Origin of the sequence: Pseudomonas subflava, from assembly GCF_023823685.1 — a bacterium.
Taxonomy (GTDB): domain Bacteria; phylum Pseudomonadota; class Gammaproteobacteria; order Pseudomonadales; family Pseudomonadaceae; genus Aquipseudomonas; species Aquipseudomonas subflava.
Window position 1 is genome coordinate 110810 of record NZ_JAMXBF010000006.1, and the last position, 112111, is coordinate 222920.

The window sequence follows — 112111 nt, forward strand, 5'->3', positions numbered from 1 at the left end:
CATGCGTGTGGTGAGGTTGTAGAGCAGGAGCAGGGTGGCGAAGACCACGACGATCGGCAGCAGCGGCACGTCTTCGTAGAACGACACGTCGCCGGCCGCCGAGCCGAGGGTGAGGATCACCACCAGCTCGAACAGCGACAACTGGCGTACGCCGCGGCGCCCCGAGACCTTCAGGAACAGGAACACCACCAGGTAGGCGAACAGCGCGCGTACCGCCACCTCGCCGAGGAAGGCGAGGGGAAATTCGTCGAGCAGCATGCGCTGCCAGTCGAAGGCCTCCATGCGCATCTCCTCAGGATGGCTGCGGATTGCTCCAGGGCATGGACCAGGGTGTGAGTTCGTAGCCGTCCTTGCTCAGCTCCAGGCGGGCCAGCTCGATCAGGCCGGCCAGTCGCGTGGGGTCGGCATACTGCGAGCGGGCCACGTGGGCCTGGGACAGCAGCTCGACCTCGCTGTCGTCGGCGACGCGGAAGGAGAAGCTGGCGTCGTCGTGATCCGCCAGGGTTGCGCAGGCGTGGGGCAGGAAGGCCTGTTCGACGATGCGGCGGGCCTCTTCGAGACTGAGGGTGCTCATGCCGGCTCCTTGGTCCATTGCTGATACTGGATAGACGGGGCGGCAGGCGTTAGGTTCGTATAGAAAAACGCAGCCCCCTTGAACCTTGCGGCGCAGGGGGCTGGGGCGGCGGCAGGCCGGGGTCTTGCGGAAGGACTTACTCCGGCATGCTCCACGGGTCGAGCGTGTAGCCCTGGCGGCTGATCTGCTCGCGGGAGCGGACCAGCGCATCGGCCAGGCGGGCCGGGTCGAGGTAGGTCTGGCTGGCGATGCAGGCCTGACCGACGCGGTTGTTGGTGCGGTCGACAACGGCGAGGTTGAGTTCGCCGCCGACCTGCGGCAGCCAGGCCACGCACTGGTAAGGTTGGAACGCGCGGCCTGCGATCAGAAGAGCTTCGTTGACGCGGAGCGAGGTGTTCATGGGTCTGTTTCTCCGAGGTGCCCAATGTACGATTGGCCAGCGAGAACAGCATGTGCCGTGGCCTATGCACTGTGGATGGCGAAACCCGACTCATAAGTCACAGGGTGTCGTAAAAACGTAGCAATCTGTCGCATATCTGTGTTTATCCAGTGAATTTTCACCCTCAGAGGAGCGTTTTCATGGGGTCTCTGCTTAGCGGTCTGTCCAGCCTGGTCATCCTTGCGCTCGACATCTGGGCCATCCTCAACGTGGTCAAGAGCGATGCCGAGACCGGCAAGAAGGTGCTCTGGGTGCTGCTGATCGTCCTGCTGCCGGTGGTCGGCCTGATCATCTGGGCACTGTTCGGCCCGCGCGGCAACCTGCGTTTCTGACCCACACATCCTGTTGCCGCGCGCGTCTGGAGCGGCCGGGCCGATCTCCTTACAATGCGCGCCTTCTTCATGGGCGGGCGTCGGTCCGTCCGAATCCACCAGCGGCGACGGGGGAACCCATGAGCGACTATCAGGAAACTCTCTACGACGGCTACGGCCAGCGTTTCAGCATGGACAGGCTGCTGCACGAGGTGCGCACCGAGCACCAGCACCTGGTGATCTTCGAGAATGCCCGCATGGGCCGGGTGATGGCGCTGGACGGCGTGATCCAAACCACCGAGGCGGATGAGTTCATCTACCACGAGATGCTCACCCACGTGCCGATCCTCGCCCACGGTGCGGCCAAGCGCGTGCTGATCATCGGCGGCGGCGACGGCGGCATGCTGCGCGAAGTGCGCAAGCACCACAGCGTCGAGAGCATCACCATGGTCGAGATCGACGGCACCGTGGTGGACATGTGCCGCGAGTTCCTGCCCAACCACAGCTGCGGTGCCTACGAGGACCCGCGCCTGAACCTGGTGATCGACGACGGCATGAATTTCGTGGCGACCACCACGGAGACGTTCGACGTGATCATCTCCGACTCCACCGACCCGATCGGCCCGGGCGAGGTGCTGTTTTCCGAGAACTTCTACCAGGCCTGCCGCCGCTGCCTGAACGATGGCGGCATCCTGGTTACCCAGAACGGCACGCCCTTCATGCAGCTCGGTGGCGTGCAGAGCACCGCCGGCCGCATGGACGGGCTGTTCGCCGACTGGCACTTCTATATGGCCGCGGTGCCGACCTACATCGGCGGCAGCATGACCTTCGCCTGGGGCGCCACCGATGCGGGCTACCGCAAGCTGCCGCTGGAGACCCTGCGCCAGCGTTTCGCCGGTAGCGGCATCGTCACCCGTTACTACAACCCGGAGATCCACCAGGGCGCCTTCGCCTTGCCGCAGTACGTGCTGCACGCGGTGAACAAGCCGAGCAACGACTGATAGACGCTCAGAAAAAAAGCCGGCGAAAGCCGGCTTTTTTGTGGGCCCGACTTACATCGTGATCAGACCCTTGAGCAGCGCCTGGTGGAAGCGCTCCGGCGCCTCGACCTGCGGCGAATGGCCCAGCTCGGGGAATTCCACCAGCGAGCCCTTGGGCAGCGCGGCGGCGGCCTCGCGGCCCAGCTCGGGGTAGTTGCCGAGGCGCTCGGCGATCTCTTTCGGCGCGCGGTTGGCGCCCGGCGCGGTGCGGTCCTTGCCGCCGATCAGCAGCAGGGTCGGCGCCTGGATGCGGCCGAACTCGTGGATTACCGGCTGGCTGAACAGCATGTCGGCGGTCTGCGCCTGGTTCCAGGCGACGATCTCGCGGCCCTTGCCGTGGTACAGGCCGACCTGCATGTCCACCCAGCGGTCGTACTCCGGCTTCCACTGGCCGTTGTAGTAGAACTTCAGCTGATAGTTCTTGATGCTCTCGTAGGTGGTTTTCAGCTCGCCCTGGTTGAGCTGGTCGATGCTGGCGTAGGGCACGCCCTTGGCTTGCCAATCCTCGAGGCCGATGGGGTTGACCAGCACCAGCTGCTCGACGGTCTGCGGATGGTTGATGGCGAAGCGCGCGGCGAGCATGCCGCCCATGGAGTGCCCGATCACGGTGGCCTTGTCGACGCCGAGCTTGTCCAGCAGCGCCTGGGTGTTCAGCGCCAGCTGGCTGAAGCTGAACTGGTAACCGCGTGGCTTGCTCGAGGCGCAGAAGCCGATCTGGTCCGGCGCGATGACTCGGTAGCCCTTGTCGCTGAGAGTCGCGATGGTCTGTTCCCAGGTCGCGCCGCAGAAGTTCTTGCCGTGCAGCAGCACCGCGGTGTGGCCGTTGGCCTTGCCTTTCGGCGCCACGTCCATGTACGCCATGGACAGCTTCTGGCCCTGCGACTGCAGCTCGAAGTGCTCGCGTGGATGGGGATAGTCGAAGCCCTCCAGCTGCTCGCCGTAACTGGGCGTGGCGGCCTGGGCGAGGGGAGCGCCGGTCAGCAGCGGAACGAGGAGAAGAGACGCGCTTGTCCTGGGCATTGGAACCTCCTGACAGTGGGAAAGCGGCAGTTGTATGACAACCTTCCCGAACGAGAAAGCTTCGCAATGTGCCGGAATGTTTCCGAGGCCCCATCCAGAGCCTTCCGATGGGTACGGGCGGGCACGGGCCCGTTGACCGACGCGCCCCCTACATCGCGTAGGGTGCGCCGTGCGCACCAAAGGCGCCGCGGTGCTAGCCGAGCCTCGCACGCCGCGCACAGCGCACAGCGCACCCCACGGCGTGCTACGTGTGCGGCGTTATTCGGACCAGACCGCGTATTCGTTGCCGCTGGGGTCGGCGAAATGGAACCGTCGGCCACCGGGGAAGTCGAACACCGGCTTGACGATGCGTCCGCCGGCCTCCTTCACCGCGTTCTGGCTGGCATTGAGGTCGGCGCTGTAGAGCACGATCAGTGGGCAGCCGCGGTCGGTCGCGAAGTCCAGCGGCGAGCGGAAGAAGCCGCCGTCGATGCCGGTGCCGAGGAAGCAGCTGTAGTCCGGGCCGTAGTCGGTGAAGGTCCAGCCGAAGACCTGGGCGAAGAACGCCTTGCTCGCCTCGAGCTCGCGGCAGGGGATTTCCAGGTAGTTGATGCCGTGGTGCTGGTGCATGTCGTCACTCCTTCGTCGATTCGGGGTCGGTCTAGCCCAGGCTGCGGGTCAGTTTCTGCAGCTGCCGGTCGGCATCGCGGCGTGCCGCTTCAGCGCGCTGCTGCCAGGTGGTGTGCAGCGGCGTGAGGTCGGGCTCGCGGGCGATGCGCCGGCACCACTGGAAGTGATCATGCCAGTCGCCGAGGGCCGACTGGGTGTGCTTGAGCGTCTCGCGCCCACGCTTGTCCAGGCTGCACAGCTGCGGGTAGGCCTCGCAGGCGTAGCGCACGCGCTTGATCAGCAGGCGCAGGCGGTGGCGGTCGAAGCCCTCGGTGGCCAGGGCGTCGCGCAGCCGCGCCATCTGTTTGTGCAGGCGACGCGCGACGATCTTCTCGAAGTGGCGCAGCTGGCCCTCGCGCTGGGCCTCGCGCAGAAACTCCGACCAGGCATCCAGGAGCACAAGCAGGCGCTCCAGTTCGACGCTCTCCAGCACCGCGGCATGCCGATCACGCAGCTGGGCGCGCCGCTCCCGCGCCAGCTCGGCGAAGCCCTGGCGCTCCAGTTCGGCCGCCAGTACCTCCAGGTCTCGCGCCGGCCCGGTCAGTTTCGCCAGGTTGCGCGCGGCATCGTACAGCGGGCCCAGGTCGATGGCCTTGCGCAGCGGTGCGAGCAGGCTGCGCAAACGCCGCAGCGCCACCCGCAGGTCATGCAGGGCCTCGGCATCGGTGTCCGCCTCCAGGCGGAGACGGGCGTGTTGCAAGGTCATCTGCAGGCCGATCAGCGCGGCCACCAGCGAATCGACCGGGTTCGGGTTGTGCTTCTTGGTCATGGGCTCCTTCTCGTCGCTCTGGGGGTGAACCCGGGCAGTGTGCCCGGCAGGCTTACAGCGTAGCGGCCGGAATGCCGCCTGCTCATCCTGACCGCTCCGGCAGGTATCAGTGCCGTTTCGACAGAATTTTCACCTGTCGCGGACGAATATCGCCGCCCTCTCAATTTCGGACGCCATTTCGTCATGCCTTCAGTGGACGCCCTGCAACCCAATCTGCGCAGTCACTTCGCCTTCACTCTCGCCAGCGCGTTGCTGCTGATGCTGATGTTCGCCGCGCTGCGCCTGGCCCTGCTCAATCACAACGCCGAGCTGATCGGCGAGACTGCCACCGGCGACCTGCTCGAGGCCTTCTTCAACGGCGCGCGCTTCGACCTGCGCGTGGTGGTCTATGCCGTCGCGCCGCTGCTGCTGTCGATCCTCAGCCTGCGCGCCATGGCCGCGCGCGGCGCCCAGGTGGTGTGGCTCAGCACCGTCGCCAGCCTCAGCCTGCTGCTCGGCATCACCGAACTGGACTTCTACCGCGAGTTTCACCAGCGCCTGAACAGCCTGGTGTTCCAGTACCTGGAAGAGGACATGGGCACGGTGTCGAGCATGCTCTGGCACGGTTTCCCGGTGGCCCGCTACCTGCTGGCCTGGGCGCTGGGCAGCCTGGCCGTGGCCATGCTGTTCCGCTGGATCGAACACGCCACCCGGCCGCGCCAGGCGCGCCCGGCCATGGCCTGGTACAAGCGCTTCGGCGTGTTCTTCCTGTGTCTGCTGGTGGCGGTGCTCGCCGCCCGCGGCACGATCAAGCAGGGCCCGCCGCTGCGCTGGGGCGACGCCTTCACCACCGATTCGATCTTTGCCAACCACCTGGGCCTGAACGGCATCCTCACCCTGGTCGATGCCGCCGAGAACAGTTTCTCCGATCACCGCGACAACGCCTGGAAATCGACCATGCCGGACGCCGAGGCGCAGGCCGTGGTGCGGCAGATGCTACTGGGCGAGCACGATGTGCTGGTGGACGAAGGCAGCGCCGCGGTGCGCCGCGACTTCACGCCGCCGGCCGACGGCACCCTGCCGGTCAAGCATGTGGTGGTCATCCTGATGGAGAGTTTCGCCGGTCGCTGGGTCGGCGCCATGGGCAGCGAGGCCGGCATCACGCCGAACTTCGACCGCCTGAGCGAGGAGGGCCTGCTGTTCACCCGCTTCTTCTCCAACGGCACCCACACCCACCAGGGCATGTTCGCCACCATGGCCTGCTTCCCCAACCTGCCGAGCTTCGAGTACCTGATGCGCATGCCCGAGGGCAGCCACAAGTTCTCCGGCCTGCCGCAGCAGCTCAGCGTGCGCGGCTACGACGACCTGTACGTCTACAACGGCAACTTCCAGTGGGACAACCAGTCTGGCTTCTTCAGCAACCAGGGCATGCGCAACTTCATCGGCCGCGAGGACTTCGTCGACCCGGTGTTCATCGACCCGACCTGGGGCGTGTCCGACCAGGACATGTTCGACCGTGGCGCCGCCGAGCTGGCCAAGCTGGACCCGAACAAGCCGTTCTACGCGCTGCTGCAGACCCTTTCCAATCACACGCCCTACGCGCTGCCGGAGCAGCTGCCGGTGCCGCCGGTGACCGACCGCGGCTCCTACAACCAGCACCTCACCGCCATGCGCTACTCGGACTGGGCGCTGGGCCAGTTCTTCGAGAAGGCCAAGCAGTCGCCGTACTACAAGGACACCCTGTTCGTGATCGTCGGCGACCACGGCTTCGGCAGCCCCGAGCAGCTCACCGAGATGGACCTGTATCGCCACAACGTGCCGCTGCTGCTGATCGCTCCGGGCATCCGTGAGCAGTTCGGCGCTCGCCGCGACACCGTCGGCACGCAGATCGACGTGGTGCCGACCATCATGGGCCGTCTCGGCGGCGAAACCCGTCACCAGTGCTGGGGCCGCGACCTGCTGAACCTGGCGGAGAACGACGCCGGTTTCGGCGTGATCAAGCCGTCCGGCAGCGACCAGACGGTGGCCATCGTCAGCGGCGAGAAGGTGCTGGTGCAGCCCAAGGGCCTGCCGGCCAAGCTCTATCGCTACCAGCTGGAAGAGCGCAAGGTCGAGGTGCTCAAGGACGACGCCCAGCAGCCGGAGCTGCAGAAGCGCCTGGAAGCCTTCCTGCAGGTCGCCACCCAGAGCCTGCTGCGCAACACCACGGGCGTCAGCGATGCCGCCGGGGCGGAGTCGCGCTAGCGTCTCCGTTCGCGACTAGCGCCCACGTAATGCTCCATGTAGGGTGGCCTCGCCGCGCAGCGGCAGCCCACCATCCGAACCTCCCCGTCGCGCACGGCCTCGTCGGCGCACTGCCTTCGGCGAGGGCGCCCTACACGCCACTCTCCTACGCACTCACGTAAGGTGGCCTCGCCGCGCAGCGGCAGCCCACCATCCGAACCTCACCGTCGCGCACGGCCTCGTCGGCGCACTGCCTTCGGCGAGGGCGCCCTACACGCCACTCTACTACGCACTCACGTAAGGTGGCCTCGCCGCGCAGCGGCAGCCCACCATCCGAACCTCACCGGCGCGCACGGCCTCGTCGGCGCACTGCCTTCGGCGAGGGCGCCCTCCACGCCACTCTACTACGCACTCACGTAAGGTGGCCTCGCCGCGCAGCGGCAGCCCCCCATCCGAACCTCACCGCCGCGAACAGCCTCGTCGGCGCACTGCCTGCGGCGAGGGCGCCCTCCATGCCACTCTACTACGCACGCACGTAGGGTGGCCTCGCCGCGCAGCGGCAGCCCACCATCCGAACCTCACCGCCGCGCACAGCCTCGTCGGCGCACTGCCTGCGGCGAGGGCGCCCTACATGCCACTCTACTACGCACGCACGTAGGGTGGCCTCGCCGCGCAGCGGCAGCCCACCATCCGAACCTCCCCGCCGCGCACAGCCTCGTCGGCGCACTGCCTGCGGCGAGGGCGCCCTCCATGCCACTCTACTACGCACGCACGTAGGGTGGCCTCGCCGCGCAGCGGCAGCCCACCAACCGAACCTCACCGCCGCGCACAGCCTCGTCGGCGCGCTGCCTTCGGCGAGGGCGCCCTACACGCAATCCCCCGCCGTGCGCTGGAACTGGCGGGGCGCCACGCCTTTCCAGCGCTTGAAGGCGTGGATGAAGTTGGATACCTCTCCGTAGCCGAGGCGCTCGGCGATCTCTTCCAGGCTCAGGCCGCCGGTGGCCAGCAACTCTCCGGCCAGGGCCTGGCGCACCTCGTCCAGCAGCTGGCGGAAGTGGCTGCCTTCCTCGTCCAGGCGCCGGCGCAAGGTGCGCGAGCTCATGTGCAGGCTGGCGGCGACCTGTTCCATGTCCGGCAGCCGGCCGGGTCGCTCCAGCAACAGCGCGCGGATGCGCCCGGCCAGGCCGTCGTGCTGGCTGCGTTTGGCCAGCAGGCGCTGGCACTGTTCCTCGCACAGCTGCGCCGCCTGCGGATGCGCGCCGGCCAGCGGCAGGTCGAGCAGGTGGCGGGGGAAGACGAAGCGGTTGTGCGGGCGCTCGAACAGCGGCAGCACGCCGATCTCCTCGACGAAGGGTCGTGGGTCGGCCGGCTGCTGCAGGTCCAGCTCCACCCTCAGGATCGGCAGATCGCGGTGAAACAGCTCGCGCAGCACCTGCAGCATGCCGGACAGGTCGCGCTCCAGCAGGAAGCCGCGCAGGTCGGTGGGCACGTCCTGATCCTCGAGCAGCAAATGCACCTCCTCGTCCCGTTCCTCCAGGCGCATGCCGTGGAAGGCGTAGGTCAGGTCGAGATAGCGCAGGCCGAGGTTGGCGGCGTCGCGGAAGGACGGGCTGGCGAGCAGGGCGAAGCCCCAGATGCCGTAGCTGTTCAGCCGATAGCGGCGGCCCAGCGGCAGGCCGAGGCCGGGGCGCTGGCCGCAGGCCTGCACCAGATTGCGCACCAGGCGCAGCTCCTGCTCGGCGTCCACCTCGGCACCGGGGTCGGCCAGCAAGCGCCAGTCCAGGCCGGTGCCCTGCAGGCAGACGTCCAGGCTCAGGCCCAGATCCAGGGCGTATTGGGTGAGGAGTTGCACGCTGACGGCGCTGCGGCGAGGGCGGGCCATGCTCTGTCCGAAAGTCACAATTTGTTGGCCGACTATGCCATAAACCGCACCGTGGGGAGTGGGTAGCATCCGTTCATCCGCGATACTGGCGGCTCACGGAGAAAACAATGACCAACAAGACTCCCGAGCAGGCACCCCTGGGCGTGCTGATCATCGGTGCCGGCTTCGCCGGCCTCGGCCTGGCCATGCTGCTGCGCAAGCGCGGCGAGGACGACTTCCTGATCCTCGAGAAGGGCGCCGAGCCCGGTGGCACCTGGCGCGACAACCACTACCCCGGCGCGGCGTGCGACGTGCCCTCGCACCTGTATTCCTTTTCCTTCGAGCCGAAGACCGACTGGAGCCGGCGCTACGCGCCGCAGGCGGAGATCTTTGCCTACGTGCGCGAGTGCATCGACAAGCACCAACTGGCGCCGCGCATTCGCTGCAACAGCGAGGTGGCCGATGCCTGGTTCGACGAAGCGGCCGCCCTGTGGCGGGTGACCACCGGCGATGGCGCCGTCTTCAGCGCGCGGGCGCTGGTCAGCGCCTGCGGCCAGCTCAACCGACCGCTGCAGGCGAAGCTGCCCGGGCTGGAGCGCTTTGCCGGCGAGAGCTTCCACTCGGCGCGCTGGCGCCACGACGTCGATCTGACCGGCAAGCGCGTGGCGGTGATCGGCACCGGCGCCAGCGCCATCCAGTTCGTGCCGCAGATCGTGCCCAAAGTCGGTCGCCTGCACCTGTTCCAGCGCACGCCGGCCTACGTGCTGCCCAAGCCGGACCGCGCCTACAGCCGCTTCGAGCGGGCGCTGATGCGGCGTTGGCCCTGGACACAGAAACTCGACCGGGCCTGGCAGTACCTGTTCCACGAGGTGCGCGGGGTGGCGTTCTTCCTTCTGCCCTGGCTGATGAAGCCCTATCGCCAGCTGTTCCTGCGCCACATCGCCCGCGAGGTGGCCGATCCGGCGCTGCGCGCGAAGCTGACGCCGGACTACCCGCTGGGCTGCAAGCGCATCCTGATCAGCAACGACTACTACCCGGCGCTGGTGCAGCCGCAGGTGGAGGTGGTGAACGAGGCGATCCGCGAGGTGACCGAGCGCGGCATCGTCACCGCCGATGGCGTGGAGCGGGAGGTGGACGTGCTGATCCATGGCACCGGCTTCGCCGCCAGCGACTTCCTCGCGCCGATGCACATCCGCGGCCTCGGCGGCCTCGACCTCAACCAGGCCTGGCACGACGGCGCCGAGGCCTACAAGGGCATCAGCGTCGCCGGCTTCCCCAATCTGTTCATCCTCTACGGGCCGAACACCAACCTGGGCCACAACTCGATCATCTACATGCTCGAGAGCCAGTTCCCCTACGTGCTGGATTGTCTGGACCAACTGCAGAAAGGCGTGCGCTATCTGGACGTGCGCCGGCCGGTGCAGGACGCCTGGAACCGCCAGGTGCAGCACGACATCCAGCGCTCGGTGTGGGAGCAGGGCTGCAGTAGCTGGTACAAGAACGCCGCCGGCAAGCACACCAACAACTGGGCCGGCTTCACCTTCAGCTACCGCAATCACACCCGCCGACCGCAGTGGAGCGACTATGACCGGGTCCGTTGAGCTGCCGGCACCAGGCGTTGGCCAGCGCCTGCTCACCGCCTTGCTGCGCACCTGTACGCGCCTGGTGTTCGCGCTCGGCATGCGCCCGAGTGTGTCGCCGGTGGTGCAGCGGCGGGTGCTACGCCTGGCCACACTGGTGGCGCCGCGAGCCCGCGGTGTGACGATCGAGCCCGGGCGACTCGGCGCGGTGCCCTGCGAATGGCTGCGGCCGGCGCAGGACAACGGCTGGGTGCTGCTGTACCTGCACGGCGGCGCCTTCATGATCGGCAGCCCGCAGACCCATCGGGCGATCACCACCCACCTGGCCGCGTTGAGCGGCGCACGGGTCTGCGCCCTGGATTACCGTCTGGCGCCCGAGCATCCCTGGCCGGCGGCCGCCGACGATGCCCTGGCCGCCTATCGCGCACTGCTGGAGCAGGGCCAGCCGGCCGAGCGCATCGCCATCGCCGGCGACTCGGCCGGCGGCCACCTGACGCTCGCCACCGCGCTGCGCCTGCGCGACGAAGGGCTGCCATCGCCAGCGGCGCTGGTGTGCTTCTCGCCGGTGACCGACCTGAGTGGCGCCACCTGGCACCAGCCGCCAGCCGGCGACCCGCTGCTCAGCGCCGCCTGGCTGGGGCAGGGCGCCGACGCGTACTGCCCGCCGGGCATTAACCGCCGGGTGCCGGCGCTGTCGCCGCTGCACGCGGACCTGTCGGGCCTGCCGCCGCTGCTGGTGCAGGTCGGCGAGGACGAGCACCTGCTGACCCAGAGCCTGCGTCTGCGCGACTGCGCCGGGCTGGACCTGCGCCTGGAGGTCTACCCGCGCCAGTGGCACGTGTTCCAGATCAACTGCGGCCTGCTGGAGGTCGCTGCGCTGGCGCTGCGGCGGGTCGTCGAATTCCTCGAAGAGAAGGGCTGCCGATGAAGAGCATTCTGATTACCGGCGCGGCTTCCGGCATCGGTGCCGCCAGCGCCCGGCTGTTCCATGCCCGCGGCTGGCGCGTGGGCCTGCTGGACGTGGGCGCGCAGCCGCTGGCGGCGCTGGCGTCGGAACTGGGCGGCGCCTGGCACGCGGCGCTGGATGTGACCGACGGCGAGGCGGTGCGACGGGCGCTGGCCGACTTCTGCGGCGCGGACGGGCGCCTGGATGTGCTGTTCAACTGTGCCGGCGTGCTGCGCTTCGGCCTGTTCGAGGAGATCGATCCGGCCGAGCACGCGCGCATTCTGCAGATCAACGTGGTCGGCCTGCTGCAGGTCACCCACGCCGCCTTTGCCTACCTGCGCGCGGCGCGCGGGCAGGTGATCAACATGGGCTCGGCCTCGGGCCTGTACGGCACGCCGCACATGGTCAGCTATTCGGCCTCCAAGTTCGCCGTGCGCGGACTGACCGAGGCGCTGGAGTTGGAGTGGCGGCGTCATGGCATCCGCGTCGGCGACCTGATGCCGCCGTTCGTCGCCACGCCCATGGTCGACAGCCAGCGCTTCACGCCGCCGACCTTGCGCCGCCTGGGCGTACGGCTGCGCGCCGAGCATGTGGCCGAGGCGGCGTGGCGGCAGGTCAGCGCACCGCGAGTACATCGCACCATCCATTGGCTGTTCGGTCTGATGTACTGGTCCGGCCAGCTGTCGCCGCCTGCCGTCAACCGCGCCGTGATGGCCTGGCTGGCGCGCGACTGAGCCGCCCGTCGTACCAGGGCGGGCATATCGGTCGAACAGGCACTACCCTCAAGCAGGGGCGGTCCGGGCTGCATTCGCGAGGCCTGCCGCCCCGGGCTTGCGCCCGTCATGACAGATCAGGCGGTTTCTGCCTGGTTCTCGGGTGGCACCTCAAGGTGTCGCAAAGCCGCCGTTCTGGCGGCAGCGGTCAATCCATCGCCTGAGAGGAGGTCGTTTATGAGCACAACCTTCCAAGATGATGTCAGCACTAACGTTTTGCGCCGCATGAAGGAGGGAGGGTTCGATTTCGCCCGGGTTCATCCCATCGAGTTCTACGCCATTTTTCCCGACGAGGAGCGGGCCAGGAAGGCGGCATTGCAGTTCCGCGGCGAATCCCTCAACGCGCAGGTCAGCGCCCGTGACGACGGCGCCTGGCACCTGCAGGTGAGCAAGGTGATGTATGCCACCCATGCCGGCATCGGCGACTTCGAGCAGGATCTGGAGGCGCTGGTGGTGCCGCTCGGCGGGGTGATGGACGGCTGGGGCGTGACCCAGGAAGTGCGTCTGGACAATCAGGTCGCCAGCCGGGCCTGAGTGCGGCGATTCCGGCCAACCATTCGGTTGGTCGGTTCCAACCCCCTTCGAATCAGCTCGCGGTGCGCTGCTGCAGCGCTTCGATATAGGCGATCACGTCCGGCGCGCCGGCCAGGCGCAGCCCTTCGCCCAAGGCGTTGGATTCCGGCGATTCCTTGGGCAGCAGCAGGAACTCGGGCGCCTGCGGGTAGCGCAGCAGCGACAGGCGAGCGTAGGGCAGGCCGTGATCGAGCAGCAGGCTCATGAAGGCCGGCTCGCTCCAGGCCTGCACCGGCATGGCGGTCATGTGGTAGAGCCGTTGCAGCTCGGCCAGGCCGCTGGCACTCAGGCGGTAGCGGGTCAGCTCGGCCGGCAGGGTGACTTCGAGCCCGCGCAGCCGTGCATAGGCGATGGCGCAGGCGAACTCCTCGCCATGCTGTTCGCCAGCCCAGTACAGCCGTTCGCCATGCCAGCTGGCCTGGCGCAGCTCCACCGCGTCGGCGGCGAGGAAGCGCGGCATGGCGTGGCTGATGGTCTTGAGGAAGTCCTTGTAGCTGATGATGCGGGCGCAGCGCCCTAGAGGACTGGCGGCCAGTTCCTCGAAGCTGGCGAGGCTGTCGTCGAGGCTGGGCGGCGGGCTGCACAGGCCGTCGATGCGGCGCAGGTCGAAGTCGTCCAGGTGCTGGGTTTCGCGCTCGACCACCCCCATCAGCACGGCGCGTGCGGCGGCCTTGTCTTCCTGTACCGGCCCGGAGAGGGCATCGCGCGGCAGGTCCACCAGCCGCTGCAGGGGCGGCCCGGCCTGCCACCATAGGCTCTGCGTCGGCACCGGCAGCGCCATGAACGGCAGCCGCAGTGTGCGCGCTCGCTCGAACACCATGCGCGGCACACGCCCGCTCAAACCCAGGCGCTGGGCCAGGGCAGACAGGCGTGAGGCAATGCTGGTGGGGGATTCGGAGAGGCTCATGACCCGCGGGACACTCCAGGTGCTTGGAGTTGAGTGTGGCAGAGCGGAAGTTCGGCTGCACTATCGCACTGCGCGAGGTCTATGGCCCTGAGGGGCGGGATTTTTCGCGCCTGTGGCAGAATGAATCCGATCATTGTCGAGGATGCCTCCATGCCCAGCCTGGTGCTGGATATCGCGTTGCCTGCCGAGCGCTACCTGGCCGTATACCAGGGGCGTGCCAACCGGGTCCTGCTGCACAGCCGCGACGGCCGCAAGGTCAGCCTGCCGGCCCATCACCTGCGGCCGTTCCTGCGTCATGACGGCATCCACGGCGTATTCGAGCTGGAATTCAGCGCGGAAGGCGAGCTGCTGGGCCTGCGCCAGTTGCGCTAAGGCGCCTTATTACTCCCTTGCCTCGCCCGCGGCTAGTGCCGGCGGCTATAATCGCGCCCTGCTTCCCACTGTCACTATCCGAGCCGACCCGCCCATGTACGACCTGGCCCGCGCGCTGCTGTTCCGTCTTGCTCCCGAAACCTCCCACGAATTGTCCATCGACCTGATCGGTGCTGGCGGCCGCATGGGCCTCAACGGCCTGCTGTGCAAGGCACCGAGCCTGCCGGTGAGTGTGATGGGCCTGCAGTTCGACAATCCCGTCGGCCTGGCCGCCGGCCTGGACAAGAACGGCGACGCCATCGACGGTTTCGCCCAGCTCGGCTTCGGCTTCGTCGAGATCGGCACCGTGACCCCGCGCCCGCAGCCGGGCAACCCCAAGCCGCGCCTGTTCCGCCTGCCGGAAGCCTCCGCGATCATCAACCGCATGGGCTTCAACAACCACGGCGTCGATCACCTGCTGGCCCGCGTAGCGGCGGCCAAGTACAAGGGCGTGCTGGGCATCAACATCGGCAAGAACTTCGACACGCCGGTCGAGCGCGCGGTGGACGACTACCTGATCGGCCTGGACAAGGTCTACGCCCACGCCAGCTACGTCACCGTCAACGTCAGCTCGCCCAACACCCCGGGCCTGCGCAGTCTGCAGTTCGGCGACCAGCTCAAGCAGCTGCTCGAGGCGTTGCGCCAGCGTCAGGAAGACCTGGCCGTGCTGCACGGCAAGCGCGTACCGCTGGCGATCAAGATCGCCCCGGACATGAGCGACGAGGAGACGGTGCAGGTGGCCCAGGCGCTGGTCGAAACCGGCATGGACGCGGTGATCGCCACCAACACCACGCTGGGACGTGAAGGGGTAGAGCATCTGCCGTTCGGCAACGAGGCCGGTGGCCTGTCCGGCGCGCCGGTGCGCGACAAGAGCACCCATACCGTGCGCGCGCTGGCCGGCGAGCTCAAGGGCCGTCTGCCGATCATCGCCGTGGGCGGCATCACCGAGGGCGCGCACGCGGCCGAGAAGATCGCCGCCGGCGCCAGCCTGGTACAGATCTATTCTGGATTCATCTACAAGGGCCCGGCGCTGATCCGCGAGGCGGTGGACGCCATCGCCGCGCTGCCGAAGTAGCGGGTGCGGGCACTGCGCAGCCTTGCGCTGCGGAGAGCTGGAAGATGGGCAATAAAAAAGGGCCCCGGAGGGGCCCTCGGGCTCTCGCCCACCGCCCGGATGGGACGGTCTGGTTGAAGTCGGGGTGATCCTGTTCTCAGCCGACGGCGTGAAGTTCGTTGAGTCTGTGGATGCCGGCGGCGCCGGTCAGTCCGTCCCAGTTGTCACCGCGGCCCTCGCGCCAGCCGTTGATCCAGGCTTGACGGGTCGTGGGGTGGGTGAAAGGACACATATCGCGGGATTTACCATGAATGCCGTGCTGATAGCCGCGCAAGAAAGCTCGTTCCAACGGATCACGCTTAAGTCTTCTCATCGGGTGTTGCCCTCACTGTTGACTGTTATGTCCCGTTGGCCCCTTGGTGGGACCAGGCAGAAAATGCTTCTGCGAGTGGGGCCCGCTGCCGGCGTGGCGGGCCACCTGCCGGCACCGTTGCGGTGTCGGCCTGAGTTGATTTCTATCGAATGCCTTTCACCCTGTGAATGATCGTTTTGTCATAAGGGCGTAACGTGAACGGGGGACGAGCCATAAGGTTCAACTCTTTTTTCGCTGTTCGATGGCCGCAGCCCGCGTGACGATTGAGTCTCGGCCGGCCGCGCAGGCGCTTTGCCATTGCGAACGGCTCTCGTCTGAGAGCGCTCTCTATTCCGACGAAGGGTCGCCTTGCGACCTTCCGTCACACTCGGCGGCGTGCCGCCTCGTTGACTGGATTCTCTTATGTCTGACCGCTACGAATTGATACTGACCTGCCCCAAGAGCCTGGAGGGCCTGCTGCTCGAGGAGGCCGGTGGCCTGGGGCTGGAAGAGGCCCGCGAGCAGACCGCCGCCGTGCGCGGCTTCGCGCCCATCGAGGTGGGCTACCGCCTGTGCCTGTGGTCGCGCCTGGCCAACCGGGTGCTGCTGGTGCTGCGCCGCTTCCCGGTAGCCAACGCCGAGGAGCTCTATCAGGGCGTGCTGGCGGTGGACTGGGCCGAACACCTGGACCCGGCCGGAACGTTGGCCGTGGAGTTCAGCGGCCACGGCGCCGGCATCGACAACACCCACTTCGGCGCGCTGAAGGTCAAGGACGCCATCGTCGACAAGCTGCGCACGCCGGCCGGCACCAGGCCCTCCATCGACAAGGTCGACCCGGACGTACGCGTACACCTGCGCCTGGATCGCGGCGAGGCGGTGCTGTCGCTGGACCTCTCCGGGCACAGCCTGCACCAGCGTGGCTACCGCCTGCAGCAAGGCGCCGCGCCACTTAAGGAAAACCTGGCCGCGGCCATCCTGATCCGCGCCGGCTGGCCGCGCATCGCCGCCGAGGGCGGCGCGCTGGCCGACCCCATGTGCGGTGTCGGCACCTTCCTGGTCGAGGCGGCGATGATCGCCACCGACATGGCGCCGAACCTGAAACGCGAGCGCTGGGGCTTCTCCAACTGGCTCGGCCATGTGCCGGCGATCTGGAAGAAGCTGCACGCCGAGGCCGAGCAGCGCGCCGCCGCCGGCCTGGCCAAGCCGCCGTTGTGGATTCGCGGCTACGAGGCCGATCCTCGGCTGATCCAGCCGGCGCGCAACAACATCGACCGCGCCGGCCTCGGCGAATGGGTCAAGCTGTACCAGGGCGAACTGGCCACCTTCGAGCCGCGTCCGGACAAGAACCAGACCGGCCTGATCGTCAGCAACCCGCCCTACGGCGAACGCCTGGGCGATGAGGCGAGCCTGCTGTATCTCTACCAGAACCTCGGCGAGCGCCTGCGCCAGAGCTGCCTGAACTGGGAGGCGGCGGTGTTCACCGGCGCGCCGGAGCTGGGCAAGCGCATGGGCCTGCGCAGTCACAAGCAGTACGCCTTCTGGAACGGCGCGCTGCCGTGCAAGCTGCTGCTGTTCAAGGTGCTGCCTGAGCAGTTCGTCACCGGTGAGCGCAGCGAGCGGCGCCAGGCCGGCGGGGAGGGTGCTGCGGCGCCGGTGGCCAGCGAGCCGGCGCGCCTGTCCGAGGGCGGGCAGATGTTCGCCAACCGCCTGCAGAAGAACCTCAAGAGCCTGGGCAAGTGGGCGAAGAAGGCCGGCATCGAGTGCTACCGCCTGTATGACGCCGACATGCCCGAATACGCCCTGGCCATCGATCTATACCGCGACTGGGTGCATGTGCAGGAATACGCGCCGCCGCGCTCCATCGACCCGGACAAGGCCCAGGCGCGCCTGCTCGATTCCCTGGCCGCCATTCCGGTGGCGCTGGGCATTTCGCCGGATAAGGTGGTGATCAAGCGCCGCGAGCGCCAGGCTGGCACCAAGCAGTACGAGCGCCAGGCCACGCAGGGCCAGTTCATGGAAGTGAACGAGGGCGGCTTGCGTCTGCTGGTCAACCTCACCGACTATCTGGACACCGGCCTGTTCCTCGATCACCGCCCGCTGCGCCTGCGCTTCCAGCAGGAGGCGGCCGGCAAGCGCTTCCTCAACCTGTTCTGCTACACCGCCACGGCCACCGTGCACGCGGCCAAGGGCGGCGCGCGCAGCACCACCAGCGTCGACCTGTCGAAGACCTATCTGGACTGGGCGCGACGCAACCTGTCGCTGAATGGCTTCTCCGACAAGCAGCGCCTGGAGCAGGGCGACGTGATGGCCTGGCTGGAGGCCGACCGTGGCGAGTACGACCTGATCTTCATCGACCCTCCGACCTTCTCCAACTCCAAGCGCATGGAAGGGGTGTTCGACGTGCAGCGCGACCACGTGCGCCTGCTCGACCTGGCCATGGCCCGCCTGGGCAAGGGCGGCGTGCTGTACTTCTCCAACAACTTCCGCAAGTTCCAGCTCGACGAGAGCCTGGCCGAGCGTTACGCGGTGGAGGAGATCAGCGCGCAGACCGTCGACCAGGACTTCGCCCGCAACGCCAAGATCCACCGCGCCTGGCGCCTGACCGCCAAGGCCTGAGCAGGGCTCCCATGAAAAAAAAGGCAGGACAGCCGTTTTTCACGGCGAAGCTGCCCGAAGGGCGGCGCTAGGGATGTACGCCATGAAAAAGCCCGCCATCTGGCGGGCTTTTCTTTGCCACCGCGTCAGCGGCGGTAGATGTCCAGCAGCAGCTGGTCGAGGATCGCCGAGGCGCCCCAGGGCCGCGGGTCGTTGATGATCGCCACCACCACCCAGTTCTTGCCTTTGGCCGTGCGGGTGAAGCCGGCGATGGCGCGCACGTTGTTCAGGGTGCCGGTCTTGATATGGGCCTGGCCTTCCATGCCGGTGCGCTTGAGGCGCTTGCGCATGGTGCCGTCCATGCCCACCAGCGGCATCGAGGCGATGAACTCCGCCGCGTAGGGGCTGTGCCAGGCGGCCTGAAGCATGCCGGCCATCTCGCGGGCGCTGACCCGTTCGGCGCGCGACAGGCCGGAGCCGTTCTCGATCACCAGGTGCGGCGCGGTGATGCCCTTCTTCGCCAGCCAGCCACGGATCACCCGTTGTGCGGCCTTGGCGTCGTCCGGGTCGGCACGGTCGCGGAAGGTCTGGCCGAGGCTGAGGAACAGCTGCTGGGCCATGGTGTTGTTGCTGTACTTGTTGATGTCGCGGATGACTTCCACCAGGTCCGGCGAGAAAGTGCGCGCCAGCAGCTGGGCCTTCTCCGGCACGTCGCCGACGCGGTCCTTGCCGAGGATGCTGCCGCCCAGTTCCTGCCAGATGGCGCGCACGGCGCCGGCGGCGTAGCCGGGGTGATCGAGCAGGGCCAGGTAGGTCTGCGCGCTGCAGCCCTCGGCCAGCTTGCCGGTGACCATCAGGGTGGTGCCGTCGAACTGGGTCACCGGGTTGTAACGCACGTCCGGCCAGGCCGGGCACTTGGCGGCGCCGAGGGCCTTGACCTTGTTGTCGATGCGCACATTGGTCAGCGGCGGCTCCATCATCACGCTGACCTTGCCGCCCGAGGTGCGGGCGATCATGCGCACGGCCTTGAGGTTGACCAGCAGCGAGTCGGGGCCGACCAGGAAGGGCTTGTTCGGGTTGCCGCCGTCGTCGTTGAAGGCCGGCAGCTGCGGCTGGTTGAAGTGGCTGCGGTCCAGCACCAGGTCGCCGGTGATCTGCTGCACGCCGTTGGCGCGCAGGTCACGCATCATCAGCCAGAGCTTTTCCATGTTCAGCTTGGGGTCGCCGCCGCCCTTGAGATAGAGGTTGCCGTTGAGCACCCCATTCTTCAGCGGGCCGTCGCCATAGAACTCGGTGCGCCACTGGTGGGTGGGGCCGAGCAGTTCGAGGGCGGCGTAGGTGGTGACCAGCTTCATGGTCGAGGCCGGGTTCACCGACACGTCGGCGTTGTGGATGATGCCGCCGTCGCCCTCCAGCGGCAGGGCCACCACGGATAGGCTGGCGGGCTTGAGCTTGTTGGCCTTGAGTGCCTGCTGGACCTTGGCCGGCAGCACGCTGCTGACCTGGGCGGCGGAAAGGGGGAGGGCGACGGGAGCGAGCAGGGAGACGACGAGGAGACTGCGGAGCGTTTTGATCATATGGCACTGGCCCAGAAGAAAGAGGGGCGAAAAGAGGTGCGGTCGGGATGCGGCGCATTATGCCCGATGCCTCCGGCCTCGGGGGACCGAACGACGGGACCTGCGCTTTTTTCTGAACGTGCGGGCAGCCGCCGCTTCAACCTGCTAGAGTGCCGCCCGTGCAACCATCGAGTATCTAGGAGTGTATATGGCCACCAACCGTTCCCGCCGCCTGCGCAAGAAGCTGTGCGTCGACGAATTCCAGGAACTGGGCTGCGAGCTGACCCTGAACCTGCGCGAGGGCCTGAGCGAGGCGGAGATCGACGAGTTCCTCGACGCCTTCCTGCTCGACGCCATCGAGGGCAACGGTCTGGGCTATGTCGGCGGTGAGGACTACGGCTTCGTCTGCCTGGGCAAGCGCGGCTCGGTCAACGAAGAGCAACGCAGCCAGCTGGAAGCCTGGCTCAAGGGCCGCAAGGAACTGAGCGACTTCACCCTCAGCCCGCTGCTGGACGTCTGGTACCCGGATAATCCGATCGCCAACGCCTGATCCCTGCGTGCAAGCGAAAAGCCCGGCCTAGGCCGGGCTTTTTCATGGGCGCTCGATCGATCAGTTCAGGCCCGCCTTGGCCAGGATGGCGCCCGCATCCACCGCGTCTATCTGTTCCGGGCGCAGATGGCGCTCGGCGTAGACCTGAGGGATGCCGGAGGCGACGAACAGGCCGAACAGCGGCGGATCGATGTGCGCGCCGCGGCACATGCCGGCCATGATGCCGAGCGACTCGCTGAGCGTCTTGCCCTTCTTGTAGGGCCGATCCACCGCGGTGAGTGCCTCGAAGATGTCGGCGATGGCCATCATGCGCGCCGGCCGGCTCATCTGCTCGCCCTTGAGACGCTTGGGATAGCCGGTGCCGTCCATCTTCTCGTGATGCCCGCCGGCGATCTCCGGGACGTTCTCCAGGTGCCGGGGAAACGGCAGGTGGTCGAGCATGAGAATGGTCTGCACGATGTGGTTGTTGATGATGTAGCGCTCCTCGGCGGTCAACGTGCCGCGGGCGATGCCGAGGTTGTAGAGCTCGCCGCGGTTGTGCTTGTAGTGCGGCACCTCGAGCTTGAAGCCCCAGGGGTTGTCGGCGGGCATCAGTTCGCTGGCGGGGCGCTCGAACAGGTGCTCGGGCTTGTCCGCCAGCAGCGCCTCGCGCACCGGCAGGCTGGGCGCGGGAGTGCGGGCCTGGCGCTGGTTCTCCTCCCAGGACACGCCGAGGCGGTCGTCCAGGGTGCGGGTCCAGGTGCGTGCCGCGATCTGCCGCAGGCGCTCCAGGTCGGCGTCCGCCATCGCCTCGCCGCCCAGGTTGCAGCGCGCGACGAAGGCGAACTCTTCATCCAGCGCGGCGAGCGTCGCGTCGCGCAGGTCGGCCAGCTCGGTATCGCTTGCGCCCTTGGCCACGCCCTCCCAGTAGGTCACCCAGGCGTCGCGCTTGAGTACCTCGAAACGCATGCGCACCTCATGGATGCGGTCGTACAGGGTCTCCAGCTTGGTCGCCTTGTCCACCACGTACTCGGGCGTGGTGATCTTGCCGCAGTCGTGCAGCCAGGCGGCGATGTGCAGCGCCTCCCAGTCCTCGTCGCTGGGGCTGTAGTCGCGGAACGGCTCGGCGGTGCTGTCGGCGGCGGCGCGGGCGAGCAACAGGGTCAGTTCCGGTACGCGCTGGCAATGGCCTCCGGTGTAGGGGCTCTTGGCGTCGATGGCGCCGGCGAGCAGCTGGATGAAGGCGTCCAGCAACTGCTTCTGCTGTTCCAGCAGGCGCTGGCTCTCGATGCACAGCGCGGCCACGCCGGACACCGCCTCCACATAGGCGATGCGCTGCGGTCGCAGCATCACCGGCTCGGTGCCGCTGTCGCGGTGCAGCAGCAGGAGCACGCCGAGGCAATCGCCTTGACGGTTGTGCAGGCGAGTGCAGACCAGATGCACCCGCGGGCTGTCCAGGGTGTGCAGCAGGCTCTGCAGGCCGTCGACCTGGTCGTAGCCGAGCGAGGCCACCGCGGTGGCGCCGCCCTCGGCGGGCTGACGCAGCCATTCGGGAATGTGCTCGCTCGGCCGGTAGGTGGGGATGCGGTGCTCGTCGAGGCTGTGCTGCTCGTCGTTGATGAACAGGCCGTGGGGTTCCAGCGCGCCGCTTTCGCCGTCGCGCAGAAACAGTAGGCCGGCGTCGGCCTCGCTGAGGTCGACCGTCTCCTTGAGCACGCGCCTGAGCAGTGGGTCGAAGCGGGTCTCGGCGGACAGGCTGGCGGTGATCTCGAGGAAACCTGCGAGGGTGTCCTTCATCCTGCCCATGGCCACCGCCAACTGATCGATCTCCAGCACCGCCGAGCGGCCGCTGGCCGGATGCGAGAAGTCGAAGCTGCGGATCGCCTCGGCCTCGCTCACCAGCGCGCGCAGCGGCTTGACCAGGATGCGCGACATCAGCCAGCCCAGCGGGATGCACAGCAGCAGGATGGCCAGTGTCAGCATCGCGCCCTGCCAGCGGATGCGATAGGCGTCGGCCAGTAGCTCCTGCTCCGGTGCCAGCAGGGCCAGGCGCAGGCCGTTGGGGCCGCCCTCGGCGAGCTGGCTGTAGGACACCTGCCACTGTCTGCCGGCCAGGTGCATGGCGCCCTGGCGATCCTCGTCGAGGCCGCGGGCGAACAGTTCGCCGAGCGCCGGGCTCAGGCGGTCCACCTGGGCCAGGTGGGTGGTGCCGTTGCTCACCACCAGCTTGCGCATGTCGGGATAGGCCACCGCCGCGCCGTCCGGACGGTAGAGCACCACCTCGGTGGACGGCGTGACGCGATGGCGGGCCAGGGTAGCGGAGAGGTCGGCCAGGGTCAGATCGGCGCCGATCACGGTGTCGCCGCTGCTGATGCGGGCGAGGGTGGTGCCGACGTCCTTGGTGGAGAAGAACACGTAAGGGTCGGTGGTGATCAGCGCGCCACGCTCGCGGGCGTTCTTGTACCAGCCGCGGCTGCGCGGATCGTAGGTCTCGCGCAGCTCCTGGCGCCGGCTGATCCAGTTGAGCTCGCTATCGAAATACTGCGACTCGGACACGGGGCGGGCATCGCCGCTGCGGTCGATGGTCCAGACCTGGTAGGCGGCGCTGTCCGGGGCGTCGAAAATCTGCTTGATCCGCGCGTCGCGCAGCGGCCGCACCATGAAGAAGTCGCCGTCCGGGTAGCCCAGATACAGCGCCGCTAACTTGGGATTGTCGCGCAGGGCCTGGGCGAACAGCGGCAGCAGACTCATGCGCTGATGGCTGTCGCCGGCGAGGTTGCGTTCGTTGAGGGCGAGCAGGCCGAGCAGGTGGCGGATCGGTTGGTAGGTCTGCTGCAGGTCGCTTTCCACCTCTTCGCGCATCTGCTGGAACAGCTGCTTGCTGCTGGAGATGATCACCTGGGTGGTCTGGTGATAATTGAACAAGCCGAGGATCGCGCCGCTGCCGAGCAGCAGCAGGGTGAACAGCACGCTGATGTGCACATGGAGCGGGAAACGGCGCTCCTTGCTCCCGGTCTTGCCCCGCATTGTCCTACTCCTTCGACAAACATCCAGGCCAGAGCCCAAAGCATAGTCGCAACACTAGCGTTGCGGGGCCTCCTTGCGGCGGTTCAGCCACTGTTCCAGACCGTGCATCAGCAGCGCCACCAGCATGGCCAGGACAACGCCTATCAGGCTGTTGAACAGGCGTACCTGAGCCAGATGCCAGTCATGTGACAGGCTCTCGGCCAGGAGCACGAAGCTGACCGTCACCTGCAGCACGAACAGCCCGTAGTGATGGGCCTGGAAGGCCCGGCTGACGATGATCAGCGGCAATATGATGGCGACCATCACCGGCGGGCTCTGCAGGCTGTGACCGAAGTAGATCAGCAGGCCGGCGGCGGCCAGGCTGGCCATGCTCAGCTGCAGGGCGCGCACCAGGCTGCCGCGGAATTCCAGCTGCAGGGTGGCGATCAGGGCGAGCGTCAGCCAGTAGCCACGTTGCAGGCCGGCCAGCTGCACGGTCAGGCCGGCGGCTGCACAGGCCAGGGTGCAACCCAGCGCGTGCAGGCGCCAGCGTTGCTCCGGCAGGCGCTTGGCGTGGCGCCGCAGCACCCTGAGAATGGCCATCAGCCGTGGCATGTGAGGCCACATGCGCAGGCCGTGCAGCCCGCGCAGGCCGAAAGCGAGCAGGGCGACCCAGAGCCCGCCGAGGACGAACAGCGCGGCCACCGCGTCGGCATTCTTCAGCGTGCCCACGCCGAACTGGCCCTGGCCGAGACACAGACACACCGCCAGGCCGATACCCAGCTTGCCCGCCTCGGTGCCGAAGCGTTGCAGCCAGGCCAGCAACAGACCGTAGCAGGCAAACAAGCCCAGGCTGAGCAGCGGGTGGCTGGCGGACCAGAAGCCCAGGCCGGCGCTGCAGGCGCCGAGCAGGGTCAACAGCAGCAGGCGCAGCATGCCGAAGCGGTGCAAGGGATTGGCCTGCGCCGCCTGGAAGGCGCCGGCCGAGGCCCAGAGAAAACCCGGATGGCCGCTGAACAGGCCGAGCACCAGCGGCAGGGCGCAGCCCAGGCCGGCGACCATGGCCGGCCCCCAGGCCGGAGGGCCCGCGTGCCAGCTGAATGCCTGCCGCAGCGCTGCTCTCATCCTGTCACACCGGGCTGGAGCGCCCGGTCATCTCCCGGGCCATCTCGGTGGCGTAGCTGTCGGTCATGCCGGCGATGAAATCGATCATGCGCAGGAACGACATGTACAACGGCCACCCCGGTTCCGGCGCGTAGTGCGCCAGCAGGTCGAGGATGCGCCGGTTCTTAAACGACAGCTCGCGTCCGCTGTGCTGCTCCAGTGCCGCGCCGCAGAAGGCATTGAGAAGGATCTCCAGGGTGGTGTAGGCGCCGATCTCGTGCAGGGTCTTGCGCTTGTCCTGGAAGATCTTCTCCCGAGCGATGCCCTTGGCGCGCAGCACGCAGCGCTTGGCCGGGCCGTGCATGTGCTCCACCAGGTCGCCTTCCAGGGTGCCGCTCAGCAGCGCCGGCTGCTGTTCGACGAAGGCCCGCGCGGCGGCGTTGGTCAGGTGCTCGATGGCCTTGCCGCGCAGGATCGCCAGCTTGCGTCGGCGCGAGTCGGACGGGCCGAGCTGGCGGTAGGTCTCCGGCAGATCGTCGCCGACCAGGTCGAACAGCAGGGCCTCGACCTCCGCGTAGTCGAGCAGCTCCATCTCCACGCCGTCCTCCAGGTCGATCAGCGCGTAGCAGATGTCGTCAGCCGCCTCCATCAGGTAGACCAGCGGGTGGCGTGCCCAGCGCTGGTCGCCGAGCTGGGGCAGGCCGAGCTTGGCGGCAATCTGTTCCAGGCGCGGCAGCTCGTTCTGGTAGCAGCCGAACTTGTGCTTCTTGTAGCCGAGCGCCTCGGCATGGCGGGCGGTCCAGGGATACTTGAGGTAAGTCCCAAGGGTGGCGTAGGTCAGGCGCATGCCGCCGTCGAACTGGTGGTATTCCAGCTGGGTGAGCACGCGAAAGCCCTGGGCATTGCCCTCGAAGCTGAGGAAGTCGGCCCGTTGCGCGTCGTTCATGTCGTCCAGCCAGCCGCGCCCGGCGGCCTGCTGGAACCAGTGGCGGATGGCGTCCTCGCCTGAATGGCCGAAGGGCGGATTGCCGATGTCGTGGGCCAGGCAGGCGGATTGCACGATCACGCCCAGGTCGCTCGGCGCGCACCAGTCCGGCAGCGCATCGCGCAGCATTTCGCCGACGCGCATGCCCAGCGAGCGGCCGACACAGCCGACTTCCAGGGAATGGGTCAGGCGGGTGTGGATGTGATCGTTACTGGAGACCGGGTGGACCTGGGTCTTGCGGCCCAGCCGGCGGAAGGCGCCGGAGAAGATGATGCGGTCGTGATCCTTGTGGAACGGGCTGCGGCCCAGCTCGTCGGAGCTGTGTACGGTTTTGCCGAGTCGTTCGCGGGTGAGCAGGGTCTGCCAATCCAAGGGCTGTCCTCGCCGGTGGGTATTTCCTGGCGCTCCGCCAGGCCGATAGCCCTAGCTTCGGCAATCGCGGCGGTGCCTGCAAGTGCCGCGGCATTCGACTTTCCGCCACTGGGCGGCGACGGGCGGCAGCCAAAGGGGCGGAAGTTCGGTGATATCGTCCTGCTATCGCGTACCGCCGATAACAACAAGAGCAAGAGCACGTGATTTCAGAAGCTGCCTTACCCAAGGACTCGCAGCAGCAGCTGCGCATGCGCCGCTTCATGATGAGCCTGGCCATGTACGTACTGGCCAGCGTTCCCCAGGGCGTTTCCCTGTACAACGGCATTTCCCCGGCCTGGGTCATGGCCCTCTGGGCCGCCATCGCGGTGGTCACCAACCTCGCCTTTTACCTGCTGTTCCGTTGCGGCCTCAATCTGCGCTTTCGCGATCCCAGCCTGACGCTGCCGCAGATGGTCGCCGCCATCGCCATGGTGCTGTTCACCCAGACCTACGCCGGCGAGGCCCGTGGCGCCTATCTGGTGGTGCTGCTGATCATCATGGTGTTCGGCTGCTTCAAGCTGCGCACCGGCCAGTTGCTGGGGCTCAGCCTGCTGACGATCGCCGCCTACGGCCTCACACTGCCGCTGATCCAGCGCATCGACGGCGCGCGCTTCGACCTGGCGGTGGAGATGGTGCTGTGGTGCAGCTTCTCCGCCTTTCTGCCGTTCATCTCCATTCTCGGCGGCAGCATCAGCGACCTGCGCAAGAAGCTGATGGCCAGCAACGCCCAGCTGCAGGAGGTGCTGCAGCAGGTCACCGAGCTGGCCACCCACGACGAGCTCACTGGTGCCTACAACCGCCGTTACCTGCTGGAGATGCTCAACCACGAGAAGAACCGTACCGACCGCGGCGGGGCCGGCTTCTGCGTGTGCATCCTCGACCTCGACTACTTCAAGCGGATCAACGACAGCTACGGCCATTCGGCCGGCGACGAGGTGCTCAAAACCTTCGCCGATGTGGTGCAGCCGCTGCTGCGCAGCACCGATTTCTTCGCCCGCTATGGCGGCGAGGAGTTTCTCCTGTTCCTGCCGCAGACCTCGCTGGAGATGGCCCAGCGCTGCATCAAGCGCATCCAGGACGCCCTGGCCGAGGCGCATTTCGCCAGCCTGCCACCGGAGGTGCGCATCACCGCCTCGATCGGCGTGGCCCAGTACTACCTGCAGGAAACGGTGGCGGGGCTGATCGAACGCGCCGACAAGGCCCTGTACCGGGCCAAGCAGAACGGCCGCGACCGGATGGAGCTGGCGCCGTTTCATCGGCCGATCCTGATCTGATCCTCGAACCTGCTACGCCAGCCTGGCCGCGTCTATGTCGAGCAACAGCAGGCGCCGGCCGTTGTCGATGAACTGGCCGGCGGTCATGCAGTACTGGTTGCTGGTGGCGTCGCGGTAGGTGCTCGACAGGGTCAGCCGGCGTTCTTCCCAGCCTTCGGCGAGCAGCTGATAGAAGTACGGCCGCCAGGACCAGTTGTGGCCCAGGTAGCGTGCATCCTTCTGCCAGTTAAGGCCGTCCCACTGCAGGTTCGGGGTGAGCTGCGTGCCATGCCGGTCGCACTGGTAGATGCGCAGCAGCCAGGGGTAGTCGGATGGGTCGAGCAGCGTGTCGAGACCATCGCCGCGTTCGGCCCAGTGACGCACCAGGCTCATCAGGTCGGCCAACTGGCGGCGCAGGTCCATCAGCCGCGCCCGCTCGGCCAGCTTGCGCTGCACGTACTGGTCACGCAGGCGGGCGAAGCGCTCGACGAAGGCGTCGGTGGCGAAGAACTGTTCTTCGGGCTGGGCGAACAGAAAGCCCTGCACGAAGCGCGCACCGCACTCGAGGGCGAAGTCGAGCTCGGCCTCGGTCTCCACGCCTTCGGCGATGATCCAGCATCCGGTCTTCTCCGCCATCTGCGCCAGGGCGCGCACCACCTCACCGCTGGGGCCTCCGCGGGCGGCTTCCTGGAACAGGCGCATGTCCAGCTTGAGGATGTCGGGTTGCAGCGCCAGCACGCGGTCCAGCTGCGAATAGCCGGCACCGAAGTCGTCGATGGCGATGCGTGCGCCGGCCTCGCGATACTGCGCAACCACCGAAGCGAGCTTGTGGCCGCCGCCGGCCAGTTCGGTGATTTCGAACACCACCCGTTCCGGTGGCGCCTCGTGGCGTTTCAACTGCTTGAGGCTGGGTAGCGCCTGGTTCGGGCGTAGCAGGCCGATCCAGCGTGGCGAGATATTGAGGCTGAGGAACCAGTCCGCCGGGGCCTCGGCCAGGCGGGCGAGGGCGTCTTCGCGAATCTGCCGATCGAGCCTGCGCAGCTGGGACGCGGGAATCCTGGGGTCGGTGAAGAGTGGACCCACCGAGCGCAGGCTGCCGTCGTCCTGACGCAGCCTGCCGAGGGCCTCGATGCCGGCGATGCGGCCGGTGGCGGTATCGATGAAGGGCTGAAAGACTGCCAGGGGTTGCCCGTCGATCACGAACCGTTTCCTTGCACTGGATGAAAAACTTGACCGGCTGGACCGGTCGGCGATTCATCGCAATTGCAAGGATGGGGCCAGTTGGCCGTCAGCGGTGATAGTGCTCTACGCTCGGCTTCTTCACTGCCTTCACACCGCGCACCACCGGATAGAGCATCAGCGCCGCGCGAGCCACCTTGCCGAAGGTGCCGAGGCGGCCACCGAACAGCGTCAGCAACACACCGGCGCCGACCATCAGCGGGGTCTTCACATTAGCCGGGTCGCCCTGGCGCATCTGGCGGAATTGCTGAAGCGGATGGGTCAGCGGCTGAGCGTTGTACAGCAGCTGCTGGCGGTGCATCTCCAGACGCAGACGCACCAGCTCCTTGCGCAGGTCGCGGCGCGCCGCGGAAGTCAGGGATTCGCTCATGGCAACAGGCGCTCCTTGTTACGGGCCAGCTCCGCCATGGTGGCGCGGAACGGCAACTCACCGTCGCGAGCCAGACGCATGGCCTTCATCACGCAGGCCAGCAGGGCGAGTGCGTAGACCACGCAAAGGCCAATGGCGGCAGGTAGACGGTAGGTGTCCCAGAAGGCAATCAGCACTACCGTCGACAGGCCCAGCAGGACCAGCAGGCCGAAGATCAGGCTGAGCCCGGAGAACACGAAGAGGCGGAACGAACGGGACTTCTCTTCCTGGAACTCTATACCGAGGAGTTCCAGATGGCCCTGCAGCAGGCCGACGAAGGCTCCGCCCAGTTTCTTCAGAGAAGGCTTGGGCGGCTCGGCCGCCGGCTGCTGAAGGTCATCATCCATGGTGCTTCTCCGTTAGCGGCGACCGGCCAGCAGGCCGAGCAGGAAACCCACGCCGGCAGCGATGCCGAGAGTCTGCCAGGGATGCTGATGCACGTATTCCTCGGTCTTTTCCATGGCCACGCGACCTTGCTGCTCCAGGCTGTGCTCGGTTTCCTTGAGCAGCTCGCGGGCGCGACCCAGGTTGCCGTTGATGCGGGTGCGCAGCTCCTGCATTTGATGGCCGGCGACTTCGGAGGTCTGGCGCAGCAGGCTTTCGGTGTCGCGGATCAGTGTCTGGAACTCGGAGGACATAGCGTTCTGCGCGTCGCGCAGATTGCGGCGATGGGCTTCCTTGTCGATGTTCGGGGTGGTGCTCGAGGTGGTGCCGGTGGTCTCGAGACCGGACAGGTCAGCGTTCGGTGTGGTGGACATGGCGCTCTCCTTTGGCGTGTTTTACGAACTCTTCAGGTTCGAGCGAAGCAGCTGCGCCGAGGTTCAGGCTTTTTATCCCGCGCTTCAGCTGGCGGCGAGCGGTGCGTCACGTTCACGTCCGTGCCTCGCAATGGCACAGGTTTTGCCACTCGCTGGTGCGCCATACTCGCCGCGTGCCCTCGGATGGTTCGCTCGGTCCATGGCGGGTCTGCCGCCTCTTTTGCTATCTCGCTGAAATAAAAAGGAAAAATGTGCGAGTGCGAGTTTTTGGCGAAGTGCGCGCGCCGAAACGGAGCGAAGTCACCGGATGGTGCTGTCCGGGGTTGCTCGTGTTTGGTGCGTGGTGGCGGCGAAGAGATCGTTTTTGGTGCTTTCAGCCGGGGCAAATGATTCGATGGAAAACCTAAACAGCGCCGTGGAAACCCTGATCCACGGTTCCAACACCCTGTTCATCCTGCTCGGCGCGATCATGGTCCTGGCCATGCACGCCGGCTTCGCCTTTCTCGAAGTCGGCACGGTACGGCACAAGAACCAGGTCAACGCCCTGTCGAAGATCCTCTCGGACTTCGCCGTCTCGGCCCTGGCCTACTTCTTCGTGGGCTACTGGGTGGCCTACGGCGTGACCTTCATGGAGCCGGCGTCCACGCTCACCGCGGGCAGCGGCTATGCGTTGGTGAAGTTCTTCTTCCTGCTGACCTTCGCCGCCGCCATCCCGGCGATCATCTCTGGCGGCATCGCAGAAAGGGCCAAGTTTGGCCCGCAGCTGTGCGCCACGCTGCTGATCGTCGCTTTCGTCTATCCCTTCTTCGAGGGCCTGGTGTGGAACGGCAACTTCGGCCTGCAGGCCTGGCTGACCGAGCGCTTCGGCGCTGCCTTCCATGACTTCGCCGGCTCGGTGGTGGTGCATGCGGTGGGCGGCTGGCTGGCCTTCGGCGCGGTGATCCTGCTCGGTCGTCGCGACGGCCGCTATCGCGACGGCCGCCTGGTGGCCTTCGCGCCGTCGAACATTCCGTTTCTGGCGCTTGGCTCGTGGATCCTGATCATCGGCTGGTTCGGCTTCAACGTGATGAGCGCGCAGACCCTCGGCAGCATCAGCGGCCTGGTGGCGGTCAACTCGCTGATGGCCATGGTCGGCGGCACGGTCGCCGCGCTGCTGGTCGGCCGCAACGACCCCGGCTTCCTGCACAACGGCCCGCTGGCCGGGCTGGTGGCGATCTGCGCCGGCTCCGACCTGATGCACCCGGTCGGTGCGCTGGTCACCGGCGCGATTGCCGGTGCGCTGTTCGTCTGGGCCTTCACCGCGACCCAGGTGAGGTGGAAGATCGACGACGTGCTCGGCGTCTGGCCGCTGCACGGCCTGTGCGGCGTGTGGGGCGGCATCGCCTGCGGCATCTTCGGGCAGGGCTATCTGGGCGGCTTGGGTGGCGTGAGCCTGGCCAGCCAGCTGATCGGCACCGCGCTGGGCGTGCTGGTGGCGCTGGTCGGCGGCTTCCTGGTCTACGGCTTGCTCAAGTCAGTGACCGGCATTCGTCTGAGCCAGGAACAGGAGTACTACGGTGCCGACCTGTCGATCCACAAGATCGGAGCCAACAGCCAGGACTGAGCCCTTCCTGGCAGCACAAAAAAGCCCGCCAATCGGCGGGCTTTTTCATCACTCGGCGCTCACCAGAGCGACAGGCTGTAGCTCAGGATCAATCGGTTCTCGTCCAGGTCGTTGCCGAAGTTCGAGCGCACCGTGGCGTTACGCCATTTTACGCCGAAGTTCTTCAGCGGACCTTCCTGGAACACATAGGCGATGTCGGTGTTGCGTTCCCACTCCTTGCCCTCGGAAGCCCCTGCGCCGAGGTCGACGTTGTCGCCGCTCAGGTAGCGGGTCATGAAGGTCAAGCCAGGGATGCCGATGGCGGCGAAGTTATAGTCGTAACGCGCCTGCCAGGATTTCTCGTCCTTGAAGGCGAAGTCGCCGACCTGCACGTAGTTGACCAGGAACGGATCGGTGCCGCCGATATAGGCGTAGCCGGTGTCGCCGCTCATCTTCTGGTAGCCCAGACCGAAGGCGTGGCCGCCTAGGCTGTAGGTGAACAGGGCGCCGAAGGCCTTGTTGTCGACGTTGGTGTCGCCGTCGTCTGTGGAGCGGGCGAAGCGCAGGTCGCTCTTGAGGCTCTGCTTGTCGCCCAGCGGCAGTACGTGCGTGGCGCTGAGGATGTGCTGCTTGTAGAAGTTGTCCAAGGCGCCGTAGTGGTAGGAGGTGGTCAGCGCGTCGTTCCATTTGTAGCTGGCACCGGCGAAGTTGAACTCGTCGCTGTTGACGCCGCCGGTGCCGGTAAAGCCGCGGCCGTTGCCGGAGGTCATGATCATCGGCTCATGGTCGGACGAATCGCGCTGGTTGACGCGGCTCAGCTGGCCGGCGTCGAGGGCCAGGCCGGCGATTTCCTGGGAGTTGATCCAGCCGCCCTGGAAGCTCTGCGGCAGCAGGCGCGAGTCGTTGGCCTGCACCACCGGCAGCTTGGGCATCAGGGTGCCGGCCTTAAGGACGCTCTTGGAGACCTTGACCTTGGCGGTGACGCCCAAGTCGCCGTAGTCATCCTGGGCGCGGCCGGTTTCGCGGTCGCGCTGCAGGAGACCGGTGCCGGCACGATCCGGGCTGGAGTCGAGTTTCAGGCCCAGGGTGCCGATGGCGTCCACGCCGAAGCCGACGGTGCCCTCGGTGTAGCCCGACTCGAAGCGCAGCAGGAAGCCCTGGGCCCATTCCTCGGCCTTCGACTGGGCGGCGCCCTCCTGACGGAAGTCGCGGTTCATATAGAAGTTGCGTGCCTCGACGCTGGCCTTGCTGTCTTCGATGAAGGCGGCCTGGCTGACGGTTGGCAGGGTGAGGCTGGTGCCCAGCGCGGCGAGGGCCACGCTGCGGGCGAGGGGAGACTTGCTCATTGTTATTGTCCTCGGCTGGTGATGACGGCCCGACATCCGGTCCGGTGCAGCGAAGGGAATAAACCACTTCGCCGCGACGCCGGCCTCTAGACCTTGGTCGAGTCACTCACTCGATCCACTGCGATAGTAGCCAAGCCCCCGCTGTACGGCTTCGTCATGGGCCGGGCGCCTCGACTAGCGGCGGCTGCTCCCGTAGCAAACGATGCACCTCTTCCAATTGCTGGAGGGGCTCTGCGGGTCGTTGTCGACCATGCTTCGGCCGGTGAACCCCTCCAGGCACCCAGCGGGGTGTCGCCGGTGAAGAAGAAGCGCCGGACATCGTCGAGGGTGAAGAACAGGTCGATCGAGCCGGGGGTGTGGCCCGCCATCGGCACCAGCACCAGGCTGCCGTCGCCGAACAAGTCGTAGCTGCGTTCGAAACCCGGGAACGGCTGCGCGTCGAACTGCAAGGGCACCCAGCGGATGGCGCGGGCGAACTGGCTGGGCAGCACCTCCGGCGGAGTGGCGATGCGGCTGAACTCGATCTCCCCGTAGGGCGCCCACACCGGCACCTCGGCAAAGTCGGCCAGGCCCGAGGCGTTCCCATTAGCATCGGCAGTGGCTGAGCGGGATGCGGCATTCTGCGGCTGCAGCTTCATCAATGCTGTTGCCGAATTCCATGCTCGCGAGTACCCCATTTACCGCCAGGCGGGGTCTTTCAAGGCGGCCTTCGCCAGCCGCTGGAGCGGCTCGGTGCCGGCAATGCCGCTCAGCTGGCGAGCCAGCTGCAGTTCCTCTTCGAAGGCACGCGAAGCGGCCGAGGCTTTGCTGCGCGCAGGGAGATCCAGCGCTTCGCTCGATAGCCACTGGTCGGGTTGCCCTCAAATTTCCGGTGTGTCGGCCGTCAAAGGTGCAGTGACTCTTTTTGGTACGCCATCATGACCAATCTGGCTTCTCTGTCGCCTTCACTGGCACGCCCCACTGGTATCAACACCCTGGCCAATCCGCGTGGTCACGTCGAGCCGCAGAACACGCTCGCCAACCGGCTTTCCAGCCATCTCGGCCTTGAGCCTGGCTCTCTCAACGGCAAGCGCGACGATTACACGCCGGAGAAAGTGGCCGGCCGCATCCTCGATTTCATCGACCAGCGCATGAAGAGCGAAGCCGCAGCGGGCGCCGATCCGGCCAAGCTGCAGGAGATGATGGGCCAGGCGCGCGAGGGTGTGGAGAAGGGCTTCGCCGAGGCGCGCAAGATCCTCGACGGCATGGGCGTACTGAAGGGCAAGGTCGCGGAGGATATCGACGCCACCTACGCCAAGATTCAGGAGGGCTTCAGAAATATGGAGTCCACCTATGGCATCAAGGCGCCGAGCACCGGTGACACCGTTTCGGTGACGCCGCGTGGCGAGGGCTTCCGGGCCCAGGCGGAAACCTTTGACATGCAGGTGACGACCCGCGACGGTGATCGCCTGAATATCTCGGTGGCGCGCGCCTCGGCCGAATGGTCGCAGAAGGCCAGCGAAGGCGGCGAGGAAAGCTCGGGCCGTATGCAGATCGGCGGCTGGCAGGTGGATGTCGAGGGCGAGCTGAGCGACGACGAGCGTACTGCGCTGGAAGGACTGTTCAAGCAGGTGCAGGACATCTCCAGCGACTTTTACGCCGGTGATCTCAATGGTGCCTTCGACCGTGCCCTGCAGCTCAATATGGATGGTTCGCAACTGGCGTCCATGTCGCTGCGGCTGACCCAGACCAGCATGCGCCAGGCCAACGACGCCTACAGCTCCGTTGCCCAACAGGGTGGGCAGCCGGCAGCGAGCGCGATGAACGAATCCCTGGTGGATTACGCGCGCGGCCTGCTCGATGCGCTTCGCACTGCCGACAAGGTCTCGGAGGACGCGACCGGCACCTTGGAGCAACTGCTGGATGGCGGTTTCAGCCTCGACGAGCGCCTTGACCAGCAGTCGCTGGAGAAGGCGCGCGAGCTCAATAGTCGCCTGCTCGACGGTATGCAGGGCATGCTCGACAAGACGCCGGCGGAGCAGGCCTGAGCCAGTGGTAGACTGCGTTTCTGATTGAGTTCGGAGACGCCCTATGCCCCCTGAATGCCAACTCTTCGGCACCCTCGGCTGTCATCTCTGTGAGGTGGCCGAGGCGTTGCTGATGCCCTTCGTCCAACACGGCCTGCTGGTCGAACTGATCGACATCGCCGAGCGCGAGGACTGGGTCGAACAATACGGCCTGCGTATTCCCGTGCTGCGCCGTAACGATACGGGTGCCGAACTCGACTGGCCGTTCGACGCCGACCAAGTGGTCGCCTTCCTGCGCTGAGTCGCGAAAACCAACAAACAAGCCGTGCGTTTACGCCATATACAAGAAGGCCGCCTCAGAGGCGGCCTTTTCGTTCAGCGCGACTGCCTATTCCTGCTCGACGCGCCGGGCCTCACGTTGCAGCTGGTAAACGAAGCGCTCGACCTGGCGCTGTTCCAGGCCGCTCATGCGATGGAAGCGCAGCCCGGCGAAGGTCATATCGACCTTCTCCACGTAATGCGCATGGCGCAACTCTGCGGCGGTGGTCATCGAGCCGATGGGCAGCAGGGCGGTAAAGCGCTCGTAGACCTGCCCGGGCTGCAGGCGTCCGGTGACGTCGCCGGAGAAGCGCAGGCGGCAGCCAGTGGCTGAGATGTCCAGCATCTGGCCTTTGAGTGCGGGACTCAGGCGGCTTCCGGAGAGTTCGATATTGACCTGCTGGCCCTGGCCGATGGGGGCGCGGAAGGCGTTGCGGCGCTGGTGATAGGTCACCCGCTCCGGCATATGGCTCCAATAGCAGCGCGCGCCATCCAGTTCGCCGATCTGAACTGGATCCTCACATTCCCAGGCGATGCGTACGCCTTCGTGGAACGCCTCCACGCGGAACGGTTCGCCGTTCTGCATGAAGCGTTCGCCATCGTTGGGTACCATTTCATCCAGCGCGATGACGCCACGCTCCCGATTGACCTCGACCAGATAGCTCTGAAAGCGCTGGTTGCGGTCCTTGAACATCACGATCAGCGGGTCATGGCTCTGCTGCAGCAGGCGCAGGTTGGCGAAGATTTCCAAAGGCGCACTGAGCACCTTGGGCGGCTGAGGGCCTTCGTCTTCGTGAAATGGATTGGACACGATCCAGCATTCTCCAGGTACTACAGCGCTAGCATACTGGCATATAGCCGGTATGTCCCTGTGCTTGTTGTTATTGGCTCAGGCTTGGCTGAGCGGGCGTTGATGCGCGATTTTAGCGGCGCCGCCGCGGCTGTCATAGAGTCCCGGAGTCTCTCCGCCGCGGAGAATGCCCAGAATGCTCTTGAGGGAAGCCTGGTTGGCCCGGATCAAGCGGCCGTTGCGCAGATTGGCGTCGCGGCAGCTTTCCAGGAGTTGGCTTAACTCTTCGCTGCGCGTCAGGAGGTCGGCACCATTTTCGCTCCGGCTGGCCAGCGCTTCCAGGCCGGCGCGATCGGCGCTCAGCTGCTGAGCGGCGAGCATCTGGCTGCGGGCGCTACCGTGCTGGTCGAGTTGGCTGAGGAGGGGGATCTTTTCGGAGAGGATCTGTTCTAGGCGCGGCAAGTCGCGCTCGCTCATGGCCTGGAATTCGGCGTCGATCAGCTCAAGTAGGCGCTGGGCCGTGCCGATATCGTCTGTGAACAGTTGCAGCAGTTCGTTGGTTTGCATCGCGGGCTCTGGGGATCGGGCGTCCAATATCCCCAGCGCAGCCCTGGGACTAGCGCTGGGATTCGAAATCGAGCAGCTTGCTGGCGACGCGCTTGGCATCGACCTGGTAGCTGCCGTCGGCAATGGCCTGCTTCAGTTTGGCGACGCGCTCTTTATCCACGGTCGGCAGGTCACGCAGCTTGTCGCTCACTTTCTGCAACTGTTGGGCTTCGCGGCTGAGCTGTACGGATTCGCCCGTTTTGCCGGCACTGGCCTGCTCGTCGGCGACCTGGGTCGCGCTGGGCGGCGTAGTGCTGACGGCCTCGTTACGGCCGGTGGCCTGGGCGTTGCCTGCGCGACCGCTGTTGGCGGTATTGGCGGCATTGTTCAGCCGGTTGAAGTCGATAACCATGTTGTGAACCTCTGACGGTATCTGGACGCTTGACTAAGGTGTCGGCAGGTTCCGTCGTAACTTTAGGGCGCGAAAGTGTGTTTCGTTCAACAGTGTAGAAAATCGCTCTGGAGTTGCGCTACAAGAATCGTGCCTACATCTCCACTTCGACCTGTCCAGGCCCTATCACACGAGCTCTGACAACCCGTTGCGAGCTAAGGTTGCGTACGCTGATCTGCTCGCCGAGGGTGCCGTCCGCCAGCGCTTCCCCCTGAACGCGCACCGCGATGCCGCCGCTTCGCGCGGCGATCACCACCTGGTCGCCGCGGTACACACTCTCCGCCAGTTCCAGTTGCGAAGGTATCAGGACCTGATCTGCCGCGACCGGCCGCGTCATTTTTCTGCCGATGACCAGGGTCGGATCGGTGATGTAACTGCGCAGAGCCCCCACGTCCTGTTCGATCAGAGCAATGTTCCGCTCGCTGACGATGCTGTTGCGCTTGAGCGGCGTCTTGAGCACGACCACCGGTCGGAAGACACGCACTTGTGCCGGTACGAAGACTGTCCAAGGCGTACTGCCTTCGCAGCTGACCCGCACCGTGACCCTGCCGACCGGCTGAGCCGGACTCTCCAGGCTCTGTGTCAAATCGCTGTCGCAGGCGGCGAGACGTAGGCGGGGATCAATCGGATTGACCTCGATTTCATGGCGCGCGGAGATTTCGCTACGCTCCAGATAGTCTTCTACGGTGAATTCAAGAAAGCCCTCGGTGGCGCCGATAAGCTCCTCGGGCAGAGTCATTGGCGCGGCGTGCAGCGCGCTGTAGCCGAACAGGCCCAAAGCGGGTAAAACACCGGCGAGACCTAGGCGTTTTGCCATCATGCGTCGGAAAAGTGTCGTGAGTGCGTTCATGTCGCTCACGAAGCAAGGCTTGTGCCGCCTGCTAGGCTTCAGCAGGAAGCGCGGCAAAATGAACGATAAGGAGTCTGGGCATGGCCGGAGTATTGGACTCGGTTAACCAGCGTACTCAGCTGGTCGGGCAGAACCGCCTGGAGCTTTTGCTGTTCCGGCTGGATACCCCTCAGCTGTATGGCATCAACGTGTTCAAGGTGAAGGAGGTGCTGCAGTGCCCCAAGCTCACCGTGATGCCCAAGTCCAGTCGCGTGGTGCGCGGCGTGGCGAACATTCGCGGGGGCACCATACCCATCCTCGATCTGGCCCTGGCCACCGGTAGGCAGGCGCTGGACAACATCGAAAACAGCTTTGTGATCATCACCGAATACAACACCAAGGTGCAGGGCTTCCTGGTGCGTTCGGTCGAGCGGATCGTCAACATGAACTGGGAAGAGATCCATCCACCACCCAAGGGCACCGGTCGTGACCACTACCTGACGGCGGTGACGCGGGTGGACAAGCAATTGGTCGAGATCATCGACGTGGAGAAGATCCTCGCCGAGGTCGCGCCGATGTCAGAGACCATTTCCGAGGGCGTGGTTGACGTCGAGACCCAGGCCAAGGCAGTTACCCAGCGGGTGCTGATCTGCGACGATTCCTCGGTGGCGCGCAAGCAAGTCTCGCGCTGCCTGGAGAGCATCGGCGTCGAAGTGGTGGCGCTCAACGATGGCCGCGAGGCCTACGACTATCTGCGCAAGATGGTGGAGGAGGGCAAGAACCCCTCTCAGGAATTCCTCATGCTGATCTCCGACATCGAGATGCCGGAGATGGACGGCTACACCCTGACGGCGGAGATTCGCTCCGATCCGAGGATGCAGAATCTGCATGTGATTCTGCATACTTCGCTCTCCGGCGTGTTCAACCAGGCGATGGTTAAGAAGGTCGGTGCGGACGACTTCCTCGCGAAGTTCCGTCCGGACGAACTGGCTTCCCGCGTGGTTGAACGCATCCGGGTGGCCGATGGAGGCTAGGGGCGGCGCCCCTGGTCAGGACTATGTTTGGTGAGGCGCCATTAGTGTCTTCGGGCAATTTGGATTTCGAGCAGTTCCGGACCTTTCTGGAAAAGGCTTGCGGCATTCTGCTGGGGAGCAACAAGCAGTACCTGGTATCCAGCCGCCTCAACAAGCTGATGGAGCAGCAGGGGATCAAGACCCTCGGCGAACTCGTGCAGAAAATGCAGGCTCAGCCGCGCGGTGGCTTGCGCGAACAGGTGGTCGATGCCATGACCACCAACGAGACGCTGTGGTTTCGCGACACCTATCCCTTCGAGGTGATGAAGAACCGGGTGTTGCCGGAGCTGATCAAGGCCAACCCCAGCCAGCGGCTGCGCATCTGGTCGGCGGCCTGCTCGTCCGGTCAGGAGCCCTATTCGCTGTCGATGACCATCGACGAGTTCGAGAAGACCAACCTGGGCCAGCTCAAGGCCGGTGTGCAGATCGTTGCCACCGATCTGTCGCCGTCGATGCTGACGAACTGCAAGTCCGGCGAATACGACAGCCTGGCCATGGGCCGGGGCCTGTCGCAGGATCGGTTGCAGCGCTACTTCGACCCCAAGGGCCCGGGGCGCTGGGCGGTGAAGCCGGCGATCAAGAGCCGCGTGGAATTCCGTCCGCTGAACCTGTTGGAAAGCTATGCGGCGCTGGGCAAGTTCGACGTGGTGTTCTGCCGCAACGTGCTGATCTATTTCTCCGCCGAGGTGAAGAAGGACATCCTCACCCGCATCCACGCGACGCTGAAGCCGGGCGGCTACCTGTTCCTCGGTGCTTCGGAGGCGCTCAATGGCCTGCCGGACCTGTATCAGATGGTTCAGTGCAGCCCGGGGATCATCTACAAGGTGAAGTGATTCTTGCCGGTTGTACGAGACGGGAGGCCACGGCCTCCCGTTTTCGTTTGCGAGCGGCAAGGCGGCATTGCCGCTCGGGCCTGCGAGGCGGAAAACCCTTGCCGCTTGCCGCTCTGTCTCGTACCGGAAATCCTTCAGGTGTCTGATAAATAACGAAAAATTATTCTGGCATGGCACTTGCTAATTCACTGGCACGGCAACATCGGTCCGTCCAAACGGCAAGGTCCAAGCTCATGAGCATCAGTTTTTCGAACGCCCTCGGCATCCACGAACAGGCCCTCAAGTTCCGCACCCAGCGTGCAGAGGTGCTGGCCAACAACCTGGTCAATGCCGACACGCCAAACTTCAAGGCGCGTGATCTGGACTTCGCCGCCGTGCTGGAAGCCGAGAACGAGAAGAACAAGGGCGGCTTTAGGCTGGAGCAGACCGATGCTCGTCATATCCCGGCCGAAGGCATCACCGAGGACGCCTCGCTGATGTATCGCCACCCCTTCCATCCGTCCCTTGACCAGAACACTGTCGATGCCCAGATCGAGCAGGCCAAGTACGCCGAGAACACCACGCAGTTCCAGGCCAGCTTCACCCTGCTCAACAGCAAGTTCAAAGGTCTGATTGGCGCCCTGCGCGGCGAATAAAGGAGCACGAAGTCATGTCTCTCGCCAACGTCTTCAACATCGCCGGCACCGGCATGAGCGCCCAGAGCACTCGGCTGAACACCATTTCCAGCAACATCGCCAATGCCGAGACCGTTTCCTCGAGCATCGACCAGACCTACCGCGCGCGCCATCCGGTGTTCGCCACCGTGTACCAGGGCTCCCTGGATGGCACTGGCGACCGTGGCTCGCTGTTCGCCGACCAGGACGAATCGGGCGTCGGCGTGCAGGTGCTCGGCATCGTCGAGGACCAGAGCTCCCTGACGCCGCGCTACGAGCCGAACCATCCGGCGGCGGACGAGAAGGGCTACGTGTACTACCCCAACGTCAACGTGGTGGAGGAGATGGCCGACATGATCTCCGCCAGCCGCAATTTCCAGACCAACGCGGACGTGATGAACACCGCCAAGCAGATGATTCAGCGCGTGCTGACACTGGGCCAGTAAGGCGAGAGGGAACGAGATGAGCGTCGAAAACGTTAATGGAAGCGGTTCGGTCCTCGACCAGTACCAGATTCGTGACCAGGCCGGCAGCAACGAGCTGGGCAAGGATCAGTTTCTGCAACTGCTGGTGGCCCAGATGAACAACCAGAACCCCCTCGATCCGCAGACCAACAGCGAATTCGTCGCCCAGTTGGCCCAGTTCAGTACCGTCGAAGGCATCGACAACCTGAACACCAGCTTCGAGAACATGCTCGCCAGCACGCAGTCGTCCCAGGCGCTGCAGGCCTCGTCGCTGGTCGGTCGCAAGGTCATCGTCACCACCAACAAGGCGCTGGTCGATACCAGCGAGCCCCTCAAGGGCAGCGTGGCCGTGACCCAGTCCACCGACAACCTGTACGTGAACATCTACGACAGCAAGGGCAACCAGGTGAACCGCATCAGCCTCGGCGCCGCGCCGGCCGGCAACATTGGCTTCACCTGGGACGGCAAGGACGCCGACGGCAAGGTATTGCCGGAAGGTGTCTACAAGTTCGAGGCGCAGGTGCAGGTCGAGGGCAAGACCGTGGCCATGGACACCGCGCTGCCGGCCAATGTCGACAGCGTCACCCTCGGTCAGAACGGCGGCGAGATGCTGCTGAATCTCGCCGGCCTCGGCAGCATTCCTCTTTCCAAAGTTCAGGTCGTCGGCCAGTAATCGGTTGCCACTCAGGAGTATTCCAATATGTCGTTCAACATCGGTCTTAGTGGTATCAAGGCAGCGTCCAGTGATCTGAACATCACCGGCAACAACATCGCCAACGCCGGTACCGTCGGCTTCAAGCAGTCCCGTGGCGAGTTCCAGGATCTCTACTCGGCATCCATGCTCGGCTCCGGCAGCAAGCAGATCGGCAGCGGCGTGCTGCTGGCCAACGTTGCCCAGCTGTTCAACCAGGGCACCATCGATTACACCGAAAACGCGCTGGACCTGGCCATCAACGGCAACGGCTTCTTCGTCACCAGCAACAACGGCGCGGTTTCCTACACCCGTGCCGGCTACTTCGGCACCGACCGGTCCGGCTTCGTGGTCGACAACAACGGATATCGCCTGCAGGGCTACAGCGTCAACGAGAACGGTGACCTGCAGAACGGTGTAGTCGGTGACCTGCAGATCAGCACCTCCAATCAGGCGCCGCGGGCGACCACCGAGATCCTGCAGACGCTCAACCTGAACTCCACCAACACCACGCCGGTGAATACGCCTTTCGATCCAGCGGACCCGACCACCTACAACTCCTCGACCTCGGTGAACATCTACGACGCGCAGGGCAACGCGCACGTGATGACCCAGTACTTCGTCAAGAACAGCGCCAACAACTGGACCATGAACGTGCTGGTGGATGGTCGCAACCCATCCGATCCGGCGTCCACCGAACCCTACACCGTGACGGTACCCTTCGATGACAGCGGCAACCTGGGCACCATGGTGCCGGGTACGCCGACCACCGGTGCCGGCTTCTCCATCGCCGACAACGTGCTGACGCTGAGCGATTGGGTACCGGCGCAGTCGGATGGCGGCACGCCGCCGGTGTGGGCCGCCAATGGCGCCGCGGCCTCGGACATCGACCTGGACATGCGCGGTTCCACCCAGTATTCCAGCGCCTTCGCGGTGAATAGCATCGAGCAGGATGGCTACACCACGGGTCAGCTGTCCGGTCTGGAGATCGACGCCGAGGGCAACGTGTTTGCCCGCTATACCAATGGTCAGTCGACGATTCAGGGGCAGGTGGTGCTGGCCAACTTCGCCAACCCGCAGGGCCTGACTCCGGTCGGCAAGACTTCCTGGGTGCAGTCCTCGGAGTCTGGCGAGCCGGTGATCGGCACGCCACGCTCTGGCACCTTGGGCGCCCTGCAGTCCGGTGCGCTGGAGGCCTCCAACGTGGATATTTCCACCGAGCTGGTCGACCTGATCGTGGCGCAGCGTAATTACCAGGCGAACGCCAAGACCATCGAGACCGAAAGCGCGATCACCCAGACCATCATCAACTTGCGTTGATCCCGGCGGCGGCAAGTCCGTTGCCGCTGGCGGCAGCGGATCGCCGCTTTCCCGACTCGAAGCCCCTCGCGGGGCTTCTTTGTTTTATTTTTCCCTATATTTATCAGTGTCTTATGGGTTTTTCGCGGCGTTGGCACAGGGATTGCTGAATACCTGCCAATAGCACTCGGGGCGTCAATGTCCCAGCGGAGAACACCATGGACAAGATGCTGTACGTCTCCATGACGGGCGCCAAAGAGAACACGCTGGCCATGCGCGCCCATGCCAACAATCTGGCGAATGTTTCGACGACCGGTTTCAAGCGTGACTTCGAGCAGGCTCGCTCGATGCCTGTATTCGGCGATCACTTTCCGGCGCGCGTGTACGCCATGAGCGAGCGTCCGGGCACCGATTTCACGGCGGGAACGCTGCAGGAAACCGGCAACGACCTGGATGTGGCCGTCGAGGGCCAGGGCTGGGTCGCCGTGCAGGCGGCGGACGGTAGCGAGGCGTATGTACGTACCGCCGCCATGCAGATCGACGCCCTCGGCATCCTGCGTACCGGCAGCGGCTTGCCGGTGCTCGGCAATGGCGGGCCGATCGCCGTGCCGCCCGAACAGAAGGTGGAAATCGGCGCCGACGGCACCATCAGCATCCGTGCCCTTGGCGAAGCGCCGAACGTGATGGCCGAAGTGGATCGCATCAAGCTGGTCAATCCCGATCCGAGCACCCTTGAAAAGGGCCTCGACGGCATGATCCGTGTCAAAGATCAGACCGAGCCGCTGGCGCCGGACGCCAACGTGCGAGTGGTCTCCGGCTTCCTGGAAGCCAGCAACGTGAACGCCGTTGAAGAGATGACGGCCATTCTCTCGCTGTCTCGGCAATTCGAACTGCACGTGAAGATGATGCGCACCGCCGAAGAAGACGCGACTGCGGCGGCAAGAGTCCTGCAGTCCAGCTAATCACCCGTAGCAGCGTCACGACGTCGACGCTTCAGGAGAACACTTATGCTTCCGGCACTTTGGGTCAGTAAAACCGGTCTGTCCGCCCAGGACATGAACCTGACCACCATCTCCAACAACCTGGCGAACGTTTCGACCACCGGCTTCAAGCGCGACCGTGCCGAGTTCCAGGACCTGCTGTACCAGATCCGCAAACAGCCCGGCGCCCAGTCCACCCAGGACAGCGAGCTGCCCACCGGCCTGCAGCTGGGTACCGGTGTGCGCATCGCCGGCACCCAGAAGATCTTCACCCAGGGTAGCCTGCAGACCACCGAGCAGCCGCTGGACATCGCCATCAACGGCCGGGGCTTCTTCCAGATCCTGATGCCCGACGGCACCGTGTCCTACACCCGCGACGGCAGCTTCCACCTCAATTCGGACGGTCAGGTGGTCACCGATCAGGGCTATCCGCTGGAGCCGGCCATCGTGCTGCCACCGGAGGTGCAGACCTTCATGGTCGGCGAGGACGGCACCGCGTCGATAACCACCTTCGGCAACCCGACGCCGCAGGTGATAGGCAACATCCAGACCGCCGACTTCATCAACCCGGCCGGCCTGCAGGCCATCGGCGGCAACCTGTTCCTGGAAACCGCGTCCAGTGGCGCGCCGCAGGTCGGCACGCCGGGCCTCACCGGCCTCGGTCAGGTGCTGCAGAACACCCTGGAAAACTCCAACGTCAGCGTGGTCGAGGAGCTGGTGAACATGATCACCACCCAGCGTGCCTACGAGATGAACTCCAAGGTCATCTCCACCGCCGACCAGATGCTGTCCTTCGTTACCCAGAATCTTTGATCCATAGGCGCCGGCTCCGTCGGCGTCGCGCTGTGAGGTACCAGGTTATGAACCGGCCGATGATGATTGTTTGCCTGCTGGGATGCGCGGCTCTGAGTGGATGCGTCTCCCCGCCACCGAAGCCGGATGACCCCTATTACGCACCGGTGCTGCCGCGCACGCCGCTGCCCGCCGCCCAGACCAACGGTGCTATCTACCAGGCCGGCTTCGAGAACAATCTGTATGGGGATCGCAAGGCCTACCGGGTCGGCGACATCATCACCATCTCCCTGAGCGAGCGCACCCAGGCGAGCAAGTCGGCGGGCTCCAATATGTCCAAGGACAGCAGCGCCAACCTGGGCCTGACCTCGCTGTTCGGAGGCGGTGTGTCCCTGAACAATCCGAATTCCAGCCTCAATCCGCTTAGGGCCGACGACCTCAGCCTGGACGTGGGCTACCGCGGCACCCGCGCCACCGAGGGTGACAGCGCGGCAGACCAGAGCAACAGCCTGACCGGCTCGATCACCGTGACCGTGGCCGAAGTGCTGCCCAACGGCATTCTCGCCGTGCGCGGCGAGAAGTGGCTGACCCTGAACACCGGCGACGAGCTGGTGCGCATTGCCGGCATGGTCCGTGCGGACGACATCGCCACCGACAACACCGTGTCCTCGACCCGTGTGGCCAATGCGCGCATCACCTATTCCGGCACCGGCGCCTTCGCCGATGCCAGTCAGCCGGGCTGGTTCGATCGGTTCTTCATGAGCCCGTTGTTCCCGTTCTGAGCAGGTAACCGAGCATGAAACGACTGATATCCGTCTTCTGCCTGCTGCTCGCCACGGGCGTGGCTCAGGCCGAGCGCCTGAAGGATCTGGCCAGCATCCAGGGTGTGCGGAGCAACCAACTGATCGGTTACGGCCTGGTGGTCGGCCTCAACGGCACGGGCGACCAGACCACCCAGACGCCGTTCACCCTGCAGACCTTCAACAACATGCTGGCGCAATTCGGCATCAAGGTGCCGGTCGGCGGCGGCAACGTGCAGCTGAAGAACGTCGCGGCGGTCTCCGTACATGCCGAGTTGCCGGCTTTTTCCAAACCCGGCCAGACCCTGGACGTGACCATTTCCTCCATCGGCAACGCCAAGAGCCTGCGCGGCGGCAGCCTGCTGATGACCCCGCTGAAGGGCATCGATGGCAATGTCTACGGTATCGCCCAGGGCAACCTGGTGGTCGGCGGCTTCGACGCCACCGGTGGCGACGGCTCGCGCATCACCGTCAACGTGCCGTCGGCCGGACGTATCCCCGGCGGCGCCACCGTCGAGCGGCCCGTGCCGAGTGGCTTCGATCAGGGCAACACCCTGACGCTCAATCTCAATCGCCCGGACTTCACCACGGCCAAGAATATCGTCGACCAGATCAACGGCCTGCTCGGCCCGGGCGTGGCCCAGGCGTTGGACGGTGGCTCGATCCGCGTCAGCGCGCCGCTGGACCCGAACCAGCGCGTCGATTATCTGGCGGTGCTGGAGAACATCGAGATCGAAGCAGGGCAGGCGGCGGCGAAAGTCATCATCAATTCCCGAACCGGCACCATTGTCATCGGTCAGAACGTTAAGGTGCAGCCGGCCGCGGTGACCCACGGCAGCCTGACGGTGACCATCACCGAAGACCCCATCGTCAGCCAGCCCAACGCGCTGTCCGGCGGCCAGACCGCGGTGGTGCCGCGCTCGCGCGTGGACGCGGCGGAGGAGGCCAAGCCGATGTTCAAGTTCGGCCCCGGCACCACGCTCGACGAAATCGTCAGGGCGGTCAACCAGGTGGGCGCGGCGCCGTCCGACCTGATGGCCATCCTGGAAGCCCTCAAGCAGGCCGGTGCGCTCCAGGCCGACCTGATCGTGATCTGAGGAGGCAGCCCATGGATATCAACGTCCCGGCCGGCCTGTCCCGTGGCAAGCACTTCGACAGCGGCGCCTACACCGACCTGACCCGGCTCAGCCAGTTCAAGGTCGGCGGCGACAGCGACAGCAACATCAAGAAGGTGGCGCAGGAGTTCGAGTCGGTCTTCGTCAATGAAATGATGAAGGCAATGCGCAAGGCCAACGAGGTCTTCGGCGAAGACAACTTCATGAACAGCAACGCCAGCAAGACCTACCAGGACATGTACGACCAGCAGCTGGCCGTGACCATGTCCAAGAGTGCCAATGGCATCGGTCTGGCCAATGTGCTGGAGCGTCAGCTGAGCAAAATGAAGGGCGGCGACCATCGGACCAATCCCTTCCCGCAGATGGCCGCCGTGGCCAGCAACGATGCTGCCGTCCCGCGTCCGGGTGCGTTCAAAGCCGCCGCCAGCCCAGAACCGAATCCTGGTCGCGACGATTCCAAGCTGCTGGCCCAGCGCCGCCTGACCCTGCCACCGCGGCTCACCGACCGGCTGCTGGCCGGCATCGTGCCCGCCAATGGCGTGGCCGAGGGCGAAGCGGTGGCAGGCAGCGACTGGATATCCGACGGCGCCCGCAAGGTCGAGGGCGGCAAGCCGCTGGCTCTAAGCGACAGTGATGCGATCAGCGGGCGCCGCATGGCCCAGCCGCCGCTTGCCACGGGCAAGTCCGCGTTCGCCTCGGCCGCAGAATTCGTCGAGACCATGCTGCCGATGGCCGAGGAGGCCGCGCGGCAGATCGGCGTCGACGCCCGCTACCTGGTGGCCCAGGCCGCGCTGGAAACCGGCTGGGGCAAGTCGATCATCCGCCAGTCCGACGGTAGCAGCAGCCACAACCTGTTTGGCATCAAGGCCCATGGCGGTTGGCAGGGCGATTCGGCGCGGGTGCTGACCACCGAATACAAGGGCGGCGAGGCGGTCAAGGAGGCGGCATCGTTCCGTACCTACGACTCGTACCAGCAGAGCTTCAACGACTACGTGAACTTCCTGCAGGGCAACGGCCGCTACGAGGAGGCGCTGGCCTCCACCGACAACCCCGAGCATTTCGTCCGCGAGCTGCAGGAGGCCGGTTACGCCACCGACCCGCAGTACGCCCGCAAGATTTCCCAGATAGCCCGCCAGATGCAGACCTACCAGACCGTCGCCTCTGCCGAAGCCAACACCACAAGGAGCTGATGAGTCATGGCCGATTTACTGGGTATCGGGTTGTCCGGGCTGCGCACCAGCCAGACCTCCCTGACCGTTACCGGGCACAACATCAGCAACGTCAACACGCCCGGCTATTCGCGCCAGGAGACGGTGCAGGGCACCCGCACGCCGCAGTACAACGGCTTTGGCTACATCGGCTCCGGTGCCACGGTGCAGGACGTGCGCCGCCTGGCCAGCGAATTTCTCACCGCCCAGGTGCGCAACAACACCGTGGTGGCCAGCGACGTGGAGGCCTACAAGACCCAGATCGACCAGCTCGACTCGCTGCTCGCCGGCACCGTGACCGGCATCAGCCCGGGGCTGGAATCGTTTTTCTCGGCGCTGCAGGCGGCGGTCGAATCGCCGTCCGACATTCCCGCCCGGCAGCTGGTGCTGTCCGAGGCCGAGGGCCTGGCCAAGCGCTTCAACACCGTGTACGAGCGCATCGACCAGCAGAACCAGTTCATCAACAAGCAAATGGGTTCGATTGCCGACCAGGTCAACCGCCTGTCGGCCAGCATCGCCGGCTATAACGATTCCATCGCTGCCGCCCGCGGCAATGGCGCCGAGCCCAACGATCTGCTGGACGCCCGTGACGAGGCGATCCGCGAGCTCTCCGAGCTGATCGGCGTGCAGGTCACCGACCAGGACGGCGCGAAGAATGTGTTCATCGGCACCGGCCAGCCGCTGGTAGTGGGCAAACAAGCCAACAGTATCGCCATCACGCCCAGCACCAATGACCCGACCCGCACGCAGGTGGAGTTCATTTCCGGCGGCTCGCGACAGAGCATCACCAACCAGGTCACCGGCGGCGAGCTGGGCGGCCTGTTGCGCTACCGCGACGAGGTGCTGGACCCGACCTTCAACTCCATCGGCCGGCTGGCGCTGTCCGTCAGCGAGCAGGTCAACGACCAGCTGGGGCAGGGCATCGACCTGGCCGGCAACGTCGGCACGGGCCTGTTCAAGGACATCAACTCGCCGGACCTGCAGGCCCTGCGCAGCTTCCCCACCGGCGCCGATGTGGCGATCAGCGACACCAGCAAGCTGACCACCAGCGACTACCGCCTGGACCTCAGCACCACGCCGCCGACGGCGCGCCGGCTGAACGATAACGCCACCCTGGCCGTGACCGGCACGGGTACCGCCGCCGATCCTTATCTGATCGGCGACGAAGGTTTCGAGGTCAGTTTCGCCTCGCCGCCCACCGCGACCGCCTACACCATCATGCCCACCCGGCGCGGCGCCGCCGGCATCGAGAAGACCCTGGACCAGCCTGAGCAGTTGGCGTTCGCCGCCTCGGCGCGGGCCACGGCCGCTACCCAGAACCGCGGCACCGGCGCTATCGGCCAGCCGGAGCTGGTCGAGGGGCCGTCGCCCATCGATACCGCCGACCTCGGCCGCCTGTTCGGCACCAGCGGTCGTACGCTGACCTTCGATGGCACCACCGGCACGTTCGACACCAGCAACCTGCCGGCAGGCGCCACGCTGTCCTACGTGTCGCCGTCGACCACCGGCCTGACTTCGGGGCAGAACAACACCGTGCGTCTGGAGTACACCGACGCCGTGACCGGCAACTCCTACACTTACGACTTCACCGTCAGCGGGGTGCCGCAGTCCGGCGACACCTTCAACCTGGCCTACAACCAGAGCGGCGTGTCGGACAACCGCAACGGCCTGAAGCTGGTCGACCTGCAGAACAAGGCCACCGTGGGCGTCAGCTACGACGGCGCCGGCGATCCGATTGCCAACACCGGCGTATCCTTCAGCGACGGTTACGGGGATTTGGTCGAGCGCGTCGGTACCCTGACCGCGCAGGCGCGTGTCGACAGCGAGGCGACCACCGCGCTGCTGACTCAGGCGCAGAACAACCGCGATTCACTCTCGGCCGTGAACCTCGACGAGGAGGCGGCCAAGCTGATCCAGTTCGAGCAGTACTACAACGCGTCGGCGCAGGTGATTCAAGTTGCGCGATCTTTGTTCGATACCCTAATCAGTTCAATTGGGTAATTGGCCATGCGTATTTCCACGATCCAGGCATTCAACAGCGGCGTCGGTGGCATCCAGCGTAACTACGAGAACATCACCCGCACCCAGCAGCAGATCAGCTCGGGCAGCAAGATTCTCACGCCGGCGGACGATCCGGTCGCCTCGGTGCGCCTGCTTCAGCTGGCCAAGGAACAGTCCGCGCTGGATCAGTACAGCTCCAACCTCACCGCCGCCACCAACAGCCTGACCCAGGAAGAAAGCATCCTGCAGGCCATCGGCAACTCGATGGGACGCATCCAGGAAATCGCCACCGAGGCGGGCAACGGTGCCCTCAGCCAGGAGGACCGCGAGTCCTTGGCCGCCGAGCTGGACGAGCGGGAGAAGGAGCTGTTCAACCTGATGAACAGCAAGAACGCCCGTGGCGAATACCTGTTCGGCGGCTTCCAAGGCAAGACCCAGCCCTACATGCGCAACGCCGACGGCACCTATAGCTACGTCGGCGACGAGGGCCAGCGTTCGGTGCAGATTGCCGGCTCTCAGAGTGTGGCCATCACCGACAACGGCAAGGCGATCTTCGATAACGTGGCCAACGCGTCGCGCCTGCTGACCAACGCGCAGACCGTGCCGGGCTCGACCCTGGGCATCGGCGAGGCCATCGTCACCGATGAGGTGGCCTACAACGCCTTCCTGCGCAACAACCCCACCGGCGGCGTTGAGGTGGTGTTCGACACCAACGACCGCAACAGCTACTCGGTCTACGCCTATCCGTGGGACGGCGCGGCTGCGCCGTTGCAGACCGGTACCCTCGACAACGACCCGGACGAGGGCGACCGCGTGGTGGTCGGCGGCATGAGCTTCCACATCGATGGCGAGCCGGCGCCGACGCCGAAGGCCACCGGCGAGCGCTTTTCCATCGTGCCCGGGCGCCAGTCGGTGGACGTGCAGTCCACCAGCACCGCGCTGGGCGCCGTGGCCATTTCCGACCTGGGCGCCTGGCAGGCCGCCAGCGGCGGCGGTACCGCCACGCTCGGCGTGAGCAATGTGGTAGCCGGTCCGCCTGCCAGCTTCGATCTGACCTTGCCCTCCGGCGCCACGCAAAACGTGAGCGGCACGCTGCCGCTGACGGCCGATGCCTTCGGCCTCAGCCTGCGCTTCGACAGCCTGCCCGCGGGTGGTGACAGCTTCGACCTGACGGCGGGTGCGGCCACCGAGAAACAGAGCATCCTCAACACCGTGGTAGCCCTGCGTGAGGCGCTGGAAAACGGCTCCGACTCGCCAACCGGCGGCCTGGAAATCCGCGATGCGGTGGCGGCGGCGCTGACCAATCTGGAAAACGGCCAGTCCTCGGTGCTCAAGGCGCGCGGCGAGATCGGCGCGCGCCTCAACGTGGTGGACTCGACCATCACCAGCAACGAAGACCTGTCGCTGATCAATGCCAGCATCCGCTCGGATCTAGAAGATCTCGACTACGCCGAGGCCCTGTCGCGCCTGTCGCTGCAGTCGGTGGTGCTGGAAGCGGCGCAGCAGAGCTTCGTGCGGATTTCCTCGCTGAGCCTGTTCAACAAGTTGTAAGACCCGTGCGCTAGCCTCGAGGCGAGCGCTCGTTCAGACAGGTAGGTCATGAAGATATCGGTATTCGGTGCGGGTTATGTGGGGCTGGTGCAGGCGGCGGTGCTGGCGAATGTCGGCCACGATGTGCTCTGCGTGGACGTCGATGCGGAAAAGGTCGAGTCGCTCAAGCGCGGCGTGATGCCGATCTACGAGCCCGGCCTGGAAGGGCTGGTCAACAGCAATGCCGCCGAGGGGCGCCTGCACTTCACCACCCGGGTCGTCGATGCCGTCGAGCATGCGGACATCCATTTCATCGCCGTGGGCACGCCGCCGGATGCCCAGGGCATGGCCGATCTGCGGTATGTCTACGAAGTGGCCGAGGCCATCGGCCAACACATGTCTCGTGACAAGGTGGTGATCAGCAAGTCCACCGTGCCGGTGGGCACCGCCGACGAGATCAAGCGTCGCATCGGCGCCGCGCTGCAGGCCCGCGGCCGCGAGGATTTGGTGATCGACGTGGTCGCCAACCCGGAATTCCTCAAGCAGGGCGCCGCCGTGTCCGACTGCCAGCGACCGGACCGCATCATCGTCGGCGCCGACAGCGATCGTGGCGTCCAGGTGCTGCAGGAGCTGTACGCGCCGTTCAACCGCAACCGGGAAAAGATCATCCTGATGGACGTGCGCAGCGCGGAGCTGACCAAGTACGCGGCCAACTCCTTCCTCGCCACCAAGATCTCCTTCATGAACGAAATGGCCAACTTGGCCGAGTTGTTCGATGCGGACATCGAGATGGTGCGCAAGGGCATCGGCGCCGATCCGCGCATCGGTTACGACTTCATCTACCCGGGCTGCGGCTACGGCGGCGCCTGTTTCCCCAAGGACGTGCGCGCGCTCAAGGAGTCGGCTTCGCGGGTCGGCTACGAGCCGGCCATCCTGCGGGCGGTGGAGTCGGTGAACGAGCGGCAGAAGCGCAAGCTGGTCGCCAACATCCAGAGCTGCTACGGCGAGGATCTGCGCGGCCGCGTCTTCGCCCTGTGGGGCCTGGCCTTCAAGGCCAACACCGGCGACATGCGCGAGGCGCCCAGCCGCGCGCTGCTGGAGGGGCTGTGGCAGGCCGGCGCCCGAGTTCGCGCGTTCGACCCCGAGGCGATGCCCGAATGCCGCCGCCTGTACGGCGAGCGCGACGACCTGCATCTGGTCGACAGCAAGGAAGAGGCGCTGGCCGGCGCCGATGCGCTGGTGGTGGTGACCGACTGGCAGAGCTTCAAGGCGCCGGATTTCGACCTGCTGCGTCAGGAGCTGCGGGACGCCCGCGTGTTCGACGGCCGCAATCTCTATGACCCTCAGGTGATGCGCCGCTACGGCCTGCGCTACCACTCCATCGGCCGCTCGCCGGTCTGATTCCCGCCCTCGCTCGACAAGCAGGCCACGCAGATGCGTGGCCTGCTTATTGCTATACCTGTATATCGGACAACAAAATGTCGACTAATTGACGGTTGGTCGGGTATCCGCGGTCGAGGGAGTAGCGATGAAGGCGGTCATTCTTGCCGGTGGGTTGGGCACGCGTATCAGCGAGGAGTCTCACCTGAGACCCAAGCCGATGATCGAGATCGGCGGCAAGCCGATCCTCTGGCACATCATGAAGATCTATTCCCATCACGGCATCCAGGACTTCGTGATCTGCCTCGGCTACAAGGGCTACGTGATCAAGGAGTACTTCGCCAACTACTTCCTGCACATGTCCGACGTGACCTTCGACATGTCGAGCAACACCATGGAAGTCCACCAACGCTACGTCGAACCCTGGCGGGTAACCCTGGTCAACACCGGAGAGGACACCCTGACCGGTGGCCGGCTACGCAGGGTGCGTGAGCACTTGGGTGAGGAGCCGTTCTGCTTCACCTATGGCGATGGTGTGGCGGATGTCGACATCTGCGGGCTCATCGACTTCCACAAAGCGCATGGCAAGCCGGCTACCGTGACTGCCATCCAGCCACCAGGCCGTTACGGCGCCCTGGATATGGATGGCGACCGCGTCGGTGCCTTCCAGGAAAAGCCCGCTGGCGACGGCTCCTGGATCAACGGCGGTTTCTTCGTTCTCAACCCTTCTGTCATCGACTATATCGATGGCGACCAGAGCAGTTGGGAAGGCGAGCCGCTGATGCAGCTCGCCGAGGAGGACAACCTCATGGCGTTTCGTCACCGTGGTTTCTGGCAGGCGATGGATACCCTGCGTGACAAGAACCAGCTCAACGACCTCTGGCTCACCGGCAAGGCGCCTTGGAAAGTCTGGCAATGACTCAGTTCGCGGCGTGCTACCAGGGGCGCAGAGTGTTGCTAACCGGGCATACCGGCTTTAAAGGCAGCTGGCTGGCCGCCTGGCTGGTCGAGCTGGGTGCCGAGGTGGTTGGCTACTCGCTTCCCCGAGAAGTGGACGGTGAGGCGCCTCATTGGGACGCGTTGGGTCTGGCGGCCACCGATCTGCGTGGCGACATTCGCGACGCCGCGGCGCTGCAGCGGCTTATGGCCGAATACCGGCCGGAGATCGTCTTTCATCTGGCCGCCCAGTCACTCGTACGGCCTTCCTATCGCGAGCCCCTGGAGGCTTGGTCGAGCAACGTGCTCGGTACCGCCAACGTGCTGGAAGCCTGCCGCGTGACACCCGGCGTAGCCGCCATAGTGGTGGTGACGACTGACAAGGTCTATGCCAACCGGGAATGGCCGTGGGGCTACCGCGAGTGCGATGAGCTGGCGGGGCACGATCCCTACAGCGCTTCCAAGGCCGCCACCGAATTGCTCTGCGACAGCTATCGCAAGTCGTTCTGGCAGCAGACCGGCCCGCTGCTCGTCACCGCCCGTGCCGGTAACGTCATCGGTGGCGGCGACTGGGCGGAGGATCGGCTGATTCCCGATCTGGTCCGCGCCGTGCAGATCGGGCGAACGTTGCAGATTCGTTCACCGTCCTCGACCCGCCCCTGGCAGCACGTGCTCGAATGTCTGTCTGGCTACCTGCTGCTGGGTCAGCGCCTGCTCCAGGGCGACCGCGCCTGCACCGGAGCCTGGAATTTCGGTCCGGCGACGGAGGCCAATCGCAGTGTCGCCGAGATCCTTGAGGCATTGCGCGAGCAATGGCCAGCGCTGAACTGGCAGTTCGGCTCGGAAGACGGTCTGCATGAGGCGCGGCTGCTTTATCTGGACAGCGCCAAGGCGCGTGCCGAGCTGCGTTGGACTCCGGTGTGGCCGCTGACCACCGCGCTACAGATGACGGCCGACTGGTATCGCCGCAGCCATGAGCGGGGCGAGGTCTGTACCCGCGAGCAATTGCGGGAGTTCACCACCGCCGCGCGGCGGGCCGGGTGCACATGGGCCTGACCGTGAGCGTGACCCCCATCGACGGCTTGATGCGTGTCGACTGCGACTCCTATCGCGACGAGCGAGGCGCATTCACCCGTCTGTTCTGCGCCGATGAGCTTGCGCCGCTGCTGGGTGAGCGCCACATCGTACAGGTCAACCAGTCGATTACCCGTCAGGTAGGGGCGGTACGGGGCCTGCATTTTCAGCACTTCCCCCACGCCGAAATGAAGCTGGTGCGCTGTCTTCGCGGCCAGGTTTGGGATGTAGCGGTGGACCTGCGCCGCGACTCGCCGACCTTCCTGCACTGGCACGCGGAACAGCTGAGTGCCGAGAACCGGCGCATGCTGGTGATTCCGGAAGGCTGCGCTCACGGATTTCAGGTGCTGGAGCAAGACAGCGAGCTGCTCTACCTGCACACTGCGTTCTACCGTCCCGATGCCGAGGGCGGGGTACGGCATGACGATCCCGCGCTTGCCATCGAGTGGCCGTTGCCGGTGCAGGACCTGTCGACACGCGACCGGCAACATCCCCCGATCACCCCGAAATTCAACGGACTGGCACCATGAACTGTCGCCACTGCGAGACGCCGCTGCGGCATCCTTTCCTCGACCTGGGCCATGCGCCGCCGTCCAATGCCTATCTCACGGACGCGGATCTGCATCGGCCCGAGCGCTACTACCCGCTGCGTCTGTGGGTCTGCGAGCGGTGCTGGCTGGTGCAGACCGAGGACTATGCTGACGCCGGCGAGCTCTTCGATGCCGATTACGCTTATTTTTCCTCTACTTCCAGCAGTTGGCTGGCGCATGCCCGCAGCTACGCCGAGTGCATGCGCGAAACATTGTCGTTAGGGGCGGGCAGCCTGGTGATCGAGGTTGCCTCGAACGATGGCTACCTGCTGCGCAACTTCGTCGCGGTCGGCGTGCCCTGTCTCGGCATCGAGCCCACCGCCAGCACCGCGGATGCCGCCGAATGCCTCGGCATTCCGGTGCTGCGCGAGTTCTTTGGCGAGGCCCTCGGCCACCGATTGGCCGAGGAGGGCAGACAGGCCGACCTGCTGCTGGGCAACAACGTATTTGCCCATGTCCCGGACATCAACGACTTCTCACGTGGATTGAAAGCGGCGCTAAAGCCGGACGGCACCCTGACGCTGGAATTTCCGCACCTGCTGCGGCTGATCGAGCTGGTGCAGTTCGATACCGTCTACCACGAGCATTTTTCCTACCTGTCGCTGTACAGCGCCCAGCGCATCCTGGAGGCGGCCGGTCTGCGCATCCATGACGTCGAGGAGTTGGGCACCCACGGCGGCAGCCTGCGCATCCACGCTTCGCACCCGGACGACAGCCGCGGGGTTTCCGGGGCGGTCGCCGCTATATTGCAGGCCGAAGAACAGGCTGGGCTGCGCGACCTTGCAACTTACCAGAGCTTTCAGGCGCGAGCGGACCGGCTGAAAGATGATCTGCTCGGCTTCCTGCTGGAGCAAAAGCGCGCAGGGCGCCGGGTCGCGGCTTATGGGGCGGCCGCCAAGGGCAACACCATCCTCAATTACGCCGGCATCAAGCCCGACCTGTTGCCTTGTGTGTTCGATGCGGCGCCGTCGAAGCAGGGCAAATACCTGCCGGGCAGTCATGTGCCTATCCGGCCGCCGCAGGCATTGGACGAGGTGCGCCCCGAGCTGCTGCTGATCCTGCCGTGGAATATCGCCGACGAGGTCATGGCGCAGAACGAGCGCATCCGTCAGTGGGGTGGCCGTTTTGTCACCGCCGTACCAAGGCTGGAGGTGAAATGAAGCCGCGCATTCAGTACACCCAGCCATCGATTTCCGAACTGGAAGTCCAATATGTGACGGATGCTGCCCGCAACGGCTGGGGGCCGCGTTGCTACGAGTACATCGAGCGATTCGAGGCGGCTTTCCGGCAGCACTTGGGAGTGAAGCACGCCATCGCTACTTCCAGCTGCACCGGCGCCTTGCACATGGGATTGGCGGCGCTCGGCGTCGGGCCAGGCGACGAAGTGATTCTCGCCGACACCAATTGGATCGCCTCAGTGGCCCCGGCGGTTCATCTGGGTGCAACCCCCGTGTTCGTCGACGTCCGCCCGGACAGCTGGTGCTTGGATCCGACCGCTGTGGAGGCGGCTATCACGCCGCGCACCCGGGCGATCATCGCCGTTCACCTGTACGGCAATCTTTGTGCGATGGACGAGCTGCTGGCCATCGGTGAACGACACGGTATTCCGCTCATCGAGGACGCGGCGGAAGCCATCGGTTCCGAATGGCATGGGCGCCGCGCCGGCAGCATGGGCCGTTTCGGTGTGTTCTCCTTCCACGGCACCAAGACCATGACCACCGGCGAAGGCGGCATGTTCGTCACCAACGATGACGAGTTGTTCGAGCATGTGCTGGGGCTGTCCAACCATGGTCGGGTGCGAGGACAAACACGCCAGTTCTGGCCGGACCTGCTCGGTTTCAAATACAAGATATCCAACCTGCAGGCCGCGCTGGGCTGTGCCCAGACCGAACGTGTCGATGAGCTGATCGAGCGCAAGCGGGCCATCATGGCCGCCTATCGTGAGCGCCTCGGGGGGCTGGCAGGGTTGAGCCTGAATCCCGAACCGGAGGGTATCCGTATCGGCGCGTGGATGCCCACGGTCGTTTTCCAGCCCTCGCTCGGCATCACTCGTGAGCGCCTGTTGGCGCGCTTTGCCGAGGATAATATCGACGCACGGGTGTTCTTCTATCCGCTTTCGGCGTTGCCGATGTTCCAGGGGCGCATACCGGCTGCCGGCGGCCATTCCGCCAGCATTCCCGAGCGCGCTATCAATCTGCCTAGCTTCCACGACATGCGTGACGCCGACATCGACCGCGTCTGCGCGGTGGTCGAGGCGCTGTATCGGGAGGCGCGGCCGTGAGCACCGTGGTCATCTCCCAGCCAATGTATTTCCCCTGGGTGGGAATGTTCGAGCAGTGGCGGCTGGCTGATGACTTCGTGTTCTTCGACGATGTGCAGTTCGCCCGCGGATTCATCAACCGGGTGCAGTACAAAACGCCCCATGGCAGCGCCTGGCTGACCATACCGCTGCGCCAGCACAGCCGCGATGCGCGAATTTGCGACCTGCAGTGCGCCGAGGAGGCGGGCTGGCGCGACAAGCACCTGCGCACCCTGGCGCTGGCGCTCGCCGGCACGCCGCATCTGCAGGATGCGCTCGGCCTCGCCGAAGCCGTGCTGTTGCGTCGCGATCTGGGCTTCTGCGAGTTACTCATCGAAGGCATGCAAGTGGTGGCGGATTATTTCGGCCTGCTGCAGGGCAAACGCCTGCACCGCTCCTCGCAACTGGCGGTAGAGGGGCGCAAGAGCGAGCTGATCCAGGGATTGGTGGCGCACCTGGGCGGCAATCGCTACGTGACGGGCATGGGGGCGCTGAATTACCTGGATCATGAGGCGCTCGAGCAGGCCAGCATCGAGGCTTGCTACATGGATTACCGCAAACGCGAGTATCCGCAGAAATTTCCACCGTTCACGCCTTATGTCACGGTGCTCGATCTGGTGGCCAACTGCGGGCGAGGCGGACGAGATTATATTGATTCGGGTGTGATCCACTGGAGCCAGGCGTTGGCGGCAAGGAATCAGGCATGAGCAAGCTCAACGAAGTGACTTCGCAGTACAAACCCGGTGCGGTGACCTCGAGGGAGAACGAGCTGATCCTCAACTGGTATCCGCCGCGCATCCTGCGTCGCCTCGAGGCGCTGTCGCCCAGCTCGCTGCTGGAACTGGGGTTGGGACATGGGTACACCACGGCGCTTTTCAATCGTCACTTTCAGCGGCATGTGGTACTCGAGGGTTCGTCCGTGGTGATCGACCTGTTCCGGGAAAATTACCCGGGACTGAATATCGAGCTGGTAGAGGGTTATTTCGAGCACTTCGATAGCCAGGAGCAGTTCGATGTGGTGATGATGGGCTTCATCCTCGAGCACGTGGATGACCCAGGTCTGATCCTGCGCCGTTTCCGCCACAACCTGCGCCCCGGTGGTCGGCTCTATGTGGCCGTGCCTAATGCCAAGTCGTTGAATCGGCGTCTGGGGCTGGCCATGGGCAAGATCAACGACATCTATGAACTGAATGCCAACGACCACGCACTCGGCCATCAGCGCCAGTTCTGTCGTGACACCCTGAAGGCGCTGCTGCAGGCGGAGGGCTATCGGGTCAGCTGGGAGGAAGGCATCTATCTCAAGCCCCTGCCGCTCGGCTACATGCAGACCATGCCGGAATTCGAGGAGAACCTGCAGGCCATGTGCGAGGTGGGTGTGGACTTCCCCGATCTCTGCGTCGGTTTGCTGATGGAAGCTCAGGCCGCCTGATGCCACGTGCGCTGGTGGTGGGCCCAAGTTCGATGCTCGGCAGCCGGTTGAGCGAGCATTTGCGCGCGCGGGGTTGGCAGGTCATCGGCGCGGGGCGTTCAGCCGGCTGCGAGATTCCCCTAGAGCTGGGTGCTGAGGTCCTGCGCACCGACTTCCCGCAGATTGAGGCGGACGTGCTGTTTCACTGTGCAGCGGCCTTCGGCGACGACTCGCCCGAAGGGGCTTGGCTGAACGACAGAGTCAACGTGCTGGGTGCTCACCAGATCCTGGCGCTGGCACGGTCGGCCGGTTGCCGGCAGATCGTGTACGCCGGCAGTACCTCGTCGGCGCGGCGTGAGGGCGAGGTCTTCGCCAGCAGCTATGGGGCTTCCAAGGCGCGCGCGGAGGGCGTGCTGGCCTGGGGCCTCGCATTGAGCGGTCGGGCCTTCGTCAGCCTGCGCTTCGCCCAGCTGTACGACGAGCGTGGCGACTGTATACGGCATCAACGCTGGTTCGGCCGCATCATCAGCTATGCCCGCAGCGGCCGAGTGCTGCGCCTGCCGCCTGGCGATGCACCGCGCAATTTCGTGCATGTGCGGGACGCCGTTGCAGTCATGGTCGCCGCCGCCGAAGCGGGAGTGGAGGGCGTTGTGCATGTCTGTCATCCGCTAGACGAAAGTTACGCCGAGATTGCCCATCAGGCCTGCGCCGTGTTCGGCGGCGGGGCGAGGGTGGAAATTGCCCAGGAGAAAACACCTTTCTGGCCGGCCTACTTCCCGCCCGCATCGCCCGAAGTGGCGGCGCTGGGGGTGACATTCATGTCGATGGCGGAGGGCTTGCGTAGCATCCGCGACGGCGGCTACGCCGCCCGCTTCGAGGTGTTCGATGTTGCCTGATGCGGAGATAAGCGTACTGGTCACGGGCGTAGGCGCGATCATCGGCCAGGGCGTTGTGAAATCCTTGCGTCGGCTGTCCGGCGTGCGGATCGTCGGTCTTGACCGAGATCCCGAGGCCTTCGGGCGCCACGCCTGCTACGCCTTCCAGGCCAAGCCGAGTCTGCTGGAGACCGACCCCGCCTTCGACCGTTTCCTGCTGGAGTTGCTAGAGCGCGAAGCCATTGATCTGGTACTGCCCTGCATCGAGCAGGACGTTTTCCATTTCGACACGCGTCGTGAGCTGTTCGCCGCGGCGGGTGTAGCCGTGGCGCTCAACGACAGCCGCCTGATCAACCTGGCGCGGGACAAGTGGAGCCTGCACCAGGCGCTGCTCGAGGCCGGCCTGCCGGCGATTCCCTCCAGCCTCGCCACCGACTGGGAGCAAGCGTTAGCGCAGCTCGGGCCTGCGCCTCTGTTGTGCAAGCCGCGTCGAGGCTCCGGTGGCCGTGGCCAGGCCCTGGTGGAGGATGAAGAGGACCTGCACTACCAAGCGCGCAAGCACGGCGACAATTTCATGCTGCAGCGGCTGATCGGCACTGCCGATGAGGAATACACAGTTGGCCTGTTCGGCTACGGCGATGGCCGCTCCAGTCGCCCCGCCATCCTGCAGCGTACTCTGGGCCCGGGTGGCGCCACGTGGCGCGCCCGCAGCGTTGCCGGCGACCCGCTGATCGAGAGCGCCTGCGAAGCGCTTACCGCGCATTTTCGACCGGTGGGGCCGACCAACTATCAATTTCGCAAGGCAGACGGTCGCGCCTGGCTTCTGGAAATCAATCCGCGCCTGTCGGCGTCGGTGTCGTTGCGCGCGGCGCTCGGCTTCAACGAGGCGGCCATGAGCATTGACTTCTTCTGCCGCGGCCGGCGCCCGGCGCTGGCCGATTGGCGGGCCGCCCGCTGCGCGCGCTACATCGAGGATCACGTCGAGTACCTATGATCGCAGTGATATCGGATGTTCACGGCAATTTCCCGGCCCTGTGCGCGGTACTGGCGGAGGCGGATCGCCTCGGCTGTACCCGAGTGATTTCCCTCGGCGACGTGACGGGCTACTACGCCGAGCCGGAGAAATGCATCGATCTGCTGGTGCAGCGCGGCGCCGTGCAATTGCTCGGCAACCATGATGGTTATCTGGTCGACGGTACCGGCTGCCCCCGCTCGCGGCTGGTTTCTTCGTTACTCGAACACCAGACTCGTGTGGTCCGTCGCGACCAGATCAAGGTGCTGGCCGGCCTCGGATCGCAGTACGAGGAAGGCGACGCCTGCTTCGTTCATGGCGGCTGGGAAGATCCGCGTGACCAATATCTTTATCGGGTATCGCCGGACAAGCTGAGCGGTCCGTGGCGCTTTTATTTTTCCGGGCATACCCACGTCCAGGTGCTGGGCGTGCTGGGCGGGAAAACCTACTGCAATCCAGGGTCGGTCGGGCAGCCGCGCGACGGCGATCCCCGCGCGGCATTCGCCGTCTTCGACGGCTCGCGGATCGCTCTGCAGCGGGTGGCCTACGATATCGACGAGACGGCTGCGGCCATGCGTCGGGCCGGCTACGACGAACCCCGATTATGGGAAAACCTTTATATCGGCGCCCAGATTGGTGGGCGCATCGACAAGGTCGAAATCATCGAGCGAGAGCACACAAAGTGAGCGCAAACGACGAGTTCCAAGCTGAAGTGCAACGCAACATCGAGGCTGTCGGCCAGGACCAGGGGCTCAAGGCGCGCTCTCTGGACTGGATGCTGGAGGCGGGCGGCAAGTACCGCTACTCCTACAACTTCAGCTGGCTGGGCCGGCCGATCATTCAGTATCCCCAGGACATAGTGGCCATGCAGGAGCTGGTGTGGGCCGTGCAGCCGGAGCTGATCATCGAGACCGGTATCGCGCATGGTGGGTCGCTCATCCTGTTCGCCTCGCTGCTGGAGCTCAACGCGGCGTGCGGCGGACCAGTCGAGGCGCGAGTGCTGGGCATCGACATCGATATACGCCAACACAACCGCGAGGCGATCGAAGCGCATCCGATGGCCCGGCGCATCGACATGATCCAGGGCTCGAGCATCGCCCCCGAGGTGGTGGAGCAGGTTCGACAGGCAGCGCAGGGCAAGCGGGTGCTGGTTTCGCTGGACAGCAACCACACCCACGATCATGTGCTGGCGGAACTGCAAGCCTATGCGCCGCTGGTGTCGTCGGGCAGCTACTGCGTGGTGTTCGATACCGTGGTGGAGGACACCCCCGACGAGTTGCAGGCCGGCCGTCCCTGGGGCAAGGGGAATAGTCCGAAATCGGCCGTGCGCGAGTACCTGCGCAGCCATCCCGAGTTCCAGGTGGATGCGCGCATGGACAACAAGCTGCTGATCAGCGTGGCGCCGGAAGGTTATCTGAAGCGAGTCTGATCGGCGTTACAGGACCTCCGGCCCGACCGGAGCGTGAAGAACAAGGTGTGGGGTGTGCATGCACAAGATTGAAAGCAGGATCGTAGTCAGTGTCCCGGTGTACAACGAAGGGGCTTATATCCTCGAGACGCTGGAGTCGCTTGCTGCGCAAACCCACTCCGACTTTTTGGTGCTGGTCGCGGACAATGCCTCCACCGATCGCACGGGCGATATCTGCCGGGAGTTCTGCGCACGCGATCCGCGCTTCCACTACGTGCGCCATGAGCACAACCTCGGTGCTTCGGCCAACTTCCGTTACTGCTTCGATCACACCTCGTCCGAGTTCCTCATGTGGCTCGGCGGCCACGACGTCCTGGCTCCCGAGTTCCTTGCGGAGGCCTATGCCCGCATGCTGGAGGACGAGCGGGTCAGCCTTGTATATAGCCACACCCAGTGGATCGACGATACCGGTCGGATACTCGGCCAAACCAACGGCGGCAACTACGTCTTCGCCGAGCCGCTAGCGCCACATGAGCGCTTTCTCAAGGTGCTGCATGCGCTGGACCGCTGCGAGGCAGTCAATCAGCTGATCCGCCGCAGTTTCATCGACCTGGACTTCCGTCCGGTAGTCAGCGCCGACCTGGCGTTTCTCTGCCACCTCGCCGCTCATGGCCCTTTCGCGCGTATCGAGAAACCACTGTACATCCGCCGGGAGATTCGCAAGCGCGACAGCACGGCGATGGAGCGCATGACCGGCAGCAAGGGCATCGCGCGCTACCACCTGCTCGCCGAATTATTCGTGCACAGCATTACCACGCACCGGGCCATCACTCCCGAGCACAAGCTGGAAGTGATAGGTAAGGTGTTGAACTGGCTGAACAAGCGCTTCCAGCTGTTTAGCGAAACGGCGCCGATGCCCGAAGTGATGGCGCCTGCAGCGAGTCTGGCCTCACAGGCGGCGCAGTCGCCCGCACCGTTCTTCAGCGTGGTCATGCCGGTCTACAACCGCGAGCGCTATGTGAAGGAAGCGATCGACTCCGTGCTGGCGCAGAGCGATGCCGACTTCGAGTTGATCGTGGTCGACGATGGCTCCACCGATCGTTCGCTGGAAATCATCGGCAAGATCGAGGACCCGCGGCTGCGCCTGTTCCGCAACCAGCACGCCGGCGGCGCGGTGGCGCGCAACACCGGCATCGAGGCGGCGCGCGGCGAATTCATCGTCTGGATCGACAGTGACGACCGCCAGGCCCCCGGCGCGCTGGCCGCGCTGCGGCAGACCATGCAGGCCAGCCCGGACGCGGACATCTATTACGGCGACCTGGAAATCTTCGACGACACCCGCCCTGGCAAGCTCTGGCACACCCATTACCCGGACTTTCATGGCGAGGCACTGCTGCCCCGCCTGATGCGTGGCAACTGCCTGCCCAACCCAGGCACCGCCGTGCGCCGCTCGCTGTACCAGCGCTACGGCGGCTACGACGTGAATTTCGTGCGCTGCCACGATTTCCAGATGTGGACCCGCCTGGCCGACAGCGCGCGCTTCAAGAAGGTCGAGACCGTGCTCTGCCACTGGCGCCAGCACGGCGAGAGCCTGTCCAGTGCGAAGACTCGGGCGTTTGAGGCCAAGGTGGCCCAGGACATGGTCGACCGCTATCCGCCGAGCCGCCTGTTCCCGGACCTGCGCGACGACAGCGAAGGGCAGGGCACCGCCCTGTGGCGCGTCTCGCAGATCCACCAGGGGCTCGGCGAGCCGGGGCAGGCGCTGCGCGCCGCCTATCGTGCGCTGGCGCTGGGCGTTGGCGACCAGGAGCGGATCAAGGAACTGGAACGTCTGTCCGGCAGCCGCTACGAGCCGTTCTTCAGCGTGGTGCTGACGACCTTCAACCGGCCACAACTGCTGCTGGATGCCCTGTCCAGCCTTGAAAAACAGCAGTTCCGCGACTTCGAGGCGATCCTGGTCAACGACCATGGCGAAGAGGTCGAGCCGCTCCTGGCGCGTTTCCCCTATCGCATCACCTACGTGCGCCAGGGGCGCAATCAGGGCCCGGCGGCGGCGCGCAACGCCGCGCACCGTCTGGCTCGTGGTCGCTACGTGGTCTACCTGGACGATGACGACATCTTCCTGCCCGAGCACCTGCAGACGCTCGCCGATGCGCTGCAGGAGCACCCGGGCGAGGTGGTGTACAGCGATGCGCTGTTCGTCGCCGAGCGCATCGACAACGGTGTGCGCCACAGCCTCAAGGAGGAGCGGCGCTACCCGCATGACCTCTACTCGCGCGAGCGCCTGTTCGTCGACAACTATATTCCGGTCAATACGTTCGCCTGGCCGCGGGCGGTGGCCAGTGAGGTGGGCGAGTTCGACGAGACCCTGTCGGGTCTGGAGGACTGGGACTTTCTCCTGCGCCTGGCGGCGCGCCTGCCGTTCCATCACCTGCAGCGCGAAACCGTTCAGGTGCGTATGCGTGTGGGCGATGCGGCGCCCGATCGCCGCTCGCAGCAGGCCTTCAAGGATTATCCGGCGCTGTACCGGGAGCTCTATTCGCGGCATTCGGACCTGGACGATGCGCAGGTCAAGCGTCAGCGCGCGGCCAAGCTAAAACAGCTGGGGCAGACGCCGAGCGTGAGCCCCGGCGAACTGGTGCGCGCCTGGCTCGCCGCGCGACGCCCGAACCCGGTGCAGCAGCGGCTGATCGATCAATACCTGGAGAACAATCAGAACGGCCCACGCATCGGCGTGGTGATCCTCGACCTGCTGGGCGACGCCGACGCCATCACCCGCACCCTCGGCAGCCTGCAGGAAGAACAGCAGGGCTACCGCAACCTGCAGGTACGCGCGCTGACCGTCGGCGACTTCGCCGAGGATTCCGCGTTGCTGGTGAAGATCGAGCGCGATGGCTATATCGAGGCGCTCAATCTGGCCGTGGCGGGCATGGACAGCGACTGGTGCGTGCTGGTGCGCGCCGGTGAGTGCTTCACCGCCAGCGGCCTGCTGATCGCAGCGCTGGAGCTGATAGCCGCGCCGCAATGCCGTGCCATCTACGCCGACGAGATCCAGGTGGCGGCCAATGGCGAACCCCAGGCCGTGCTGCGACCGGACTTCAACCTGGACCTGCTGCTGAGTTTCCCCGCCAGCATGGCGCGGCACTGGTTGTTCCGTCGCGATGTGTTCATCGAGGCCGGCGGGTTCGGCGCCGAGTACGGCCAGGCGCTCGAGTTCGAACTGGTACTGCGGCTGATCGAGCAGGGCGGCCTGGAGGGGCTCGGGCACGTGTCCGAGCCATTGGTCATCAGCGCAGCGCTGCAGCTGGAAGACAACGCCGACGAGCGCAGGGCCATCGAGCGCCACCTGAACACGCGCGGCTATGCCGAGGCCAGTGTTGAGGCCCTACAACCCGGTCGCTACCGGCTGCGTTACGGCCACGCCGGGCAGCCCGGGGTTTCCATCGTGGTGCCGGCGCTGGCGCCATTGGCGAAATTGCAGCGCTGCGTGGAGAGCATTCTGGAGAGCACGCTGGACGTGCCGTACGAGATCCTCCTGCTGGCCCGCGACAATCCGGACGAAGAACTCAACGCCTGGCTGCAGGGGCTGCGCGGATTGGGCGAGGCTAACCTGCGGATACTCGACCAGCGCACCGGGGATACCCTGGCGGCGGCGCAGAACTTTGCCGGGCGCGAGGCGCGCGGGGACTATCTGCTGTTCCTGGCGGCCGACACCGCCGTGGTGCAGGGCGATTGGCTGGCGGGGCTGCTCGATCATGCCCAGCGCCCGGAGGTCGGCCCGGTCGGCGCCAAGCTGCTGAGCCCCGAGGGCACCATTCGCCACGCCGGCCTGGTTCTCGGCCTGGAGGGCCCGGCCGCCTCGCCGTTCGTCGACGAGGCGCTGGATGCCGCCGGCTACATGCACCGTCTGGAGGTGGATCAGAACTACAGCGCGGTCAGCAGTGATTGCCTGATGATCGCGCGGGCCACCTTCGAGCAGCTCGGCGGCTTCGAGGAAGCGGTCGAGGCTGCGCGCTGGACCGATGTCGACCTGTGCCTGAAGGCGCGCCAGGCCGGCTACATGACCCTGTGGACGCCTCATGTGGCCTTGATGAAGGAGGGCAAGCGCGAGTCGCTGTCGGTGGCGGAGCAGGACGCACTGTTCGCCCGCTGGCTGCCGGCGCTGGCTCAGGACCCGGCCTACAACCCGAATCTTTCCCTGCAAAAGCCGGGCGGCTTCAAGCTCACCGACCTGCAGCTGTCGTGGCGCCCGTTGATGGCGTGGCGTCCGCTGCCAGTGGTGCTGGCCCACCCGGCCGACCAGTTCGGCTGCGGCCACTATCGCGTCATGCAGCCGTTCAAAGCGCAGCAGGATGCGGGGTTGATCGACGGCGCGCTGTCGACGGGGCTGATGCACGTCACCGATCTGGAGCGCTATGACCCCGACGTCATCGTGCTGCAGCGCCAGATCGGCGACGCCCGGCTGGAGGCCATGCGCCGCATGAAGGCCTTCTCGCGGGCCTACAAGGTTTACGAGCTGGACGACTACCTGCCGAACCTGCCGATGAAGAGCAAGCACCGCGAGCACATGCCCAAGGACATTCTCAAGTCATTGCGCCGCGGCCTGGAGTTCGTCGATCGCTTCGTGGTGTCCACCCAGCCGCTGGCCGAGGCCTTCGCCGGCCTGCACTCGGACATTCGGGTGATCGAGAACCGTCTGCCGGTGCACTGGTGGAAGAATCTGGCTGATCATCGCGGCACCCAGCCGCGCGCGAAGCCGAGGGTCGGCTGGGCCGGCGGCTCCAGTCACACCGGCGATCTGGAAATGATCGCCGACGTGATTCGCGAGCTGGCCGGCGAGGTGGACTGGATCTTCTTCGGCATGTGCCCCGAGTCGGTTCGCCCCTACATCAAGGAATTCCATCGCGGCGTGCCCATTGATCAGTACCCGGCGGCGCTGGCGCGTCTGGATCTCGACCTGGCGCTGGCGCCGGTGGAGCAGAACCTGTTCAACGAGTGCAAGAGCAACCTGCGCTTGCTGGAGTACGGGGCCTGCGGCTTCCCGGTGATCTGCAGCGACATTCGTTGCTATCAGGACGGCCTACCGGTGACCCGGGTGAAGAACCGTTTCCGCGATTGGGTGGATGCCATCCGCATGCATCTGGCGGAGCCGGAGGCCACCGCGGCGGCAGGCGTGGCACTGCGCGAGGTGGTGCGGCGTGACTGGATGCTGGAGGGGGCGCACCTGGAAGACTGGCTGCGCGCCTGGTCCGGAAATTGACGCCAAAAAAGTTTAGGTGAGGCCTTAAAGTTTCCTGGGGGAGCGCCGATACGCCCTTCGAGCGAGCAGCACATCGGCAATATCGCCGACCAGCCGCTCAAAAAAACTCTGGATAGACCCTAAAGCTTCCCGCAAAGGGGTCGATATAAAGGACGAATGCGAACTCAAATGGTTGCCTGAGCATTGCAGGCCAGAGTCGCAAGCCCAGGCAAACTGAAGTTAGGTCCTACGGAGGACAATCACCATGGCTTTGACCGTCAATACTAACGTTGCGTCGCTCAACACCCAGCGCAACCTGAACACCTCTTCCCGTTCTCTGGATGTTTCGCTGCAGCGCCTGTCCACCGGTTCGCGCATCAACAGCGCCAAGGACGACGCCGCCGGCCTGCAGATCGCCAACCGTCTGACCAGCCAGGTCAACGGCCTGAACATCGCAGTCAAGAACTCCAACGACGGCATCTCCATGGCTCAGACCGCTGAAGGTGCCCTGCAGCAGTCCACCAGCATCCTGCAGCGTATGCGTGATCTGGCCCTGCAGTCCGCCAACGGTTCCAACAGCGAAGACGAGCGTACCGCTCTGAACTCGGAAGTGACCGAGCTGAAGAAAGAACTGGACCGTATCTCCAACACCACCAGCTTCGGTGGCAAGAAGCTGCTGGACGGTACTTTCGGCAGCACCACTTTCCAGGTCGGCAGCGCCGCGAACGAGTCCATCACCGTCAAGATCGACGAGATGAGCACCGAGTCGATGGAAGCTACCTTCACTTCGGGCTCCATCTCGGCCTCTGACGTGGCCGCCGGCGATGCCACTGCTTCGGGTGCGATTGCCGTATCCTTCACCATGGCTGATGGCACTGCCAAGACCTTCAGCACCACCTTCGCCAGCGGTGCTTCCGTTGACGAGCAGGTGGCTGCCCTGGCCGCGACCATCAACGATGCCAACATCGGTGTGGGTGCGTACATCAACGAAGACGGCGACATCGACCTGGTGTCCGCACTGGGTTCCGGTAGCGCTGCTGGCGAGATCGAGTCCTTCTCATTCGGTTCGGGTGCAAGCGTTGATGCCGCCGAAACTGCGGCTACCGACAACGACATCAGCCTGACTTCGGTGACTGACGACAACACTGTCGAAGACATCGATATCACCGACGTGCTCGGTTCGCAGAAGGCGGTGGTGATCATCGACCAGGCGATCCAGAAGATCGACTCGCAGCGTGCCGACCTCGGTGCCGTGCAGAACCGCTTCGAGAACACCATCGGTAACCTGCAGAACATCGCAGAGAACGTATCGGCCGCTCGCGGTCGAATCCAGGACACGGACTTCGCCGCCGAAACTGCTAATCTGACCAAAAACCAGATTCTGCAACAGGCCGGTACTTCGATCCTGGCCCAGGCCAACCAGCTTCCGCAGGCTGTACTCAGCCTGCTGGGATAACAAGGTCCGGGTGAACGAATGGGGGGAAAGGCGACTTTCCCCCCATTTCCTCGTTGAGGAGGCTTTATGGACATCAATTCGATCAAAGACTGGGCGAAGCCGATTCAGACTGCCGCCCAAACGTCCGCCGCATCTGCAAACAAGGTGGGGACAGCCTCCGCTCCCAATTCCCTAGCGGGGAGCGATCAGGAACAGCAGGCTGGCACGGCTGCTTCCGCTTCTCGCCAAGATATCGAGACCGCCGTCGGTAACATCCAGGAGTTCGTTCAGTCGGTGAAGCGCAATCTCAGCTTCTCCCTGGATGAAAGTACCGAGCGTGTTGTGGTCAAAGTAACTGACGCCGTTTCCGGGGAAGTGATCCGCCAGATCCCTTCGGAGGAAGCGCTCAAGCTGGCCGAGAGTCTTTCCGAAGCACGCAGTCTGCTGTTTACGGCTCAGGTTTAGCTGCCGGCACGCTTCTTGAAGAGCGTTCTTCCATGAAGCGAGAAACGTCGACTTTCTGACGAGGTTAACGAAATGGCAGGTATCACTGGACTGGGTTCGGGGATGAAGATCGATGAGATCGTCACCGCACTCGTGAACGCAGAAAAGGCGCCGAAGGCCGCTCAGCTCGCTCGGCTGGAAAAGGCAACTACGGCGAAGATCTCATCGTTGGGATCTTTAAAAAGCTCCTTGAGTGACTTCCAGACTGCGCTCAAGGACCTCAACGATGCCAAGCTCTTCAACACTCGTACTGCCACCTCCTCGGATACGGCTCGCCTGACGGCGAAGGCCGGAGAGAATGCACTGGCCGGTAAATACTCTATTGAAGTTCTCTCGCTGGCCAAGTCCAGCAAGATCGCTTCCGGCTCGGTTGCCGGTACCTCGACTGCCGCCTTTGCCAATGGCGGCAAGCTGACCATTGGCCAGGGCAGCGATTCGTACAGTATCGATGTTGCAGACGGCGCTTCGCTGAAGGACGTCCGCGATGCCATCAATACGCAGCTGAAGGACAAGGGCGTTACTGCCAACATCGTTACCGATCCGGTAGCCAAGACGTCTCAGCTGGTACTTTCTTCGTCGAAGACGGGGGCGGGTAACGACCTTACTCTGGCCGTGGATGATCCGAGCAGTGATCTGCAGGCATTGGTAACCGGCATGCCTGCTGCTCTCAGCACTTCGGCAAACGCCAAGTTCAAAATCGACGGCCTGGAAGTGCAAAGCGCTACCAACGAGGTCAGCGATGTCATTGAGGGCGTGACCTTCAACTTGCTGAGCGCTGAAGAAGGTAAAACTGCCACACTGACCGTCGGTGACAACACCAGCGCGGTGAAGACCAACCTGCAGAAGTTCGTCGACTCCTATAACAAGCTCATCTCTACTACTACCTCGCTGACCAGTGTCGTGGCGGTGGAAGGTTCCGAGCCGGTGACAGGTAATCTGGTGGGCGACGCCACCGTGCGCAGTCTGCTCAGCGGTATCCGTAGCGAGTTGGTCACTCCCGGCTCTAGCGATTTCCGCGCCCTGAGCGATCTCGGGATCACTACCGACAAGAGTGGCAAACTGGTCATCGACAACACCAAATTGGACAAGGTGCTTGCCGAGAATTATGACCAGGTCGGAGAGTTCCTCACGGGTGACACGGGCCTTCTGAACCGACTCAACGAGACAGTCAGCGGGTACTCGAAGAGCGGCGGTATTCTTGAGCAGCGCATATCTGCCCAGCAGAAGACCCTTAAAGACGTGGACGAGCAGCGCGAAGCTCTCGACCTGCGTATTGCCAAGGTGCAGGACCGTCTCTACGCCCAGTACAACGCAATGGATGCCTTGATCGGGCAGCTGAGTTCAACCAGCGACTCGCTCGCCTCGGCCTTGTCCAGTCTCCCCGGCGTCGTGAGGAATGAGCGCTAAGCCATGAAAAAGCCCATCGATACATACAAGCAGGTCAAGACCAGCCAGGAAGTCAGCCGTTATCGTGCGGTACAGATGCTTCTCGAAGGCGCCCTGGAGCGTGTGGCCATTGCCCGTCTCGCGCAGCAGCAGGGCGACCCCGAGAGCAAGGGCGTTGCGGTAGGGACTACCCTGAGCATCATCAGCATCCTGCAGGCCAGCCTCGACAAGCAGCAGGGCGGCGCCATCGCCGACAACCTCGACAGCCTCTACGAGTATATGACCCGCAGGCTGGCACACGTGCCCCTGGATTCCACCACCGAGAGCCTGGACGAGGTCGAGACGCTGCTGCGTCAGATCAAGGAAGGCTGGGATGGAATTGGCGACGACGAGGCCGCTTCGCACTAAAGTTTTTCCACCTGCCGTCGATACTTAAGGTATCAACGAACAGGTGGAGCCTTCCATGTACTCATCGTCCGCCCTCAAGCAGTACCAACAGGTCAACACGACTTCCCAGGTGTCGGATGCCAGCCCACACCGGCTGATTCAGATGCTCATGGAAGGCGGCCTCACTCGCATCGCCCAGGCCCGTGGTGCACTGACCCGTGGCCAGCTCTCTCTCAAGGGCGAGCTGATCGGCAAGTCGATTGCCATCGTCGGCGGCTTGCGCGAAAGTCTCAATTTCCAGCAGGGCGGCGATGTCGCCGCCAATCTGGATCGCCTCTACGAATACATGATCTCCCGTCTCGTCGAGGCCAACGTCAAGAATGCGGAAGCCCCCTTGCTCGAAGTGGCCGATCTGCTGCGTAATGTAAAAGAGGGCTGGGACGCGATCGCGCCTGCCGCATGAGGGAACACACCATGAATGCATCCGTTCAACGTCTGGAAGCCACCGGCGACGCGCTGCGCAAGGCGCTGGCCAACGGCGAGTGGTCCATGGTCGCCGAGCTGGATCAGCAGTGCCGTCAAGCCGTTGAAGAGGCCATGGTGGAGCCGCTGCGCGATGAAGCGGTGCTGCGCGAGCGGATGGAAGATCTGCTGGGCCTGTACCGTCAGCTGGTGGAAGCCTGTCGCAGTGAACAGGAGCGTCTCGCCGGCGAACTGGTACAGCTGAACCAGTCTCGACAGGGTGCCAAGGTCTACCAGTTGTTCGGTTGAGAAACCGAAGAAAAAGCCTCCGAACCGGGGGCTTTTTTTTAACTTCAACATGGCCATTGAACCCAAGAGAGAAAATCACGTCATAAAATTGACTCTTGCCTTGATTTTGACTTTACTAATGGCCAATTGCCGTTGTCGCTTGGAATTCTGCTTGGCGACTTTCATCCCTCAGTCCGCGAGCCAGACCAGAACAAGATGTGGCGTGAAACCAAAATCCTGTTGATTGACGATAACGCCGAGCGCCGCCGCGACCTGGCGGTGATTCTCGGTTTCCTGGGCGAAGACCATCTGGCCTGTGGCAGCAACGACTGGCGCCAGGCCGTCGACAAGCTCGAATCCAGTCGCGAAATTCTCAACGTTCTGCTCGGCGATGTTTCCGCCAAGGGCGGGGCTCTGGAGCTGCTCAAACAGATCGCTGCCTGGGACGAAAATCTGCCGGTGCTGCTGATCGGCGATCCGGCTCCCACCGAATGGGCCGAAGACCTGCGCCGCCGTGTGCTGGCCAGCCTGGAGATGCCGCCGAGCTACAACAAGCTGCTCGACTCGCTGCACCGGGCTCAGGTCTACCGCGAGATGTACGACCAGGCGCGCGAGCGGGGCCGCCAGCGCGAACCCAACCTGTTCCGCAGCCTGGTGGGTACCAGCCGTGCCATCCAGCAGGTGCGCCAGATGATGCAGCAGGTGGCCGATACCGAGGCCAGCGTGCTGATCCTGGGCGAGTCCGGCACCGGCAAGGAAGTGGTGGCGCGCAACCTGCACTACCACTCCAAGCGCCGCGAGGCGCCGTTCGTGCCAGTCAATTGCGGCGCCATCCCCGCCGAGCTGCTGGAAAGCGAGCTGTTCGGCCATGAGAAGGGCGCCTTCACCGGTGCGATCACCAGCCGTGCCGGCCGCTTCGAGCTGGCCAATGGCGGCACCCTGTTCCTCGACGAAATCGGCGACATGCCGCTGCCGATGCAGGTCAAGCTGCTGCGCGTGCTGCAGGAACGCACCTTCGAGCGGGTCGGCAGCAACAAGACTCAGTCGGTCGACGTACGCATCATCGCCGCCACCCACAAGAACCTGGAGAAGATGATCGAGGAGGGGACCTTCCGCGAGGACCTCTACTATCGCCTCAACGTCTTCCCCATCGAGATGGCTCCGCTGCGTGAGCGCGTGGAAGACATCCCGCTGCTGATGAACGAGCTGATTTCGCGCATGGAGTTCGAGAAGCGCGGCTCCATTCGCTTCAACTCCGCCGCCATCATGTCGCTGTGCCGCCACGACTGGCCGGGCAACGTGCGTGAGCTGGCCAACCTGGTCGAGCGCATGGCGATCATGCATCCCTACGGCGTGATTGGCGTGGGCGAGCTGCCGAAGAAATTCCGCCACGTCGATGACGAGGACGAGCAGCTGGCGCTCAGCATCCGCGAGGAGTTGGACGAGCGCGCGGTGATCGGCGCCGGCCTGCCGAACGTCTCCAACACTGCGATGCTGCCCCCGGAAGGCCTGGACCTGAAGGACTACCTGGGCAACCTCGAGCAGGGCCTGATCCAGCAGGCGCTGGACGATGCCGGTGGCGTCGTGGCGCGTGCCGCCGAACGCCTGCGCATCCGCCGTACCACGCTGGTGGAGAAGATGCGCAAGTACGGCATGAGCCGGCGTGACGACGAGGGTGGTGACGAGGACTGACCGGTCCCCCCACCTACCCGATAAAGCCGGAGCTTTGACGCAAGCTCCGGCTTTATTTTTTATGTCGTTGAAAATTAAGCATTATTTTTTAGGCATGGGGATTGCTAAGACTCTCTCGACCGACCGTTTACCGACGGCACGACACGCGAGAGATGAACATGCGCCAAGTCGCCCCCCTGCCTGATACCCCCGAAGCCGCCGCGGCGCCTGCCGAACAGGCCAACCGCGCTGATCTGGAGCAGACCTTCGCGCTGTTCAACCAGATGTCCACCCAGCTGAGCAGCTCCTACAGCATGCTCGAGGCGCGGGTGAGCGAGCTCAAGGGCCAGCTGGCACTGGTCAGCGCCCAACGCATGCAGGAGCTGGCCGAAAAGGAACGTCTGGCGCAGCGCCTGCAGAGCCTGCTGGATCTGCTGCCCGGCGGCGTCATCGTCATCGACGGCCAGGGCGTGGTGCGCGAGGCCAATCCCGTGGCGCGCAACCTGCTCGGCAAGCCGCTGGTGGGCATGCTCTGGCGCGAGGTGATCACCCGCAGCTTCTCGCCGCGCAAAGACGACGGTCACGAGATATCCCTGAAGGACGGCCGTCGCCTGTCCATCGCCACCCGCTCCCTGCAGGGCGAGCCGGGACAGCTGGTGCTTCTCACGGATCTGACGGAAACCCGCCGCCTGCAGGATCAGCTGGCCCGGCACGAGCGGCTGTCCGCCCTCGGTCGCATGGTCGCCTCGCTGGCCCATCAGATCCGCACGCCGCTGTCGGCCGCACTCCTGTACGCCAGCCATCTGTCTGAGCAGGAGTTGCCCTTCGAGCAGCAGCAGCGCTTTGCCAGTCGCCTGAAGGAACGGCTGCATGAGCTGGAACACCAGGTCCGCGACATGCTGATCTTCGCCCGCGGCGAGCTGCCGTTGCCCGACCGCATCGCACCGGGGGCGTTGTTCGATGCTCTGCGCGGCGCCGCGGAACCTCACGTGCTGGGCATGAACGTGCGCTGGCAGTGCGACGCCCGCCTGGGCGAGCTCCTGTGCAACCGCGACACGCTGGTCGGCGCCGTGCTCAACCTGATCGAGAACGCTATCCAGGCCGGTGGGCGCGAGGCCAGCCTCAAGGTTCACCTGTACACGCGCGGCAATGACCTGTGCCTGAGCATCAGCGACAACGGCCCGGGCATTGCGCCGGCCACGCTGGCGCGCCTGGGCGAACCCTTCTTCACCACCAAGACCACAGGCACCGGCTTGGGCCTCGCCGTGGTCCAGGCGGTGGTGCGCGCCCACCAGGGCGAGGTGCGCCTGCGCTCGCGCGTCGGCCGCGGCACCTGCGCCACCCTCGTACTGCCGCTGATCCACGCGGCGCAACCGGATATTCAGGAGTAAGCCATGACCGCCAAGGTTCTGCTGGTCGAAGACGACCGCGCGCTGCGCGAGGCCCTCGCCGACACCCTGCTGCTGGGCGGCCATGAATTCCGGGCCGTGGAGTGCGCGGAGGCGGCCGTCGAGGCGCTGACCCAGGAGGCGTTCGGCCTGGTGATCAGCGACGTCAACATGCCGGGCATGGACGGCCACCAGTTGCTCGCGCTGATCCGCAGCCGCTATCCGCAGCTGCCGGTGTTGCTGATGACCGCCTACGGCGCCGTCGAGCGCGCGGTGGAGGCCATGCGCCAAGGCGCCGCCGATTATCTGGTTAAGCCCTTCGAGCCCAGAACCCTGCTCGAACTGGTAGCTCGCCATGCCCAGGGCCGTCTCGGTAGCGAGGGCGAGGGGCCGGTGGCTTTCGAGCCAGCCAGCCGCCAGCTGCTGGAGCTGGCCGCACGGGTCGCCAGAAGCGATTCGACCGTGCTCATCTCCGGCGAATCCGGCACCGGCAAGGAGGTGCTGGCGCGCTATATCCACCAGCAGTCCGGCCGTGCGGAAGGCCCCTTCATCGCCATCAACTGCGCGGCGATTCCCGACAACATGCTCGAGGCCACCCTGTTCGGCCACGAGAAGGGCGCCTTCACCGGCGCCATCGCCGCCCAGCCGGGCAAGTTCGAGCTGGCCGATGGCGGCACCCTCCTGCTGGACGAGATTTCCGAGATGCCGCTGGGCCTGCAGGCCAAGTTGCTGCGTGTGTTGCAGGAGCGCGAGGTGGAGCGGGTCGGCGCGCGCAAGCCGATCAGCCTGGATATCCGCGTGCTGGCGACCACCAACCGCGATCTCGCCGGTGAAGTGGCCGCAGGGCGATTCCGTGAAGACCTCTATTACCGGCTGTCGGTATTCCCGCTGGCCTGGCGCGCGCTGCGCGAGCGGCCCGCCGACATCCTGCCGTTGGCCGAGCGGCTGCTGACCAAGCACGTCAAAAAAATGAACCACGCCGCCGTGCGATTTTCGCCCCAGGCCCGTTCGGCGCTGCTGGCCCATGCCTGGCCGGGCAACGTGCGGGAACTGGACAACGCCATTCAGCGCGCGCTGATCCTGCAGCAGGGCGGTCTGATCGAGCCGCACGACCTGTGTCTGACCACGCCCATCGGCATGGCGCCGATGCCGGCCGCGCCGAGCCTGAGCCTGGTGCCGGGCGCGCCGCCCGGCGCAGGCGCTCAGGCTGGCGAGGAGCCGCTGGCCTCTGAGAGTGCGGGCGCTCTGGGCGAGGACCTGCGCCGCCGCGAATTCCAGCTGATAATCGACACCCTGCGCGCCGAGCGCGGGCGCCGCAAGGAGGCCGCCGAGCGCCTCGGCATCAGCCCCCGCACCCTGCGCTACAAGCTGGCCCAGATGCGCGACGCCGGCATGGACGTCGAGGCTTATCTCTACGCCAGCTGAGGCTGGCATACGGTTGGCCGTACTGTTGTAAAACGGCGGCTCGTCCGTCTCGAACCCTCTCTTGGCCCGCCTTGCGCGGGCCTTTTCTTTTTCTGGCACCCTGTTTGCAAATACCCCGGCAACCATCGCGAAGTGTCAAAAATCCGCGATCGCTGGAGGAAGAAGGGTCATGAGCCAGGGTGTCGAATTCAATCGCCTGATGTTGGAAATGCGCTCCATGCAGATGGAGGCCATGGCCAAGCAGAAACCGGCTGTCGAAGCGCCGGTGCCAGGGGCGCCGAATTTCGCCGATATGCTCGGCCAGGCGGTGAACAAGGTGAGCGAGACCCAACAGATCTCCGGCCAACTGGCCACTGCCTTCGAGATGGGGCAGAAAGGCGTCGACATCACCGACGTGATGATCGCCTCGCAGAAAGCCAGCGTTTCCTTCCAGGCCTTGACCCAGGTGCGCAACAAGCTGGTCCAGGCCTATCAAGACATCATGCAGATGCCGGTTTAACAGGGCGGAATTGAGACATGGCTGAAGCAGTCGCAGCAAACGTACCCGCCACAACCGGCGCCGACGAGCCGAAGAAGCCGCTGTTCGGGCTGGCCTTCCTCAATAACCTTTCGCAGATGTCAATGCTGCGTCAGCTCGGCCTGCTGGTTGGCCTGGCCGCCAGCGTGGCCATCGGCTTCGCCGTCGTGCTCTGGTCGCAGCAGCCGGACTACAAGCCGCTGCTGGGCAACCTGGCGGGCATGGACAGCACCCAGGTGATGGACGTGCTGAATGCCGCCGACATCGCCTACACCGTGGAGCCGAACTCCGGCGCCCTGCTGGTCAAGTCCGAAGACCTGGGGCGCGCGCGCATGCGCCTGGCTGCCGCCGGCGTGGCACCGGCCGACGGCAACGTCGGCTTCGAGATCCTCGACCAGGAGCAGAGCCTGGGAACCAGCCAGTTCATGGAAGCCACCCGCTACCGCCGCGGCCTGGAAGGCGAGCTGGCGCGCACCATCTCCAGCCTGAATAACGTCAAGGGCGCCCGCGTGCACCTGGCGATCCCGAAAAGCTCCGTGTTCGTCCGCGACGAGCGCAAGCCCAGCGCCTCGGTACTGGTCGAACTGTATCCGGGCCGTGCCCTGGAGCCGAGCCAGGTGATGGCCATCGTCAACCTGGTGGCCACCTCGGTGCCGGAGCTGACCAAGTCGCAGGTCACCGTGGTCGACCAGAAGGGCAATCTGCTGTCCGACCAGCAGGAGCTGTCCGAGCTGAGCGTTGCCGGCAAGCAGTTCGACTACACCCGTCGCATGGAAACCCTGTTCACCCAGCGCGTGCACAACATCCTGCAGCCGGTGCTGGGCAATGGCCGCTACAAGGCCGAGGTTTCCGCGGACGTCGATTTCAGCGCGGTGGAATCCACCTCCGAGATGTTCAACCCGGACCAGCCGGCCCTGCGCAGCGAGCAGCAGGTCAACGAGCAGCGTTCCAGCAGCCTGCCGCCGCAGGGCGTGCCGGGCGCGCTGAGCAACCAGCCGCCGGGCGCCGCCGCCGCGCCCGAGCAGGCTGCTGCGGCACCAGCTCCGGCCGGCCCGGTGTCTCCGGGCCAGCCACTGGTGGACGCCAACGGCCAGCAGATCATGGACCCGGCCACCGGCCAGCCGATGCTGGCGCCGTATCCGGCGGACAAGCGCGAGCAGTCCACCCGCAACTTCGAGCTGGACCGTTCGATCAGCTACACCAAGCAGCAGCAGGGCCGGCTCAAGCGCCTATCCGTGGCGGTTGTGCTGGACGATCAGGTCAATATCAACGCCGAGACCGGCGAAGTCACCCGCAGCCCCTGGAGCGCCGAAGATCTGGCGCGCTTCACCCGACTGGTGCAGGACTCAGTGGGCTTCGACGCCAGCCGTGGTGACAGCGTCAGCGTGATCAACGCGCCGTTCTCCACCGAGGCCGCGGAAGAAAGCATCGAAATTCCGTTTTATTCGCAACCCTGGTTCTGGGACATCGTCAAACAGGTACTGGGCGTGCTGTTCATCCTGGTGCTGGTCTTCGGTGTACTGCGTCCGGTGCTGAACAACATCACCAGCCCGTCCCGCGCGGGTGGCGGCGAGGGTGCCGACGGTGACGTGGAGCTGGGCGACATGGGTGGCCTGGAGGGCGAGCTGTCCTCCGATCGGGTCAGCCTCGGCGGACCGCAGAGCATCCTGCTGCCCAGCCCGTCCGAGGGGTATGATGCGCAACTGAACGCCATCAAGAGCCTGGTGGCGGAAGATCCGGGCCGCGTGGCCCAGGTAGTCAAAGAGTGGATCAACGCCGATGAATGACAATCGTCCCGCCACCAAGCTGACCAAGGTCGACAAGGCCGCCATCCTCCTGCTGTCCCTCGGCGAGACCGATGCGGCTCAGGTGCTGCGCCACCTCGGCCCCAAGGAAGTACAGAAGGTCGGCGTCGCCATGGCCGGCATGCGCAACGTGCAGCGTGCGCAGATCGAACAGGTGATGGGCGAGTTCGTCGAAATCGTCGGTGACCAGACCAGCCTGGGCGTCGGTTCCGATGCCTACATCCGCAAGATGCTCACCGCAGCGCTGGGCGAGGACAAGGCCGGCAACCTGATCGACCGCATCCTGCTCGGCGGCAGCACCAGCGGGCTGGACAGCCTCAAGTGGATGGAGCCGCGGGCCGTGGCCGACGTGATCCGCTACGAGCACCCGCAGATCCAGGCCATCGTGGTCGCCTATCTCGATCCCGACCAGGCCGGCGAGGTGCTCAGCCACTTCGACCACAAGGTGCGCCTGGACATCATCCTGCGCGTGTCGTCGCTGAACACGGTGCAGCCGGCCGCGCTCAAGGAGCTCAACCAGATTCTCGAGAAGCAGTTCTCCGGCAGCGCCAACACCACCCGCGCCTCGCTGGGCGGGGTGAAGCGCGCCGCGGACATCATGAACTTCCTCGACAGCTCGGTGGAGGGCCAGCTGATGGACTCCATCCGCGAAGTCGACGAGGACCTGTCCAGCCAGATCGAGGACCTGATGTTCGTCTTCGACAACCTGGCCGACGTCGACGACCGCGGCATCCAGGCGCTGCTGCGCGAGGTGTCCTCCGACGTGCTGGTACTGGCGCTCAAGGGCGCCGACGACGGCATCAAGGAAAAGGTCTTCAAGAACATGTCCAAGCGCGCCGCCGAGCTGCTGCGCGACGACCTCGAAGCCAAGGGCCCGGTGCGCGTCAGCGAAGTGGAGGGCGCGCAGAAGGAAATCCTCACCATCGCCCGGCGCATGGCCGAGTCCGGCGAGATCGTCCTCGGCGGTGCCGGTGGCGAGGCGATGATCTAAGCCATGGCCACCAAGGACGCACAGAGCGAGCTGATTCGCGCCAAGGACGTGGCGGGCTTCGATCGCTGGTCGCTGCCCAGTTTTGACCCGGAGGTCGAGGCCGCTCCGGTACCGGCGCCCGAACCCGAACCGCATCCGGCGGCTGCCGAACCCGAGCCGCAGGTGGAGGAGGTGGCGGTCGAGGACGTCAAACCGCTCACCCTCGACGAGGTCGAGGCCATTCGTCAGGACGCCTACAACGAAGGCTTCGCCACCGGCGAGAAGGATGGTTTCCGCGCCGGCCAGCTGAAGGCCAAGCAGGAGGCCGATGCGGCGCTGGCCGGCAAGGTGGCCCAGTTGGAAAAGATCATGGGCCATCTCATGGAGCCCATCGCGAACCAGGACCAGGAGCTGGAAAAAGCCCTGGTCGGCCTGGTGAGCCAGGTAACTCGCCAGGTCATCCAGCGCGAGCTGACCACCGACTCCAGCCAGATCCGCCATGTGCTGCGCGAGGCCCTCAAGCTGCTGCCCATGGGCGCCAGCAATGTGCGCATTCACATCCATCCGCAGGACTTCGAGTTGGTCAAGGCGCTGCGCGAGCGTCACGAGGAGAGCTGGCGGATTCTCGAGGACGATTCGATGCAGCCGGGCGGCTGCCGGGTTGAGAGCGAGAACAGCCGCATCGATGCCAGCATCGAGACGCGCATCGGTCTGGCGCTCAAGCAGCTGTTCGATCAGCAGCGTGCGCAGGTCGGTAACCCTCCTGAGTCGGACATCCGCGTCGATCTGGATTCTTCCGATGCGTCTTGAGCGCGTCAGCTTCGCCAGGCGCCTGGCGGGCTACGCCGACGCCGTCTCGCTGCCTGGCCAGCCGGTGGTGGAGGGACGACTGCTGCGCATGGTTGGCCTGACCCTGGAGGCAGAAGGATTGCGCGCCGCCCTGGGCAGCCGCTGCCTGGTGATCAACGACGACAGCTATCACCCGGTGCAGGTGGAGGCCGAGGTGATGGGCTTTTCCACCGGCAAGATTTACCTGATGCCGGTCGGCAGCCTGTCCGGCATCGCCCCGGGCGCCCGCGTGGTGCCGCTGCCGGATACCGGCCGTCTGCCCATGGGCACGTCCATGCTGGGCCGGGTGCTGGATGGCGCCGGCCGCGCCCTGGACGGCAAAGGCGGGATGAAGGCCGAGGACTGGGTACCGATGGACGGCCCGACCATCAACCCGCTCAACCGCGACCCGATCCATGTGCCGCTGGACGTGGGCATCCGCGCCATCAACGGCCTGCTCACCGTCGGCCGCGGCCAGCGTCTGGGCCTGTTCGCCGGTACCGGCGTCGGCAAATCGGTGCTCCTGGGCATGATGACCCGCTTCACTGAGGCCGAGATCATCGTGGTCGGCCTGATCGGCGAGCGCGGCCGCGAGGTGAAGGAATTCATCGACGAGATTCTCGGCGAAGAGGGTCTCAAGCGTTCCGTGGTAGTCGCCTCGCCGGCGGACGACGCACCGCTGATGCGCCTGCGCGCGGCGCAGTACTGCACCCGCATCGCCGAGTATTTTCGCGACAAGGGCAAGAACGTTCTGCTGCTGATGGACTCGCTGACCCGCTACGCCCAGGCCCAGCGCGAAATCGCCCTGGCCATCGGCGAGCCGCCGGCCACCAAGGGCTATCCGCCGTCGGTGTTTGCCCGGCTGCCGAAGCTGGTGGAGCGTGCCGGCAACGCGGAGGAGGGCGGCGGTTCGATCACGGCGTTCTACACGGTGCTGTCCGAGGGCGACGACCAGCAGGACCCGATCGCCGACGCCGCCCGCGGTGTGCTCGACGGCCACTTCGTGCTGTCGCGCCGGCTCGCCGAAGAGGGCCATTACCCGGCCATCGACATCGAAGCGTCGATTAGCCGCGTAATGCCGCAAGTGGTTAGCCCCGAGCATCTGAAGCAGGCGCAGCGGTTCAAGCAGCTGTGGTCGCGCTACCAGCAGAGCCGCGACCTGATCAGCGTCGGTGCCTATGTGGCCGGCGGCGATGCCGATACCGACATGGCCATCGCCCGCCAGCCGGCCATGGCCCGCTACCTGCGCCAGGCCCTGCGTGAAAGCGTTTCGATGACCCAGAGCGTCGAACAGCTGGCGCAGGTCTTCGCGCCTCCCCAGGGTTGATAGATGGCCAACAGCCGCGCCGCGCGTCTCGCCCCGGTGGTGGAAATGGCCGAGCGCGCCGAGCGCGAGGCGGCCCGCCAGATGGCGCACATGCAGGGCCTGCTCGCCCGCGCCGAGGCGCAGCTCGGCGAACTGGAGCGCTACCGCGCCGACTACCAGCAGCAGTGGATCAACGAGGGTAGCCGCGGTGTCTCCGGGCAGTGGCTGATGAACTACCAGCGCTTTCTCAGCCAGCTGGAGACCGCCATTGGCCAGCAGCTGCAGAGCATCGCCTGGCACCGGCAGAATGCCGACAGGGCGCGCGAGACCTGGCAGCAGCGCTACGCCCGCGTGGAGGGCCTGCGCAAGCTGGTGCAGCGTTATCTGGACGAGGCCCGCGCCATCGAGGACAAGCGCGAGCAAAAGCTGCTCGACGAGCTGTCGCAGCGGCTGCCCCAGCGAGATCAGGGATGATTCGCGGTTGCCGCTGTCATCTGTGGGTGCTAAATCTTCTTTGCACGAAACCAACAAGGAGTTCCACATGGCTATCACCGCGATGCCCTCGGGCGACGGACAGGAGCTGACCATCCACATCCAGGGCCGCTTCGATTTCTCCGCGCACCAGGAATTCCGCGATGCCTATGAGCGCGTGAGCACCACCCCCAAGCGCTACGTGGTGGACCTCAAGGGCGCCACCTACCTCGACAGTTCCGCCCTCGGCATGTTGCTGCTGCTGCGCGACCACGCCGGCGGCGACCACGCGCGCATCAGCCTGGTCAACTGCAACCCGGACGTGCGCAAGATCCTCTCCATCTCCAACTTCGAACAGCTGTTCCAGATCGGTTGACGCCATGTCCGGCCGCCTGTCCATCCTGATCGCCGAGGACAGCGCGGCGGATCGCATGCTGCTGTCGACCATCGTCAGTCGCCAGGGGCATCGGGTGCTGACGGCCAGCAATGGCCTCGAGGCGGTGGCGCTGTTCGAGCAGGAGCGCCCGCAGCTGGTGCTGATGGACGCGCTGATGCCGGTGATGGACGGATTCGAGGCGTCGCGGCGGATCAAGGAGTCCGCCGGCGAGCAGCTGGTGCCGATCATCTTCCTCACCTCGCTGACCGAGAACGAAGCGCTGGTGCGCTGCCTCGAGGTCGGCGACGACTTTCTCGCCAAGCCCTACAACCAGATCATCCTGCAGGCCAAGATCAGCGCCATGGACCGCCTGCGCCGCCTGCAGCAGGTGGTGCTGCAGCAGCGCGACCTGATCGCCAAGCACAACGAGCACCTGCTCACCGAGCAGCGGGTGGCCAAGGCGGTGTTCGACAAGGTGGCGCATTCAGGCTGCCTCAGCGCCGCCAACATCCGCTACCTGCAGTCGCCTTTCGCCCTGTTCAACGGCGACCTGCTGCTGGCCGCGTTCAAGCCCTCCGGCGGCATGCACGTGCTGCTCGGCGACTTCACCGGCCACGGCCTGCCGGCGGCGATCGGCGCCATGCCGCTGGCGGAAGTGTTCTACGGCATGACCGCCAAGGGCTTCTCCATGGCGGAAATCCTGCGCGAGATGAACGCCAAGCTGAAGCGCATCCTGCCGGTGGGGGTGTTCTGCTGCGCCACCATGCTCAACCTGAGTTTCCAGCGGCGCGTGGTCGAGGTGTGGAACGGCGGCCTGCCTGACGGTCATCTGCTGCGCGTGGCCAGCGGCGAGCGCGTGCCGCTGGTGTCGCGGCACCTGCCTCTGGGCGTGCTGGAACCGACGGCTTTCAACGAGGCCTACGAGGTCCATCCACTGCTGCCGGGCGATCGCATCTTCCTGTTGTCCGATGGCGTGCTGGAGACCCACGGCGCCAGCGGCCAGTTGTTCGGCGAGGAGCGCCTGCTGGAGGTGTTCGCCGCCGGCCATTCGCCGGAGCGGCTGTTCGACGAGATCCAGGCGGCGCTGGCCGCGTTCCGCGGCGAGGCCCAGGACGACATCAGCATGATCGAGCTGAGCATGGTCGAGGACGGCCTGCTGGCGCGGCCGGCGCTGGCGTTCTCCGACAGCGGCCAGAGCAGCCCGCTGGATTGGTCGGTCAGTTTCGAGTTCCGCGCCGAGGCGCTCAAGCGCTTCAACCCGTTGCCGTTCCTGCTGCAGCTGCTGATGGAGGTTCGCGGCCTGCGCGCCCAGGGTGGCGCGCTCTACACCGTGATGGCCGAACTCTATTCCAATGCCCTGGAGCACGGTGTGCTGGGCCTGGACTCCAGGCTCAAGTCGGACGCCCAGGGCTTCGCCCGCTACTACCGCGAACGCGGCCAGCGCCTGCAGGCATTGAGTGAGGGCTTCGTGCGCTTCTCGCTGGATGTGGTGCCTGAGGCCGGGGGTGGCGGCTGCCTGCGCATCCGCGTGGAGGACAGCGGCAAAGGCTTCGACGTGGCGCGGGCGCTGGATCGGCCCCAGGACAAGGAGTGCCTCAGCGGCCGCGGCATGCGCCTGATCCGGCAGCTGACCCATCACTGCCAGTGGTCGCCCGACGGTCGCGGCGCCCAGGTGGAGTTTCGCTGGCCGGCCTAGTGGCGCGGCCGTGCTCTGGCCAATCGGCGATCGTTCTCAGGCATAATCCCCGCTTCCCGATCATGGAGTGAGCCGGTGTCCGATATCCACCTCGACCAGAACGTGTTGGCTTCCCTGCTGGATGTCATGGGGGAGGAATACCCGGTGCTGCTGGACACATTCCTGATCGACTCGGAGGAGCGCCAGCGGCATATCCATGAGGCCATGGCCGCCGCCGACGCCCAGGCCCTGCGCCTGGCCGCCCACAGCTTCAAGGGCAGCTGCAGCAACATGGGCGCGCCCATGCTCGCCGGCCTGTGCAAGCAGCTGGAGGAAGCCGCCCGGCGCGAGCGGCTGGACGAAGCGCCGACGCTGGTCGAGCAGATCGGCCGCGAGTTCGCCATCGTCCGTATCCTGCTCAAGTCCGAGCGCCAGCGTTATCGCTGAGAGCCGTTGCGGGCCGCGGGATCGTTCGCCAACGACGACTGGCCGACGCGCAGTCATTCTCATCAGCAAAGTTGGCCCGCCCCTTGCTCTAGCTCCGTCAGGATCCACCCCTAACGGAGAGTAGCCATGTCCGTTGCACCCGATTTTCTCCTTCAGTCCGCCCCCGAGGTGAGACCGAAGGCGCCTGCCGCCAAGGCGCCGGCCAGTTCGCCGGAGCCCAGGAGCGGCGAGACTTCCAGCTTTGCCGACGTCTATGCCAAGGAGCGCCAGGCCAAGGCGGCCGAGCGCAAGGAGGCCAGCGCCAAGGCGGCGCAGGAGCGCTCCGCCGACGCCAAGCCGGCTGACGAGCCGAAGGCCGAGGCTGCCGCCGAAGAGCCCGCGGTTGCCGAAAGCGGCAAGGCCTTGCCGGAGGAGGTGACAGAGGCTGGCGAGGAGGCTGTCGATCCGCTGCTGCTGATGGCGCTGGCCGGCCAACTGCCGGCCGAAACCGATCCGGCTCTGACGGGCGAAGGCGAGGGGACGGGCGAAGAGGCCGATCCGCTGCCGCAGACTGGCGTGCCGTTGGCCGCCAGCGCCGCGCCGGCGACGCTGACCGAGGCGAGTCATGATCCCGAGCTGGACATGCTGAACAGCTTGCCGGCGGTGAAGATGGCCCTGGAAATCGGTGCGAAGAACCAGGCCGCGGCCCAGCAGCTGAGCCCCGGTGCGGTAGCGGCGCAGAAATCCGCCGACGCCAGCCAGGGCTTCGCCAACGCGCTGGCGGCGATGTCTGGCGATGCCATGCCCAGCGAGGAAAAACCGGGCGAAGGGCTGGAGAGCGAGCTGTTCGGCGAGGGGCTGGACAGCCCGCTGCCCAACGTCCGCGAAGCGCAGGGCGAGGCCCGCGCCGAGGCCTTCGCCAGCAAACTCAATGCGCTGAGCCAGGCCATCAACCAGCAGACCAACGCCGCCCAGCGCCTGCCGCTGGTGCCGGGACAGCCGGTACAGGTCGGGCATCCCGGCATGAGCGAGGCGGTGGTCGACAAGGTGATGTGGCTGTCCAGCCAGAACCTCAAGTCCGCCGAGATCCAGCTGGACCCGGCCGAGTTGGGGCGGCTGGAAGTGCGCATCGAGCTGAACAAGGACCAGGCGGCCCAGGTGACCTTCGTCAGCGCCAACGCCAACGTGCGTGATCAGCTCGAAGGCCAGTCCCATCGTCTGCGCGAACTCTTCGCCCAGCAGGGCATGAACCAGCTCGACGTGAACGTCTCCGACCAGTCCCTGGCCCAGGGCTCCCAGGGCCGCGGCGAGGGCGGCGGCGGTCGCTCCGGTGGTCGCGGCCTGGGCGGTGGTGGCGAGGAGGAGATGCTGCTCGGCGTCAGCGAGATCCGCAATTCGGAGAGCGGAGCCGCGCCCCGCGGCATGGTGGATTACTACGCCTGATCGTCATCCGATGAACTCCCCGCAGTGCTGCGCCCGAAGCCGTCAAAGCTTCGGGCGCAGTCGTTTTCGGGTGACAGGCGGGCGCTGCCTTGGTATATCGGCTGCCAGCGTCAAGGGTCTATCGTGTTTACAAGGTGGCATAACACTTGCTCCTAAGCCCTTGACGGACAAAACACACCGAATAGCGACGGATTTCTGGCATGGCAAAGAAACAGGCTCCCCAACCCCCGGCGGCCGAGGGCGGCGAGAAGCCGGGCAAGGGCAAGCTCAAGCTGATCATCCTCATCGTCGTCGTCGTCCTGCTGGCGATCGGCGGCTCGGTGGGCGCAACCCTGTTCTTCCTCGGCAAGGACAAGGGCGCTGAAGAAGAGAAGCCTGCGGAAGAGGGCGCCAGCGAGACCGCCGCGCCGGTCAAGCAGCCGGCGCTGTACGAGGCCATCGCTCCGGCGTTCATCGCCAACTACAAATTCCAGGGCCGCCAGCGCTACATGCAGGTCAGCGTGGCGCTGATGGCACGTGACCAGGCCGAGCTCGATGCGCTTAAGGTGCACATGCCGCTGATCCGCAATCGCCTGGTCATGCTGTTCTCCGGTCAGGACTTCGCCGCACTGATGACGCCGGTCGGCAAGGAAATGCTGCGCAGTCAGGCCACGGCGGTGGTGCAGGAACTGGCGCAGAAAGAAACCGGCAAAACCGTGGTCGAACAGGTTCTGTTCACCAACATCGTGTTGCAGTAGCGGGAGTCCCCATGGCCGTACAAGACCTGCTGTCACAGGACGAAATCGACGCGCTGCTGCACGGCGTCGACGATGGTCTGGTCGAAACCGAGGCCGATGCCGACCCCGGCAGCGTCAAGAGCTATGACCTGACCAGCCAAGATCGCATCGTCCGCGGGCGCATGCCGACCCTGGAAATGATCAACGAGCGCTTCGCCCGCTACACCCGCATCAGCATGTTCAACCTGCTGCGCCGTTCCGCCGATGTGGCCGTGGGCGGCGTGCAGGTGATGAAGTTCGGCGAGTACGTGCACTCGCTGTACGTCCCGACCAGCCTCAACCTGGTGAAGATGAAGCCGCTGCGTGGCACTGCGCTGTTCATCCTCGACGCCAAGCTGGTATTCAAGCTGGTGGACAACTTCTTCGGCGGCGACGGCCGCCACGCCAAGATCGAGGGCCGCGAGTTCACCCCCACCGAGCTGCGCGTGGTGCGCATGGTCATCGACCAAGCCTTCGTTGACCTCAAGGAGGCCTGGCATGCGGTGCTGGATGTGAACTTCGAGTACATCAACTCGGAAGTGAACCCGGCGCTGGCCAACATCGTCAGCCCCAGCGAAGTGGTGGTGGTGTCCACCTTCCATATCGAGCTGGACGGCGGCGGCGGCGACCTGCACATCACCATGCCGTATTCGATGATCGAGCCGATCCGCGAGATGCTCGATGCCGGCTTCCAGTCCGACGTGGACGACCAAGACGAGCGCTGGATCAAGGCCCTGCGCGAGGACATCCTCGACGTCAACGTCCCGCTGGCCGCAACCCTGGCGCGCCGCGAGCTGAAGCTGCGCGACATCCTGCACATGCAGCCGGGGGACGTGATTCCGGTGGAGCTGCCGGAGCAGATGATCATGCGCGCCAACGGCGTGCCGGCGTTCAAGGTCAAGCTGGGCGCGCACAAGGGCAACCTGGCCCTGCAGGTGCTCGAACCGGTCGAGCGCACGCGCTGATCGCGCGGCGCGAATAAATGAAGAGGCGGGCGGCGCAATGGCGCGGCCGGCCAGAAACGAGATAACAGCCAGCCGAGGTAGAGCGATGGCAGACGAAAACGAAGGCACCAGCCCCGAAGAGCAGGCCCTGGCGGACGAGTGGGCTGCGGCCCTGGCCGAAGCCGGTGACGGTGGCCAGGACGACATCGACGCGCTGATGTCCCAGACCGGCGGCGCCCCCGCTGCGCCGGCCGCACCGCGCATGGCCATGGAAGAATTCGGCGCGGCGCCCAAGCCCGGCGGCGGCCCGGTGGCCCTGGAAGGGCCGAACCTGGACGTGATCCTCGACATCCCGGTGTCCATCTCCATGGAAGTGGGCAGCACCGAGATCAGTATCCGCAACCTGCTGCAGCTCAATCAGGGCTCGGTGGTGGAACTGGACCGCCTGGCCGGCGAGCCGCTGGACGTGCTGGTCAACGGTACCCTGATCGCCCATGGCGAGGTGGTGGTGGTCAACGAGAAGTTCGGCATCCGCCTGACCGACGTGATCAGCCCCAGTGAACGCATCAAGAAACTGCGCTGAGGCCATGATGCGGCGATTCTGCAGCCTGCTCCTGCTGGCCCCGTTGACGGCGCTGGCGGCCGAGCCGGCGACCAAGGCGGCGACCACGCCCCTGGCCGGCAGCGATGTCGGCGGCCAGTTGGTGCAGCTGATGCTCGGCTTGCTGCTGGTGGTCGGCCTGATCTTCGCGCTGGCCTGGTTGCTGCGCCGCGTGCAGCAGATCGGCCCGCGCAGCAACCAGGCGATCAAGCTGGTGGCCAGCCAGGCCCTGGGCCCGCGTGATCGGCTGCTGCTGGTTCAGGTCGGCGGCGAGCAGATCCTGCTCGGCCTCAGCGCCGGTCGCATCACGCCCCTGCACGTGCTCAAGGAGCCGGTGCATCTGCCCGACGGCGAGCCCGCCACGCCAGAATTCGCCCAGCGCCTGATGGAGCTGCTCGGCAAGGATCAGAAGGACAAATCCTGATGCTGCGTTTGTTGCTGGTGCTGGTCCTCAGCCTGGGCGCCTCGCTGGCTTTCGCCGAGGAGGCGCCGCCGGCTGTTTCCCTGATCCAGCAGGGCGAAAATCCGCTGTCGATCCCGGCCATCACCCTGTCCACCGACGCGGAGGGGCAGCAGGAATACTCGGTCAGCCTGCAGATCCTGCTGATCATGACGGCGCTGAGCTTCATCCCGGCGTTCGTCATGCTGATGACCAGCTTCACCCGGATCATCATCGTCTTCTCCATCCTGCGCCAGGCGCTGGGCCTGCAGCAGACGCCGTCGAACCAGATCCTCATCGGCCTGGCGCTGTTCCTGACCATGTTCATCATGGCGCCGGTGTTCGACCAGATTAACCGCGAGGCGCTGCAGCCCTACCTCAACGAGCAGTTGCCGGCGCAGCAGGCGATCGACAGGGCCGAGGTGCCGATCAAGAACTTCATGCTGGCGCAGACCCGCGCCTCCGACCTCGAGCTGTTTGTGCGCCTGTCCAAGCGCACCGACATCGCCTCGCCCGAGGCCGCACCGCTGACCATCCTGATCCCGGCGTTCGTCACCTCCGAGCTGAAGACCGCGTTCCAGATCGGCTTCATGATCTTCATCCCGTTCCTGATCATCGACATGGTGGTGGCCAGTATCCTCATGGCCATGGGTATGATGATGCTGTCGCCGCTGATCATTTCCCTGCCGTTCAAGATCATGCTGTTCGTCCTGGTGGACGGCTGGGCGCTGATCATGGGCACCCTGGCCGGCAGCTTCGGCACGCTATAGAGGGCTTACCGATGACCCCTGAAGTCGCTGTCGACCTGTTCCGCGAAGCACTCTGGCTGACCGCCGTGATCGTCGGTCTGACGGTGCTGCCGAGCCTGCTGGTAGGCCTGCTAGTGGCCATGTTCCAGGCGGCCACGCAGATCAACGAACAGACCCTGAGCTTCATCCCACGTCTGCTGGTGATGCTGCTCACCCTGATGTGGGCCGGGCCCTGGCTGGTGCGCGAGCTGATGGAGTACACCCAGACGCTGGTGCAGAACATTCCGCTGTTGATCGGCTGATGCTCGAGCTGACCAACGCGCAGATCGGCGGCTGGGTGGGCCAGTTCCTCCTGCCGCTGTTCCGCATCGCCTCGGTGCTGATGGTGATGCCGGTGATCGGCACCCAACTGGTGCCGATGCGCGTGCGCCTTTACCTGTCGCTGGCCATCTGCGTGGTGCTGGCGCCCAACCTGCCGCCCATGCCACAGGTGGATGCCGTCAGCCTGCAGGCCATGCTGCTGATCTTCGAGCAGATTCTGATCGGCGTGATCTTCGGTTTCTTCCTGCAGCTGTACTTCCACCTGTTCACCGTCGCCGGGCAGATCATCGCCATGCAGATGGGCCTGGGCTTCGCCTCCATGGTCGATCCCAGCAACGGCGTGTCGGTGCCGGTGCTGGGACAGTTCCTGCTGATGCTGGTGACGCTGATGTTCCTGGCCATGAACGGCCACCTGGTGGTGTTCGAGGTACTGGCCGAGAGCTTCGTGACGCTGCCGGTAGGCGGAGGGCTGCTGCTCGACCACTACTGGGAAATGGCCGGCAAGCTGAGCTGGGTGATCGCCGCGGGCCTGCTGGTCGCGCTTCCGGTGATTACCGCGCTGCTGATCGTCAACCTGGCGTTCGGCGTGATGACCCGCGCCGCGCCGCAACTGAACATCTTCTCCATCGGTTTCCCGCTGACGCTGGTGCTGGGGATGGTGATTTTTTGGCTGGGCCTCTCCGATTTCCTCTCGCACTTTCAAGTGCTGACCAGCGAGGCCCTGCTGCAACTGCGCGAACTGGCGCGCGCTCGCTGAGGAGGCTCCAGCATGGCGGAGAGTGAAAGCGGCGCGGACAAGAGTGAAGAGCCAACAGGCAAGCGCCTGGAAGAGGCGCGCAAGAAAGGCCAGATCGCCCGTTCGCGTGAGCTGGGTACCCTCACCGTGACCATGGCTGGCGCGGCGGCGCTGCTGATGTTCGGCGCCGACATGGGGCAGGCCATGATGGACATGATGCGCGGCAACTTCTCCCTGTCGCGCGAGGCGCTGCTGGAGGAGGGCGCCATGGCCCGCCATCTGCTGCGCACCGGTATGGAGGCGCTGAAGGCGCTGCAGCCGTTCTTCATCGTATTGCTGATCGCTTCCGTCGTCGGCAACGTCGCGCTCGGTGGCTGGCTGTTTTCCGGCGAGGCGCTGATGCCCAAGTTCAGCCGCATGAATCCGCTGGAGGGCCTCAAGCGCATGTTCTCCACCAAGGCGCTGGTGGAGCTGCTCAAGGCGCTGGGCAAGTTCGCGGTGATCCTGATAGTGGCGCTGGCCGTGCTCAAGTCCGATCAGGACGACCTGCTGGCCATCGCCAACGAATCGGTCGAATCGGCCATCCTGCATGCCATGAATGTGACCGGCTGGAGCTTGATCTGGCTGGCCTGCGGGCTGATCCTGATCGCCGCCCTGGACGTGCCGTTCCAGCTCTGGGACACCAAGCAGAAGCTGATGATGACCAAGCAGGAGGTCAAGGACGAGTACAAGGACTCCGAGGGCAAGCCCGAGGTCAAGTCGAAGATCCGCCAGCTGCAACGGCAGATGGCCGAGCGGCGGATGATGCAGCAGGTGCCCGAGGCCGATGTGGTGATCACCAACCCGACTCACTTCGCCGTGGCGCTGAAATACGATCCGGAGAAGGGCAACGCGCCGTTGCTGGTGGCCAAGGGCGGCGACTTCCTGGCCCTGAAGATTCGCGAGATCGCCCAGGAACACCGGGTGACCCTGCTCGAATCGCCGGCCCTGGCCCGGGCCGTTTACTACTCCACCGAGGTAGATCACGAAATCCCCGCGGGCCTGTACCTGGCCGTGGCCCAGGTGCTGGCCTACGTCTACCAGCTCAAGCAGTTCCGCGCCGGCAAGGGCAAGCGGCCGAGCCCGCTGGGCAGTCTGCCGATCCCGCCCGATCTGCGGCGCGACGAATAAGGCCTCGAAGCGCCACGCGCCTCGAGGCCGTCGAGCTCGCCGGTCAGCGGATCACGCCGCAGGCGACCCGCGCGCCGCCACCACCGAGCGGCATGGGATGGTCCGAATGGTTGTCGCCGCCGGCATGCACCATCAGCGCATGGCCCTTGAGCTCGTCAAGGCTCTTCAGGCGCGGTGCCAGCACTGGCTGCTCGGACTTGCCATTGGCATCCACGTAGAGCGGTGGCAGGTCGCCGCGGTGGGCATCATCCTGCCAGGGCGCGCCGTGGCTGCCGGTGCCTTCCGGGTCCCAGTGACCGCCGGCCTTGTCCGCGGCGGTCGCCTTGCCATCCTTCATGCCTGGCTCGCAGCTCGGATTGGCATGTACATGGAAGCCATGGATGCCGGGCTCCATTCCGGACAGGGCGGGGGTGAACACCAGTCCGTAGCGGCTTTGTTCGACCTTGACGGTGCCGACCGCCTTGCCGACACCGGAGCTGTCGACGGCATGCAGGGTGATGTCGAGCGGCGCGGCCTGCGCGCTAGCGGCAGCGGCGAGGAGGGCGGCGAGGGTCCATTGGCGCATGGTGATTTCTCCTGTTGGGTGGCTAGTTCTGACTCTCTAACCCGCGGTGGGTTTCCGACCCGATGTAACGTGTTGTTTTGCCTGGCCGGCCCAACATGGCCGGGTTCTTGCTCTAGCCCAGTCATGGCGCCATTCGCGTCAAAAGATTGAATAGGCGAGGTAGCACGTGGCTTTGGATCGTGGGCAAATCATCGGTGATGTGCGCAGCAATCTGTCGGGATTGCGGCACGGCAACCTCGGCATCCCGCTGCTGCTGCTGGTCATGCTGGCCATGGTCATGCTGCCGATCCCGCCGTTCCTGCTCGACCTGCTCTTCACCTTCAGTATCGCCCTGTCCATCGTCGTCCTGCTGGTCGCCATCTATGCCTTGAGGCCGCTGGATTTCGCCGTATTCCCCACCGTACTGCTGGCCGCGACCCTGCTGCGCCTGGGCCTGAACGTCGCCTCGACCCGCGTGGTCCTGCTACACGGCCAGGAGGGCCACGACGCCGCGGGCAAGGTGATCCAGGCCTTCGGTGAAGTGGTGATCGGCGGCAACTACGTGGTCGGTGCCGTAGTGTTCGCCATCTTGATGATCATTAACTTCGTGGTGGTTACCAAGGGCGCCGGGCGCATCTCCGAGGTGAGTGCGCGCTTCACCCTGGATGCCATGCCCGGCAAGCAGATGGCCATCGACGCCGACCTCAACGCCGGCCTGATCGACCAGGCCGAGGCCAAGAAACGCCGGACCGAGGTGGCCCAGGAGGCCGACTTCTATGGCTCGATGGACGGTGCCTCGAAATTCGTCCGCGGCGACGCCGTCGCCGGCCTGCTGATCCTCTTCATCAACTTGATCGGCGGTATCGCCATCGGGGTGGTGCAGCACGACCTGGCCTTCGGCGACGCCGGCCGCATCTACACCCTGCTGACTATCGGTGACGGCCTGGTAGCGCAGATCCCGTCGCTGCTGCTGTCCACCGCGGCCGCCGTGATGGTCACCCGCGTCTCTTCCGCCGAGGACATGGGCCAGCAGATCAACCGGCAGATGTTCGCCTCGCCCAAGGCCTTGGCCGTCTCGGCGGCGATCATGATCGCCATGGGCCTGGTGCCCGGTATGCCGCACGTGCCTTTCATCGGCCTCGGCCTGATCGCGGCGGGCGCCGCCTACTGGATCGTGCACAAGCAGCGCCAGTCCAAGGTGGAGGCCGAGCAGGAGGACAAGCGCCAGCAGGAACTGCTGCCCGCCCAGCGCGCCCAGGAGGTCAAGGAGCTGGGTTGGGACGACGTGACCCCGGTGGACATGGTCGGCCTGGAGGTGGGCTACCGCCTGATCCCGCTGGTTGATCGCAACCAGGGCGGCCAGCTGCTGGCGCGGATCAAGGGTGTACGCAAGAAGCTGTCCCAGGAAATGGGCTTCCTGATGCCCTCGGTGCACATTCGCGACAACCTCGACCTGATGCCCAACGCCTATCGCCTGACGCTGATGGGGGTGAGCGTGGCGGAGGCTGAGGTCTACCCGGAGCGCGAGTTGGCGATCAACCCCGGCCAGGTCTTCGGCAGCCTGAACGGCATCGCCGCCAAGGATCCGGCGTTCGGGCTGGAGGCGGTGTGGATCGACCCGACCCAGCGCGACCAGGCCCAGTCCCTCGGCTACACGGTGGTGGACGCCAGCACCGTGGTCGCCACCCACCTCAATCAGGTCCTGCACAAGCACGCCCACGAGCTGCTCGGCCACGAGGAAGTCCAGCAACTGCTGCAACTGCTGGCCAAGAGCTCGCCGAAGCTGGCCGAGGAGCTGGTGCCGGGCATGATTTCCCTGTCGACCCTGCTCAAGGTGCTGCAGACCCTGCTGGCGGAACAGGTGCCGGTCCGCGACATCCGCAGCATCGCCGAGGCCATCTCCAACGTGGCCGGCAAGAGTCAAGATCCCGCCGCGATGGTGGCGGCGGTTCGCGTCGCGCTGTCCCGCGCAATCGTGCAAAGCATTGTGGGACTAGAGCCGGAGCTGCCTGTGATCACCCTGGAGCCGAGGTTGGAACAGTTATTGCTGAATAGCCTGCAGAAGGCCGGTCAGGGCTCCGAGGATGGCATCCTCCTCGAGCCCGGCATGGCCGAGAAGCTGCAACGCTCCCTGGTGGAAGCGGCGCAGCGCCAGGAAATGCTCGGCAAGCCGGTGATTCTGCTGGTGGCCGGTCCGGTCCGGGCGATGCTCTCGCGATTCGCGCGGCTCGCCGTACCGTCCATGCACGTACTGGCCTACCAGGAAATACCGGACAACAAGCAGGTCACGATCGTCGCCACGGTCGGCCAGAACTGAGGGTTCTAAGCCATGCAAGTCAAACGCTTCTTCGCCGCCGATATGCGTACCGCCATGAAACTGGTGCGTGATGAGCTGGGCGCCGATGCCTCCATCATCGGCAATCGCCGTGTGGCCGGTGGCGTGGAGCTGACCGCTGCGCTGGATTACCAGCCCGCCGCGCCGTCTCGCCAGCCCAACCCGGCGCTGGAAGCGGAGCTGCGCAAGACCCAGGCGACGATCGCCAATGCCCAGGCCGAACTGGCCGTGCGTGCAGTGGCCGACGAGCGCAAGGATCGCCAGCTGTTCGCCAACGAGTCGCTGATCGCCCCCGAGCTGCCGGCCACCGCGGTCAAGGTGCAGCGCCCGGTCGCCGGGCCCCAGCCGGCGCCGAAACCGGCCGCCGCCGCCGCGGTCGACCAGCGCGCGCTGGACGCCATGCGCTTCGAACTGAACGGTCTGCGCGAGCTGATCGAGGTGCAGCTGGGCTCCATCGCCTGGGGGCAACTGCAGAACCGCAAGCCGCAGCAGGCCAACCTGTGGCGCCGCCTGCAGCGCATGGGCCTGTCGGCCGACCTGTCCAAGGCCCTGCTGGAACGCGTGGCGCAGGTTGCCGATCCGCGCCAGGCCTGGCGTATGCTGCTGGCCCACCTGGCCCATGCGATCCGCACCCCCGAGGTCGAGCCGCTGGAAGAGGGCGGCGTGATCGCCCTGGTCGGCCCGGCGGGCATGGGCAAGACCACCACCCTGGCCAAGATGGCGGCGCGCTACGTATTGAAATACGGCGCGCAGAGCATTGCCCTGGTGAGCATGGACAGCTTCCGCATCGGCGCTCAGGAGCAGATCAAGACCCTCGGCCGCATCCTCAACGTGTCGGTGACCCAGGTCGACCCGGGCCAGTCGCTGGTTCAGGCCCTGGCGCCGCTGGCACGCAAGAAGGTGGTGCTGATCGACACCGCCGGTCTGCCGGCCAACGATCCGGCCCTGCGCATACAGTTGGAGAGCCTGGCCGGTCGTGCGGTCAAAGCGAAGAACTATCTGGTACTGGCGGCGACCAGCCAGGCGCAGGTGCTCAAGGCCGCCTATCACGGCTACAAGCACTGCGGTCTGGCCGGCTGCATCCTGACCAAGGTGGACGAGGCGGCCAACCTCGGAGAGGTTCTGGGACTGGCTATCAGCCAGCATCTCCCGGTAGCCTATCTGGCAGATGGGCCGAAGATCCCGGACGATCTGCAGGTGCCGCGCAGCCATCAGCTGGTGAGCCGCGCCGTGAGCCTGCAGACTGCGGAGGATCCGAGCGAAGAGACCATGGCGGACATGTTCGCCGGCCTGTACCACCACCCGGCGCGTCGCGCGGGCTAGGGCAGGCAGCGCCGCTCAAGGCGTTCTAGTGTTAGGAAAGGGTCGGTGTCGTTGCCCGACCAGCCCAGACCGGCAAGACAAGGGTAAGAGAAGAACATGGGTAGTATGCATCCCGTACAGGTGATCGCAGTCACTGGCGGCAAGGGCGGCGTCGGCAAGACCAATGTGTCGGTGAATCTGTCGCTGGCACTGGCCGACCTCGGTCGCCGGGTCATGCTGATGGACGCTGACCTGGGCCTGGCCAACGTCGACGTCCTGCTCGGCCTGACGCCGAAGCGCACGCTGGCCGACGTGATTGCCGGAGAGTGCGATATCAAGGATGTCCTGCTCCAGGGGCCCGGCGGCATCCGTATCGTGCCGGCCGCTTCGGGCACCCAGAGCATGGTGCAGCTTTCGCCGGTGCAGCACGCGGGCCTGATCCAGGCCTTCAGCGACATCAGCGACAACCTCGACGTGCTGGTGATCGACACCGCCGCCGGCATCGGTGACGGCGTGGTCAGCTTCGTGCGCGCCGCCCAGGAAGTGCTGGTGGTGGTCTGCGACGAGCCGACTTCGATCACCGACGCCTATGCGCTGATCAAGCTGCTCAACCGCGATTACGGCATGAGCCGCTTCCGCGTGCTGGCCAACATGGCCCACAGCCCGCAGGAAGGGCGCAATCTCTTTGCTAAGCTGACCAAGGTGACCGATCGTTTTCTTGATGTGGCTTTGCAGTACGTCGGGGCCGTGCCCTACGACGAATCCGTTCGCAAAGCCGTGCAGAAACAGCGCGCGGTATACGAAGCCTTCCCGCGCTCGAAATGCGCACTGGCGTTCAAGGCGATCGCCCAGAAAGTCGACACGTGGCCGCTTCCGGCCAACCCGCGCGGCCATCTGGAGTTCTTCGTCGAGCGTCTGGTGCAGCAGCCGATCGCGGGGACGGCCGTATGACAGCAGCCAGTGGACTTCGCATGTACAACAAAGCGCAGGCGCAGGATTCCCAGCACCAATTGATCGAGCGCTACGCGCCTCTGGTCAAGCGCATCGCCTACCACCTGTTGGCGCGCCTTCCGGCCAGCGTGCAGGTCGACGACCTGATGCAGGCCGGCATGATCGGCCTGCTCGAAGCCTCGAAGAAGTACGACGGCAGCAAGGGCGCCAGCTTCGAAACCTACGCCGGCATCCGCATTCGCGGCGCCATGCTCGACGAGGTGCGCAAGGGCGACTGGGCGCCGCGCTCGGTCCACCGCAACACCCGCATGGTCAGCGACGCCATCCGCGCCATCGAGGCGCGCACCGGCAGAGACGCTAAAGATCAAGAGGTTGCGGCCGAACTCCAATTGAGTCTCGAGGATTACTACGGCATTCTTGGCGACACTTTGGGCAGCCGCCTGTTCAGCTTCGACGACCTGGTGCAGGACGGCGAGGAGGGCGGGCTGCACGAGGACATCAACAGCAGCCACGGCGGCCCTCTGCACGGCCTGGAGGACGAGCGCTTCCAGGAGGCGCTGACCGACGCCATCGCCCATCTACCGGAGCGCGAACGTCTGGTCCTGTCGCTGTATTACGACGAAGAACTGAATTTGAAGGAAATCGGCGAGGTACTGGGGGTCAGCGAATCCCGGGTCAGCCAGTTGCACAGCCAGTGCGCCGCGCGTTTGCGGTCCAGGCTGAGCGAGTGGCGAGCCAGCTGACGGGCTGGCCGATTTTCATGATTGACGGCGCCCCCGGACTTCCGGGGGCGTTTAGGACTGTACGGAGGTCGACTTGGACAAAAACATGAAAATCCTCATCGTTGACGATTTCTCGACGATGCGACGGATCATCAAGAACCTCCTGCGTGATCTGGGGTTCACCAACACCGCGGAGGCCGACGATGGCAATACCGCGTTGCCGATGCTGCAGAGCGGCAGCTTCGATTTTCTGGTGACCGACTGGAACATGCCCGGCATGACCGGTATCGACCTGCTGCGTGCCGTGCGTGCCGACGAGCGCCTGAAGACGCTGCCGGTGCTGATGGTGACCGCCGAGGCCAAGCGCGAGCAGATCATCGAAGCCGCCCAGGCCGGTGTTAACGGCTATGTGGTCAAGCCGTTCACCGCTCAGGTGCTGAAAGAGAAGATCGAGAAGATTTTCGAACGAGTCAACGGTTGATGTCCGCCGCGGGGGCGCTATGGCAAACGATGAATCCTCCCTGGGCGAACTTGAATCGACCCTGAAGGCACACGCCAGCCAGCTCGTCGAGAGCCTGGAGAAAGGCCGTTTCGGCGAGGCTGTGCATCTGATCCACGAACTGAGTCAGGCCCGCGATCAGGGGCTTTACCAGGAAGTTGGCAAGCTCACGCGTGAGCTGCACAACGCGATCGTCAATTTCCAGATTGATCCTCGCAATCCGCATGCTCAGGAAATCTCGCAGATTTCCGATGCCACCGAGCGTCTGTCCTACGTGGTGCAGATGACCGAGAAGGCCGCCAACCGCACGATGGACCTGGTAGAGCAGAGCGCTCCGCTGGTCAACGACCTGGGCGACGAGGCCAAGGTCCTGTCCGAGGACTGGGGCAAGTTCATGCGCCGGGAAATGGGCGCCGATGCCTTCCGCGATCTGGCCAAGCGTATCGAGCTGTTCCTCGCCCGCAGCGAGCGCGACAGCCAGAAGCTGTCCAGTCAGCTCAACGACATTCTGCTGGCGCAGGACTATCAGGACCTCACCGGGCAGGTGATCAAGCGCGTGACCCAACTGGTCACCGAGGTCGAGAGCAACCTGCTCAAGCTGGTACTGATGGCCAGCCATGTCGATCGCTTCGCCGGCATCCAGCACGACATGGACGCCCTGCGTGCCGAGCAGGAAAAACAAAAAGAGCCTTCCAAGGGTGAAGGTCCGCAGATTCATGCCGATAAGCGTGATGACATCGCTTCCAGCCAGGACGATGTCGATGACCTGCTGTCCAGCCTTGGATTTTAAGAGCTCTAACAGAGCCTTTGGAGCGCAACGATGAGCTTCGACGCCGATGAAGAAATCCTCCAGGACTTCCTGGTAGAGGCCGGCGAAATTCTTGAGCAGCTGTCCGAGCAACTGGTCGAGCTGGAAAGCCGACCGGATGACATGGACCTGCTCAATGCGATTTTCCGCGGTTTCCATACCGTCAAGGGTGGTGCGGGCTTCCTCCAGCTGAACGAGCTGGTGGAGTGCTGCCACATCGCGGAAAACGTGTTCGACATCCTGCGCAAGGGCGAGCGCCGCGTCACCGCCGAATTGATGGACGTGGTCCTGCAGGCGCTGGACGCAGTCAACGAAATGTTCGGGCAGGTGCGCGAGCGCGCCGAACCGACTCCCGCGTCCCCCGAACTGCTGGCTGCGCTGGCGCGCCTGGCCGAGCCGGAGAGCGCCGACGAGCTGGCCGCCGAGCCGGAGCCGGAGACCGACACGGGCGCCGCGACCGAAGCGGGTGGCGACATCACCGACAGCGAGTTCGAACAGCTGCTGGAAGCCATCGGCGAGCAGCCGGCCGCCGAGTCCACGGTGGCGGGCACCGACGACATCACCGACGACGAATTCGAGGCGCTCCTCGACGAGCTGCACGGCAAGGGTAAATTCAGCGGCGCCGACGAAACCGCCGCGCCTGCGGCCAAGCCAGCCACGGCCGCGCCGACGGCAGGTGCCGGGGACGAAATCACCGACGACGAATTCGAGGCGCTGCTGGACCAGCTGCATGGCAAGGGCAAGTTCAGCGCTGCCGCCGAGGAACCCGCCGCGCCAGTCGCCAAGCCTGCCGCCGCGACGCCTGTGGCAGGGGCTGGCGATGACATCACCGACGACGAGTTCGAAGCGCTGCTGGACCAGCTGCACGGCAAGGGCAAGTTCACCGGCCCCGCGGAAGTGCCCGATGCCCCAGCGCCGGTAGCCTCTGCTGCGGCGGCGTCAGCCAAGAAGGCGGAGCCGAAGAAGGCCGAGCCGCCGAAGCCTGCCGCTGCCAAGCCGGCGGCGAAACCCGAGCCGGCCAAGCCCGCCGCGCCGGCTCCGGCACCTGCCCCCGCCGGTGGTGGCGCTGCCGCCAGCGAGGCCGAGACTACCGTTCGTGTCGACACCGCGCGCCTGGACGAGATCATGAACATGGTCGGCGAACTGGTGTTGGTGCGTAACCGTCTGGTGCGCCTGGGCCTGAACAGCGGCGACGAGGCGATGGCCAAGGCCGTCTCCAACCTCGACGTGGTCACGGCGGACCTGCAGACGTCGGTCATGAAGACCCGTATGCAGCCGATCAAGAAGGTCTTCGGCCGCTTCCCGCGCCTCGTTCGCGACCTGGCGCGCAACCTGAAGAAAGAGATCAACCTGGAGCTGGTCGGTGAAGAGACCGACCTCGACAAGAACCTGGTCGAGGCCCTGGCCGACCCGCTGGTGCACTTGGTGCGCAACGCCGTCGACCACGGCATCGAGGGGCCGGACGAGCGCGAGGCCGCCGGCAAGGCGCGGGCGGGCAGGGTGGTGCTGTCCGCCGAGCAGGAGGGCGATCACATCCTCCTGTCGATCTCCGACGACGGCAAGGGCATGGACCCGGAGGTCCTCCGCGCTAAGGCGGTGGAGAAGGGCCTGCTGGACAAGGACGCCGCTGATCGCCTGAGCGAGACCGAGTGCTACAACCTGATCTTCGCCCCGGGCTTCTCGACCAAGACCGAGATCTCCGACGTCTCCGGCCGCGGTGTCGGCATGGACGTGGTGAAGACCAAGATCTCCCAGCTCAACGGCATCATCAACGTGCACTCGGCCAAGGGGCAGGGCTCGAAGATCATCATCAAGGTCCCGCTGACCCTGGCGATCATGCCGACCCTGATGGTGATGCTGGCCAATCAGGCCTTCGCCTTCCCGCTGGTCAACGTCAACGAGATATTCCACCTCGACCTGTCGCGCACCAACGTGGTGGACGGTCAGGAAGTGGTGATCGTGCGCGACAAGGCGCTGCCACTGTTTTACCTCAAGCGCTGGCTGGTTGTCGGTGCTTCCAACGAGGAGCAGCGCGAGGGCCATGTGGTGATCCTCACCGTTGGCAGCCAGCGTATCGGCTTCGTGGTCGATCAACTGGTGGGCCAGGAAGAGGTGGTGATCAAGCCGCTCGGCAAGATGCTGCAGGGCACGCCCGGCATGTCTGGCGCAACCATTACCGGTGACGGGCGTATCGCCCTGATCCTCGACGTGCCGAGCATGCTCAAGCGCTACGCGCGGCGCATCTGATCGTTCACGACCGGCCCCGCCGGTCGCTCTGGAGTGTTTATGGCAGTCAAGGTCCTGGTGGTGGACGACTCCGGCTTCTTCCGCCGCAGGGTCTCGGAAATCCTCTCCGCCGACCCCGATATCCAGGTGGTCGGTACCGCCACCAATGGCCGCGAGGCCATCGATCAGGCGCTGGCGCTGAAGCCGGACGTGATCACCATGGACTACGAGATGCCGATGATGGACGGCATCACGGCAGTGCGGAACATCATGCAGCGCTGCCCGACGCCGGTGCTGATGTTCTCCTCGCTCACCCACGAAGGCGCCCGCGTCACCCTGGATGCGCTGGATGCCGGTGCGGTGGACTACCTGCCGAAGAATTTCGAGGACATCTCGCGCAACCCGGACAAGGTCAAGGCGATGCTGTGCGAGAAGGTGCATACCATCGCGCGAAGCAACCGACGCTACAGCACCTTCAGTCCGGCGGCGCCGAGCCCGTCTAGCCATGGCACGGCATCTTCCTCGGCGCCCGCGCAGTCCGGTTTCGGCACCGCGCGCAGCACTGCGCCCTCGCCGAGTGCCCGTCCCGCGGCACCCGCCGCACCAGCCGCCAGTGGTGGCGCCCCAAAGCGTAAACCGTACCGGCTGGTGGCGATCGGCACTTCCACCGGTGGCCCCGTCGCGCTGCAGCGCGTGCTGACCCAGCTGCCGGCCAATTTTCCGGCGCCCATCGTGCTGATCCAGCACATGCCGGCGGCTTTCACCAAGGCGTTCGCCGAGCGCCTGGACAAGCTGTGCCGGATCACCGTCAAGGAGGCCGAGGACGGTGACGTGCTGCGCCCGGGCCTGGCCCTGCTGGCCCCCGGCGGCAAGCAGATGATGGTCGACCCGCGCGGCACGGTGCGAATCCTGCCCGGCGACGAACGCCTCAACTACAAGCCCTGCGTGGACATCACCTTCGGCTCGGCGGCCAAATCGTTCAATGACAAGGTGCTGGCGGTGGTGCTCACCGGCATGGGCGCCGATGGCCGCGAGGGCGCGCGCCTGCTCAAGCAGAGCGGCAGCCAGGTGTGGGCCCAGGACGAGGCGAGCTGCGTGATCTACGGTATGCCCATGGCGGTGGTGAAGGCCAATCTGGCCGATGCCGTGTATGGCCTCGACGAGATCGGCCGGCATCTCACCGAGGCCTGCGTCTGATGGATGTACTGAGCCTCATCGGGGTCATTCTCGCCTTCGTCGCCATCGTCGGCGGCAATTATCTGGAGGGCGGGCATGCGGGCGCGCTGATCAACGGGCCGGCGGCCCTGATCGTGATCGGCGGCACCCTCGGCGCGGCCTTTCTCCAGGCCCCGATGAACGTGTTCAAGCGGGCCCTGACCATCCTGCGCTGGATCATTTTTCCGCCGCGTATCGACCTGGCCGGCGGCATCAACAGTGTGGTCGGCTGGAGCATGACGGCGCGCAAGGAGGGCCTGCTGGGCCTCGAGCCGGTGGCCGACGCCGAATCCGACCCCTATGCCCGCAAGGGCCTGCAGCTACTGGTGGACGGCACCGAGCCGGAAGCCATCCGCAGCATTCTCGAAGTCGACCTCTACACCCAGGAGGCCCGTGACATCCAGGCGGCCAAGGTGTTCGAGAGCATGGGCGGCTACGCGCCGACCATCGGCATCATCGGCGCGGTGATGGGGCTGATCCACGTGATGGGCAACCTGGCCGACCCCAGCAAGCTGGGCGGCGGCATCGCCGTGGCCTTCGTCGCCACCATCTACGGCGTGGCCTTTGCCAACCTGCTGCTGCTGCCGGTGGGCGCCAAGCTGAAGGCCATCGCGGCGCGCCAGTCGCGTTACCGCGAAATGCTGCTGGAGGGCATCCTGTCCATCGCCGAAGGCGAGAATCCGCGATCCATCGAGCTGAAGCTGCAGGGCTTCATGGACTGACCATGCCCCGTCGGCGGATTCACGAAGAGCACGAAAATCACGAACGCTGGCTGGTGTCCTACGCGGACTTCATCACCCTGCTGTTCGCCTTCTTCGTGGTGATGTACTCGATCTCCTCGATCAACGAGGGCAAGTACAAGGTGCTGTCGGAGAGCCTGACGGGCGTGTTCAGCGAGCCGGAGCGGGCGATCAAGCCGATTCCCATCGGCGACGAGAAGCCGCGGACCACCGAGCCGGATCGCTCGATGATCGAGGACAACCCCAACAGCACCACCTCCAGCGACGACCCGGCCAGCGACCCGTTGCAGCAGATCGCTTCCAGCATGCGCGACGCCTTTGGCGACCTGATCACCTCGGAGCAGCTGACCGTGCGCGGCAACGAGCTGTGGGTGGAGATCGAGCTCAATTCCAGCCTGCTTTTTCCGAGTGGCGATGCCGTACCCAACGACACGGCCTTCGCGCTCATCGAGAAAGTGGCGAAGATTCTCTCGCCGTACGAGAACCCGGTGCATGTCGAAGGCTTCACCGACAACCTGCCGATCAATACCTCGCAGTATCCGAGCAACTGGGAACTTTCCGCCGCGCGGGCAGCCAGCATAGTGCGGATGCTGGCGATGGACGGCGTCAATCCGGGGCGTTTGGCGGCCGTCGGTTACGGCGAATTCCAGCCGGTGGCCGACAACGACACCGAGGAAGGGCGGGCACGCAATCGCCGCGTGGTGCTGGTGGTGTCGCGCAATCTCGATGTGCGTCGTAGTGTCAGCGGTGTGGGCAGCGGCAAGGCGCAGCCCGACGCCGCGCTGAAGCGGGCTGGCACGCAACCTGCACCGCCACAGCCATCTGCGGCTCCGGTGACCGGTCCCGCCAATATTTCGACGCCTGCACCCTGAGGCGTTCCAGTTCTCGGCTGAGGCGGACAGGGCCGGGAGGATGAAGAGCATGAAAGTCTGGGCAGTAGCCAATCAAAAGGGTGGAGTCGGCAAGACCACCTCATCCATCGCCCTGGCGGGTTTGCTGGCCGAGGCGGGTAAGCGCGTGGTGGTGGTCGATCTCGATCCGCACGGGTCGATGACCAGCTATTTCGGCCACGATCCGGACACCCTCGAGCACAGCAATTTCAACCTGTTCCTGCACCAGGGCAACGTGCCGCAGGGCTTGCCGGCCGAGCTTTTGCTGCCGACCAGCCACGAGAACATCGCCCTGCTGCCGTCCAGCACCGCGCTGGCGACCCTGGAGCGCCAATCGCCGGGGCAGAACGGCCTGGGGCTGGTGATCGCCAAAAGCCTGGCGCAGCTGTGGGACCGGTTCGACCACGCCATCATCGACAGCCCGCCGCTGCTCGGCGTGCTGATGGTCAATGCGCTGGCCGCGAGCCAGCAACTGGTGATTCCGGTGCAGACCGAGTTTCTTGCCGTGAAAGGCCTGGAACGCATGGTCAGCACCCTCAACATGGTCAACCGTTCGCGCAAGCAGCCGCTGCCCTACACCATCGTGCCGACCCTATTCGACCGTCGTACCCAGGCGTCGCTGAACACCCTGCGGGTGTTGCGCAACTCGTTTCCCGAACACCTGTGGCAAGCCTACGTGCCGGTGGATACCCGCCTGCGCGACGCCAGCCGTGCCGGACTGACGCCGTCCCAGTTCGATGGCAACAGCCGCGGGGTGATCGCCTATCGCGCCTTGCTCAAGCACCTGCTGGCGGGGCAGCCGGCCTCTCAGGTAGCCTGAGGGGGCGAGCTATGCTGATCTCACGGGTTCAAGTCTTCGGCCGCACCTGCCGATAGGCTGTACAGACTCTTTCGTGGAATTCCCTATGAGCCGCATCTCCACCGCCGCCGTCCGACCCCAGCAGGCCCTGCAGTCCTATCTGGATGCCCTGCTGCAGGAGGCTGCCGTCGACCTGGAAGAGAGCATTAGCCTCGACGAGTTCGAGGCCGCCGTGATCGAGGAGCAGGTGCGCGATGCTCGCAGGGAAGAGGCCAAGCCGGTTCTGGTGAGGCCGCTGGCCTTAGCCGAGGCCAAGCCGCAAGTGCTGCCAACGATCGAGCTGCGCCTGCCGGAAGTGGCGCCGCTGATCGAGGTCGAGGTGGAGGCGCCGGTCGTGGTCGAGCCGGTAGTCGCCGAGCAAATTGAACAGGCGCCGGTGCCGGCCGCTGCGCCGAGTCTGGACGGCCGACCGGATTGGGCCGACGAACCCTTCGAATGCCTGCTGTTCGATGTCGCCGGTCTTACCCTGGCGGTGCCGCTGGTATGCCTGGGCTCCATCTACCCGCTGGCCGAGGCCGAGCTGACACCGCTGTTCGGCCAGCCCGACTGGTTCCTCGGCATACTGCCCAGCCAGGCGGGTAATCTGAAAGTGCTGGATACTGCGCGCTGGGTGATGCCCGAGCGCTACCGCGAGGATTTCCGCGAAGGGCTGCAGTACGTGATCTCCGTGGAGGGTTACGAGTGGGGGCTCGCGGTGCACCAGGTCAGCCGCTCGATCCGCCTGGAGCCCGACGAGATCAAATGGCGCAGCCAGCGCTCGCAGCGCCCCTGGCTGGCCGGTACCGTGATCGAACACATGTGCGCGCTGCTCGATGTCTCGGCCCTGGCCGAGCTGATCGCCAGCGGCGCCACACGCAACGGAGCGATCCGCGCGCACTGAATGCAACGCCTCGCGTGTGCGGGGCTCTATAGTTAACGACAAGCGGGCAGACCCGCGAACTTGAGGCTAGGGACATGAAGAAATCGTCAGCGCAGGGTTCCGAAGATCCGATTCTGCAGTGGGTGACCTTTCGCCTGGACAACGAGACCTACGGCATCAACGTGATGCAGGTGCAGGAAGTCCTGCGCTACACCGAGATCGCTCCGGTTCCGGGGGCGCCGGCCTATGTGCTCGGCATCATCAACCTGCGCGGCAACGTGGTGACCGTGATCGACACCCGCCAGCGCTTCGGCCTGCCGCCAGCGCCGGTCACCGACAACACCCGTATCGTCATCATCGAGGCGGACAAGCAGGTGGTCGGCATCCTGGTCGACAGCGTGGCCGAGGTGGTCTATCTGCGTCAGTCCGAGGTGGAAACCGCGCCCAACGTGGGTAACGACGAGTCCGCCAAGTTCATCCAGGGCGTTTGCAACAAGAACGGCGAACTGCTCATCCTGGTCGAGCTGGACAAGATGATGAGCGAGGAAGAGTGGTCCGAGCTGGAGAGCATCTGATCCATGCTCGTGATGGCGATCGCGGTGGCCGTACTTGGTCTGTTCTGCGTACTGCTGGCCGTGTCCTGCTATCAGCTGTCGCTGAAGCTGCGCCAGCAGGCGGAACTGCAGAAGGAGCGCGACGCGCTCCGCGATCAGCGCCTCAAGGAGCTGGCCAAGCGCCTGGACGCCTATCTCACCGGCAGCATCCGCATGGGCGAGGAGCTGCACGAGCTGCGCCGTGTGGTGGCGCCGCTGCCGGACAAGCTGAGCCAGATGGAGCAGCGCGATCCCTCCAGCCTGTCCTTCACCCAGGCTGCGCGCCTGGTGGGAATGGGCGCCAGTGTGGAAGACCTGACTCAGTCCTGCGGCCTCAGCCAGGCGGAGGCCGAGCTGGTCAGCCGTCTGCACCAGTCGCAGAAGCAGCGCTCCTGAGCGCCGCCTTAGGTCCTGGGGTTCTTATCCGCCGCCGTTGCGGCGTCAATGGTTCCTAGTCTGTCCTGCATTCCCGCCTAGTCTCAACACATGGGGCCACGTGACTTCCAGAGGAGGTCCGCCATGCGTTCGGGGCTGATATTCCTATTGCTGCTGATGTTGCCGCCTGCGCAGGCCAGCGAGGCGCCGCTGCAGGTCAGCGGGGCCACCACCATCAGCGTCATGCAGGCGCGCCAGCTGTATGAGTACGGTGTGCTGTTCATCGATGTGCGTCCGCCCCAGCAGTGGGGCTGGGGGCACGTTCACGGCGCGTTGCATCTGGAACTCGATGGCCGCTTCGCCGAGCTGCAGGGCACGGACTGGCCTCGGGAGATGCCGCTGGTGCTGTATTGCGACAGTGAGTTCTGCCCGCACAGCGCCGAGGCCGCGCGCCGCGCCGTGGACTGGGGCTTCCAGCAGATCTACTACTTCCGTGGCGGCTACTTCGCCTGGCAGTTGCTGGACTTTCCCCAGGGCAAGGGGCAGGAGGGCGAGCTGTTCGCCTTCATTCTCGGGGCGCCGCCAACAGCGGCGGGAGAGCCGAACCCGGTGGTGGAGTGACGTCGCGCTCCGCCGGGTCTTCGACGAAGCCTTCCGGGCGCTTGCCCTTGAGGTACCAGGCGAAAGCGATGATCTCGGCAATGCTGCGGTACAGCGGCTCCGGAATCGCGTCGCCCAGTTCCATGCGCGCCAGCAGGCGTACCAGTTCGGCGTTCTCGTAGATCGGCACTTCGTATTCGCGGGCGATGGCCAGGATGGCCTCGGCCAGCTCGTCGTCGCCCTTGGCCGTGAGGCTGGGCGCATTGCTGCCGTCGTAGGAGAGGGCGATGGCCTGGCGCGGTGCCTTGTCCTGCTTCATGCGGTTTCATCCACCCAGCGCTGCTCCAGATGCGTCTTCGGCCCCTGCGGCGGCATGCCCTGACAGCAGCTAAGCTCGCCAACCTCGAGGCCGGCACTCAGCAGGCGCTGACGCAGGTTGTCCAGCTCCTGGTCGATCAGCTTCACCGTCTCGGCGCGTTCGGCCCACAGCTGGCTGGACAAAGCGCCACGCAGCAGCTGTGCCTGGACCTGCAGCGGGCCCAGCGGGTCAAGGTCGAAAGCCAGGTCGATGCGCCACAGCGCTTCCTTCTGTTCCTTGCGCCCGTCGGGACCCGGCTCCTCGCGCTGCAGCTTGACCTGCAGCGGCACCACGTCGTGCTGGTTGCGCATTGGCAGCTCTAACTGCCAGGTGGTCAGCAGGTTGCCTTCCGGCGTCGTCTGGCTCTGCGCCAGGCTCGACAGCTGGTGGGTCTGCAGGCGCGACACGGCCGCCGCGGCCAGCTTGAGCAGGATCTCCAGATCGGGCTCGCCGTCCATCGACTGCAATAGTCGCGAGGGCAGCGGAAAGCTCATGGCCTGCTGACGCAGATTGGCCTGGCCGAGCGCGCCCAGGGCGTTGCGGGCGAAGGCGGGCAGGGCCTGTGCCAGCGCGCCGCCGGCACTGGTCGCTGGCATCGCCGCGCCACCGGGCAGGCCCGGCAGCAGTTGGGCGACCAGGCGCAGCAGGCTGGCCTTGAGATCCTGCGGCAGCTGCTGGGCCTGGCCACCGAGCAGCTTGGCCTCGAGAAACACGCCGCTCTGTTCAAGGGCCTTGGCCAGACCGTCGGCGGTGCCGAGCTGCTTGCCGTCTGGCAGCAGGCCGAGCAGCTTGTCGATGGTGGCGCGCAGGTCGGGCGACAGATCGCCCTGCTGGGCCATGCCCTGTAGGCCCTTGAACAATCCTTCCAGCGATCCCTGGCGGGCCTGTTGCGCGGCCAGTTGCTGGCCGAGTACCAATTGATCGAGTCGACCGCTGAGCGGCAGGAAGCTGAGGCTCTGGCTGCCCTGGACTTGCGCCGTCACCAGGCTGCCGAGGGCCAGCGGAAGCGTTGTTTCGACGTCCAGCTTGCTGCCGGCCAGCGGCGTGTTGAGCAGGCTCACCACCACCCGGTAGAGCGCCTGCTGGCCCTTGGCCTGGGCGATCTGCTCGCGCGCCTCGACCTTGCCCTGCAGCAGCGTGCCGGCCGGTACCTGTTCGAGGTCCAGCGCGCCGAGCGTGCCGCCGCTCGAGCCTTGCAGCGCCACCGCCAGGCGGGTGTCGGAGAGTGCGGTCACGGCCAGCGTGGTGCCCTGGGCCAGGGGCCGGGTGCTGCTCGCCTCTAGGGTGGCCTGCTTGCCGTTGTCCAGGGTCAGCTTGAGCAACAGCTGGAAGTTCTGCGCCGCCTCCTTGGCGACTATCACTTCGGCCTTGGCGGTTTCGCCCGGCATCAGCGTGCCGTCGAGCGGCTGCAGCAGCTTGACGGCGAGATCGGCGGGATTGGGCTGGGCAGGGCGAATGGCCGGCGGGGTCGCGGGAAGCGGGCGAGGACTGCTGATTTCTGCCATGGCCGGGTCACACCCTGTCAAAAAGCCGGCTTCGGAGGGTAAAGCCCGGCATGTATAATGCCGGCCGTTTCGGGCTGGCTGTACGGTCAACTTGCCACAGTATAGCGGCCGGCCCCCCTCCGACTTGAACCCCTCCGGAACGCCATGCAGTGACCAGTCCTCGCCTCCAAGCCGTAGCTCTCGCCTGTGAGCGGGACTGGCGCCTGCTGTTCGAGGGCCTGGATTTGGACCTCGGCGCCGGCACCCTGTTGCAGGTGGCCGGGCCCAACGGCAGCGGCAAGACCAGCCTGCTGCGCCTGCTCGCCGGGTTGATGCAGCCCACCGCCGGCGAGGTGCTGCTGAACGGCAGGCCGCTGGCGCGACAGGGTGGCGAGCTGGGCGACAGCCTGCTGTGGATCGGCCACGCGGCCGGCATCAAGGGGCTGCTTACCGCGGAGGAGAATCTGGCCTGGCTCTGTGCGCTGCATAGGCCGGCCGGGCGCGAAGCTATCTGGCAGGCGCTGGAGGCGGTCGGTCTGCGCGGCTTCGAGGATGTACCCTGTCACACCCTGTCTGCCGGCCAGCAACGCCGTGTCGGCCTGGCCCGGCTGTATCTGGACGCACCGCCATTGTGGATTCTCGACGAGCCCTTCACCGCCCTGGACAAGCAGGGCGTCGCGCAGCTGGAGGCACATCTGGCGCACCACTGCGATGGCGGCGGCATGGTGGTGCTCACCACCCACCACAGCCTGACCGAGAAGCCCGCCGGCTATCGCGAACTGGACCTGGGGCGGCGCAGCGCATGAACAACGTCTTCCTCCTGCTGCTGTCACGCGAGGCGCGCCTGCTGTTCCGCCGTCCGGCCGAGCTGGCCAACCCGCTGGTGTTCTTCGCCATCGTCATCGCGCTGTTTCCGCTGGCCGTCGGCCCCGAGACCAATCTGTTACAGACCTTGTCGCCCGGGCTGATCTGGGTCGCGGCGCTGCTGGCCGTGCTGCTCTCGCTGGACGGGCTGTTCCGCAGCGATTTCGAGGACGGCTCGCTGGAGCAGTGGGTCCTTTCGTCGCACCCGCTGCCCCTTCTGGTCCTGGCCAAGGTGCTGGCACACTGGCTGTTCTCGGGGCTGGCGCTGGTGCTGCTGGCGCCGCTGCTGGCGCTGATGCTCGGTCTGCCAGGGCGTTGCCTGCCGGTGCTGCTCGGCTCGCTGCTGCTCGGCACCCCGGTACTCAGCCTGCTCGGCGCAGTGGGCGCGGCGCTGACCGTCGGCCTCAAGCGCGGCGGGCTGCTGCTGGCGCTGTTGATTCTGCCGCTGTACATCCCGGTGCTGATACTCGGCACCGGGGCGCTGCAGGCGGCCCTGCAAGGATTGCCGGCGGCCGGTCACCTGTTGTGGCTGGCCAGCCTGACCGCCCTGGCGGTCACCCTGACACCCTTTGCAATTGGCGCCGGACTGCGAATCAGTGTCGGCGAATAACTAAAGAGTCACCGTGATGAGATGGACCTGGTTTCACCAGTGGGGTTCGCCCAAGTGGTTCTATGAGCGCAGCGGCCGCTGGCTGCCGTGGCTGACCGCGGCTGCCGTCGTGCTGCTGGCCGTTGGCATCGTCTGGGGCCTGGCCTTCGCGCCGCCCGAGAAGTATCAGGGCAACAGCTACCGGATCATCTACATCCACGTGCCGGCGGCGTTCCTCGCCCAGTCCTGCTACCTGCTGATGGCGGTGGCCGGCCTGGTCGGTCTGGTGTGGAAGATGAAGCTGGCCGATGTGGCGCTGCAGCAGGCCGCGCCGATCGGCGCCTGGCTGTGCTTCGTCGCGCTGGTCACTGGCGCCATCTGGGGCAAGCCGACCTGGGGCACCTACTGGGTGTGGGACGCGCGCCTGACCTCGATGCTGATCCTGCTGTTCCTCTACTTCGGCGTCATCGCCCTGGGCAACGCCATCACCAACCGCGACAGCGCGGCCAAGGCCTGCGCCGTATTGGCGCTGGTCGGTGCGGTGAATATCCCGATCATCCAGAAGTCGGTGGAGTGGTGGAATACCCTGCACCAGCCGGCCACCTTCAAGGTCACCGGCAAGGCCAGCATGAACGCCGAGATGTGGCTGCCGCTGCTGCTCTGCGTACTCGGCTTCTACTGCTTCCTCGGCGCGGTGCTGCTCTATCGCATGCGCACCGAAGTGCTCAAGCGCGAGGCCCGCAGCAGCTGGGTGAAGGCCGAGGTCGGTCGTCTGGTGGAGGGCAGGGCATGAGCTTCGCCTCCTTCTCCGAATTCCTCGCCATGGGCAGCCATGGCGTCTACGTGTGGTCGGCCTACGGCATCAGCCTGGCGGTACTGGTCCTCAACGTCGCGTTGCCGATCCTAGCGCGCCGGCGTTACCTGCAAGACGAGGCGCGCCGTCTGCGCCGGGAGAAGCCCCTCCAGGAGAAAGAAAGTTGAACGCGGTCCGCAAGAAACGCCTGTACATCGTCCTGGCCATCCTGGTCGGCGTCTCCGCCGCCGTGGCCCTGGCCCTCAGCGCGCTGCAGGAGAACATCAACCTGTTCTACACCCCGACCCAGATCGCCAATGGCGAGGCGCCCAAGGATACCCGCATCCGTGCCGGTGGCATGGTCGCCAAGGGCTCGGTCAAGCGCTCCGCCGATTCGTTGGACGTCGAGTTCGTGGTCACCGACTTCGCCAAGAACGTGACCATCCGCTACCGCGGCATCCTGCCGGACCTGTTCCGCGAGGAGCAGGGCATCGTCGCCCTCGGCAAGCTGAATGACCAAGGCGTGCTGGTCGCCGACGAGGTGCTGGCCAAGCACGACGAGAACTACATGCCGCCGGAAGTCACCAAGGCGCTCAAAGAGAGCGGAAAACTGCCGGCCGATGGCGAGGCACAGCAATGACCGCCGCGCTGATGATCCCCGAACTGGGCCACATAGCCCTGATCCTCGCCCTGTGCCTGGCGCTGGTGCAGGCAACGCTGCCGCTGATCGGTGCCTGGCTCGGCGATCGCCAGTGGATGGGCCTGGCCCAGCCGGCGGCCTGGGGCCAGTTCGCCATGCTGGCCTTCGCCTTCGCCTGCCTGACCTGGGCGTTCATGGCCGACGACTTCTCCGTGGCCTACGTGGCCAGCAACTCCAACAGCGCGCTGCCCTGGTACTACAAGTTCAGCGCCGTGTGGGGCGCGCACGAGGGCTCGCTGCTGCTGTGGGCGCTGATTCTCGCCGGCTGGACCTTCGCCGTAGCGATCTTCTCGCGCCAGCTGCCGGACGTGATGCTGGCCCGGGTGCTGGCCGTGATGGGCATGATCAGCGTCGGCTTCCTGCTGTTCCTGATCGTCACCTCCAACCCGTTCGAGCGGTTGCTGGTCAACACGCCGATGGACGGCCGCGACCTCAATCCGCTGCTGCAGGACTTCGGCCTGATCGTCCATCCGCCGATGCTCTACATGGGCTAC

General features: G+C 65.4%; 115 protein-coding genes (2 of these 115 cut by a window edge). 89 read left to right on the forward strand and 26 right to left on the reverse strand.

Features of this window, described 5'->3' with window-relative positions:
- From NF616_RS09635 to NF616_RS09645, 3 genes are all read right to left on the reverse strand, one after another.
- Nucleotides 1-282 carry the 5' portion of a DUF421 domain-containing protein gene (locus NF616_RS09635; RefSeq protein ID WP_252273024.1) on the reverse strand. 411 nt of this gene lie to the left of the window's left edge, so the window shows 282 of its 693 coding nt (coding positions 1-282); its start codon is at nt 280-282; its stop codon lies off the left edge, out of view.
- 10 nt (nt 283-292) lie between these two features.
- A complete protein-coding gene (locus tag NF616_RS09640; RefSeq protein WP_252273025.1) occupies nt 293-574 on the reverse strand; it encodes a DUF1652 domain-containing protein in 282 nt (93 codons plus the stop codon).
- Between the two features lie 136 nt (nt 575-710).
- Nucleotides 711-974 (reverse strand): hypothetical protein, encoded by a 264-nt coding sequence (locus NF616_RS09645; RefSeq protein WP_252273026.1) that lies wholly within the window; start codon nt 972-974, stop codon nt 711-713.
- 179 nt (nt 975-1153) lie between these two features.
- On the opposite strand from NF616_RS09645, the gene NF616_RS09650 reads away from it, so the two are divergent.
- Together NF616_RS09650 and speE are read left to right on the forward strand one after the other, a co-directional pair.
- The gene (locus NF616_RS09650; RefSeq protein ID WP_252273027.1) at nt 1154-1345 is read left to right on the forward strand and encodes a PLDc N-terminal domain-containing protein; all 192 of its coding nucleotides are present in this window, start codon (nt 1154-1156) and stop codon (nt 1343-1345) included.
- A gap of 119 nt (nt 1346-1464) precedes the next feature.
- The gene (gene speE, locus NF616_RS09655) at nt 1465-2325 is read left to right on the forward strand and encodes a polyamine aminopropyltransferase (protein ID WP_252273028.1); all 861 of its coding nucleotides are present in this window, start codon (nt 1465-1467) and stop codon (nt 2323-2325) included.
- A gap of 51 nt (nt 2326-2376) precedes the next feature.
- On the opposite strand, the gene NF616_RS09660 is transcribed toward speE, so the two are convergent.
- The 3 genes from NF616_RS09660 to NF616_RS09670 all read right to left on the reverse strand — a co-directional run bounded on the left by NF616_RS09660 (nt 2377) and on the right by NF616_RS09670 (nt 4801).
- Nucleotides 2377-3384, reverse strand: coding sequence for an alpha/beta fold hydrolase (locus tag NF616_RS09660; protein ID WP_252273029.1), 1008 nt, complete (start codon nt 3382-3384; stop codon nt 2377-2379).
- A 258-nt stretch (nt 3385-3642) separates the two neighbouring features.
- Nucleotides 3643-3993, reverse strand: coding sequence for a VOC family protein (locus tag NF616_RS09665; RefSeq protein ID WP_252273030.1), 351 nt, complete (start codon nt 3991-3993; stop codon nt 3643-3645).
- Between the two features lie 31 nt (nt 3994-4024).
- Entirely contained in the window at nt 4025-4801 is a 777-nt protein-coding gene (locus NF616_RS09670; RefSeq protein WP_252273031.1) for a CHAD domain-containing protein, read from the reverse strand.
- 183 nt (nt 4802-4984) lie between these two features.
- Between NF616_RS09670 and NF616_RS09675 the strand changes: the two genes are divergently transcribed.
- A complete protein-coding gene (locus NF616_RS09675) occupies nt 4985-7024 on the forward strand; it encodes an LTA synthase family protein (protein ID WP_252273032.1) in 2040 nt (679 codons plus the stop codon).
- Between the two features lie 844 nt (nt 7025-7868).
- On the opposite strand, the gene NF616_RS09680 is transcribed toward NF616_RS09675, so the two are convergent.
- Nucleotides 7869-8885 carry an AraC family transcriptional regulator gene (locus tag NF616_RS09680; RefSeq protein WP_252273033.1) on the reverse strand — a complete coding sequence of 339 codons (1017 nt, stop codon included), beginning with the start codon at nt 8883-8885 and terminating at the stop codon, nt 7869-7871.
- A gap of 107 nt (nt 8886-8992) precedes the next feature.
- On the opposite strand from NF616_RS09680, the gene NF616_RS09685 reads away from it, so the two are divergent.
- The 4 genes from NF616_RS09685 to NF616_RS09700 all read left to right on the forward strand — a co-directional run bounded on the left by NF616_RS09685 (nt 8993) and on the right by NF616_RS09700 (nt 12697).
- Nucleotides 8993-10465, forward strand: a complete 1473-nt coding sequence (locus NF616_RS09685; RefSeq protein WP_252273034.1) for a flavin-containing monooxygenase — start codon at nt 8993-8995, stop codon at nt 10463-10465.
- Nucleotides 10449-11372: an alpha/beta hydrolase gene (locus tag NF616_RS09690; protein ID WP_252273035.1), complete on the forward strand. Its 924-nt coding sequence runs from the start codon at nt 10449-10451 to the stop codon at nt 11370-11372. Before NF616_RS09685 ends, NF616_RS09690 begins: the two co-directional genes overlap by 17 nt.
- Nucleotides 11369-12124 (forward strand): SDR family oxidoreductase, encoded by a 756-nt coding sequence (locus NF616_RS09695; RefSeq protein ID WP_252273036.1) that lies wholly within the window; start codon nt 11369-11371, stop codon nt 12122-12124. The genes NF616_RS09690 and NF616_RS09695 overlap by 4 nt, the downstream gene beginning before the upstream one ends.
- 216 nt (nt 12125-12340) lie before the next feature.
- Nucleotides 12341-12697: a ribonuclease E inhibitor RraB gene (locus NF616_RS09700; RefSeq protein WP_252273037.1), complete on the forward strand. Its 357-nt coding sequence runs from the start codon at nt 12341-12343 to the stop codon at nt 12695-12697.
- Between the two features lie 52 nt (nt 12698-12749).
- Here the strand turns inward: NF616_RS09700 and NF616_RS09705 are convergent, their stop codons facing one another.
- Nucleotides 12750-13643 carry a DUF6685 family protein gene (locus NF616_RS09705; RefSeq protein WP_252273038.1) on the reverse strand — a complete coding sequence of 298 codons (894 nt, stop codon included), beginning with the start codon at nt 13641-13643 and terminating at the stop codon, nt 12750-12752.
- Nucleotides 13644-13793: 150 nt separating this feature from the next.
- Between NF616_RS09705 and NF616_RS09710 the strand changes: the two genes are divergently transcribed.
- Entirely contained in the window at nt 13794-14015 is a 222-nt protein-coding gene (locus NF616_RS09710) for a DUF2835 domain-containing protein (protein ID WP_252273390.1), read from the forward strand.
- 94 nt (nt 14016-14109) lie between these two features.
- Entirely contained in the window at nt 14110-15129 is a 1020-nt protein-coding gene (locus NF616_RS09715) for a quinone-dependent dihydroorotate dehydrogenase (protein WP_252273039.1), read from the forward strand.
- Between the two features lie 136 nt (nt 15130-15265).
- On the opposite strand, the gene rmf is transcribed toward NF616_RS09715, so the two are convergent.
- On the reverse strand, nt 15266-15481 hold the full coding sequence (rmf, locus tag NF616_RS09720) for a ribosome modulation factor (protein WP_043307847.1): 216 nt from the start codon (nt 15479-15481) through the stop codon (nt 15266-15268).
- 402 nt (nt 15482-15883) lie between these two features.
- Here rmf and rlmKL point away from each other — a divergent pair, with 402 nt between their 5' ends.
- Entirely contained in the window at nt 15884-18076 is a 2193-nt protein-coding gene (rlmKL, locus tag NF616_RS09725; RefSeq protein WP_252273040.1) for a bifunctional 23S rRNA (guanine(2069)-N(7))-methyltransferase RlmK/23S rRNA (guanine(2445)-N(2))-methyltransferase RlmL, read from the forward strand.
- A 125-nt stretch (nt 18077-18201) separates the two neighbouring features.
- Here the strand turns inward: rlmKL and dacB are convergent, their stop codons facing one another.
- The gene (dacB, locus tag NF616_RS09730; RefSeq protein WP_252273041.1) at nt 18202-19632 is read right to left on the reverse strand and encodes a D-alanyl-D-alanine carboxypeptidase/D-alanyl-D-alanine endopeptidase; all 1431 of its coding nucleotides are present in this window, start codon (nt 19630-19632) and stop codon (nt 18202-18204) included.
- A gap of 187 nt (nt 19633-19819) precedes the next feature.
- Between dacB and NF616_RS09735 the strand changes: the two genes are divergently transcribed.
- Nucleotides 19820-20161 (forward strand): 50S ribosome-binding protein YggL, encoded by a 342-nt coding sequence (locus tag NF616_RS09735; protein ID WP_252273042.1) that lies wholly within the window; start codon nt 19820-19822, stop codon nt 20159-20161.
- 60 nt (nt 20162-20221) lie between these two features.
- Here the strand turns inward: NF616_RS09735 and NF616_RS09740 are convergent, their stop codons facing one another.
- From NF616_RS09740 to NF616_RS09750, 3 genes are read right to left on the reverse strand one after another with little or no spacing between them, the layout of a single operon-like run.
- Nucleotides 20222-23167 (reverse strand): HD domain-containing phosphohydrolase, encoded by a 2946-nt coding sequence (locus NF616_RS09740; protein ID WP_252273043.1) that lies wholly within the window; start codon nt 23165-23167, stop codon nt 20222-20224.
- 54 nt (nt 23168-23221) lie between these two features.
- A complete protein-coding gene (locus NF616_RS09745) occupies nt 23222-24271 on the reverse strand; it encodes an FUSC family protein (protein WP_252273044.1) in 1050 nt (349 codons plus the stop codon).
- Nucleotides 24272-24275: 4 nt separating this feature from the next.
- Nucleotides 24276-25607 carry a deoxyguanosinetriphosphate triphosphohydrolase gene (locus NF616_RS09750; RefSeq protein WP_252273045.1) on the reverse strand — a complete coding sequence of 444 codons (1332 nt, stop codon included), beginning with the start codon at nt 25605-25607 and terminating at the stop codon, nt 24276-24278.
- A gap of 200 nt (nt 25608-25807) precedes the next feature.
- Between NF616_RS09750 and NF616_RS21260 the strand changes: the two genes are divergently transcribed.
- Nucleotides 25808-26920: a GGDEF domain-containing protein gene (locus NF616_RS21260; RefSeq protein WP_252273046.1), complete on the forward strand. Its 1113-nt coding sequence runs from the start codon at nt 25808-25810 to the stop codon at nt 26918-26920.
- A gap of 12 nt (nt 26921-26932) precedes the next feature.
- Here NF616_RS21260 and NF616_RS09760 read toward each other — a convergent pair whose 3' ends face one another.
- From NF616_RS09760 to NF616_RS09775, 4 genes are all read right to left on the reverse strand, one after another.
- Nucleotides 26933-28099 (reverse strand): EAL domain-containing protein, encoded by a 1167-nt coding sequence (locus NF616_RS09760; protein WP_252273047.1) that lies wholly within the window; start codon nt 28097-28099, stop codon nt 26933-26935.
- A gap of 88 nt (nt 28100-28187) precedes the next feature.
- On the reverse strand, nt 28188-28508 hold the full coding sequence (locus NF616_RS09765; RefSeq protein ID WP_252273048.1) for a hypothetical protein: 321 nt from the start codon (nt 28506-28508) through the stop codon (nt 28188-28190).
- Entirely contained in the window at nt 28505-28894 is a 390-nt protein-coding gene (locus NF616_RS09770; RefSeq protein ID WP_252273049.1) for a phage holin family protein, read from the reverse strand. Before NF616_RS09770 ends, NF616_RS09765 begins: the two co-directional genes overlap by 4 nt.
- A 12-nt stretch (nt 28895-28906) precedes the next feature.
- Nucleotides 28907-29305, reverse strand: a complete 399-nt coding sequence (locus NF616_RS09775; RefSeq protein WP_252273050.1) for an ElaB/YgaM/YqjD family protein — start codon at nt 29303-29305, stop codon at nt 28907-28909.
- 394 nt (nt 29306-29699) lie between these two features.
- Between NF616_RS09775 and NF616_RS09780 the strand changes: the two genes are divergently transcribed.
- Complete coding sequence (locus NF616_RS09780; protein WP_252273051.1) at nt 29700-30908, forward strand: ammonium transporter; 1209 nt, start codon at nt 29700-29702, stop codon at nt 30906-30908.
- A gap of 59 nt (nt 30909-30967) precedes the next feature.
- Here NF616_RS09780 and NF616_RS09785 read toward each other — a convergent pair whose 3' ends face one another.
- Both NF616_RS09785 and NF616_RS09790 read right to left on the reverse strand, forming a co-directional pair.
- Nucleotides 30968-32233 (reverse strand): OprD family porin, encoded by a 1266-nt coding sequence (locus NF616_RS09785; protein ID WP_252273052.1) that lies wholly within the window; start codon nt 32231-32233, stop codon nt 30968-30970.
- An 86-nt stretch (nt 32234-32319) separates the two neighbouring features.
- A complete protein-coding gene (locus NF616_RS09790; protein ID WP_252273053.1) occupies nt 32320-32871 on the reverse strand; it encodes an MBL fold metallo-hydrolase in 552 nt (183 codons plus the stop codon).
- Between the two features lie 279 nt (nt 32872-33150).
- On the opposite strand from NF616_RS09790, the gene NF616_RS09795 reads away from it, so the two are divergent.
- Entirely contained in the window at nt 33151-34260 is a 1110-nt protein-coding gene (locus NF616_RS09795) for a DUF5610 domain-containing protein (protein ID WP_252273054.1), read from the forward strand.
- 43 nt (nt 34261-34303) lie between these two features.
- The gene (locus NF616_RS09800) at nt 34304-34540 is read left to right on the forward strand and encodes a glutaredoxin family protein (protein ID WP_252273055.1); all 237 of its coding nucleotides are present in this window, start codon (nt 34304-34306) and stop codon (nt 34538-34540) included.
- Nucleotides 34541-34627: 87 nt separating this feature from the next.
- Here the strand turns inward: NF616_RS09800 and NF616_RS09805 are convergent, their stop codons facing one another.
- The 4 genes from NF616_RS09805 to flgA all read right to left on the reverse strand — a co-directional run bounded on the left by NF616_RS09805 (nt 34628) and on the right by flgA (nt 37194).
- On the reverse strand, nt 34628-35368 hold the full coding sequence (locus NF616_RS09805) for a flagellar brake protein (protein WP_252273056.1): 741 nt from the start codon (nt 35366-35368) through the stop codon (nt 34628-34630).
- Between the two features lie 78 nt (nt 35369-35446).
- A complete protein-coding gene (locus NF616_RS09810; RefSeq protein WP_252273057.1) occupies nt 35447-35914 on the reverse strand; it encodes a flagella synthesis protein FlgN in 468 nt (155 codons plus the stop codon).
- 49 nt (nt 35915-35963) lie between these two features.
- Nucleotides 35964-36305, reverse strand: coding sequence for a flagellar biosynthesis anti-sigma factor FlgM (gene flgM, locus NF616_RS09815; RefSeq protein ID WP_252273058.1), 342 nt, complete (start codon nt 36303-36305; stop codon nt 35964-35966).
- A 133-nt stretch (nt 36306-36438) separates the two neighbouring features.
- The gene (flgA, locus tag NF616_RS09820; protein ID WP_252273391.1) at nt 36439-37194 is read right to left on the reverse strand and encodes a flagellar basal body P-ring formation chaperone FlgA; all 756 of its coding nucleotides are present in this window, start codon (nt 37192-37194) and stop codon (nt 36439-36441) included.
- 80 nt (nt 37195-37274) lie between these two features.
- Between flgA and NF616_RS09825 the strand changes: the two genes are divergently transcribed.
- The 53 genes from NF616_RS09825 to flhB all read left to right on the forward strand — a co-directional run bounded on the left by NF616_RS09825 (nt 37275) and on the right by flhB (nt 91311).
- Nucleotides 37275-38207, forward strand: coding sequence for a chemotaxis protein CheV (locus NF616_RS09825; protein WP_252273059.1), 933 nt, complete (start codon nt 37275-37277; stop codon nt 38205-38207).
- 44 nt (nt 38208-38251) lie between these two features.
- On the forward strand, nt 38252-39079 hold the full coding sequence (gene cheR / locus NF616_RS09830; RefSeq protein WP_252273060.1) for a protein-glutamate O-methyltransferase CheR: 828 nt from the start codon (nt 38252-38254) through the stop codon (nt 39077-39079).
- A gap of 233 nt (nt 39080-39312) precedes the next feature.
- Nucleotides 39313-39714, forward strand: a complete 402-nt coding sequence (flgB, locus tag NF616_RS09835; protein WP_252273061.1) for a flagellar basal body rod protein FlgB — start codon at nt 39313-39315, stop codon at nt 39712-39714.
- 14 nt (nt 39715-39728) lie between these two features.
- Nucleotides 39729-40178 (forward strand): flagellar basal body rod protein FlgC, encoded by a 450-nt coding sequence (gene flgC, locus NF616_RS09840; protein WP_252273062.1) that lies wholly within the window; start codon nt 39729-39731, stop codon nt 40176-40178.
- Between the two features lie 16 nt (nt 40179-40194).
- Nucleotides 40195-40869, forward strand: a complete 675-nt coding sequence (flgD, locus tag NF616_RS09845) for a flagellar hook assembly protein FlgD (RefSeq protein ID WP_252273063.1) — start codon at nt 40195-40197, stop codon at nt 40867-40869.
- Nucleotides 40870-40896: 27 nt separating this feature from the next.
- Entirely contained in the window at nt 40897-42207 is a 1311-nt protein-coding gene (flgE, locus tag NF616_RS09850; protein ID WP_252273064.1) for a flagellar hook protein FlgE, read from the forward strand.
- Nucleotides 42208-42404: 197 nt separating this feature from the next.
- Nucleotides 42405-43148: a flagellar basal body rod protein FlgF gene (locus NF616_RS09855; RefSeq protein WP_252273065.1), complete on the forward strand. Its 744-nt coding sequence runs from the start codon at nt 42405-42407 to the stop codon at nt 43146-43148.
- A gap of 45 nt (nt 43149-43193) precedes the next feature.
- On the forward strand, nt 43194-43979 hold the full coding sequence (gene flgG / locus NF616_RS09860; RefSeq protein WP_252273066.1) for a flagellar basal-body rod protein FlgG: 786 nt from the start codon (nt 43194-43196) through the stop codon (nt 43977-43979).
- A gap of 47 nt (nt 43980-44026) precedes the next feature.
- Nucleotides 44027-44740, forward strand: coding sequence for a flagellar basal body L-ring protein FlgH (gene flgH / locus NF616_RS09865; protein ID WP_252273067.1), 714 nt, complete (start codon nt 44027-44029; stop codon nt 44738-44740).
- Nucleotides 44741-44754: 14 nt separating this feature from the next.
- Nucleotides 44755-45855 (forward strand): flagellar basal body P-ring protein FlgI, encoded by a 1101-nt coding sequence (locus NF616_RS09870; protein ID WP_252273068.1) that lies wholly within the window; start codon nt 44755-44757, stop codon nt 45853-45855.
- Between the two features lie 11 nt (nt 45856-45866).
- On the forward strand, nt 45867-47063 hold the full coding sequence (flgJ, locus tag NF616_RS09875) for a flagellar assembly peptidoglycan hydrolase FlgJ (protein WP_252273069.1): 1197 nt from the start codon (nt 45867-45869) through the stop codon (nt 47061-47063).
- Between the two features lie 6 nt (nt 47064-47069).
- Nucleotides 47070-49082, forward strand: coding sequence for a flagellar hook-associated protein FlgK (gene flgK, locus NF616_RS09880; RefSeq protein WP_252273070.1), 2013 nt, complete (start codon nt 47070-47072; stop codon nt 49080-49082).
- A gap of 6 nt (nt 49083-49088) precedes the next feature.
- Entirely contained in the window at nt 49089-50633 is a 1545-nt protein-coding gene (gene flgL, locus NF616_RS09885) for a flagellar hook-associated protein FlgL (RefSeq protein ID WP_252273071.1), read from the forward strand.
- Between the two features lie 48 nt (nt 50634-50681).
- On the forward strand, nt 50682-52013 hold the full coding sequence (locus tag NF616_RS09890) for a UDP-glucose dehydrogenase family protein (RefSeq protein ID WP_252273072.1): 1332 nt from the start codon (nt 50682-50684) through the stop codon (nt 52011-52013).
- A 127-nt stretch (nt 52014-52140) separates the two neighbouring features.
- Nucleotides 52141-52911, forward strand: a complete 771-nt coding sequence (gene rfbF / locus NF616_RS09895; RefSeq protein WP_252273073.1) for a glucose-1-phosphate cytidylyltransferase — start codon at nt 52141-52143, stop codon at nt 52909-52911.
- The gene (gene rfbG, locus NF616_RS09900) at nt 52908-53984 is read left to right on the forward strand and encodes a CDP-glucose 4,6-dehydratase (protein ID WP_252273074.1); all 1077 of its coding nucleotides are present in this window, start codon (nt 52908-52910) and stop codon (nt 53982-53984) included. The genes rfbF and rfbG overlap by 4 nt, the downstream gene beginning before the upstream one ends.
- Nucleotides 53975-54532: a dTDP-4-dehydrorhamnose 3,5-epimerase gene (gene rfbC, locus NF616_RS09905; protein WP_252273075.1), complete on the forward strand. Its 558-nt coding sequence runs from the start codon at nt 53975-53977 to the stop codon at nt 54530-54532. Before rfbG ends, rfbC begins: the two co-directional genes overlap by 10 nt.
- Entirely contained in the window at nt 54529-55752 is a 1224-nt protein-coding gene (locus tag NF616_RS09910) for a class I SAM-dependent methyltransferase (RefSeq protein WP_252273076.1), read from the forward strand. Before rfbC ends, NF616_RS09910 begins: the two co-directional genes overlap by 4 nt.
- The gene (locus tag NF616_RS09915) at nt 55749-56873 is read left to right on the forward strand and encodes a DegT/DnrJ/EryC1/StrS family aminotransferase (RefSeq protein WP_252273077.1); all 1125 of its coding nucleotides are present in this window, start codon (nt 55749-55751) and stop codon (nt 56871-56873) included. Before NF616_RS09910 ends, NF616_RS09915 begins: the two co-directional genes overlap by 4 nt.
- Nucleotides 56870-57598, forward strand: a complete 729-nt coding sequence (locus tag NF616_RS09920) for a WbqC family protein (protein WP_252273078.1) — start codon at nt 56870-56872, stop codon at nt 57596-57598. The genes NF616_RS09915 and NF616_RS09920 overlap by 4 nt, the downstream gene beginning before the upstream one ends.
- Nucleotides 57595-58320, forward strand: coding sequence for a class I SAM-dependent methyltransferase (locus NF616_RS09925; protein WP_252273079.1), 726 nt, complete (start codon nt 57595-57597; stop codon nt 58318-58320). Before NF616_RS09920 ends, NF616_RS09925 begins: the two co-directional genes overlap by 4 nt.
- Nucleotides 58320-59195: an NAD-dependent epimerase/dehydratase family protein gene (locus tag NF616_RS09930; protein ID WP_252273080.1), complete on the forward strand. Its 876-nt coding sequence runs from the start codon at nt 58320-58322 to the stop codon at nt 59193-59195. The genes NF616_RS09925 and NF616_RS09930 overlap by 1 nt, the downstream gene beginning before the upstream one ends.
- Nucleotides 59185-60168, forward strand: coding sequence for an ATP-grasp domain-containing protein (locus tag NF616_RS09935; protein WP_252273081.1), 984 nt, complete (start codon nt 59185-59187; stop codon nt 60166-60168). Before NF616_RS09930 ends, NF616_RS09935 begins: the two co-directional genes overlap by 11 nt.
- Nucleotides 60165-60872 carry a metallophosphoesterase family protein gene (locus tag NF616_RS09940; protein WP_252273082.1) on the forward strand — a complete coding sequence of 236 codons (708 nt, stop codon included), beginning with the start codon at nt 60165-60167 and terminating at the stop codon, nt 60870-60872. Before NF616_RS09935 ends, NF616_RS09940 begins: the two co-directional genes overlap by 4 nt.
- Nucleotides 60869-61615, forward strand: a complete 747-nt coding sequence (locus NF616_RS09945; RefSeq protein WP_252273083.1) for a cephalosporin hydroxylase family protein — start codon at nt 60869-60871, stop codon at nt 61613-61615. The genes NF616_RS09940 and NF616_RS09945 overlap by 4 nt, the downstream gene beginning before the upstream one ends.
- A gap of 58 nt (nt 61616-61673) precedes the next feature.
- Complete coding sequence (locus NF616_RS09950; RefSeq protein ID WP_252273084.1) at nt 61674-66854, forward strand: glycosyltransferase; 5181 nt, start codon at nt 61674-61676, stop codon at nt 66852-66854.
- A 244-nt stretch (nt 66855-67098) separates the two neighbouring features.
- A complete protein-coding gene (locus tag NF616_RS09955; protein WP_252273085.1) occupies nt 67099-68289 on the forward strand; it encodes a flagellin in 1191 nt (396 codons plus the stop codon).
- A 66-nt stretch (nt 68290-68355) separates the two neighbouring features.
- Nucleotides 68356-68733 (forward strand): flagellar protein FlaG, encoded by a 378-nt coding sequence (locus NF616_RS09960; RefSeq protein WP_252273086.1) that lies wholly within the window; start codon nt 68356-68358, stop codon nt 68731-68733.
- Nucleotides 68734-68805: 72 nt separating this feature from the next.
- Nucleotides 68806-70179 (forward strand): flagellar filament capping protein FliD, encoded by a 1374-nt coding sequence (gene fliD, locus NF616_RS09965; RefSeq protein WP_252273087.1) that lies wholly within the window; start codon nt 68806-68808, stop codon nt 70177-70179.
- A 3-nt stretch (nt 70180-70182) separates the two neighbouring features.
- A complete protein-coding gene (gene fliS, locus NF616_RS09970) occupies nt 70183-70566 on the forward strand; it encodes a flagellar export chaperone FliS (protein WP_252273088.1) in 384 nt (127 codons plus the stop codon).
- Between the two features lie 55 nt (nt 70567-70621).
- Nucleotides 70622-71008 (forward strand): flagellar export chaperone FliS, encoded by a 387-nt coding sequence (gene fliS / locus NF616_RS09975; RefSeq protein WP_252273089.1) that lies wholly within the window; start codon nt 70622-70624, stop codon nt 71006-71008.
- Nucleotides 71009-71019: 11 nt separating this feature from the next.
- A complete protein-coding gene (gene fliT / locus NF616_RS09980) occupies nt 71020-71316 on the forward strand; it encodes a flagellar protein FliT (protein ID WP_252273090.1) in 297 nt (98 codons plus the stop codon).
- Between the two features lie 195 nt (nt 71317-71511).
- The gene (locus NF616_RS09985; RefSeq protein ID WP_252273091.1) at nt 71512-72987 is read left to right on the forward strand and encodes a sigma-54-dependent transcriptional regulator; all 1476 of its coding nucleotides are present in this window, start codon (nt 71512-71514) and stop codon (nt 72985-72987) included.
- 158 nt (nt 72988-73145) lie between these two features.
- Complete coding sequence (locus NF616_RS09990; protein WP_252273092.1) at nt 73146-74357, forward strand: sensor histidine kinase; 1212 nt, start codon at nt 73146-73148, stop codon at nt 74355-74357.
- Nucleotides 74358-74360: 3 nt separating this feature from the next.
- Entirely contained in the window at nt 74361-75779 is a 1419-nt protein-coding gene (gene fleR / locus NF616_RS09995; protein ID WP_252273093.1) for a sigma-54-dependent response regulator transcription factor FleR, read from the forward strand.
- 169 nt (nt 75780-75948) lie between these two features.
- On the forward strand, nt 75949-76278 hold the full coding sequence (fliE, locus tag NF616_RS10000; RefSeq protein ID WP_252273094.1) for a flagellar hook-basal body complex protein FliE: 330 nt from the start codon (nt 75949-75951) through the stop codon (nt 76276-76278).
- Nucleotides 76279-76295: 17 nt separating this feature from the next.
- Nucleotides 76296-78083 carry a flagellar basal-body MS-ring/collar protein FliF gene (fliF, locus tag NF616_RS10005; RefSeq protein WP_252273095.1) on the forward strand — a complete coding sequence of 596 codons (1788 nt, stop codon included), beginning with the start codon at nt 76296-76298 and terminating at the stop codon, nt 78081-78083.
- Nucleotides 78076-79092: a flagellar motor switch protein FliG gene (fliG, locus tag NF616_RS10010; RefSeq protein ID WP_252273096.1), complete on the forward strand. Its 1017-nt coding sequence runs from the start codon at nt 78076-78078 to the stop codon at nt 79090-79092. The genes fliF and fliG overlap by 8 nt, the downstream gene beginning before the upstream one ends.
- Nucleotides 79093-79095: 3 nt before the next feature.
- Complete coding sequence (gene fliH, locus NF616_RS10015) at nt 79096-79881, forward strand: flagellar assembly protein FliH (RefSeq protein ID WP_252273097.1); 786 nt, start codon at nt 79096-79098, stop codon at nt 79879-79881.
- The gene (fliI, locus tag NF616_RS10020) at nt 79871-81226 is read left to right on the forward strand and encodes a flagellar protein export ATPase FliI (RefSeq protein WP_252273098.1); all 1356 of its coding nucleotides are present in this window, start codon (nt 79871-79873) and stop codon (nt 81224-81226) included. Before fliH ends, fliI begins: the two co-directional genes overlap by 11 nt.
- 3 nt (nt 81227-81229) lie before the next feature.
- A complete protein-coding gene (fliJ, locus tag NF616_RS10025; protein WP_252273099.1) occupies nt 81230-81679 on the forward strand; it encodes a flagellar export protein FliJ in 450 nt (149 codons plus the stop codon).
- Between the two features lie 67 nt (nt 81680-81746).
- Nucleotides 81747-82052 carry an STAS domain-containing protein gene (locus tag NF616_RS10030; protein WP_252273100.1) on the forward strand — a complete coding sequence of 102 codons (306 nt, stop codon included), beginning with the start codon at nt 81747-81749 and terminating at the stop codon, nt 82050-82052.
- Between the two features lie 4 nt (nt 82053-82056).
- Nucleotides 82057-83748: a fused response regulator/phosphatase gene (locus tag NF616_RS10035; protein ID WP_252273101.1), complete on the forward strand. Its 1692-nt coding sequence runs from the start codon at nt 82057-82059 to the stop codon at nt 83746-83748.
- A 75-nt stretch (nt 83749-83823) separates the two neighbouring features.
- A complete protein-coding gene (locus NF616_RS10040) occupies nt 83824-84174 on the forward strand; it encodes an Hpt domain-containing protein (protein ID WP_252273102.1) in 351 nt (116 codons plus the stop codon).
- A 126-nt stretch (nt 84175-84300) separates the two neighbouring features.
- The gene (locus NF616_RS10045; protein ID WP_252273103.1) at nt 84301-85596 is read left to right on the forward strand and encodes a flagellar hook-length control protein FliK; all 1296 of its coding nucleotides are present in this window, start codon (nt 84301-84303) and stop codon (nt 85594-85596) included.
- A 200-nt stretch (nt 85597-85796) separates the two neighbouring features.
- Nucleotides 85797-86333, forward strand: a complete 537-nt coding sequence (gene fliL, locus NF616_RS10050; RefSeq protein ID WP_252273104.1) for a flagellar basal body-associated protein FliL — start codon at nt 85797-85799, stop codon at nt 86331-86333.
- An 11-nt stretch (nt 86334-86344) separates the two neighbouring features.
- Entirely contained in the window at nt 86345-87316 is a 972-nt protein-coding gene (gene fliM / locus NF616_RS10055) for a flagellar motor switch protein FliM (RefSeq protein ID WP_252273105.1), read from the forward strand.
- 85 nt (nt 87317-87401) lie between these two features.
- Nucleotides 87402-87878, forward strand: a complete 477-nt coding sequence (fliN, locus tag NF616_RS10060) for a flagellar motor switch protein FliN (RefSeq protein ID WP_252273106.1) — start codon at nt 87402-87404, stop codon at nt 87876-87878.
- 7 nt (nt 87879-87885) lie between these two features.
- A complete protein-coding gene (gene fliO, locus NF616_RS10065) occupies nt 87886-88320 on the forward strand; it encodes a flagellar biosynthetic protein FliO (protein ID WP_252273107.1) in 435 nt (144 codons plus the stop codon).
- A complete protein-coding gene (gene fliP, locus NF616_RS10070; RefSeq protein WP_252273108.1) occupies nt 88320-89105 on the forward strand; it encodes a flagellar type III secretion system pore protein FliP in 786 nt (261 codons plus the stop codon). The genes fliO and fliP overlap by 1 nt, the downstream gene beginning before the upstream one ends.
- An 11-nt stretch (nt 89106-89116) precedes the next feature.
- Complete coding sequence (gene fliQ / locus NF616_RS10075) at nt 89117-89386, forward strand: flagellar biosynthesis protein FliQ (RefSeq protein ID WP_252273109.1); 270 nt, start codon at nt 89117-89119, stop codon at nt 89384-89386.
- Nucleotides 89386-90162: a flagellar biosynthetic protein FliR gene (fliR, locus tag NF616_RS10080; protein ID WP_252273110.1), complete on the forward strand. Its 777-nt coding sequence runs from the start codon at nt 89386-89388 to the stop codon at nt 90160-90162. The genes fliQ and fliR overlap by 1 nt, the downstream gene beginning before the upstream one ends.
- A 12-nt stretch (nt 90163-90174) precedes the next feature.
- Nucleotides 90175-91311 (forward strand): flagellar biosynthesis protein FlhB, encoded by a 1137-nt coding sequence (gene flhB, locus NF616_RS10085; protein ID WP_252273111.1) that lies wholly within the window; start codon nt 90175-90177, stop codon nt 91309-91311.
- A gap of 43 nt (nt 91312-91354) precedes the next feature.
- Here flhB and sodC read toward each other — a convergent pair whose 3' ends face one another.
- Complete coding sequence (sodC, locus tag NF616_RS10090; RefSeq protein ID WP_252273112.1) at nt 91355-91876, reverse strand: superoxide dismutase [Cu-Zn] SodC; 522 nt, start codon at nt 91874-91876, stop codon at nt 91355-91357.
- Between the two features lie 172 nt (nt 91877-92048).
- Here sodC and flhA point away from each other — a divergent pair, with 172 nt between their 5' ends.
- The 15 genes from flhA to NF616_RS10165 all read left to right on the forward strand — a co-directional run bounded on the left by flhA (nt 92049) and on the right by NF616_RS10165 (nt 106850).
- The gene (gene flhA / locus NF616_RS10095) at nt 92049-94172 is read left to right on the forward strand and encodes a flagellar biosynthesis protein FlhA (protein WP_252273392.1); all 2124 of its coding nucleotides are present in this window, start codon (nt 92049-92051) and stop codon (nt 94170-94172) included.
- 12 nt (nt 94173-94184) lie between these two features.
- Nucleotides 94185-95513: a flagellar biosynthesis GTPase FlhF gene (flhF, locus tag NF616_RS10100; RefSeq protein WP_252273113.1), complete on the forward strand. Its 1329-nt coding sequence runs from the start codon at nt 94185-94187 to the stop codon at nt 95511-95513.
- Nucleotides 95514-95609: 96 nt separating this feature from the next.
- The gene (fleN, locus tag NF616_RS10105; RefSeq protein WP_252273114.1) at nt 95610-96443 is read left to right on the forward strand and encodes a flagellar synthesis regulator FleN; all 834 of its coding nucleotides are present in this window, start codon (nt 95610-95612) and stop codon (nt 96441-96443) included.
- Nucleotides 96440-97186 carry an RNA polymerase sigma factor FliA gene (gene fliA, locus NF616_RS10110; protein WP_252273115.1) on the forward strand — a complete coding sequence of 249 codons (747 nt, stop codon included), beginning with the start codon at nt 96440-96442 and terminating at the stop codon, nt 97184-97186. Before fleN ends, fliA begins: the two co-directional genes overlap by 4 nt.
- A gap of 85 nt (nt 97187-97271) precedes the next feature.
- Complete coding sequence (locus NF616_RS10115) at nt 97272-97646, forward strand: chemotaxis response regulator CheY (RefSeq protein WP_169920072.1); 375 nt, start codon at nt 97272-97274, stop codon at nt 97644-97646.
- Between the two features lie 19 nt (nt 97647-97665).
- On the forward strand, nt 97666-98454 hold the full coding sequence (locus NF616_RS10120) for a protein phosphatase CheZ (RefSeq protein ID WP_252273116.1): 789 nt from the start codon (nt 97666-97668) through the stop codon (nt 98452-98454).
- Nucleotides 98455-98484: 30 nt separating this feature from the next.
- A complete protein-coding gene (locus NF616_RS10125; protein ID WP_252273117.1) occupies nt 98485-100719 on the forward strand; it encodes a chemotaxis protein CheA in 2235 nt (744 codons plus the stop codon).
- 39 nt (nt 100720-100758) lie between these two features.
- Complete coding sequence (locus NF616_RS10130) at nt 100759-101895, forward strand: protein-glutamate methylesterase/protein-glutamine glutaminase (protein ID WP_252273118.1); 1137 nt, start codon at nt 100759-100761, stop codon at nt 101893-101895.
- Nucleotides 101895-102635, forward strand: coding sequence for a flagellar motor protein (locus tag NF616_RS10135; protein ID WP_252273119.1), 741 nt, complete (start codon nt 101895-101897; stop codon nt 102633-102635). Before NF616_RS10130 ends, NF616_RS10135 begins: the two co-directional genes overlap by 1 nt.
- Before the next feature lie 2 nt (nt 102636-102637).
- The gene (gene motD / locus NF616_RS10140) at nt 102638-103525 is read left to right on the forward strand and encodes a flagellar motor protein MotD (RefSeq protein WP_252273120.1); all 888 of its coding nucleotides are present in this window, start codon (nt 102638-102640) and stop codon (nt 103523-103525) included.
- 49 nt (nt 103526-103574) lie between these two features.
- Nucleotides 103575-104363: a ParA family protein gene (locus NF616_RS10145; protein ID WP_252273122.1), complete on the forward strand. Its 789-nt coding sequence runs from the start codon at nt 103575-103577 to the stop codon at nt 104361-104363.
- A gap of 85 nt (nt 104364-104448) precedes the next feature.
- Nucleotides 104449-105282: a CheW domain-containing protein gene (locus tag NF616_RS10150; protein WP_252273123.1), complete on the forward strand. Its 834-nt coding sequence runs from the start codon at nt 104449-104451 to the stop codon at nt 105280-105282.
- A 74-nt stretch (nt 105283-105356) separates the two neighbouring features.
- Nucleotides 105357-105836 carry a chemotaxis protein CheW gene (locus NF616_RS10155; protein ID WP_252273125.1) on the forward strand — a complete coding sequence of 160 codons (480 nt, stop codon included), beginning with the start codon at nt 105357-105359 and terminating at the stop codon, nt 105834-105836.
- Between the two features lie 3 nt (nt 105837-105839).
- Entirely contained in the window at nt 105840-106250 is a 411-nt protein-coding gene (locus NF616_RS10160) for a DUF2802 domain-containing protein (protein WP_252273126.1), read from the forward strand.
- A 123-nt stretch (nt 106251-106373) separates the two neighbouring features.
- Nucleotides 106374-106850 (forward strand): rhodanese-like domain-containing protein, encoded by a 477-nt coding sequence (locus NF616_RS10165; RefSeq protein ID WP_252273127.1) that lies wholly within the window; start codon nt 106374-106376, stop codon nt 106848-106850.
- On the opposite strand, the gene NF616_RS10170 is transcribed toward NF616_RS10165, so the two are convergent.
- Together NF616_RS10170 and fliK are read right to left on the reverse strand one after the other, a co-directional pair.
- Nucleotides 106795-107148 (reverse strand): EscU/YscU/HrcU family type III secretion system export apparatus switch protein, encoded by a 354-nt coding sequence (locus tag NF616_RS10170; RefSeq protein WP_252273128.1) that lies wholly within the window; start codon nt 107146-107148, stop codon nt 106795-106797. The two genes, NF616_RS10165 and NF616_RS10170, sit on opposite strands and share 56 nt — an antisense overlap.
- The gene (gene fliK, locus NF616_RS10175; protein WP_252273130.1) at nt 107145-108692 is read right to left on the reverse strand and encodes a flagellar hook-length control protein FliK; all 1548 of its coding nucleotides are present in this window, start codon (nt 108690-108692) and stop codon (nt 107145-107147) included. Before fliK ends, NF616_RS10170 begins: the two co-directional genes overlap by 4 nt.
- A 149-nt stretch (nt 108693-108841) precedes the next feature.
- Here fliK and ccmA point away from each other — a divergent pair, with 149 nt between their 5' ends.
- The 6 genes in view from ccmA to NF616_RS10205 are tightly spaced (at most 13 nt apart) and all read left to right on the forward strand, a layout consistent with a single transcriptional unit that may run on beyond the window.
- Entirely contained in the window at nt 108842-109477 is a 636-nt protein-coding gene (gene ccmA / locus NF616_RS10180; protein WP_252273131.1) for a cytochrome c biogenesis heme-transporting ATPase CcmA, read from the forward strand.
- A complete protein-coding gene (gene ccmB, locus NF616_RS10185) occupies nt 109474-110145 on the forward strand; it encodes a heme exporter protein CcmB (protein ID WP_252273133.1) in 672 nt (223 codons plus the stop codon). Before ccmA ends, ccmB begins: the two co-directional genes overlap by 4 nt.
- Nucleotides 110146-110158: 13 nt before the next feature.
- Entirely contained in the window at nt 110159-110917 is a 759-nt protein-coding gene (locus NF616_RS10190; protein ID WP_252273135.1) for a heme ABC transporter permease, read from the forward strand.
- Nucleotides 110914-111105 (forward strand): heme exporter protein CcmD, encoded by a 192-nt coding sequence (ccmD, locus tag NF616_RS10195; protein ID WP_252273136.1) that lies wholly within the window; start codon nt 110914-110916, stop codon nt 111103-111105. The genes NF616_RS10190 and ccmD overlap by 4 nt, the downstream gene beginning before the upstream one ends.
- Nucleotides 111102-111557 (forward strand): cytochrome c maturation protein CcmE, encoded by a 456-nt coding sequence (gene ccmE, locus NF616_RS10200; protein WP_252273138.1) that lies wholly within the window; start codon nt 111102-111104, stop codon nt 111555-111557. The genes ccmD and ccmE overlap by 4 nt, the downstream gene beginning before the upstream one ends.
- 11 nt (nt 111558-111568) lie before the next feature.
- Nucleotides 111569-112111, forward strand: the 5' portion of a protein-coding gene (locus tag NF616_RS10205) for a heme lyase CcmF/NrfE family subunit (protein WP_252273393.1). The gene runs 1431 nt beyond the window's last position; the window shows 543 of its 1974 coding nt (coding positions 1-543); the start codon lies at nt 111569-111571; its stop codon lies off the right edge, out of view.

Bases quoted from the DNA above. Each gene is read 5' to 3' on its own strand.
- NF616_RS09640 (WP_252273025.1), bottom strand. From the start codon at position 574: ATGAGCACCCTCAGTCTCGAAGAGGCCCGCCGCATCGTCGAACAGGCC.
- NF616_RS09645 (WP_252273026.1), bottom strand. From the start codon at position 974: ATGAACACCTCGCTCCGCGTCAACGAAGCTCTTCTGATCGCAGGCCGC.
- NF616_RS09650 (WP_252273027.1), top strand. From the start codon at position 1,154: ATGGGGTCTCTGCTTAGCGGTCTGTCCAGCCTGGTCATCCTTGCGCTC.
- speE (WP_252273028.1), top strand. From the start codon at position 1,465: ATGAGCGACTATCAGGAAACTCTCTACGACGGCTACGGCCAGCGTTTC.
- NF616_RS09660 (WP_252273029.1), bottom strand. From the start codon at position 3,384: ATGCCCAGGACAAGCGCGTCTCTTCTCCTCGTTCCGCTGCTGACCGGC.
- NF616_RS09665 (WP_252273030.1), bottom strand. From the start codon at position 3,993: ATGCACCAGCACCACGGCATCAACTACCTGGAAATCCCCTGCCGCGAG.
- NF616_RS09670 (WP_252273031.1), bottom strand. From the start codon at position 4,801: ATGACCAAGAAGCACAACCCGAACCCGGTCGATTCGCTGGTGGCCGCG.
- NF616_RS09675 (WP_252273032.1), top strand. From the start codon at position 4,985: ATGCCTTCAGTGGACGCCCTGCAACCCAATCTGCGCAGTCACTTCGCC.
- NF616_RS09680 (WP_252273033.1), bottom strand. From the start codon at position 8,885: ATGGCCCGCCCTCGCCGCAGCGCCGTCAGCGTGCAACTCCTCACCCAA.
- NF616_RS09685 (WP_252273034.1), top strand. From the start codon at position 8,993: ATGACCAACAAGACTCCCGAGCAGGCACCCCTGGGCGTGCTGATCATC.
- NF616_RS09690 (WP_252273035.1), top strand. From the start codon at position 10,449: ATGACCGGGTCCGTTGAGCTGCCGGCACCAGGCGTTGGCCAGCGCCTG.
- NF616_RS09695 (WP_252273036.1), top strand. From the start codon at position 11,369: ATGAAGAGCATTCTGATTACCGGCGCGGCTTCCGGCATCGGTGCCGCC.
- NF616_RS09700 (WP_252273037.1), top strand. From the start codon at position 12,341: ATGAGCACAACCTTCCAAGATGATGTCAGCACTAACGTTTTGCGCCGC.
- NF616_RS09705 (WP_252273038.1), bottom strand. From the start codon at position 13,643: ATGAGCCTCTCCGAATCCCCCACCAGCATTGCCTCACGCCTGTCTGCC.
- NF616_RS09710 (WP_252273390.1), top strand. From the start codon at position 13,794: ATGCCCAGCCTGGTGCTGGATATCGCGTTGCCTGCCGAGCGCTACCTG.
- NF616_RS09715 (WP_252273039.1), top strand. From the start codon at position 14,110: ATGTACGACCTGGCCCGCGCGCTGCTGTTCCGTCTTGCTCCCGAAACC.
- rmf (WP_043307847.1), bottom strand. From the start codon at position 15,481: ATGAGAAGACTTAAGCGTGATCCGTTGGAACGAGCTTTCTTGCGCGGC.
- rlmKL (WP_252273040.1), top strand. From the start codon at position 15,884: ATGTCTGACCGCTACGAATTGATACTGACCTGCCCCAAGAGCCTGGAG.
- dacB (WP_252273041.1), bottom strand. From the start codon at position 19,632: ATGATCAAAACGCTCCGCAGTCTCCTCGTCGTCTCCCTGCTCGCTCCC.
- NF616_RS09735 (WP_252273042.1), top strand. From the start codon at position 19,820: ATGGCCACCAACCGTTCCCGCCGCCTGCGCAAGAAGCTGTGCGTCGAC.
- NF616_RS09740 (WP_252273043.1), bottom strand. From the start codon at position 23,167: ATGCGGGGCAAGACCGGGAGCAAGGAGCGCCGTTTCCCGCTCCATGTG.
- NF616_RS09745 (WP_252273044.1), bottom strand. From the start codon at position 24,271: ATGAGAGCAGCGCTGCGGCAGGCATTCAGCTGGCACGCGGGCCCTCCG.
- NF616_RS09765 (WP_252273048.1), bottom strand. From the start codon at position 28,508: ATGAGCGAATCCCTGACTTCCGCGGCGCGCCGCGACCTGCGCAAGGAG.
- NF616_RS09770 (WP_252273049.1), bottom strand. From the start codon at position 28,894: ATGGATGATGACCTTCAGCAGCCGGCGGCCGAGCCGCCCAAGCCTTCT.
- NF616_RS09775 (WP_252273050.1), bottom strand. From the start codon at position 29,305: ATGTCCACCACACCGAACGCTGACCTGTCCGGTCTCGAGACCACCGGC.
- NF616_RS09780 (WP_252273051.1), top strand. From the start codon at position 29,700: ATGGAAAACCTAAACAGCGCCGTGGAAACCCTGATCCACGGTTCCAAC.
- NF616_RS09785 (WP_252273052.1), bottom strand. From the start codon at position 32,233: ATGAGCAAGTCTCCCCTCGCCCGCAGCGTGGCCCTCGCCGCGCTGGGC.
- NF616_RS09790 (WP_252273053.1), bottom strand. From the start codon at position 32,871: ATGAAGCTGCAGCCGCAGAATGCCGCATCCCGCTCAGCCACTGCCGAT.
- NF616_RS09795 (WP_252273054.1), top strand. From the start codon at position 33,151: ATGACCAATCTGGCTTCTCTGTCGCCTTCACTGGCACGCCCCACTGGT.
- NF616_RS09800 (WP_252273055.1), top strand. From the start codon at position 34,304: ATGCCCCCTGAATGCCAACTCTTCGGCACCCTCGGCTGTCATCTCTGT.
- NF616_RS09810 (WP_252273057.1), bottom strand. From the start codon at position 35,914: ATGCAAACCAACGAACTGCTGCAACTGTTCACAGACGATATCGGCACG.
- flgM (WP_252273058.1), bottom strand. From the start codon at position 36,305: ATGGTTATCGACTTCAACCGGCTGAACAATGCCGCCAATACCGCCAAC.
- flgA (WP_252273391.1), bottom strand. From the start codon at position 37,194: ATGAACGCACTCACGACACTTTTCCGACGCATGATGGCAAAACGCCTA.
- NF616_RS09825 (WP_252273059.1), top strand. From the start codon at position 37,275: ATGGCCGGAGTATTGGACTCGGTTAACCAGCGTACTCAGCTGGTCGGG.
- flgB (WP_252273061.1), top strand. From the start codon at position 39,313: ATGAGCATCAGTTTTTCGAACGCCCTCGGCATCCACGAACAGGCCCTC.
- flgC (WP_252273062.1), top strand. From the start codon at position 39,729: ATGTCTCTCGCCAACGTCTTCAACATCGCCGGCACCGGCATGAGCGCC.
- flgD (WP_252273063.1), top strand. From the start codon at position 40,195: ATGAGCGTCGAAAACGTTAATGGAAGCGGTTCGGTCCTCGACCAGTAC.
- flgE (WP_252273064.1), top strand. From the start codon at position 40,897: ATGTCGTTCAACATCGGTCTTAGTGGTATCAAGGCAGCGTCCAGTGAT.
- NF616_RS09855 (WP_252273065.1), top strand. From the start codon at position 42,405: ATGGACAAGATGCTGTACGTCTCCATGACGGGCGCCAAAGAGAACACG.
- flgG (WP_252273066.1), top strand. From the start codon at position 43,194: ATGCTTCCGGCACTTTGGGTCAGTAAAACCGGTCTGTCCGCCCAGGAC.
- flgH (WP_252273067.1), top strand. From the start codon at position 44,027: ATGAACCGGCCGATGATGATTGTTTGCCTGCTGGGATGCGCGGCTCTG.
- NF616_RS09870 (WP_252273068.1), top strand. From the start codon at position 44,755: ATGAAACGACTGATATCCGTCTTCTGCCTGCTGCTCGCCACGGGCGTG.
- flgJ (WP_252273069.1), top strand. From the start codon at position 45,867: ATGGATATCAACGTCCCGGCCGGCCTGTCCCGTGGCAAGCACTTCGAC.
- flgK (WP_252273070.1), top strand. From the start codon at position 47,070: ATGGCCGATTTACTGGGTATCGGGTTGTCCGGGCTGCGCACCAGCCAG.
- flgL (WP_252273071.1), top strand. From the start codon at position 49,089: ATGCGTATTTCCACGATCCAGGCATTCAACAGCGGCGTCGGTGGCATC.
- NF616_RS09890 (WP_252273072.1), top strand. From the start codon at position 50,682: ATGAAGATATCGGTATTCGGTGCGGGTTATGTGGGGCTGGTGCAGGCG.
- rfbF (WP_252273073.1), top strand. From the start codon at position 52,141: ATGAAGGCGGTCATTCTTGCCGGTGGGTTGGGCACGCGTATCAGCGAG.
- rfbG (WP_252273074.1), top strand. From the start codon at position 52,908: ATGACTCAGTTCGCGGCGTGCTACCAGGGGCGCAGAGTGTTGCTAACC.
- rfbC (WP_252273075.1), top strand. From the start codon at position 53,975: ATGGGCCTGACCGTGAGCGTGACCCCCATCGACGGCTTGATGCGTGTC.
- NF616_RS09910 (WP_252273076.1), top strand. From the start codon at position 54,529: ATGAACTGTCGCCACTGCGAGACGCCGCTGCGGCATCCTTTCCTCGAC.
- NF616_RS09915 (WP_252273077.1), top strand. From the start codon at position 55,749: ATGAAGCCGCGCATTCAGTACACCCAGCCATCGATTTCCGAACTGGAA.
- NF616_RS09925 (WP_252273079.1), top strand. From the start codon at position 57,595: ATGAGCAAGCTCAACGAAGTGACTTCGCAGTACAAACCCGGTGCGGTG.
- NF616_RS09930 (WP_252273080.1), top strand. From the start codon at position 58,320: ATGCCACGTGCGCTGGTGGTGGGCCCAAGTTCGATGCTCGGCAGCCGG.
- NF616_RS09935 (WP_252273081.1), top strand. From the start codon at position 59,185: ATGTTGCCTGATGCGGAGATAAGCGTACTGGTCACGGGCGTAGGCGCG.
- NF616_RS09940 (WP_252273082.1), top strand. From the start codon at position 60,165: ATGATCGCAGTGATATCGGATGTTCACGGCAATTTCCCGGCCCTGTGC.
- NF616_RS09950 (WP_252273084.1), top strand. From the start codon at position 61,674: ATGCACAAGATTGAAAGCAGGATCGTAGTCAGTGTCCCGGTGTACAAC.
- NF616_RS09955 (WP_252273085.1), top strand. From the start codon at position 67,099: ATGGCTTTGACCGTCAATACTAACGTTGCGTCGCTCAACACCCAGCGC.
- NF616_RS09960 (WP_252273086.1), top strand. From the start codon at position 68,356: ATGGACATCAATTCGATCAAAGACTGGGCGAAGCCGATTCAGACTGCC.
- fliD (WP_252273087.1), top strand. From the start codon at position 68,806: ATGGCAGGTATCACTGGACTGGGTTCGGGGATGAAGATCGATGAGATC.
- fliS (WP_252273088.1), top strand. From the start codon at position 70,183: ATGAAAAAGCCCATCGATACATACAAGCAGGTCAAGACCAGCCAGGAA.
- fliS (WP_252273089.1), top strand. From the start codon at position 70,622: ATGTACTCATCGTCCGCCCTCAAGCAGTACCAACAGGTCAACACGACT.
- fliT (WP_252273090.1), top strand. From the start codon at position 71,020: ATGAATGCATCCGTTCAACGTCTGGAAGCCACCGGCGACGCGCTGCGC.
- NF616_RS09985 (WP_252273091.1), top strand. From the start codon at position 71,512: ATGTGGCGTGAAACCAAAATCCTGTTGATTGACGATAACGCCGAGCGC.
- NF616_RS09990 (WP_252273092.1), top strand. From the start codon at position 73,146: ATGCGCCAAGTCGCCCCCCTGCCTGATACCCCCGAAGCCGCCGCGGCG.
- fleR (WP_252273093.1), top strand. From the start codon at position 74,361: ATGACCGCCAAGGTTCTGCTGGTCGAAGACGACCGCGCGCTGCGCGAG.
- fliE (WP_252273094.1), top strand. From the start codon at position 75,949: ATGAGCCAGGGTGTCGAATTCAATCGCCTGATGTTGGAAATGCGCTCC.
- fliF (WP_252273095.1), top strand. From the start codon at position 76,296: ATGGCTGAAGCAGTCGCAGCAAACGTACCCGCCACAACCGGCGCCGAC.
- fliG (WP_252273096.1), top strand. From the start codon at position 78,076: ATGAATGACAATCGTCCCGCCACCAAGCTGACCAAGGTCGACAAGGCC.
- fliH (WP_252273097.1), top strand. From the start codon at position 79,096: ATGGCCACCAAGGACGCACAGAGCGAGCTGATTCGCGCCAAGGACGTG.
- fliI (WP_252273098.1), top strand. From the start codon at position 79,871: ATGCGTCTTGAGCGCGTCAGCTTCGCCAGGCGCCTGGCGGGCTACGCC.
- fliJ (WP_252273099.1), top strand. From the start codon at position 81,230: ATGGCCAACAGCCGCGCCGCGCGTCTCGCCCCGGTGGTGGAAATGGCC.
- NF616_RS10030 (WP_252273100.1), top strand. From the start codon at position 81,747: ATGGCTATCACCGCGATGCCCTCGGGCGACGGACAGGAGCTGACCATC.
- NF616_RS10035 (WP_252273101.1), top strand. From the start codon at position 82,057: ATGTCCGGCCGCCTGTCCATCCTGATCGCCGAGGACAGCGCGGCGGAT.
- NF616_RS10045 (WP_252273103.1), top strand. From the start codon at position 84,301: ATGTCCGTTGCACCCGATTTTCTCCTTCAGTCCGCCCCCGAGGTGAGA.
- fliL (WP_252273104.1), top strand. From the start codon at position 85,797: ATGGCAAAGAAACAGGCTCCCCAACCCCCGGCGGCCGAGGGCGGCGAG.
- fliM (WP_252273105.1), top strand. From the start codon at position 86,345: ATGGCCGTACAAGACCTGCTGTCACAGGACGAAATCGACGCGCTGCTG.
- fliN (WP_252273106.1), top strand. From the start codon at position 87,402: ATGGCAGACGAAAACGAAGGCACCAGCCCCGAAGAGCAGGCCCTGGCG.
- fliO (WP_252273107.1), top strand. From the start codon at position 87,886: ATGCGGCGATTCTGCAGCCTGCTCCTGCTGGCCCCGTTGACGGCGCTG.
- fliP (WP_252273108.1), top strand. From the start codon at position 88,320: ATGCTGCGTTTGTTGCTGGTGCTGGTCCTCAGCCTGGGCGCCTCGCTG.
- fliQ (WP_252273109.1), top strand. From the start codon at position 89,117: ATGACCCCTGAAGTCGCTGTCGACCTGTTCCGCGAAGCACTCTGGCTG.
- fliR (WP_252273110.1), top strand. From the start codon at position 89,386: ATGCTCGAGCTGACCAACGCGCAGATCGGCGGCTGGGTGGGCCAGTTC.
- flhB (WP_252273111.1), top strand. From the start codon at position 90,175: ATGGCGGAGAGTGAAAGCGGCGCGGACAAGAGTGAAGAGCCAACAGGC.
- sodC (WP_252273112.1), bottom strand. From the start codon at position 91,876: ATGCGCCAATGGACCCTCGCCGCCCTCCTCGCCGCTGCCGCTAGCGCG.
- flhF (WP_252273113.1), top strand. From the start codon at position 94,185: ATGCAAGTCAAACGCTTCTTCGCCGCCGATATGCGTACCGCCATGAAA.
- fleN (WP_252273114.1), top strand. From the start codon at position 95,610: ATGGGTAGTATGCATCCCGTACAGGTGATCGCAGTCACTGGCGGCAAG.
- fliA (WP_252273115.1), top strand. From the start codon at position 96,440: ATGACAGCAGCCAGTGGACTTCGCATGTACAACAAAGCGCAGGCGCAG.
- NF616_RS10115 (WP_169920072.1), top strand. From the start codon at position 97,272: ATGAAAATCCTCATCGTTGACGATTTCTCGACGATGCGACGGATCATC.
- NF616_RS10120 (WP_252273116.1), top strand. From the start codon at position 97,666: ATGGCAAACGATGAATCCTCCCTGGGCGAACTTGAATCGACCCTGAAG.
- NF616_RS10125 (WP_252273117.1), top strand. From the start codon at position 98,485: ATGAGCTTCGACGCCGATGAAGAAATCCTCCAGGACTTCCTGGTAGAG.
- NF616_RS10130 (WP_252273118.1), top strand. From the start codon at position 100,759: ATGGCAGTCAAGGTCCTGGTGGTGGACGACTCCGGCTTCTTCCGCCGC.
- NF616_RS10135 (WP_252273119.1), top strand. From the start codon at position 101,895: ATGGATGTACTGAGCCTCATCGGGGTCATTCTCGCCTTCGTCGCCATC.
- motD (WP_252273120.1), top strand. From the start codon at position 102,638: ATGCCCCGTCGGCGGATTCACGAAGAGCACGAAAATCACGAACGCTGG.
- NF616_RS10145 (WP_252273122.1), top strand. From the start codon at position 103,575: ATGAAAGTCTGGGCAGTAGCCAATCAAAAGGGTGGAGTCGGCAAGACC.
- NF616_RS10150 (WP_252273123.1), top strand. From the start codon at position 104,449: ATGAGCCGCATCTCCACCGCCGCCGTCCGACCCCAGCAGGCCCTGCAG.
- NF616_RS10155 (WP_252273125.1), top strand. From the start codon at position 105,357: ATGAAGAAATCGTCAGCGCAGGGTTCCGAAGATCCGATTCTGCAGTGG.
- NF616_RS10160 (WP_252273126.1), top strand. From the start codon at position 105,840: ATGCTCGTGATGGCGATCGCGGTGGCCGTACTTGGTCTGTTCTGCGTA.
- NF616_RS10165 (WP_252273127.1), top strand. From the start codon at position 106,374: ATGCGTTCGGGGCTGATATTCCTATTGCTGCTGATGTTGCCGCCTGCG.
- NF616_RS10170 (WP_252273128.1), bottom strand. From the start codon at position 107,148: ATGAAGCAGGACAAGGCACCGCGCCAGGCCATCGCCCTCTCCTACGAC.
- fliK (WP_252273130.1), bottom strand. From the start codon at position 108,692: ATGGCAGAAATCAGCAGTCCTCGCCCGCTTCCCGCGACCCCGCCGGCC.
- ccmB (WP_252273133.1), top strand. From the start codon at position 109,474: ATGAACAACGTCTTCCTCCTGCTGCTGTCACGCGAGGCGCGCCTGCTG.
- ccmD (WP_252273136.1), top strand. From the start codon at position 110,914: ATGAGCTTCGCCTCCTTCTCCGAATTCCTCGCCATGGGCAGCCATGGC.